The sequence below is a fragment of the Cupriavidus sp. D384 genome (assembly GCF_001652915.1).
In the GTDB taxonomy this organism is placed as follows: Bacteria; Pseudomonadota; Gammaproteobacteria; order Burkholderiales; family Burkholderiaceae; genus Cupriavidus.
The window spans coordinates 56093-168999 of record NZ_BBQI01000090.1; the positions used below are offsets into that span (position 1 = coordinate 56093).

Genomic DNA, 112907 nt, shown 5'->3' on the forward strand with positions numbered 1-112907 from the left:
GTCATGGATCGACAGGATCGGGTTGTCCTCGCCCAGTTGCCAGCAGGCGTTGATCACTTCCTGGGCACGGCGCTCCATTTCGGGGTTGCCACGCTGCACCGAGTCGAAGTCGAGGTCGGCCGTATTGGTGCCGGTAGCCATCGAACTGGCGGCACCGCCGCCCATGCCGATGCGCATGCCCGGGCCGCCCAACTGGATCAGCAGCGTGCCGGCCGGCAGCGGGTTCTTGTGCGTGTGGCCGGCGTCGATATTGCCGATGCCGCCGGCAATCATGATCGGCTTGTGGTAGCCGCGCACCGTGCCGCCCACGTTCTGCTCGTAGACGCGGAAGTAGCCACCCAGGTTGGCGCGGCCGAATTCGTTGTTGAACGCGGCGCCGCCGAGCGGGCCGTCGATCATGATCTGCAGCGGCGACGCGATGCGATCCGGCTTGCCGGTCACGCCGGGCTTGTCGTCGGGATTGCGATGCGCCACCGGCTGGGCGGCGTCGCGGGCATTTTCCCAGCCCTCGACGGCATCCGGCAGCATCAGGTTCGACACCGTGAAGCCGGTCAGGCCGGCCTTGGGCTTGGCACCACGGCCCGTGGCGCCTTCGTCGCGGATTTCACCACCGGCGCCGGTCGAGGCCCCCGCGAACGGCGAGATGGCGGTCGGGTGGTTGTGCGTTTCCACCTTCATCAGCGTATGGGTCAGCGCCTCGTGGCGGCCATACTTCTGGTCCGCGCCGCGCGGGAACCAGCGCTCGGCCACATCGCCCTCCATCACCGCCGAATTATCCGAATAGGCGACGATCGAGCCCTGCGGGTTCAGCTGGTGCGTGTTGCGGATCATCGCGAACAGCGACTTGTCCTGCGCCACGCCATCGATGGTCCAGGTGGCGTTGAAGATCTTGTGGCGGCAATGTTCGCTGTTGGCCTGGGCGAACATCATCAACTCGACATCGGTCGGATTGCGGCCGAGCTTGCCGTAGTTTTCCAGCAGATAGTCGATTTCGTCGTCCGACAGCGCCAGGCCCATGGCCGTATTGGCGTCCACCAGGGCGCCGCGGCCTGTCGAGATGTCGATGAACTGCAGCGGCTTGGCCGGCAGTTCCTGGAACAGGCCGGCCGCTTCCTCGCGCGAGGCGATCACGGTCTCGGTCATGCGGTCGAACAGGTGCGCGGCCACGGCGGCACGGGTGCCGGCGTCCAGCGTCTTGCGGCCGCGCAGCAGCCCCTTCTTGCAGACCACGGTGATCTCGATGCCGCGCTCGATGCGATGCACGTGGGTCAGGCCGCAGTGATGGGCGATATCGGTGGCCTTGCTGGCCCACGGCGAAATGGTGCCGAAACGCGGAATCACCACGAAGCGGTCGCCCTCGGGCTGGGCCGTGAACGGTGCGCCATAGGTCAGCATCGCGCCAATGCGCGTCTGGTCCTCGGCGGACAGCGGCGTGTCCGAATCGACGAAATGCACGAACTGGCCATGCACGGATTCAATATCGGCGTCGACTTGTTGCAGGGCGGCAAGCAGGCGTTGCTGACGGAAAGCGGAAAGCGCCAAAGCGCCGGGGAAGCACGAGAAATGCGCCATGATCGGTACGGTCAGGAGGCGAGGAAGGTAAGGCTAAACGGCGGCTGGCACTGCTGAATGGAATGCCGGCAGGCGGGAAACCGCTATTGTACCTTGTTGGCGGCCGCTTTTTGCATTGCGCAATGCGGCGCGGGCGGACAGCACCTGGAAAATCGGACGCCGGACGGCAAATCGCGCCGCCTGTGGCGCATCCGGCGCCTCCATTGCTGCCCCGAATCCGCGCCCGAATCCGCGGTCAACTTGCCCCGACCTCCCCAACCCGTCCGGCCTCCGGCCCGTCGGACAAGGGCCAGACGTAGCCCGGCAAGGTCCCGGTGAGGTTCCGGAATCCGCCCAAAAGTGGCGTCAGAGCGAAGTTGCCGAGCGCGCCGCCTGCTCGTAGAGCCCGGTCAGCACCCGCAGCAGCCGCGCCAGTTCGCCGATTTCCACGTTTTCGTCACTGCCTTGCGTGAAATTGCTGGTCAGGCACTGCTCGCGGATTTCGCGATACCTGGCGCAGGCCTCGGTGCCTGCCTGCGTGGTGGCGTAGGTGGCCTCCTTGCCTACCCGCTCGCCAGCCACCAGCCCCAGCCCGACAAGCTTCTTCAGCGAATAGGTGACCAGGTGGGTGTCCTCGACATTGAGCACGAAGCAGATGTCGGCCAGGCGCTTGGCACGCCCCCGGTGGTTCACATGGTGCAGCACCAGCACATCGAGGAAGGTCAGGTCCCGTACCCCGGCGGCACCCATGCAGCGCACCACCCACCGGCTATAGGCGTTGTAGGCCGTGTTCAGGCCGAATTCGAACTCGGACAGCTCCGGGCTGCGCACCGACACCAGGTGCGCCGACGACACGATATTGACGCCTGCGGCACGGGCCAGCGGCGCAGTCCGCGCGGCGGCGTCCGGATCAGCGCCCCCAGCGGCATCGGCGTGGCGTTCCGGGGCGGGCTTGCGTGCCATGGATGGGTCTCCCAGTAAGGTCGGCGGGGTGCGGCGGGACCATGGCCAAGGCGACCACGGTGGCGATAGGTGAAAGCCCGAAGCGGGTTCGGGCAATTTCGGCTTGACAGTTTATCGGCGAATTCTCAGCATGAATACCTTAATTCACAGAGGCAATGCGTGAATGCGGTCTGGTTCCGCCAAGCCTTTCATCGTCACACCGCCGCATGCTGCCTCATCCCGACCCGCTTGAATCGCTTGAATCCCTTCACGCCAGCCTGCGCGCCGGCCTGACGTCCCGCGCCGACCTGATCGCCGAAGCGGCCGCCCGCGCGGCCAGCCCCGCTGGCAAGGCCGTCTACCTCCACACCACTTTCGATGCCGCCAGGCAGGTGGCACGGGCCGCAGACGCCGCGGCGCAGGCCGGCAAGCCGCTGCATCCACTGGCAGGCCTGCCCGTATCGGTCAAGGACCTGTACGACATGGCCGGCGAGGTCACACGCGCCGCGTCGGCGGCCCGTGAAGATGCCGCGCCAGCCACTGCCGATGCCGCCGTGGTGGCCAGATTGCGCGCGGCAGGGGCCGCCGTGGTTGGCCGCACCAACATGACCGAGTTTGCGTTTTCGGGCGTCGGCATCAATCCCCATTTCGGCACGCCGGTGAATCCTTGCGATCGCACCACACCACGCATTCCGGGCGGGTCGTCGTCGGGTGCGGCGGTTTCCGTCGCGCTGGGCACGGCGGTGGCGGCGCTGGGCAGCGACACCGGCGGATCGATCCGGATTCCGGCCGCGCTGTGCGGCATCACCGGCTACAAGCCCACGGCGCGCCGCGTGCCGCTGACCGGCGCCTTTCCGCTCTCCTACACGCTCGACACGGCCTGCGCCATGGCGCGCACGCTGTCCGACTGCATTGCCGTGGACAGTGTCATCGCCGACGCACCGGTCATCCCGGTCATCGCCTCCCCTGCGGCGCTTCGGCTCGCCATCCCGCGCCAGGTTGTGGTCGATGACATGGACGAAGCGGTGGCGCGCGCCTTCGATCGCGCCATTGGCCGGCTTTCGGCGGCCGGGGTGCGCGTGGAACACGTGGATATGCCGGAACTGTCCGAACTTGCTGGCCTGAACGCCGGCGGCGGCTTCTCGGCGCCCGAGGCCTACTCCCATCATCGCGCCTTGCTGACCACCCATCGTGACCGCTACGACCCGCGCGTGCTGAGCCGCATCGAGCGTGGTGCCGCAATGACCGCGGCCGACTACATCGCACTGCACCGTGCCCGGCTGGACTGGATCGCCCGCATGGAAGCGCGCCTGGCGCCGTTCGATGCCGTGGTCTGCCCGACCGTGCCGATGGTGGCCCCGCCGATTGCCCCGCTGGTGGCCGATGATGCCCTGTTCTTCCGCACCAACGCCCTGCTGCTGCGCAATACGTCGGCCTTCAACTTTCTGGACGGCTGCTCGGTATCGCTGCCGTGCCAGGCGCCGGACGAATTGCCGGCAGGGCTGATGCTGTCGCACGGCCCGATGCGCGATGCGCAGCTGCTGGGCACGGCCCTTGCATTGGAATCGATCGTTCGACCGTCACAGCACGCCGGCTGAGCCAGGCCCGCGCCGTGACCGCAGTACCGCGCCATGTCTCAGACATCGAGACCGGCGCGGCGGCAGTTCCAGGTAGTTCCAAACCCGCGCAGTCGGGCAGGCGCCCGCGCGCAACACCAGGAGAGATCGAGATGCGAGTCAAGGCAATGGCAGTCGCGGCGGCGGCACTGCTGCTGGCCGCCACGGCGGCACGGGCGGATACCAAGTGGGACCTGCCAACCGGATACCCGGCCACCAACCTGCACACCGAAAACCTGCAGCAGATGGCCAACGATGTGGAAAAGGCCACCAGCGGCAAGCTCAAGATCGTGATCCACCCGAACGGCTCGCTGCTCAAGGCCAACGAGATCAAGCGCGGCGTGCAGACCGGGCAGGTGCAGATGGGTGAAATCCTGATGTCGCTGCTGGCGAACGAAAACCCCGTGTTCGGCGTCGACGCCGTGCCGTTCCTGGCCACCAGCTACGCCGATTCGTACCGGCTCTGGCAGGCCTCGAAGCCGGTCACCGACAAGGTGCTGGACCGCCAGGGCATGAAGCTGCTGTATGCGGTGGCCTGGCCCCCGCAGGGCATCTACGCGAACAAGCCGATCAACAACGCCGCCGACATGAAGGGCCTGAAATGGCGCGCCTACAACCCGGCCACGTCGAAGATCGCCGAACTGGTCAGTGCCCAGCCGGTGACGATCCAGGCCGCCGATCTGGCCCAGGCCCTGGCAACGGGCACGGTCAACTCGTTCATGTCGTCAGGCGCCACCGGCGTGGACACCAAGGTCTGGGAATCGGTGAAGTATTTCTACACCGTCGACGCCTGGCTGCCCAAGAACATGCTGGTGGTCAGCAAGAAGGCCTTCAACGCGCTGGACAAGCCCACCCAGGACGCCCTGCTCAAGGCCGTGGCCGATGCCGAGAAGCGCGGTTGGCAGGTATCGGAACAGAAGACCAGGGAATATCTGGGCACGTTGTCGAAGAACGGCATGACCGTGGCCCCGCCGTCGCCCCAGCTCAAGGGTGACATGCAGAAAGTGGGCGAGATCATGGTCGGCGAATGGGCCAGGAGCGCCGGCGACGACGGCAAGGCCATCCTCGACGCCTATCGCAAATAAGGCAAGCAAGGCATCAGAACCGCCTCGCGTTTTGCTCCACCGGCACGGCGTGCATGCCCCAGGGCATGGCGCCGGGCTTGGTCCATGCTGTCTGCAGTACTACCGGTAGCCTGTCATCTCCATGGAAGCCCCCCTCATCAAGAAGCGATGGCTCGACCATCTGCTTGACGCGTTCGCCGCGCTCGGCGCGCTCTGTATCCTGGCCGTCTGCATCGTCATGATCGCGATGTCGATCTCGCGCGAGACCCTGTTCGTGCTCAAGGGCGGCGACGACATCGTCGCGTGGCTGTGCGCGGCGTCTGCCTTTCTGATCCTCGGCCAGACCTTCCAGCACGGCGGCATCGTGCGTGTGGAAATGCTGCTCGATGCGGTCGGCCCCCGGCGCCGCTGGCCGCTGGAAGCGCTGTCGCTCACGATCTGCCTGGTCTTCGCCGGCTATGCCGCCTGGGCGCTCGGCACGTTCGCCTGGCAAAGCTGGGACATCAACGATGTCTCGCAAGGCCAGATCGTGATTCCGCTCTGGATTCCGCAGAGCTTTGCCGTGCTCGGCGCCATCGGATTCCTGCTGGCCGTGGCCGACGAATGGCTGCGTGTGGTGCGCCGGCAGAAGCCGCGCTACCAGCTGGCGCAGGAGGCCAAGCTGGCCGCCGGCGATTTCGGGGAGACCGTCTGATGAGCACCGTACTCGTTGCACTGGTCCTGCTGCTGGTGATGATCGTCTTCCTGGCAATTGGCGCCTGGATTCCGGTCGCCATCGCCGTCACGTCGTGGGTGGGCCTGGTGATCTTCTCCGACCACGACGCACTGGTGAACCTGGCAAACGCGTGGTGGTCGTCCAGCGCGTCGTACACGCTGGCGTCGCTGCCACTGTTCGTGTGGATGGGCGAAATCCTGTTCCGCACCAAGCTTTCCGAGCAGATGTTCAACGGCCTGTCGCCATGGCTGAACTGGCTGCCGGGACGCCTCATGCACGTCAACATCCTGGGCTGCGGCATCTTCGGATCGGTCTCGGGATCGTCGGCGGCCACCTGCGCCACGATTGCCAAGTCCGCCCTGCCCGAACTGACCCGGCGCGGCTACGACGAGCGCGTCACGCTGGGGTCGCTGTCGTGCGCGGGCACGCTGGGTATCCTCATCCCGCCATCGATCACGATGGTGGTGTACGCGGTGTCGGCCGACGTGTCGATCATCCGCGTGTTCCTGGCCGGGTTCCTGCCGGGGCTGCTGCTGATGCTGCTGTTCTCGGGCTATATCGTGGTCTGGGCGCTGATGAACCCTAGCCGGACCCCGCCGGCCGAGACCTTCGGCTGGGGCGCGCGCCTGGCATCGATCCGGCAGCTGATGCCCTGCATCATCCTGATCGCGTTCATCACCTGGATCATGATGGCCGGCTATTCCACCGCCACCGAGGCGGCCGCCTATGGCGTGGTGGCGTCGCTGGCGCTCGCCTGGGCCGGCGGATCGCTGACGCGCAAGGCGTTCTGGGAAAGCCTGATGTCGGCCACCCGGCTGACCGCGATGATCATGTTCGTGCTGGGCGCCACGTCGTTCCTGTCGGTCACCATGAGCTTCACGGGCATTCCGCGCGCGCTGGCCGAGTGGGTGGCCGCGCTGCACCTGTCGCCGTGGGCGCTGATCGCGGTACTGACCGTGATCTACATCCTGCTGGGCACGGCGCTCGACGGCATTTCGATGATCGCGCTGACCACGGCCACGGTGCTGCCCATGGTGCAGGCCGCCGGGTTCGATCTGGTATGGTTTGGCATCTTCATCGTGCTGCTGGTGGAAATCGCAGAGGTGACGCCGCCGGTGGGCTTCAACCTCTTCGTGCTCCAAAGCATGACAGGCAAGGACAGCAACTATATTGCGCGCGTGTCACTGCCGTTCTTCATGATGATGGTCGTTGCCATCGGCATCATCACGGTCTGGCCGACCGTGGTCACCTGGCTGCCCGACGTGGTGATGGCGAAGGAGCTCAAGTAGGCCCGCAAACCCGCAGTCATCCACAGGAAACCCGCCCGGATGCACGTTATCGTCATCGGCGCCGGCGCCATCGGCGTCTGTTCGGCCTGGTATCTGCGCCAGGCCGGTTTCACCGTTACCGTGCTGGACCGGCGCGGCGCGGCCGCGCAAGAGGCCAGCTTCGGCAACGCCGGCGTGATCGCGCCGGGCTACGTCACCCCGTGGGCGGCGCCCGGCATGCCGGGCAAGGTGCTGCGCGCGCTGTTCCAGCGCGAATCGCCGGTGCTGTTCCGGCCCGGCATCGACCCGGCGATGTGGCGCTGGATCGGCCGATGGCTGCGCGAATGCGACGGCGAGCGCTATCGCATCAACAAGCTGCGCATGCAGCGCGTGGCGTTTTACAGCCGTCAGTGCCTGCACCAGCTGCGCGACACACTTGAGATCGACTACGAGCAGTCGCGCGGGTACCTCCAGCTGTTCCGCACCCGGAAGGACCTTGAACTGGCCGCGCCGGCCCTGGCGCTGCTGCGCGAGAACAATGTGCCGCACCGGCTCCTGGATGCGGCGGGCTGCCGACAGATCGAACCGGGCCTGACCGACGACACCCCGCTGGCAGGCGGCCTGCACCTGCCCGAGGACGAATCGGGCAATTGCCCCATGTTCGTGCGCCGGCTGCACCAGCACGCCGAGGCCGCAGGCGTGCAGTTCCGCTTCCAGACCGACGTGGCGCGGCTGCACGCCGATCCGGCCGGGACGCTGTCCGTTGAACTGGCCCCGGCCCAACGCGGCGCCACGCCCGAGATCCTGCGTGCCGATCGCGTGCTGGTGGCTGCCGGCGTGGGCAGCGTCGGCCTGCTGCGTCCGCTTGGGCTGCGCGTGCCGATCTATCCGGTCAAGGGCTATTCGGCCACGGTCATGGTGCGCGATGAACTGCAGGCGCCGCTTGGCGCGCTGATGGACGAATCGTTCAAGGTCGCCATCACACGCATGGGCAACCGGCTGCGCGTGGCCGGCACCGCCGAACTGGGCTCGCGGCGGCTGGATCTGCGCCCCGCCGCGCTGAACACGCTGATCAAGGTGGCGCGCGACTGGTTTCCGGTAGCCGGCCACTATCAGGAAGCCACGCTATGGGCTGGTGCCCGCCCGATGCTGCCCGATGGACCGCCGCTGATCGGCGCCACGCGCGTGCCGGGGCTGTTCCTGAACCTGGGACACGGCTCCACGGGCTGGGCGATGAGCTGCGGATCGGGCAAAATTGCCGCAGACCAGATTGCCGCCAGCGCCGGCCAGGGCACGGGGCCCGCCATCGACATGGAAGGGCTGACCCCGGCGCGCTACCGGCTGGCGCCCGCGTGAGCACGACATGAATACCGACGTCCCCTCTTCTACCTCGCCTGCCAACCCGCCATCCGGCCCGGCGGAAACCAATGCCGCAGCCGCCTGGGTCGCGCTCGATGCCGCCGGCGACGATCCAACCCCGCTCTACGACGTGGCCGCGATCCGCCGCGTGGAGCAGGCAGGCCTGGATGCCACGCCGCCCTTCACGCTGATGTCGCGCGCCGGTGCCGCCGCAGCTGACTGGATCCACCAGCACGTACCCAATGGCCGCGTCCTGTTCCTCGCCGGCCGTGGCAACAATGGCGGCGATGCCCTGGTGGCCGCCACGCGCCTGCACCAGGCCGGACGCCTGGTCGAAGCGTGGCTGATCGCCGAAGCGGACCAGTTGCCGGCCGATGCCGCGCGGGCCTGGTTCGAGGCCCGCAGCGCCGGCGTGCCGCTGCTGGCGATGCATCCGGACCCCGATGCGGCCCTGCCGCCCTGGCCCACGGGCTGCGTCGCGGTCGTCGACGGCCTGCTTGGCATCGGCCTGAACCGTGCCGCCGATGGCGACGTGGCACGCTGGATCGCGCATCTCAACGGGTCGCATCTACCGGTCTACGCGCTCGATATCCCGAGCGGCCTGTTTGCCGATACGGGCGCGGGCCAGCCGGCCGTCCGCGCACGCCGCACACTGACGTTCCTGGGCGCCAAGCCTGGGCTGCTGACGCTGGACGGCCGCGACTGCGCGGGCGCCATCGATATTGCCCCGCTGGGCCTGGATTATCCGCCCGCCGAGCGGCCGGCAGCCATCGTCAACCAGCCTGGCGCATTCCTGCATGCCCTGCCGCGCCGCGAGCATTCGGCCAACAAGGGCCGCTTCGGCAGCCTGGCCGTAATCGGCGGCAACCATGGCATGACCGGCGCCCCGCTGCTCGGCGCCCGTGCCGCGCTGCATCTCGGGGCGGGTCGCGTGCATGTGGGCTTTCTGGCCCAGCCGGCGCCGGCCATCGATCCGGTCCACCCGGAACTGATGCTGCATCCGGTGGCGGAACTATCGCTCGATGCCATGTCGGCATTCGTGGCCGGGCCAGGCATGGGCAGCGGCACGGCGGCGCGCAAGCAACTGGCCCAGCTGATCGGCTTCTGCGCCAATGCCGAGCCTCCGCTGCCGCTGGTGCTCGATGCCGATGCCCTGAACCTGCTGGCCACGGACGAGACGCTCAACCAGTCGCTGATCGACAGTGGCCTGGATTGCGTGTTGACGCCGCATCCGCTGGAAGCCGCGCGCCTGCTTGGCAGCAACGTGGCCGATGTGCAGCGCGACCGCCTGGCCGCAGCCCACGCACTGGCTACGCGCTGGCAGGCCACCGTCGTGCTGAAGGGATCGGGCACGGTGATCGCCTCGGCCGAGAATGCGCCGGCCACCATCAATCCCACCGGCAATGCCGGGCTTTCCACGGCCGGCACCGGCGATGTCCTGGCCGGAATGATCGGCGCGCTGCTGGCACAAGGCGTGCCGATGCTGGCGGCGGCGCGGGCCGGGGTATGGATTCACGGGCGTGCCGCCGATCGGCTGGTGGCCGCTGGCACGGGGCCCGCGGGCCTGACCGCGAGCGAACTCTACCTGCCCGCACGGGCCATCTTCAACGCGTTGCTGCAAGGCGGCGCGGCATGACGCAGGCCGCAACACTGACTGGCGGCGAAAATGGCGATGGCGCGCGGCGCCGTCTGCTGACCGGCATCGCCCTGCTGGTCATCGGCCAGTGGATCCTGAGCCTGCTCGATGCCACGGGCAAGACGCTGACCCAACAGGGCCTGCCCGTGGTGGCCGTGGCCTGGGTCCGGTATCTGGGCCATGTGGTGGCGATCTTCCTGCTGATCGGCCCGACGCGCTGGCAACGCCAGTCGCGCCCGACCGCGCCACGCCTGCAATGGCTGCGCGGGGCGCTGATGCTGGCTTCGACACTGGTGTTCTTCAGCGTGCTGAAGCTGATGCCGCTGGCGACGGCCACCGCGCTGAATTTCTGTGCGCCGCTGATCGTCGTGGCGCTGTCTCCCTGGCTGCTGGGCGAGCGCCCCGGCCTGCATGCGCGCTGGACGCGCTGGATCGGGGTCGGTATCGGCTTTGCCGGCATGCTGGTCGTGGTCCGACCCGGCGGCGAACTCGATGCGCTGGGCGTTGGGCTGGGCCTGCTCTCGGCGCTGCTGTTTGCACTGCTGCAGATGCTGACGCGCCGCATCGCCGCACATGACGCGCCCATGACAACGCTGATCCAGAGCGGCGTGACCGGTGCCGCCCTGACCACGCTGCTGGTGCCATTCTTCTGGTTCGAGTCCGTGCCGACGCTGGCGCAGGCGGCACTGCTGCTGTCGGCCGGGCTGACCGGGTCGGTCGGACACTACTTTGTGATTCGCGCGTTCCAGTACGCCGATGCCTCGTTCCTGAGCCCGTTCCTGTACCTGCAGATCTTCTCCGCCACCGTGGTCGGATATTTCGCATTCGGCCACTTGCCGGACTGGACTACCGCGCTGGGCATTGCCGTGATCTGCGCGGGCGGCCTGTGCGTGGCAGGCGGCGAACCCCTGCTGCGCCGGGTGGCCGCACGACTGCGCCGCTAACGCGCGCTGGCGCACAGACCGGCGCATGGCCGGCAGCGCACAACCACAGGGCACCCCCGCGCACAATGCCGGCACCAAGTCGGACAACGCCCGATACGGCGCAGGCGGATCGGCTGTTAAGGTTTTGCCGATGCCGCAAGTGCCGTTACGTTTTGCTGCTACTTTCGGCTTTTGACATCACATCGGAGCGATATACTTGCGCTCAGGCCCGTCACTACGGGCCATGCCCCGAGAATTTCAGAATACCCCATGCCGACTGAACTCCACGCCTGGACCGCCCTGCGCCACCACTACGATGCCATCCGCCATACGCCGATGCAGCAGTGGTTTGCCGAGGCCGAAGCCGCCCGCCGCGTCGAGGACTTCTCGCTGGAAGCCGCCGGCCTGTACCTCGATTTTTCGAAGAACCGCATCACGTTCGAGACCTTTGCCCTGCTTATGAAGCTGGCCGAGGAAGCGGGCGTGGCCCAGCGCCGCGACGCCATGTTCGCGGGCGAGCATATCAATACGACCGAAGACCGCGCCGCCCTGCACGTGGCGTTGCGCGCCCTGCCCGACGCCCCGTTCAAGGTGGATGGGTCATCGGTCATGCCTGGCATCAACGACGTACTGCGCCGCATGCGCGATTTCGCCGCCAGCGTGCGCACCGGCAACTGGACCGGCTTCAACGGCCAGACCATCACCGACATCGTCAACATCGGCATCGGCGGATCGGACCTGGGTCCGCGCATGGTGTGCCGGTCCCTGGCTCACCTGGCGGACCCGCAAGGGCCTCGCATGCATTTCGTGTCCAATGTCGACGGGACCGAACTGGCCGAAACGCTGGTGCGGCTGGACCCGGCGCGCACGCTCGTCATCGTGTGCTCGAAGACGTTCACGACGCTGGAAACCATGGCCAACGCGTGCAGCATGCGCGACTGGTTCCTGCGCCACGGCGTGGCCGAAAACCAGTTGGCGCGCCATTTCGTTGCCGTGTCGACCAACCGTGAAGCCGTGGTCAGGTTCGGTATCGACCCGGCCAACATGTTCGAATTCTGGGACTGGATCGGCGGCCGCTTCTCGCTCTGGTCGTCGGTTGGCCTGTCGATTGCATTGGCCTTAGGCTTCGACGCCTTCGAAGACCTGTTGCTGGGCGGCCGGGCCATGGACGATCATTTCCGCACGGCGCCCCTGGCGCGCAACATGCCCGTGGTAATGGGCATGCTCGGCATCTGGTATCGCAATTTCTTTGGAATGCCGACCAGCTGCATGGCACCCTATTCGACGTCGCTCGAACTATTTCCGGCCTTCCTGCAGCAACTGGAAATGGAGAGTAATGGCAAGTCAGTGCAGCTGAACGGCGACCCGGCGCACGTGGAAACGTCGCCGGTGGTCTGGGGCACGGCGGGCACCAACGGGCAGCACGCCTATTTCCAGATGATCCATCAGGGATCGCAGATCGTACCCGTGGATTTCGTGGCGCCCCTGGTGCCGCCCCGCGACCTGCCCGGCCATCACGCCAAGCTGCTGGCGAACTGCTTTGCCCAGGCCGAGGCGCTGATGCGGGGCCGTGGCGCCGATGAACTGCGCGCCGCCGGGGTCACTGACGAGGCACGCATCCCGCATATGGTGTTCGAGGGCAACCGTCCCAGCAATACGCTGCTGATGGAGGATCTGACTCCGCACGTGCTGGGCGCGCTGATCGCGCTCTATGAGCACCGCACCTTCGTGCAGGGCGTGGTGTGGAACATCAATTCGTTCGACCAGTGGGGCGTGGAACTGGGCAAGATCCTGGCGCGGCCGATCGAGCAGGAACTCACGGGCCAGGGCACGTCCACGCATGATGCGTCGACGGCAGCGCTGATCGCACGGGCTCGCGGTGTGCTGGGGCGCGGCTGAGGCAGGCGGCGGCGGTTGCCACCTTCACGCCGCTCCCGGCCTTGATCGGCTGACTGCCCGCTAGATTTCGGTACCCATCAACTCGTCGCTCGCCACGCGTCCGGCATCGATGGTCAGGATGCGGCCACAACGCGCAGCGACCGAGCGGTCGTGGGTCACCAGCACCAGCGTGGAACCGGCGTCGCGATTGAGTTCGAACATCAGCGCGATCACCGCTTCGCCGGTGGCGGTGTCCAGGCTGCCGGTCGGCTCGTCGGCAAACAGGATGTCCGGCCGCGCCACGAATGCGCGGGCCAGTGCCACACGCTGCTGCTCACCCCCCGACAGCGTTCGGGGATAGTGCGTCAGACGCTTGCCCAGCCCCACACGCTCAAGCATTTCCGTGGCACGCTCGCGTACACGCACGGTTTCGCCACGCAGCTCCAGCGGCAGCATCACGTTTTCCAGCGCGGTCAGATGCCCCACCAGCTGGAACGACTGGAACACAAAGCCGACATGGCGCCCGCGCAGCGCGGCGCGCTGGTCTTCATCGAGCTGGAAGATATCCTGCCCGTGCAGGCTGACCGAGCCAGTGCTGGGCAAGTCCAGCCCGGCCAGCAGGCCCAGCAGCGTGGATTTGCCAGACCCCGACGCGCCGACGATCGCCAGCGTTTCGCCGGCCGTGACGGAAAACGTGACGTCGTGCAGAATCGTCAGCGAACCCGTCGTGTCGGCTACGGTCTTTCCGAGTGACGCGACAGCAAGAATGGAAGAGGACATGCGCGAGAGGATTGCAAACGTTGGTCGCCGGCGGATGCTGGCAGCTTGTGGTGCGACAGCGGTCGCCCTGTTCGGTTCACTACTGCTGCCGCCCGCCATGGCACAGAGCGCGGCCACTGCGCCGGCCGGGCCTGCCCTACTGGTGCTCGGAGACAGCCTGTCGGCCGAATACGGCATTGCACGCGGGACAGGCTGGGCGAGCCTGCTTCAGGAACGCCTGCGCCACGAGCGGTTCGATTATAGCGTCGTGAATGCCAGCATCAGCGGCGAGACCACGGTCGGCGGCAAGACCCGGCTTCCGGACCTGCTCAAGCGACACAAGCCGGCCATCGTCATCGTGGAACTGGGCGCCAACGACGCGCTGCGGGGCCTGTCGCTGCCTTCGACCGAAGCCAACCTGCGCAGCATCATCGGCGACGCGCAGAAGGCCGGCGCACAGGTGGTGCTGGTCGGCATGCGCATCCCCCCGAACTACGGTGCCGACTACACCGAACGGTTCTTCTCACTGTTCCCGAAACTTGCCGGGGAATACCGCACGCAACTGGTGCCGTTCCTGCTGGACAAGGTCGTGACACGGCCCGAATGGTTCCAGGAGGACCGGATCCATCCGACCTCGGCTGCCCAGTCGACGCTGCTCGACACGGTCTGGCCGGCACTGAAACCACTGCTCAAGGCCCCTGCCCGGCGCCGCTGACCGTGGCCGCCGCCCCGTGTCCCGATGCAGGGACACGGGCGGACAATGCGCGAAGGAAAAGAAAAAGCCCCTGCGGTATGCACCTGCAGGGGCTTTTGCCTTCCGGCGTTGCGATGCGGCGTCAGTGCGCTGCGGCTTCGCTGGCCGGGGCCTGATCCTCCGACTTCGCCGGATGCAGGATCTTGACCTTTGCCTGGGCCTTCAGCGCTTCATAGTAGGCCGCCAGTTCGGTCTGGCCTGCCAGCTGGCTCAGTTGCTGGGCATCGGCCTGGCGCTGACCGGCATTCGCTTCGGCCGGCGTGCTGACCTTGCTGATGCGATAGATCGCATAGCCGTCCGCGCCCAGGTCCACACCCACCACCGACGGCAGCTTGGTGGCATCGGCGCGCATGATCGCGTCGACGGCCTTCGGCGACAGGTTGTCGGCCTTGGCACGGGACACCATCATCGTCGGACCGAACCCGCTGGCGCTGTCGGCCTTCTTCAGCGCTTCCAGCCTGGCCTCGCCATCCTTGCGGGCCAGCTCGGCAGCCTGCTGCGCGATATAGGCCTGGCGCACCTGGGCTTCCACTTCCTCGAACTTGCGCGCGGCCGACGGGCGGTAGTCGACGATTCGCGCAGCCACCAGCGTCGTGGGGCCGACCTGGATGGCCTCGGTATTGCGCTTGTTCTTGATCGTGTCATCGCTGAACAAGGCCTTCAGCACTTTCTCGTTGTTCAGCGGACTGTCCTTGCCCAGGGCCGGGTTCGGCTGGCGCGTGACGTTGTCAGCCGTCTGGATCGTCAGCTTGAACTTGTCGGCAGCCGGCTTCAGGCTGTCGGACTGCTCGTAGACGGTGTTGCCGAAGGCATCGGCCTGCTCCGCGTACTTCTTGGCAGCCAGCTGCTTCTTCAGTTCGGCTTCCAGTTCCGGACGCACTTCATCCAGCGGCTGGGTTGCGGCGGGCTTGATGCCGGTCAGCTTGATGATGTGGTAGCCGTAGTCGGTTTCCACGAGATCGCTGATCTGGCCGTCCTTGAGCGCGTACATGGCATCTTCGAACGGCTTGACCAGCGCGCCGCGCCCCATGAACCCCAGGTCGCCGCCCTTCTCGGCGGAACCCGGATCCTGCGAGTTCTTCTTCGCCACGTCGGCGAAAGTCTCCGGATGCTTGCGCACGTCTTCGAGCAGCTTCTCGGCCTTGTCCTTGGCAGCCTTGCGATCCGCGTCCTTGGCGTCCTTCGGGACGGTAATCAGGATATGGCTGGCACGACGCTGCTCTTCCGTGCGGAAGCGCTGGGCATTGCTGTCGTAGTAGGACTTGAGTTCTTCCGGCGTCACGGCCTGGCTGGCCGCCATGGCATCGCCCGACAGCACCACATACTCCACCTTGGCCTGCTCGGGCGTGGTGTAGGCCGACTGGTGGGCCTCGTAGTAGGCCTTCAGCGCCGCCGCATCGGGCGTAACCTTCGCCGTGAAATCGGCCGGCTTGATGACCAGGGCCTGCACATCGCGTTGCTGGTCGCGGATGGAGATCAGGCGATCAAGCAGCGACTTCGGCACGAACGCGGTGGTGCCCACGGCGCCACCCAGTTGCTGTGTAGCCAGCTCGAAGCGCATGCGCGAATCAAGCTGCTCGGGCGTCATGCCCTGCTGGGCCAGCAGCTGGATATAGGCCTTCTCGTCGAACTTGCCGTCCGGACCACGCAACTGGGCGATTGCCGGGATGGCTTCGATGGCCTGGCGCAGTTGCTCGTTGGAAACGGTCAGGTTCTTCCTGGCCGTGGCGTCGGCCACCACGCGCTGCAGGATCAGCTGGTCCAGCACGGACTGGCGCGCTGCGGCGCTCTCGAACATGCGCGGGTCGTAGTTGCTGCCAAGCATCTGGCGCATGCGCTCGGTCTGGTCACGCACCACGTTGTCGACTTCCTGCACGGTGATGGTACGGCCATCGACCTTGGCGGCGTCGTGCGAGCTGTCCATGAAGCGCGAGTAGCTCTCGACACCGAAGAACACGAACGACGGGAAGACAAGCACCAGCAGCAGCAAAAGCATCAGGCGCCGGTTGTTGCGTACGAAATCAAGCATGCTTTTCGGGTGAAAGGGTTGAGGCCTTGGGCCGACAGTCAAACTTTGCGATTCTATCAGGAGCGGGACGCCAGACCTGCGGAATATGTGGCGTGGCGTGAGTTTGCGTCAGGAATCGGCGCTATCGAATGGGTGCGACCGCGCGGATCATTCGCGACGATACAAATAAATAAACCCGCTGGCGCGGGCATTTATATTTGGCGGAGTGGACGGGACTCGCCTACATACCGCAGGCCGCGGCTGCGCTTGCAAGCGCAGCCCTTCTCGTCCCGCCCGGCAGCCGCGCAGGCGGCTTCCTCCACTCCGACATCGGGCGCCCGCTTCGCGGCCGAAGTCGTATTACAAAAAAAAACCCGCTGGCGCGGGCATTTTTATATGGCGGAGTGGACGGGACTCGAACCCGCGACCCCCGGCGTGACAGGCCGGTATTCTAACCGACTGAACTACCACTCCTTGTGTCGGTGCCCCTGCAATCCTGTGCGTTGCGATCCAGTGTGGTGGGTGCTGAGGGGTTCGAACCCCCGACCTACGCCTTGTAAGGGCGCCGCTCTACCAGCTGAGCTAAGCACCCACATGGACCACGCAAGCCAGTTGCCTGCAAGGTAATTCTCGCTGCGCACGATTCGGCGGTTACTGCTTGCTTGCCGCTGTTTGCGTTGCGAGGCCGCGATTGTAATACGAGACTTTTCGGTTTGCCAAGCGTTGATTGCACGATTCTTTTGCATCACCCCGCTCAGGCAAACAAAAAGGCCGCGGGGGTAAGCCCGCGGCCTTTTGGCGTTTCAGCGATGGCGTCGATCAGTGATGAATGCGCTCGACCTTGGATTCGCCCTTGTCTGCCACTTCGGCAGGCTTGGCCTCTTCGTCAGGCAGGGCCTCGGGCTTGCGCTCGAGTGCCAGCTCCAGCACCTTGTCGATCCAGCGCACCGGCACGATCTCGATGGCGTTCTTGACGTTGTCGGGGATGTCCGCCAAGTCCTTCACGTTTTCCTCGGGGATCAGCGCCAGCTTGATACCGCCACGGTGGGCAGCCAGCAGCTTTTCCTTGAGTCCACCGATCGGCAGCACTTCGCCGCGCAGCGTGATCTCGCCGGTCATCGCCACATCGGCACGCACGGGAATGCCCGTCAGCACCGACACCAGCACCGTGGTCATCGCGATACCTGCCGACGGACCATCCTTGGGGGTGGCGCCTTCAGGCACGTGGATGTGGATGTCGCGCTTCTCGAACATCTCATCCGCAATACCCAGGCGACGCGCCCGCGAACGCACCACCGACCGCGCTGCCTCGACCGACTCCTTCATCACGTCGCCCAGCGAACCGGTACGCGAGATGTTGCCCTTGCCCGGCATGATCGCGGCTTCGATGGTCAGCAGATCGCCGCCCACTTCCGTCCACGCCAGACCGGTCACCTGGCCCACCTGGTTTTCCTTGTTGGCCAGGCCGAAGTCGTACTTGCGCACGCCGAGGAATTTGTCGAGGTTCTCGGAATCCACCTTTACCGCGTTCGACTCCTTCTTCAACAGCAGGAGCTTGACCACCTTGCGGGCGATCTTCGACACCTCGCGTTCCAGCGAACGTACGCCGGCTTCACGCGTGTAGTAACGAATGATGTCGCGGATGGCCGCTTCGGTGACCTCGATCTCGCCCTGCTTCAGACCATTGTTGCGGATCTGTTTCGGCAGCAGGTAGCGCGTGGCGATATTCACCTTCTCGTCCTCGGTGTAACCCGAGAGGCGGATCACTTCCATCCGGTCCAGCAGCGGCGGCGGAATGTTCAGCGAGTTCGACGTCGCCACGAACATCACGTCCGACAGGTCGAAGTCCACTTCGATGTAGTGGTCCTGGAACGTGTGGTTCTGTTCCGGGTCCAGCACTTCGAGCAGGGCCGACGACGGGTCGCCACGGAAATCCATGCCCATCTTGTCGATCTCGTCGAGCAGGAAGAGCGGATTGCGCACGCCAACCTTCGACAGGCTCTGCAGGATCTTGCCCGGCATCGACCCGATGTAGGTACGGCGGTGACCGCGAATCTCGGCCTCGTCACGCACGCCACCCAGTGCCATGCGCACGAACTTGCGGTTCGTTGCGCGTGCCACCGACTGGCCCAGCGACGTCTTGCCGACGCCGGGGGGGCCGACCAGGCACAGGATCGGCGCCTTCACCTTGTCCACGCGCTGTTGCACGGCAAGATACTCAAGGATGCGTTCCTTGACCTTCTCCAGACCGTAGTGGTCTTCGTCCAGCACGCGCTCGGCGTTCGCCAGGTCGTTGTTGACCTTGCTCTTCTTGCGCCACGGCAGGTTGACCAGCGTGTCGATGTAGTTGCGCACGACGGTCGCCTCGGCCGACATCGGCGACATCAGCTTGAGCTTCTTGAACTCGGCGTCGGCCTTCTTCTTGGCCTCCTTGGGCATGCGTGCGGCCTTGATGCGCTTGTCCAGCTCTTCAAGGTCGGCACCTTCCTCGCCCTCGCCCAGTTCCTTCTGGATGGCCTTGACCTGCTCGTTCAGGTAGTACTCGCGCTGGGACTTCTCCATCTGGCGCTTGACGCGGCCACGGATGCGCTTTTCCACCTGCAGGATGTCGATCTCGCCTTCGAGCTGCGAAAGCAGGCTCTCCAGGCGCTCCGTCACCTTCACCATTTCCAGGATCTTCTGCTTCTGCTCGAGCTTGATCGGCAGATGCGCGGCAATGGTGTCGGCCAGGCGGCCAGCCTCGTCGATACCCGACAGCGACGTCAGGATCTCCGGCGGGATCTTCTTGTTGAGCTTTACGTACTGGTCGAACTGCGACACGATCGCTCGGCGCAGGGCCTCGGTCTCGGCCGACTCAGTGGGTGCCGGGGGCACAGGCACGGCTTCGCACATGAAGTGCGAATCGTCCTCGCTCACCTCGGTAATGTTTGCACGTTGCGTACCCTCCACCAGCACCTTTACGGTGCCGTCGGGCAGCTTCAGCATTTGCAGGATATTGGCGATGCAGCCAACCTCGTAGAGGTCTTCGGCTGTCGGTTCGTCTTTGGCGGCCGTCTTCTGTGCCACGAGCATGATGCTCTTGCCCGACTCCATCGCAGTCTCGAGCGCCTTGATGGACTTCGGGCGTCCCACGAACAGTGGGATCACCATGTGCGGAAACACCACCACGTCGCGCAGAGGCAACAGTGGCAGGCGAATCGGCTCAGCCGGGAGGAGTTGTGTTCCGGACATCATTTTCCCCAGTCAGTCATTTAAGGCGTAAATAGGGTCGCGGGATTCGATTGCAAGATACCCGTCATCAATTCCTGGCACTTAAAAAAACGTGCGTCAAACTGCACCCGCGACCCACTCTGAAACAGCATACCCGCGTTTGCTCCCGTTAGTTTGTGGAATTGAAGAAAAAAAGCCGTTCGCTTTCCAGCGAACGGCAGCTTGAAAGTGTCGCCAGTATGGTTGGGACCACGTGGGTCCGGCACGTTCGGCGTCAGCTGGACCTCGCTCAGTTCGATCCTGCCACCTTGGGCTGCTGCTCCTCGTACATGAGCAGCGGCGGCGCATCGCCGGTGATCGTGCTTTCGTCGATCACCACCTTCTGCACGCCCTTGTAGTTGGGCAGGTCGTACATCACGTCCATCAGGGATTGTTCGAGAATCGAACGCAGGCCACGGGCACCCGTCTTGCGGCGGATGGCCTTGCGCGCAATCGCGGTCAGCGCAGCCGGACGGATCTCCAGCTCGACACCTTCCATCGCCAGCAGTTTCTGATACTGCTTGACCAGCGCGTTCTTGGGCTCGACCAGGATCTGCATCAGCGCGGCCTCGTCGAGCTTCGCCAGCGTTGCCACCACCGGCAGACGCCCGATGAGTTCCGGAATCAGACCAAACTTGATCAGGTCCTCCGGCTCGGTCTGCGGGAGTACCTCGCTGACCTCGCGCTCTTCCTTGCTCTGCACCTGCGCGTCAAAACCGATGCCGGTCTTGTCCGAACGCTGCATGATGACCTTTTCCAGGCCATCGAATGCACCACCGCAAATGAACAGGATGTTGGTCGTGTCCACCTGCAGGAAGTCCTGGTTCGGATGCTTGCGGCCGCCCTGCGGCGGCACGGAGGCCATCGTGCCTTCGATCAGCTTCAGCAGAGCCTGCTGGACACCCTCGCCCGACACGTCGCGCGTGATCGACGGGTTGTCCGACTTGCGCGAGATCTTGTCGATTTCGTCGATATAGACGATGCCGCGCTGGGCCTTCTCGACCTCGTAGTTGCAGTTCTGCAGCAGCTTCTGGATGATGTTCTCGACATCCTCGCCCACGTAGCCGGCTTCGGTCAGCGTGGTGGCGTCGGCGATCACGAACGGCACGTTCAGCAGGCGCGCCAGCGTCTGGGCAAGCAGCGTCTTGCCCGAGCCCGTGGGCCCGATCAGCAGGATGTTGCTCTTCGACAGCTCGACGTCGTCCTTCTTGCCGAGGTGCTTCAGACGCTTGTAGTGGTTGTAGACCGCCACGGCCAGAATCTTCTTGGCCTGCTCCTGACCAATCACGTACTGGTCAAGGCTTTCGCGGATTTCGTGGGGCGTGGGCAGATCCGAGCGCGTGACTGCAGCGGCGTCCTTATCGGTCGCGGCGGCCTCGTCACGGATAATCTCGTTGCACAGGTCGATGCATTCGTCGCAAATGAACACCGACGGGCCCGCGATAAGCTTCTTTACCTCGTGCTGGCTCTTGCCGCAGAACGAGCAGTAGAGAAGTTTCTCGCTGGATGAACCTTTTTTGTCCGCCATAGGAATCAGTCACATTAGCAGTGTGGATCCCGCCAGAAACGTCCCGGCGGGAAACGCATTAAACGCATCATACGCCAAAACAATTGGCACAGTCGGCGGCATCCCCTGCATGTGGGGCAAAACGCAAAAACGAGGCGCACAGCCTCGTTCCGGTGTAGCCTTCGTCATTTGGCACGACGCAGGCCAATGCGGCAGGTGCCCGGCATTGCCGGTCACCGCCCGGACGCTTCCGATGGGATGCTTCCGGACCAATGTGCCGACACACCGGCCAAATTTCAACTGCGGCGGGTGATCACCTTGTCGATCAGACCGTAGTCCACCGCCTGGTCGCCACTCATGAAGTTGTCGCGATCGGTGTCGCGGGCAATCTTCTCGACCGGCTGACCGGTGACTTCCGACAGGATGCTGTTCAGGCGCTCGCGCAGGTACAGGATCTCGCGTGCCTGGATCTCGATATCCGAGGCCTGGCCACGTGCACCACCCAGCGGCTGGTGAATCATGATGCGCGAGTTCGGCAGCGCGCTGCGCTTGCCCTTGGCACCCGCGGCCAGCAGGAACGCACCCATGCTCGCCGCCATGCCCATGCACAGGGTCTGCACGTCGGGCTTGATGAACTGCATCGTGTCGTAGATCGCCAGACCGGCCGAAACCGAACCGCCGGGCGAGTTGATGTACAGCGACACGTCCTTGTCCGGGTTTTCGCTTTCCAGGAACAGCAACTGGGCCACCACCAGGTTGGCGGTCTGGTCGTTGACCTCGCCTACCATGAAGACGACACGTTCCTTGAGCAGGCGCGAGTAGATGTCGTACGCGCGCTCGCCCCGGCCGGACTGCTCGACAACCATCGGCACCAGTCCGAGACCCTGGGTCTCCAGGGCAGAAGCCTGCGTGGTGGCGAGACGATCAAGCAAATCATTGCGGGTCATGCAGGTTCTCCAGATATTCAGGAATGGTGTCAACCGGCCAGCGCGCGAGGCCGGCTGACACGGGCCGGCGCCACGTCAAAGCGCGGCATCCGGCCTTGCCCGACCTCAGGCTTGTGCGGGCGCGGCGGTGAGTTCCTCGAACGACACCGACTTGTCCGCAACCTTGGCCTTGTCGCACACGAAATTTACCACGTTGTTTTCGAGCACGTAGGCTTCCATCTCGGCCAGGCGCTGCTGGTCGCCGTAGTACCAGCGCATGACTTCCTTCGGGTCTTCGTAGCTCTTCGCGAAGTCCTCGATTTCGGCCTTGACCTGGTCCGGCTTGGCTTCCAGACCGTTGGCCTTGACGATTTCGGCCAGGATCAGGCCCAGCTTCACGCGGCGCTCGGCCTGTTGGGCGAACATCTCGGCCGGGATCGGCATGTCCTTGGCATTCGGCATGCCACGTTGCTCGAGGTCACGGCGAGCCATTTCCACCAGGCGTTCCTGATCCTGTTCGATCAGGGACTTCGGCACGTCCAGCTCGCTCACCTTCAGCAGCGCTTCCATGACTTCGTCCTTCAGCATGGAATGCGTGCGGCGCTTGACTTCGCGCTCCAGGTTTTCGCGGATGTCGGCGCGCATCTTGTCCACGCTGCCGTCGGCGATGCCGAGCGACTTGGCGAACGCATCGTCCACTTCCGGCAGGTGGGCCCACTCGACCTTCTTCAGCGTGATCGTGAACTCGGCAGTCTTGCCGGCCACTTCCTTGCCGTGATAGTCCTCGGGGAACGTCAGCGGGAACGTCTTGCTCTCGCCTTCCTTCAGGCCCAGCGTGGCCTGCTCGAACTCGGGCAGCATGCGGCCTTCGCCCAGCACGTACACGAAGTCTTCGGCCTTGCCGCCGGCGAATTCGACGCCGTCGATCTTGCCGACGAAGTCGATCGTCACGCGGTCGCCGTTCTGGGCGGCCACTTCGGCACCGCCGTCGCCATGGGCGCCGGCTTCACCGCGGTGGTGGTAGTGCACGCGCTGCTTGCGCAGGATGTCGACGGTCTTGTCGATCTCGGCGTCGCCGATTTCGGTCTTGGTGCGAGTCACTTCGGCCGAGGCCAGTTCGCCGATCTTGACTTCCGGGTACACCTCGAAGGTGGCTTCGAAAGCCAGTTCGTCGTCGGCAACACCGTCGGTCTTGATATCGAACTTCGGCTGACCGGCCACCTTCACGTCCTGGGCCTGGGTGATGTCGAAGAACTTGCGGGCGGCCTTGTCGAAGCGCACTTCGAATTCCACCTGCTGGCCGTATTGCTTCTCGACCATCTTCATCGGCACCTTGCCCGGGCGGAAGCCGGACATTTTCACGGTCTTCGACAGACGTGCCAGACGCTCCTGCGTTTCCTTCTGCACTTCGGCCTTGGGAATAGCCAGGGTCACCTTGCGGTCCAGCTTGCCGAGGTTTTCAATGACGTTCGACATGGTCGTTAATCCAATCCAGAAATAGTTGTTGTCAGCGCATCCATCTGCGCATCCCCCGCCTGGCCGCGGCCGGTGCTCGCGAGCGGAGGTCTCCGCGCAAACGGAAAACGCGGATTATCGCACGATTTTCATTCGCTTCCGGCAGTTTTTACCCTAGTCAGTCCCGATCCGGCCCAGGACGCTGCCTTGCCGGGTCTGACATCCGCCCGTGACGCAGTGCGCGCAGCAGCAGGCGGGCCGGATCGATGGCATCGGCCAGATCGGCTTCCAGCGGCAGCGGTTCGCCCTCCAGCTGGCAGGCGATCAGTTCGGCGCCCAGTGCGGCCCATGTGAGGCCACGCGACGCATATGCAAGGGCCGCGAACAACCCCGGCATGCGTGGCAAATCGCGCAAGTGCGCACCCCGCAGCGGGCCGGCATGGGACACCGCGTGGGGTTCGTCGGCCAAAGGCCCGATCAGCGGCAAGCGGTTGTGCGTGACGGTGCGCACGCCCACGTAGCCGGTCAGCGTCCGGGAATCGATCCGGTCCAGCGCGGCAGCCCGGTCGGGCAGCATCGCCGCCAGGCGCCCCAGGTTGGCGGCATGCACCGCGGCGCTTTCGGCCAGCGGCCCCTCGTCGGGCTCGTAGCTGGAGCCGATCCGGGCCCCGCCCTGCTCGCCGCGCGGCAGCAGGTAGCCGCTGCCGGTGACCACGCAATCGGGCCAGCCGCCCAGCGCATCGACCTGTGCCGCATCCAGGTCTGTCAGCTGCCCGCGCACGCGGCGCAGTGCCAGGAACCGCCCGGACACCAGCCGTTCTGCCTCGTGCGCATTGGCAAGCACCAGCACCGGGGCACCGGCCAGCACCGCGCCGGATGCATCGCGGGCCAGCCACTGCCCATCGACATGCTCGATGCTTGCCACCGCGCACCCGAAACGGGCGTCCAGCCTGTCACCAGCGGCAGCCAGCTGGGCCTGGCAGATATCGGGCGGCGCCACCCATCCACCCTGCGGGAACCAGAGCCCGCCTCGGCCTACCGTGGCGCCGTGGGAAGCCGCAGCTTCCTCGGGCGACATCCAGCGTACGAATGAATCGGGAAAAGCCAGTGCGTCCAGTGCTGCACGTTGTGCTGCGTTGTCGGCGTCATCCTCGCCGGTCTGCAGCACGCCACAGCCATGCCAGCCGACCGGATGGCCGGCCTCGGACAGCGCCTGCCAGGCCCGCAATGCATGCAGGTTCCCCGCTCGCGACAGCCGCGACAGCAGGCTGTCATCGGCCGAAACGTGCGCATGCATGGCCGCCGCGCGATGCCCCGAGGTCTGACGCGCGGGTCCATCGTGGGCATCGAACAGCGTGACGCGCCAGCCGCGTGCCGCCAGCCTTTCGGTGACCGCGCAGCCAGCCAGGCCCGCGCCGATGACAATGGCATGGCGCTCGGCCCAGCGGGCGGCTTCGGGCGGCGCGTGGCGGCGATTTTTCCAGACCGGCGCGAAGCGTGCGACCGTCATGTCGCGCTTGCCGCCGAATCCGGGGGCCTTGCTGACCTCGAACCCGGTGGCCTGCAGCCCGCGCCGCACGAATCCGGCCGCCGTATAGGTGGCGAGCGTGGCGCCTGCCCGGGCCAACCGGGCCAGCCCGCGGAACACGGTGCCCGACCACATGTCGGCATTACGTGACGGCGAGAAACCGTCCAGGTAGAACGCATCTGCGCCGGCCACGATCTTCGGCAGCATCGCTTCCACATCGCCAAACGCCAGCGTCAGCGTGACCGCCCCGCCCTCGAAGGTCAGGCGATGCAGGCCCGGCAGGGCGTCGGGCCATTGGTGCTGGAGCTGGACGGCCAGCGGCAGCAGATCGCCCAGCCCGGCATGCAACTGCGCCAGCCCTTCCCGCGTGAACGGGTGCTTTTCGATCGAAACGAAGTGCAGGCGGCCGCAGCGCTGTGGGGCATCGCGCCATGCCTGCCATGTGGCGAGGAAGTTCAGGCCCTGCCCGAAGCCGGTCTCGACGATGACAAACTGATCGCGCCCGGCCCAGTTGCCCGGCAATCCATTGCCGCCCAGGAAGACGTGGCGGGCCTGCTCCAGGCCGCCGGCGGTGCTGTGATAGACGTCGTCGTAACGCGGCGAATACGGTATGCCGTCGTCGGACAGGATGGGCTCGGCGGACTCAAGTGCACGCGGCATGACAGGCAGCAGAAGGGAGGAAACGGAAGGAAAACAATCGGAAAACGGCCGGAAATGGCGGCGGATGGTAGCATAGCGCCCTTCGCGCAAACCGCCCGCCGGGCCTTGTCTGACCTGAGTTTGCGCGCCGTCATCCCGCCTTGCCATGCTCAGTTATCGTCACGCCTTTCACGCCGGCAACCATGCCGATGTCCTCAAGCACGCCGTTGTTGTCCAGTTGCTGGACTACCTGACGCAGAAGGACAAGCCGTTCTGGTATGTCGACACCCACGCCGGCGCCGGCCTTTATGCGCTGGACCATGCCTACGCGCAGAAGAAGTCCGAATTCGAAACCGGCATCGGGCCGCTCTGGCGCGCCGCCGCGGCGGGCGAGGCCCTGCCCGAGCTGCTGGAAGCCTATCTCGACCAGGTACGCGAACTGAACCAGGACGGCAACCTCAAGCACTATCCGGGGTCGCCCTGGCTGGCCTGGCAGATGCTGCGCGACGCCGACCGTTTGCGCCTGTTCGAGCTGCACACCACCGAGATCCAGGTCCTGCGCGACAATTTTCGCGGCGCAGGCCGCAAGGTGATGCTCTACGACGGCGACGGCTTCAACGGCATCAAGGCCATCCTGCCGCCGCCGCCGCGCCGCGCACTGGTGCTGATCGATCCGTCTTACGAAGACAAGCAGGACTACGCGCGCACGGTCGACACACTGAAGGCCGGGCTGGAACGGTTCGCCAATGGCGTTTATGCGATCTGGTATCCCGAAGTCCAGCGCCGCGAGTCCACCCAGTTGCCGGCGCAGCTGAAGCGCTTGCCGCTCAAGAGCTGGCTGCATGTGACGCTGACCGTCAGGCATCCGGTGGAAGGCGGCCTGGGCCTGCATGGCAGCGGCATGTTCGTTGTCAATCCGCCATGGACGCTCAAGGCCGCGCTGCAGGAAGCGATGCCAAAACTCGTGGAATTACTAGGTCAGGACGGGGGCGCCAGCTTCGCCATCGAATCGCTCGACAACTAGAGCCCGGGCAGGGCTGTCCATGCGCTTTTGTGCTGCAGCCCACAGACTGGGGCGATTGAGGACGCGATGGTAACGGGAATTCTGCAGACGCCGAGAACACCGTGATTCGCCTGACATCCCTCCACTACCGCGTTCTTTTCACCATATGCGCGGTGGCAGTGCTGGTACTGTCCCTGCTGCCGCCCGATGTTCCCGAACCGACCACCGGCTGGGACAAAACCAATCACCTGCTGGCATTCGGCACGCTGTCCGTACTGGGCGTCCGCGCCTGGCCGGCGCGCGTCTGGCATGTGGCCCTGGCGTTGACGGCTTACGGCGCGGCAATCGAGGCGCTTCAATCGCTGACGTCGTATCGCACTGCGTCCTGGGTCGACTTGCTGGCCGATATCCTCGGCATTGCCATCGGGCTGGCCCTCGGCTTTCGCACGATCCGCGCCTGACGGCCCGACACCAAAGCTACGCCGCCCGGTGCACCGCCGGCGCCATGGCAACCTGCCAGCAAGGCGGCGATCCGATACTGTGTGCAAGATGGGCGCTGAAGGCCTTGATCTTGGCGCTGGCGCGGGGAGCGGCCCGTAGCAGATAGATGCCGCTCTGCGGCTGAGGCAGCGTGCCTTCGAGCAGCACTTCCACCAGCCGGCCAGCGCCGATATCTTCACCGACGGACCAGTCCGGCATCAGCGCGATACCCAACCCCTGCAGCACCGACAGCCGCCGCGCATCGCAGTCGTCGCACTCCACGGCAAACGTGGCGCGGGCCGCGTGGGCGGGCGAAAGCAGTTCTCGCCAGCCGCGCATGCTGGTGCTGTGCGCGCGGTCGATCAGCCGATGGCGCGCCAGTTCGTCGGCATGGGCGGGGTGACCGTTGGCCTTGAGATAGGCCGGCGTGGCGCAGGGAATGTAGCGCTGGCTGGCGATGCTGCGTGCGATCAGGTTGCTGTCGGCCTGCTGCCCGACGCGTATGACCAGGTCAAAGCGCTCCAGCACCGGATCGACGATCCGGTCGGTCAGCTCCAGCTCCACCGTCAGCCCCGGATATTGCGCATAGAGACTGCCCAGGTGTGGCACGACATGGCGGCGCGCAAAGGCAGGAAGGCACGCCACCCGCAGCCGCCCGCTCACGCCATTTTCCACGGCCGCCACGGCGTCGCGTGTCTCGCTCAGGTCTTGCAGGATGCGTGCCGCGCGCTCGAAGAGCAGGTCGCCGGCATCGGTGCGCACCAGCGCGCGGGTCGAACGGGTGAACAGGGCCACCCCCATTTCCCGCTCCAGCGCGTCAATCTGACGCGCCACGGACGATGCCACCTGCCCCCGCCGGCGGGCCACAGCCGAGAAGCTTCCGGTACGCGCCACATCCACGAACGTGGCCAGGTTTTCGGCAAAGCGGACGAATTCCATTTGTGCATCCTCTGCAAAGGCGTTGCGCGAACGTGGCGACTTGCCGCCTGCGCGCCGCTCACATAGTATCGGCGTGACCAAGGCGGGGGCAAGTCTTTGCAGCCGGTGCAAAGAAAGCCGCCCCGCCGGCGGGCCTGCCCCGCCGCCATCCTGCGAGCGCCGCAATGCATCCTTTTGCCTATCAATCGTCTCCCCAGCGCATCGTCTTCGGATCGGGCAGCCTCGCAAGGCTCGCCAGCGAAGTGGAAGCCCTGGGTGCCAGCCGCGTGCTCGTGCTTTGTACGCCTGGGCAGCGCAAGCTTGCCGAACAAGTGGCCGAAGCGCTCGGCACGCGCTGCGCCGGCATTTTCGATGGCGCCGTCATGCACGTGCCAATCGAACAGGCACGGCGCGCGCGGGAGATGGCGGCCCAATGTGGCGCCGACTGCTCGCTGGCGATCGGTGGCGGTTCGACCATCGGCCTGGGCAAAGCCATTGCGCTGGAATCGAACCTGCCGGTGATTGCCGTGCCGACCACCTACTCGGGGTCGGAGATGACGCCGATCTACGGACTGACCGACGCCGGCCTCAAGCGCACCGGGCGCGATCCGCGCGTGCTGCCGCGCACGGTCATCTACGATCCCGATCTCTCGCTTGGCCTGCCTGCCGCGATCAGCGTGACCAGCGGCATCAACGCCATCGCCCATGCCGCCGAAGGCCTCTACGCGTCTGATCGCAACCCGATCAGCCAGTGGATGGCACGCGACGGTATCGCCGCACTGGGCCGGGCGTTGCCCGTGATCGCCGACCCCGCGCCGGGCGCCAGCGCATTGCGCGAAGCGCGCAGCGACGCCCTGTACGGCGCGTGGCTGTGCGGCGCGGTGCTGGGCAGCGTGACCGTAGGGCTGCATCACAAGCTTTGCCACACGCTGGGCGGCACCCTGAACCTGCCCCATGCCGAAGTCCACACCGTGGTGTTGCCCCACGCGCTGGCGTACAACGCCCCGGCCGCACCGGATGCGATGAACGACATCGCCACGGCGCTGGAGGCGGCACACGGCCAGGGGCCGCGCGCCGTGTTCGACCTGGCGGCCCGTCTTGGCGCCCCAACCTCGCTGCGCGAACTCGGCATGTCGGCGGCCGATATCGACACCATTACGGCACTGGCCCTGCGCGACCAGTATCCGAACCCGCGCCCCCTTGAACGCGAAGGCATCCGCCAACTGCTGGAGGATGCCTTCGAAGGCAGACCGCCCCGCGCATGATCCGGGCGGGGCGGCAGGCACGGGGCACGAAGCAAGGCGTTGGGCCTTGTCTGGTCTAACGCCCGAAGTGCGGCGGAATCACCGCGTCGACATTGACCCAGACCGACCGCGCCTCGGTGTAGTCGTGCATGGCCTCGAAGCCCATCTCGCGGCCGTAGCCTGACTGGCCGACACCGCCGAACGGACTGCCCGGGCTGACACGCTTGTAGCAGTTGATCCAGCACATGCCCGCGCGGATGGCACTGGCAAACCGGTGCGCACGCGACAGGTCTTTGGTCCACAGCCCGCTGCCCAGCCCATAGTCGGTGGCGTTGGCAATGGCGAGCGCCTCATCGTCCGTCCGGAAGCGCAGTACCGTGACGAACGGCCCGAACACTTCCTCTTGCGCCACGCGGTCGTGCGGCCGTGCTTCCACGATGGTCGGCATCACGTAATAGCCTCGCGCCAGCGCATCGTCCGCCGGCGCCGTGCCGCCGCAGACCAGTCGGGCGCCCTGCTCCTGCGCGATGCCGACGTACGACAGCACGCGGTCGCGATGCTGCGCCGACGTCAGCGGGCCCATTTCGGTCTGCGGATCGAGCGGATTGCCGATCCGGATCGATTCGGCCAGCGCACGGAACCGCGCCAGGAATTCGTCGGCAATGCGCTCATGCAGGATCAGCCGCGACCCCGCAATGCACGCCTGGCCCTGGTTGTGGAAGATGGCCCAGGCCGCGCCATTGACGGCGGCATCGAGATCGGCATCATCGAACACGATGTTGGCGCCCTTGCCGCCCAGCTCCAGCTGCACACGCTTGAGATTGCCCTGCGAGGCCTCGACGATCTTGCGCCCGGTACCCGTGGAACCCGTGAAGGCGATCTTGCCCACCTGCGGATGCTCGGCCAGGCGCTGGCCGGCGGTATGGCCGTAGCCCGGCACGACATTGACCACGCCATCGGGAAAGCCGACTTCCGCCATCAGTTCTGCAATACGCAGCGACGACAGCGGTGTCAGTTCCGACGGCTTGATGACGACCGTATTGCCCGCCGCCAGCGCGGGGCCCATCTTCCAGCTTGTGAACATCAGCGGGAAGTTCCACGGCACAATCTGGCCGACCACGCCGATCGGCGCGCGCTGCACGTAGTTGAGAAAGCCGGGCTCCACTGGCACCACCGAGCCTTCGAGCTTGTCGGCCATGCCACCGAAATAGCGGAAGCAGGCAGCCGTGCGCGGTACATCCAGTGCGCGCGAATCGCGGATCGGATGGCCCGTATCCAGCGATTCCAGCTGCGCCAGTGCCTCGGCATGGTCCTCGATGGCATCGGCCAGCCGCAGCAGCAACCGGCCGCGTGCAGCCGCGGCCATGCGCGACCACGCCGGGAAGGCACGGCCGGCGGCCGCCACCGCGGCATCGACATCTGCAGCGTCCGCCGCCGCGATGCGGGTGACGACACTGTCGTCGTGCGGGTTGCGTACGTCGATGGTGGCGCCGTCCATGGCATCGACAAAGCGCCCGTTGATAAAGAGTTGGTTCTGCATAGGTGGGGTCGGGTCCGATGTACGCCGCCACGGGTGCGCCCGGGCGGGTGAATGCATTGCTCGCCGGGCTAATCGGCGACGATATTGCGCGCCTTGATCAACCGCCCCCAGCGCGCCGATTCGTCCTGCACCAGCTTGTTGGCACGCGCGCCGTCGCCAGCCACGATTTCGAAGCCGCTATCGGCCAGTTGTTTCGCCACGGCGGGATCGCGCAGCGTCGCGGTCATCGCGCCATGGAGCCTGGCGATGACATCCGGCGGCGTTTTGGCCGGGGCGATCATCGCCACCCACGAATACGCCTCGAAGCCCTTGTAGGATTCCGCCAGCGTCGGCACGCCCGGCACGTGTTCGTCGCGCCGCGCCGACGTAATCGCCAGCGCCCGCAGCTTGCCCGCCTGGATATAGGGCAGGCACAGCGGCAGGCTTGCCATCATCGAATCGACATGGCCGCCGAGCAGGTCGTTCATGGCCGGGCCGCCACCCTTGTATGGCGTGTGAATGCCGCTGGTACCCGCCGCCTCGTGAAAGGCCTCGGCCACCAGCTGGTTCGAACTGCCGGAGCCCACCGACGCAAACGACACCTTGCCCGGCGTGCGCGCGGCGGCCACGTAGTCCTGCAGCGTCTTGTAGGGCGACGATGCGGGCACCACCAGCACCATCGGCGAGCGCACCATATAGGACACGCCGGTCAGGTCCTTCTGGCCGTCATATGGTAATTTCGGATAGAAATGGCGCTCCGTGGCGTAGCTGTCGAACACCATGCCGATGGTGTAGCCGTCCGGGTGGCTGCGCGCCACCTGCCCCGTGCCGATGGTGCCGCCGGCCCCCGGGCGGTTGTCGACCACCACCGGCTGCTCCAGCCGCTTGCGCAGGCCGTCCTGCGTCTGGCGGGCCACCTTGTCGACCACGCCGCCGGCCGGGAAAGGCACGATCAGCGTCACCGGTTTCGCGGGCCAGGTCTCGGCCCTGGCCCCTGCCACCGGCAACGCCGTCAGCATCGTCGTCAGCGCCGTAATGGCCGCGTGGCGCATGGGCCGGCGATGGCCCTGGGCAGGCCGTTCGGCACGCTGGGTGCGTGCGTGTTGGATTTCCATTCTGCTGTCTCCCGGGTCGTGGACGGAATGTGGCAGCTTGCAGCCGGCCTGAATGCGGTCTTCTGGCCGTCTTCTTGCGTTTTCCGCAAAGCCCGGATGCCGCCTCGTTGTCCCACCCATCATATGAGGCGGCACGGCCGGTGATAAGCACCAGCCTCTGCCTAACGCCTTTGCGGGAGAAGCAAATATCGAGGAATTGGTACGACGTTGCGCTATCCGCGTGCCACGGGCGCCGACGTGGACCCGCGCACCACCAGTTCGGGGCGCAGTTCGATGACGACGCTGGCCGTCAGAGGCTTGGCGATCCGGCGCAACAGCAGTTCGGCCGCCTGTTCGCCCATGTCGTGCACAGGAATGCGGATCGTGGTGAGCGGCGGCGTCAGGGCATCGACAAATGGCATGTCGTTGTGGCCGACGATGGAGACATCTTCCGGGCAGCGAATGCCATGCTCGCGCAGATAGTCATAGCAGCCCATGGCGACAAGGTCGTTGCCGGCGGCGATGGCGGTCAGGCCGGGCAGCGATTCGAACAGCTGCGCGCAGGCCTTGCGCCCCGCGTCGCGCGCATAGCTGTCGGCCTCGACCACGGCATATTCGCCGCGCCGCAGCCGGTGGCGCTTGACCGCATGCAGAAAACCCTCGCGGCGCGACTCGCCCGTGGAGGTACTGGCCGGGCCTGCAATATGCCCGATGCAGCGATGGCCGAGCGACACCAGATGATCCACCGTCAGTCCCATCGCCAGGGCGCTGTCGCTCACCACGCACGACGCCCGGCCCGTATGCTCGCCACGATTCACCATCACCACGGGGATGCCCACCTTCACGCAGTAATCCAGCAGTGGATCATCACGCTCGGCAGTCGCCAGGATCAGGCCCTCCACCTGACGGGCCAGCATCTGGTCGACCACAAAGCGCTGCCGGGTGCGCTCGGCGCCTGCATTCACGACGATCGGCACATAGCCCATCCGGGCCAGCACCGACTCGATGCCCGCCAGGATCGGCGGAAACACCGGATTGGCGATATCGGGCAGGATCACGCCAACCAGCCCCGAGCGCTGCGTACGCAGCCCCGCCGCAATGCGGTTGGGCCGGAAGCCGCGTGCCTCGGCCAGCTTGAGGATACGGGTGGCCACCTCTTCGGCCACAAGGTGGCGAGTCGCCGGGTTCATGACGCGCGACACCGTGGAGTAATGCACGTCGACCTCGGCGGCAAGGTCTTTGATGGTCACGCGTTTGCGCTCGGACATGGGACGGCGGACGCCAGGCTGGATCATTGGGATGCGCCATTCTAGCGTCTGCCGCCTGGCGCCCGTCACTCTCCGCCGCGCACGCCGGATTGCCTGACCACCGGGGCCAGCCTGGTGATCTCGGCCTGGATATAGCTGGCAAATTCCTGTGGCGTGCTGGATCGGGGCTCAGCCCCCTGCGCGGCCAGGCGCTCGCGCACGTCGGGCGCGGCCAGCGCCTTGCCGATCTCGGCGTTCAGCGCGCTGACGATCTCCCTGGGGGTCGACGCCGGCGCCAGCACCCCGAACCAGGAATCGAACGCATAGTCGGGCAGCCCCGATTCCGCCACGGTCGGGATATCGGGCAGCGCCCCAGCCCGCCGGGGCGTGGTCACCGCCAGCGCACGGAGCTTGCCCTGCCTGACAAACGGCATTGCCGACACGCTGGGCGCGAACATCATGTCGCCGCGCCCAGCCATCACATCGGTCAGCGCCTCGCCAGTGCCCTTGTAAGGAATATGCACGATATCGATCCTGGCCTGCATCTTGAACATCTCGCCGCTCAGGTGCGTGGAGCTGCCCGAACCGGCGGAGTCGAAATTCATGGCACCCGGCCTGGCCTTTGCCGCCGCGACGACATCACGGACCGACTTGTACGGGCTGGCGGCATTGACCACCAGCACGTTCGGGACCGATGCCACCAGCGATACAGGGGCAAAGTCCTTCAGCGTGTCGTAGCCCAGCTTCGGATACAGCGTGGCATTGATGGCATGCCCCACCGAAACCAGGATCAGGGTGTAGCCATCGGGCGCGGACTTGGCCACCGTGGCAGCGCCCAGCGTGCCGCCGGCGCCGGGCCGGTTGTCGACCACCACCTGCCATTGGCCGGACTCTCCCATCTTGGCACCGATGATGCGCGCCAGGATGTCGGTGGCGCTGCCTGCGGAAAAGGGCACGACCAGCCGGATCGGCCTGGCTGGATACTGGGGCTGCGCGCCCGCCTGCATCGGCACCGCGGCCGCTGCGGCCAGCGCCAGTGCCGCAGCGGAACGGCAAGTCGTGGGCCAAAACGCCCCGGGGCGGAAAAACTGTCGAATCATGATGGTCTCCTCGCAACAAATTCCGGTCTGGACGTCAGAAGAAATGCCGCATGCCCAGCGCAAAGGTCTGCGGATCGGCACCGGCACTGACGCCAAGTTCGTTGATGGCAAAGTCGTAGATCGCGTTTTTCTTGTTGTTGATGCGGCTGTAGTACGCAAAGAGCGCCGTGCGCTTTGACAGCGGGTAGTCATAGCCAACGGTGAACTGCGTGGCGCCGGTTTCCGGGCCGCTCCGGAAGAAGCCGATGGTGTCGGTGGACGATCCCGTGCCGTTGGGCGCGAAGGCAAAACCCACGCGCACGCTGCCGGGGCCCAGCTTCTGCACCAGCGACGCGTAGTAGCCGTTGCGCTGCAGGTCGCCCGTGTCGGTGCGGTAGTGCAGGTGCTCGTACACCGCCGCCAGCCGGGTGCCGGGCAGCAACTGGTACGCCAGCGCCACCTTCAGCGCGTTGTCGTTGCGCCCGGCGGCCTGGTAGTGCTGGTGGATTTCGTAGGCGAACGTTGTGCTGAGCGGCCCCCGGTCGTAGACCAGCGCCGCCGAATAAAGCGCGGGATTTCGAGGAACGGCGTTCTTTTCCTCCGGCAGCCCCCAGCCCAGCCACAGGCTGGCACCCCATAGCTGCGGCGAACGGTACTGCACGATGTTCTTCTGGCGGCGGTCGAAGGAACTGGTGTCCTGGACGTTGTCGGAGCTGGACGTCGATCCGTTCCCGATCAGCGCCATGTAGCCCGCCGTGGTCGGGTAGTACGGGTCGTAGCTCGCGGTCGATTCCGTATAGGGCGTCTGCCAGTGCCCCATGAACAGCAGCCCGTAGTCCCCCTGCAGGCCGACGCGCGAATTGCGGCCGGCGATCTGCCCCTGGCCGGTATCGAGCGACACATTGCTTTCGATCTGCCAGACGGCCTTGAGCGAGCCGCCGAGCCCCTCTTCCCCCCGGAAACCAAACACCGACCGGTTATTGGTCAGCCGCGCCGTGCCGCCCAGTTTGGTGCCGTCCGTGGCCGTGCTGGCCCGCGAATACTCGATGGCCGTGTTGAGCCGGCCATAGATCGTCACGCCATCTTCCGCCATGGCCTGGCCCGCCACGCTGGCAGACAAGCCAGCCCACGCCAGCGCCAGCGGGACCATGCGGTGCCGCCTGAATGTCTTTCGCATCTTGGGGGTCTCCTCCTCGTTGTTATGGATGCGTTGCAAACGTTTGCAAAACCGGAGCAAAAAAAAATTACGGTGCTGCGCGCGGCGGGTACGGCATCGCCAGCAGCAGCATGGCTGGCAGGTTGGATCGATTGGTGACCTGCCGGGCCTCTCCCGGCGCCAGCCTGACGGAGTCGAACCGGCCCAGCGTGACGCTCTCAGTCGGCGTGCGGATGCAGACCTCGCCTTCGAGGACGACGTAGTGCTTTTCAACGGGCGACGCATCCAGCGACGTATGGCCGCCCGGCAGGATCACGGATACGCCCATCCACAGCGCTTCGGATGGGCCGGCCTCGTGTCCCTGCAGGCGCAGGCAATGCATGTCTTCGTGGTTTGCCGGGTAGTAGGCCGGCGCTTCGGCGAATCGGGTCGTGTTCATGGCGTCAGCACCACGCGCTCGGTGGCGCCTTGCAGCACGGCGCGGTAGGCGTCCTTGGCATCGGCCAGTGCATACGTGTAGTCCGGCAGCACCGGAAACGGCTTGAGCTTGCGGGCGGCAAACATTGGCGCCAGCGCGTCGAGGACGGTGGCGCAGGCCTGGCTGTCCATCGCCAGGGTATCGACGCCCACGTAGGTGTGTTGCCCACGGTAGAACGCAAAGATATCGAACGGCACCGGCTTCTCGATGGTCGAGATGAAGATCTGCGTGGCGCCAATGGCCATGGCAAGGTTGGCCTGCTCGAAGTACGGGCTGCCGACCGTGTTGTAGACAATGTCGGCGCCGTGGCCGCCCGTTTCGTTGCGCACCACTTCGGAGATGGTTTCGCGGCTGGCATCGATCATGCGCACCGGGCCGCTGGCGTGGCCGCGATACGGCTCGGCCCCGCGCTCCACGGCAAACACCCGTGCGCCCAGCGCCGTGGCGATCTGGATCGTCGCCTGCCCTACCTTGCCGTTGCCGCCGCCCACCAGCACCACGTCGCCCGCCTTGGGCATGCCGGCACGCCGCAGGCCTTCGTACGCCGTGATAAAGGGTACGCCGACCGCGCCGGCTTCGATCAGCGACACCGCTTCGGGCTTCGCGCGAATGGCCTCCACGCCAATGCGCAGATATTTGGCATGCGTGCCGTCCCGGCGGATGCCGAGTTCGCCGCCGCTGCCCCATACCTGCTGGCCCACCCACTGGCTGGGCCCGTCGATCACCACGCCCGCATAATCGCGCCCCGGGGTGCGGGGCCAGACCGCATGCGGCATCAGGCCAAGCGTGGCCTTGACATCGCTGGGATTCACTCCCGCACTGGCGACTTCGACGATGCACTGGCCGGTACCGGCCTCCGGGCGTGGCATGCCAACCAGGGACAGTTCGAGCGCGTCAATGGTCGGAGCTTTCTGGTGAACCTGAATCGTGTTCATGATGAATGGATCAAGAAATGGATCAAGAAAAAGTGACACGGAATGGATCAGGCTTCGCGCAGGCCCAGCTGTGCACGTGCCTCGGAAGCCGATGCGATCTCGCCACCTAAAGATTTGACGATGTCCCGTGCCTTGGCCACCAGCGCGGCGTTGCTGGGCGCCAGCACACCCTTTTCCAGATAGATGTTGTCTTCGAGACCGACGCGCACGTGCCCCCCCGCCAGCCAGGCCTGCGCGACGATCGGGAACTCGGCCCGGCCAATGCCAAACGCGGACCACTGTGCGCCGGCCGGCAGCATGTTGCGGGCATAGAAGATCGTCTCCGGCGTGGCGGCAAAGCCGTACTTCACGCCCAGCACGAAGGTCCACAGGCCGGGGCCGTTCAGCACGCCGTCGCGCATGAAATCGAGCGCCATGTTCAGGTCGCCGGAATCGAAGATTTCCAGCTCGGGCATGACGCCGGAACTGCGGATGACGTCGGCCATCTTGCGCACGTTCGCGGGCGTGTTGATCACCACATCGGCACCCGAATTCATGGTGTTCAGGTCCAGCGAGCAGACGTCAGGGCGCAAGGCGGCAATATGTGCCACGCGCTTGAGCGGATGCAGCAGCGTGGTGCCCGGCGCGGCCACGCGCGGCTCGTTCTCGTCGGGCACGAAGCGCCCGCCGGGCCCCGTCGTGAGGTTGATGATCAGCCGGCGGTTGCGAGCCCGGATCCGGTCGATCACATCGGCGTAGTAGTCGAGTTCCATCGACGGCCGCCCGGTTTCCGGGTCACGCACGTGGATGTGCGCAGCCGCGGCACCGGCCTCGGCGGCTTCGAGCGCGGCCTCGGCGATCTGCGCCGGGGTCACCGGCAGCCCGGGGTGCTGCGCAGGCGTGACGATATTGCCCGTCACCGCGCAGGTAATGATGGTCTTTCTGGCGTGCATGAATGATCCGAAAGGAAAGGCGTGTGGGGAAAGGGTCAGCCGAGCTGGCGTCCGCCATCGACCACGATGGTGGTGCCCGTAGCGAACCGCAGCGACGTGGCGCAGGCGACGATGGCGTCGGCCACATCCTCGGCCTGGCCGATACGGCGCAGCGGCGTGGTTTTTGCGGCCCGTTCGTTGAACGTGCTGTCGCGGCCCGGCACGAAGGCCGTGTCGACGACGCCCGGCGATACGTTGAGGACGCGGATTTCAGGCGCCAGCGCCCGGCCCAGCGACATCGCCATCACGTCGAGACCGGCCTTGGCGGCGCAGTAGGCAACGTTGCTGCCCTGCCCCGTGCGCCCGGCGATCGAGCCGACATTGACAACCAGCCCTTGGCCGCCAGCCCGCAACGCCGGCGCGAAGGCCCGGATCGCCGCGAACTGGCCGCGCCAGTTGACGGCGAACAATTCGTCGATCAACGCGTCGTCCAGGGCATGGAGATCGGCGTGCGGAATGGCGCGCGTAAAGCCCGACGTATTGACGAGGATGTCCACGCGGCCGTAGTGGTGCAGCACATCGGCCGCCAGCGCCTGCAGCGATGCGCTATCGGCAACTTCGGCCCGCGCGGCCATATGGTTGCCGGCAGGCAGGTCTTCGACCGTCCTTGCGGTGCGCCCGGCATCGCGTCCGGTCATCACGACGCTGGCGCCCAGGTTGGCCAGCGCGCGGCCGGCGGCAAAACCGATGCCGCCGGTTCCTCCAATGATGACGGCAACCTTGCCGGAGAGATTCGTAATGGTCATGGTGTGGCGCAGTGAATGCGTAAATGGCCTTGTTGGTCAGAAGATGGGAGTTGTCAGTCGATGGGAGGCGTGGGAAACGTCTGTTCGCCCGGCTCGAGCGTGAAGTCGAACTGCAGCGTGTAGTACGGGGCCGGCAGTTCTCCCCATGGGCTCCGTCCCGTCTCTACAAGCTGGAAGGCGCCAACGAGCTGCCGATGCACGCCGAACGTGACATCGGTTTCCAGAATGTCGGAATCGTCGGCAAAGACCTGCGTCACGAGCGTGCGATACCCCGGCGCCGCCACGATGAAATGGATGTGCGCGGGCCGGTACGGGTGCCGCTGCTGGGCGGCCAGCAACACGCCGACCGGCCCATCGGTCGGCACCGGATAGCCGGCGGGACGCACCGTGCGAAAGTGATAGTGGCCGTCCGCGTCGGTATGGAACATCCCGCGCAGGTTCCGGTCGGGCTGGCTCGGGTCCTGGTTGTCGTACAGGCCCACCGGCGATGCCTGCCAGACCTCCACCATGGCGTTGGACAACACCGAACCGTCCGTCGCCCGCACCGTGCCGCTCACGAACAGCGGCAACCCGGGCGAATCGTCCTGCACTACGCAATCGCCGCACTGGTAGCGTGGTGCGTTGGCACGATAAAACGGCCCCAGCAGCGCTCCGGGCGTGCGGCCGCCTTGCGTGCTGTTGTTCATCGTCGTCACCAGCGTCGACAGCCCAAGCACATCGGCGGCCAGCACCACCTCGTTGTTGGTGGCGTGCGTCGCGTGCCCGAGCGCGGCGACAAATGCCAATGCCCGCTCGAATTCCTCGTCGGTGGGCCTGACCTCGCGCAGGAACGCATGCAGATGCGATACCAGTGCGGCCATCACAGTGCGCAGCCGGGCATCTTCGGTCCTTGCCATGGCTTGCAGGACCACCCCGGTCACCGACGCCTCATCTTCGATCAGGGATAGCGCACTGACCGGCTTTGGCCCCGGCTTGTCGTGTTGCGTCTCCATATCCACTCCTTTCTTTGCAAACGTTTGCATTATGGTCGGTTAGGCGCGAATGGCAAGGACGCAAGGCAGGACATAAAGTGGCTGAATACAGACTTTCGCGCAAAAATCGCCGCGAAATCAAGGCGCGAAAGACGGCATCGGGTCAAACCCTAGCCGCGACGGAAACACGGCAGGCATACGCAAATCGGCGCTCAAGCCCGCGCTTAATATGTCGTTAATACTCCACATCGCGTAAAGCTTCGTGGATCATATGGTCGCCATCACTTCCGTAGGCACGCAAGGTCTCGTCGGCATGACCGGCGCCAATTCCTCATCGCCAGCTGCCGCCGCGCCGTCGCAAGCGCCGGCAAGCTCCGCGTCGTCGACCGTCACGCTGGGGCGATCCGCGCCCCAGCCGGCCAACTGGCCCACCTATTCGGCAAAGAGCGTGAGCCCGACCCCGGTGTGGGAGCACGCGATTGGTGATCCGATCTCGATGAGGATGGCCGGGAACATGTCCGCCTCCAGGCTCTCCGCACGATTCGCGGGGCTTGGCGAGGCCCTGCTGAACCAGGTTGCCGGTGGCGGCGCCAGCTTCTCGCAATCCGTTATCCAGATGCCGGCCGACGAACCGATCGACGCCGTGGCGTCGTCGAGCTTCCAGGCGCACTCGACCAGCGAGATCCAGCTGACCATCACCACGCGCAGCGGCGCAACGGTGGGCATCACGCTGGGCAGCGACGGGGACAGGCTGCGCGTGCAGGCTTCGGTCACGGATGGCCAGCTCACCGACAGCGAGCGCGACGCCCTCGGGAAACTCTCGGCATCGTTCCAGAAATCGATCGACGCCCTGAACGAAGTGCCACCGCGGATCGACATTGGCGGCCTGATGCAGTACGACGCCAGCCAGCTTTCGTCCGTGCATCTGCAGGCCAGCCTGTCGCTGGGCAACAATCAGACGCAGACCCTTGATTTCCAGGCCGACGACAAGATGCGTTCGCTGACGTCGACCGGCCCGACTGGCACGGTAAAGCTAAGTGTCGACACCACCAGCCCGGTGATCTTCGGCTCCCCGGCACAGCAAGCCAAGGCGGTCAGCCAGTATCTGAAGCAGTTCGACGACGCCAAGGCCCGCGGCCAGGGCGACGCGGCGCTGGTCGCCATGTTCAAGGATGCCTTCAGCGCCCTGCACAGCCAGTACCACACCGCCACTACCCAGCAGCCGCGCTTTACCTTCAGCGCCGGTGACCACGGCATGCTGACCGGGCTGGCCGACTTCTCCGCCTCGATCTCGCAGACGCCCGCCGCCATCAATCCCCTGCGCACGGATGAAGTGGACAGCTTTGATTACCAGGTCTCGCAAACCACGCAATTGCTGGGCCGAGGCCAGGCTGACCGCGGCGCCCGCCAGCAACAGCAGTCGAGCCTGGATGCCAGCTATCACAGCGCGCTGTCCGCAGACACGCCGCTGTCCCTGGACGAGAGCCCGTATTCGCAGAACTACTACTACGAGCAGATCCACGACAAGGCCACCAGCGAATCAGAATTCGCCTATCGCAAGGGCAACCTGGTGAAGGCCTCGATCACGCAATCGGTCGACCAATCGCGCCATACGCAGAAATACGTGATGGGCCATCTCGAAGAAGACACGACGACACCGGCATCCAAATCCCGCACGATCGACGTGCTGTCCCTGGTCAAGGCCGCCGAAAAGCAAAGCACCCTCGGCCTGCGCCGCAACGACGAAGTCCGCGAGAAGGTGCTGTCGAGCATGCAGGAGAAGGTGTTGCTGGTGGGGAATGTGGCGGGGTTGATGGGGTCGTCGATCGGCGTTGGCGCGTAGTGTCCGGTAACGGTTCACCGCAGCGTCCTTATCCGACAGATGTATTTTTTTCCGCCGCCTGCCGGGAACCGCCACACCTACGCGTCGATGATGCGATCGACGGGGGATGCCCGATGTGGCTCGCCAAGCAGATGGGGCGCTGAGTGGACGATGATCGCCCGCGCGCCATTAGACAGGCCGCAGCTAAACTATTGATTTAAAAGAAAAATTGGTGCGAGGGAGGGGACGCATAACCTCTGCGAACTCAGCGCGCTAGCGTACTTTTGGGGAGATCCTGGGGATTTGGTTCTCTCCCCGCACGGCATGGGCTCCTGCCTAATTGGGCGGCCTGCGAATGTAGTGCTTCACCTCGCCCGCCCTGCCTGCTCTTCCCGGGCGGAACCCGCCCATGGAGGGCCCATGCCTCCGATGCAGACTTTCTACGTGCTCGACATCTGTTTCCCTGGTAATGGCAAGCCGTGATGTCTCAAGGCGCCCAACGCAGAACTGCAGTCGATTGAGCGATATGACCGGCGTGGTCTGTCGGCCGATGTGAGCAATGAAATCTGAAAGCCCAAACACACCTGGCGGGACTTGAGTCTTGAATTCCGCATCGCCAGTGAAAACCACAGCGGATCGAATGCACTCGGGCGGCAGAAAGTCGAGCAGTTGTTGAACTGCCCTCAGGTGTCTGAGGTTCTGGAAAACGGGGTTCTGGAACTGAGACTTCCTTTTGAACAGGACCTGCGTCCATTTCGCGTGCTTGCCGTTGGCGAAGATCCAGCCGCTGTAGTCCTTGGTCTCGATAACGAAAACACCGAATCGGGACACAAGGATGTGGTCGACCTGCGTCGTACCATCTGCGAGTTGCAGGGTGACGTGGTTCATCAGGTGATAGTCGGGCGGGAGGAAGCGCAGCAGGATTTCGCGTGCAAGGCGGGCCTCTCCTCGGTTCTGAAACGAGAACCTGAGCGATCGGCCTCGGCCGATCACGAAACCAACGGCAAGTCCCGCGAGAATGCAGATGAAGAGTTCCACGATCTATGAGGCCCTGAGGACATGGCAGCTTGCTGCGACGTCGGCCTGCGAATGCTCATCCAATTCTGTCATGTGAGCCTCTCTTCACGGAGACCGCGCCAAGTTTACAGTCTGTTGCACTCCCGCATATACTGTATAAATATACAGTACTGACAGTGCATCATGGGCAACAACAGTCTGGCCAGCACGTGCCAAATCCCCAACAACGCTGCCGCCCCTGGCGACATCGCCCCCTCGGAAAACGGCATCCTCGGCCGTGTGCCTGGCGTTTATGTTGCGCAAGCGGTGAACTCGCTTCCTCCTCCCACTGCGATCGGGCCCGGCGCTGCTGCGGTCGTCGTGGAGGCGGGCGAACTGGGTCTCGTGCATTTTTCGGTGGAGCGCCGGCGGGCGAAGCATGGCCGGCACTCGCATTACTTTTGGACGGCCGTACGGGCCGAGCCATTTGATGATCCGACCAGGTGAGCGTGGCAGTTGCGTGAACTGACCGGCGGATCGAGACAAAAGACGGCAGTCGCCGGTCTCTGCGTGAGCTGTCCAAGCTGCATAAGCATTTTGCCTCACCACTGTATATACATACAGCCTAATTCCGCCGGATGGTGAAAGTCCGTGGGGGCACCGGAAAAAGGTAACCTTAGTAACCACGTCTGGAGAATTGCCCGCAAACCGTTGTGGTGCAAGGCTTAGCGGGTGTCGAGCAAAAGGTAACATTGGGGTAACTTTAAGGTAACCAGATTACCTTTTTCATAGGTAACACCTTCCAAATCACCCGCTCAATAAAATCAATGACTTAGCGATAGGTTACCTTTTAGGTTACCCAAGATTACCTTCCCAAGGTAACCACAACTTTCCTTATAAATCATGTAGTTAGAATATCTTTCCCGACCAGGTTACCGAGGTTACCTCTTCCCGGAGCTTCAACTTAATTTGCAATCCTCTCCGACTGGTGCAAACCTGTATCCAGGTGGCCGCTGGCCGACATTTCGCGAGGGAGAGGTGACATGGATGTTCCGAGCGTGTTCGCGTTCGATTCGCGCGCTGTGCGCGTGGTGACAGGTCCGGACGGGCTGGCGTGGTTTGTGGCGACTGATATTGCGTCGGCGCTCGACTTTCGCATGGCAAGCGACATGGTTCGGATGCTTGATGACGACGAAAAGGGTACGCAGATTGTGCGTACCCCTGGCGGAGAGCAGGAAATGCTCCTCATCAGCGAAGCTGGGCTATATGCCGCTGTTCTCAGAAGCCGGAAGGAGGAAGCGAAGCGGTTCAAACGCTGGGTCACCCATGAGGTGCTGCCTGCCATCCGCAAAACGGGAGGCTATCAAGCAGGCCCGTCTGCTTCCCTGCATTTGGCTGCCCAGGCGCTACGCCTACGACTACTCGACCGGCTTCAATGCAGTCGTCTGCCGGCAATGCGGCTAACGATTTATGACCAGTTGCGACAATTGTCTGATTTCATGGGCTTGCCCACGCCGCCGCTGGACTCCGTCAGCTCCGAGCACAAAGCGGATCCCGATGCGGTTTCCCAGCTTTGGGTTGCGCTCAACGAGCTGGGAAGAAAAAGCGTGCCATACAACCATGCTCGCGACCCACAGCTGCTAGCAATCAACGGCCCGCACATTGATAAGCTCTGTTCCGAGCATCGCCTTGTAATGCCGCCGCTCCGGCAAATGCGGCGAGCCATCATCGCTGCACCACGGTTCATCGACTTCCGCACCGTGAATAGCAAGCTCACCGGCCGAAGTACAAAATGTTGGGTGTTCCAGGCTGACGTCCCGCCCTCAGGCGCCTGACGCTCGCCTTGGCTCATAAATTCGCAAAAACACCTGCACTGCGCTGACATTCGACGGGGCCAGCACCGGCGCCGAAGATAGGCCGTCGACCGACGCACAAAAACCGGTCGATGAAGCGCGCCGGCGAGGCGGGGTCGAAGTGGCGCGCCGCACCATGCTCATACGTCACATAATTCTTAGCATCACGAATTCGGCTCACGCCTTGGGAGAGGTCCCGATCCCACGGAACAAACGCCGTTGGCTCAACTCATCGCCCCGCCTTACAATGGCATCACAAAATAACCATCGGGTAGGAGGGGCAAAACATGAGTGAAAGGGATGATCTCCTGGCATCGATCGCCACCAAGGTCCAAACCTATCGCGCTGGCGAACTGGCCGCGCCGGATGCCGGGCACGTCGATCGGTGGGCGCAACAGTTTTCCGCACACGACCAAGTACCCTTTCTCAAGGAGTTCGACCACGTTATCGGGCAGACTTTTTTAACCCAACAAATGGTCGACCAATTCCTTCAAGATCTAGTAGTCAACGAGAAGCTCGCCGGGAAGGACTTTCGGTCTTACTGGCGGAAGGCGAACGTTCTTAACATTCAAAAATACGGTCAGAGCCAAAAAGAAATGCTCAAGCTGTTCGACATCGCATTACAAAAGCAATGTGGATTCGGCTTGGCGGGCTGCGGCTCGGACGAGGGTGATTATATATATCTAGACGATATTCTATTCTCAGGTAGCCGCGTAGCAACAGACCTTGAAGCGTGGATATCAGAAAAAGCACCTGCGAAAGCTAATGTCCAAGTACTGCTGATGGGCCTTCACACTGGCGGGCATTATTTTATTAACAGTCGACGCCTTCGAGAAGCAAGAGAAAATGCTAACAAGGACATCCAATTCCATTTTTGGAGAATGGTGGAACTGGAAAATCAAAAATATCACAAGGATAACTCGGGCGTCCTTTGGCCGACTGTCATTCCTGATGACCCCCTCGTCAAGCAGTACGTTGAATCGGAGAAGCGATTCCCTCTTGCATTACGAAATCCAGGTGGGAAGCTAAACTTCTTTTCTTCGGAAGTTGGTCGTCAACTGCTGGAACGCGAATTTTTGGTCGCGGGGGTAAAAATCCGTTCACGCATTCAGGAACCAAAGAGCATTATGCGTCCGCTTGGCTTCGGGAATTTCGGCGTGGGCTTCGGCTCTCCTATCGCGACTTACAGAAATTGCCCCAACAATGCCCCACTCGCCGTGTGGTGGGGAGATCCCAAAGCAACTTCTGGCGCATTGCATTGGTATCCCCTTGTGCCCCGAAAGACTTATTCGTCGCCGGAGAATGTCTTCCATGGTCTCGATGATCTTACAGGCTGATTCGCCGAATTTCCGAACCTATTCGCGAGGAGAGGTCGTTGTGGTCTTTAGGACCAAGGAAAGCTTTGGTGGGCTTTCTAATATGGCTTCCGGTTTTGCTCTACACGTGAACGGTACAAGGATTCTTACTTCTGAAGCCTTGTACCAAGCGTGCCGCTTTCCTCACTTGCCCGAGGTGCAGAGGGAAATCATTGGCCAGCACAGCCCAATGACCGCGAAGATGAAAAGTAAGCCATATCGTCACCATACTCGACCAGATTGGGATTACGTACGATTTCGAATTATGCGGTGGTGCTTACGGGTGAAACTTGCGCAACACTATGAAAAATTCGGAGAATTGCTTATGTCAACCGGCCATCGGCCGATTGTAGAGGAATCGCGAAAAGATGATTATTGGGGAGCAAAGTCGGTAGGAGAGGAAAACGAAAGCTTGATCGGTCAAAACGTTTTAGGACGTTTACTGATGGAACTTCGGGAATTATTAAGAGAGGATAGCGATAGAAAATTGACCTCTGTCCTTCCTTTAAGCATTCCCGATTTTTACCTAATGGGGAAGCCCATCGATGCTGTCATCCCCGAAGGCCCAATTGAGCGGGAGTGGGGAACACAACGCGATTTTTTTTAACGTACGGCTGATTCGTTTATCTCTTCACATTCGGACATCTGCCTGGATGCTGTTCATGATGACAGGCGTTCAAAGCTCATACCCCCCAAACCTAACCACCCCCTCCCCCACCCACTCATTCACCTCCATCAGCCGCTCCTGCAGCGGCTTCACCTCATTCCGCGCAAACACCAAAGCCGCCTTCTCAGCATCCCCGAACCCCCCAGTATTCGAAGGAATAATCCCCATCAACTGCGGCGGCACCCGATGCGCGGCCAGCTGGTCGTCACGCGTGACATTCTTGATATTCCAAAACTCATCCTTGGCAGCCACCTCGGACACGGGTATCAACTGAATCCCATCCTTCTTGCCCGAAGGCGCATACACAAACAGGTTCCGGAAATTCCCCGGACCCTTGCTGTTCTTCAACGCCTCACGCAGCGCGTCCACGTCTTCCTGCTTCTGCGCCGCGTCCGTCATATACAGGATGAACCCCGCATGGCTCCCGTTCTTGTAATACCGCCGCCGAAATAGCGTCGCCGATTCGTTCAGCCACGTCGCGTTCAGCGCCGACAGGTATTCCGGCAGGCCGTACACCTCCTGGTTAATGTCCGGCTCCATCAGATGGAACACGCTGCCAGGCTTGAACCGATGCACGTCCTGCATGTTCTGCACGAAGTAGTAGCTATCCAGATCCAGACCCCGCCGCATGTACTTCGCCAGGGCCGGCTCCAGCGCCACCGGCCGCCCCAGTACGTTGTCCCGCCGCTCCAGGTACCCGTTGCCGAATACCAGAAAATCCTGCACCCAGCGCGCGAACGCCGACCGCGACAGCAGTTTGTGCGGGATGAACGTCGACACCAGGATGTTCCGCTTCACGTAGATTGGCGAGCTGTTATGCACCGCCGCCCGGAACGTGCGCGCCAGGCCGTCCCAGGGCATGGGCGGCTCGAACCAGTCGCCCACGCGCAGGCATTCCACATAATCCAGCAGCTCGCGCCGATCCAGCACTGCCACCGGGTCGCCAAATGTGAACGCCTCCACAGCCCCGCCCTTCGCACGAATTTTCTTCCCACTCATGACATCTCCATAATGCTCGTATTCGTTGTGGTCACCCCCTCAAACGGCTCGTGCGCGATGGCATGCATGCACGCCCAGGCCAGATCCGCGTGGCTGGTTTCTTCAGACCGCCCAGCCTGGTAGGTGACACGCCCCCCGGCCGCCGTGGTGGTCTTTTTGATCGACATGAACGACGCAGCAAAGTCCGTCCACCCGGCATCGAACTCCAGCCGCCCCTTGCTGATCACGTCGTGCGCCTTCAGCACAAGGCCGGTCTTCACCTCCACGGAATAGGTAAAGCCCCGCGCATCGGGCCGGAACTTGCTGACGAGCTGGAACACCGCGTCGCCAATGCCCGTCCGGTCGATGCCGATGTACGCCACGCTGTACCGCTCGCACACTCGCTTGATCGCCGCTGCCTGCTCCTCGTAGTCGATGCCCCGGAACTGGTGCTTCTCCAGCACGCGAAACTTGCCGCCGGCCACCAGCGGCGGCGCCACCACCACCAGCGCGGCGCTGTCGCCGCCTCCCCCGTTCGGGTCATACCCTACCCACACGTCGCGGTTGCCAAACGGCCGCGGTGACCAGTGCCGGAAGTCCTCCCACACCTCCCAGCTATCCACCATGCAGCGCATCAGCATCGACAGCGGGAACACCGACGCCGCATCGTCGATAAACCCGCACATCAGCAGGTTCTCGAAGTCCGCATCGCTGTATTCCAGGCGCAGCTGCTCGATGTCGAACAGGTTGCAGCCGCCAGCAATCGCATCCTCCACGGTCACGATCTGCCGCCACTGGCCGTCCGCGCACCGCCGCCCGTCGCGCAAGTTCGCGTGGCTCACATCCACGCGGATGTGGTCTTGCTTCTTCCGTCCCCGGTTGAACAGCGCCCCCGACCAGAACGGGTACGCCTCATGCGCCAGGCTCGAAGGCGTCGAGAAATACGTCTGCCGCCATTTCGAGTGGATGGACATCCCCGACGCCACCTTCCGCAGCTCCTGAAAACGCTGGATCCAGAAGTACTCGTCCAGGTACAGGTTGCCGTGGTAGCTCTGCGCCGTGCGCGCGTTCGTGCCCAGGAAGTACAGCGTGGCACCGTTCGGCAGCACCATCGGGTCGCCCTTCAACTCCACGCCCACGGCATCCCTGGCAAACTGCATGATGTACTGCTTGAAGACGTGCGCCTGCGCCTTGCTGGCCGACAGGAAGATCTGGTTGCGCCCCGTGGTTAGCGCGTCCACCAGCGCCTCCCGCGCGAAGTACCACGTCGCCCCGATCTGCCGGCTCTTCAGGATGTTGCGGATCCGCTCGGCCAGGCCCGCCTCGTACCACACGCGCTGATACGCGAACATCGAATCCATGAACGCGTCCACCAGCTCGCCCTGCTGCTCCTCGCTGATCGCGTTGCGCTCCGCCTTGCGCCGAGGGCCCTTGTTGCGATTCGCCACCTTGGGATTCAGATCCACCTCGTTGCCGCTGGCCTCATAGCGCCGTACACGCGCCAGCCGCTCGATCTGGCGCCCCAGCAGGTCGATCTCCTTGTAGTCCTTGCCCTCCTTCTGGTCCTTGGCCACCAGCAGGGCCATCCGCGCCTCCAGGCTCGCGCCCACGCGCTCCACCGTGTCGGCCTTGTGCCATTCCTCGCGCCGCTTCCAGCTATGTACGGTCGCGGCCTTGATGCCGAGCATCTCGGCAATGCGCGCCACGCGGTATCCCTGCCAGTAGAGCCCGCGCGCAATGCGGCGCGGATCCATCTGCGGGTCGAATGGATGCGTGGAAATGGGCGGCAGCGTAGTCATGCCGCAACGCTACCGGTCGCGCGCACGCGTGCCACGCGGCCGATGTTGTCTGCCCGGCGCGAACAACACCGCGACGTTGCCCGCGCGAGTTCGCCTGCCCACCATGGCAACACCACTGATTCACCGACGAGAAAGCCATGGCCAGCAGCAAGCCCAAGTTCTTCCGCATCGCCACAGAAGGCGCCACCAGCGACGGCCGCGTAATCGACCGCCAGATGCTCTTGCAGATGGCCGCCAGCTACACGCCGCAGACGTACGGCGCCCGCATCAACCTCGAACACATTCGCGGCATCGACCCCAAGGGCATGTTCCAGGCCTACGGCGACGTCATGGCCCTGAAAGCCGAAGAGCAGCACGGCAAGATGCGCCTCTTCGCGCAGCTCGATCCCACCCCCGAGCTGGTGTCGCTAACCAAGGCCCGCCAGAAAATCTTCTGCTCGATGGAGGTGAACCCCGATTTCGCGGACACCGGCGAGGCCTACCTCACCGGCCTGGCCGTCACCGACAATCCGGCCAGCCTGGGCTGCGAGATGCTCCAGTTCAGCGCCAACGCCAAGGTCAACCCGCTGGCCGACCGCAAACAGGCCCCGAACAACCTGTTTTCCGAAGCCGTCGAAGTCGACCTGGACTTCACCACCGACGATCCCAGCGAACCGGCCCAGCCCACCCAACCCAACAGCGGCCTGGCCGCATCCATCAAGCGTCTGTTCGGCCGCGTCGACAAGTCCGAAGCGGGAAGCCAGGCGCAGCACGCCGATACGCGCGAGGCTGTCGAGCAACTGGCCCGCGAGATCCATTCGATGGGCGGCACCTTCACCAAGGTCACCCAGGCACTGGAATCCATCGCCAGCCAGGTGGACACCATCCAGTCCGAGCAGCAGAAGGACAAGGCCGATTTCTCCAGCCTGAAGACCGCACTGGAATCGACCGAGTCATACAGCCGCCGCCCACCCGCCACCGGCGGCGACGGTAGCACTGCCGCATCCACCGACTGCTGACCCGCTCATCACACCGCATCTCACCCCATTCCTCCGGAGCCCATCCATGCGCAACAACACGCGCCGCCTGTACACGGCCTACGAACAACGCGTTGCAGAACTGAACGGCGTGGACCGCGTCGACCGCAAGTTCAGCGTCATCCCCACCATCCAGCAGAAGCTGGAAACGCGCGTACAGGAATCGAGCGAATTCCTCTCGCGGATCAACATCATTGGCGTGCCCGAACTGGAGGGCGAGAAGGTAGGCCTGGGCGTTTCCGGTCCCGCGGCAAGTACCACCGACACGTCGAAGAAGGAACGCCAGACCACCGACCTGGCCGCGCTCGACAACCGCCGGTACCGGTGCGAGAAGACCGACTCCGACACGCACATCACCTACCAGCGCCTGGACACCTGGGCCAAGTTCGCCGACTTCCAGACGCGCCTGCGAGACGCCATCCTGCGCCGCCAGGCACTGGACCGCATCATGATCGGCTTCCACGGTACTGGCCGGGCCGCCACGTCCGACCGCAAGGCCAACCCGATGCTCCAGGACGTGAACACGGGCTGGCTCGAACACCTGCGCAAGGAAGCGAAGGAACGTGTCATGAGCGGCGCCAAGACGCCCGACAAGATCGTTGTGGGTGGTTTCGATGGTGACGAGAAGCGCGACTACGCCAACCTCGACGCCCTGGTCTTCGACCTCTGCAACAACCTGATCGCGCCGTGGTACGCCGAGGATCCGGATCTGGTCGTCATCTGCGGCCGCAAGCTGCTGGCCGACAAGTACTTCCCCCTGGTCAACCGCGACCGGGAGCCGACCGAAAAGCTGGCCGCCGACATCATCATGAGCCAGAAGCGCATCGGCAACCTGCCGGCCATCCGCGTGCCGTATTTCCCGCCGGACGCCCTGCTGGTGACCCGCCTGGACAACCTGTCCATCTACTGGCAGGAAGGCAGCCGCCGTCGCACCATCGTCGACAACGCCAAGCGCGACCGCATCGAGAACTACGAGTCGAGCAACGACGCCTACGTGGTCGAAGACTTCGAATGCGTGGCGATGGCCGAGAACATCGAGGTGGTCGACGTATGAGCAGCCCCGCCCGCAGCCACTTCCTGCGCATGGCCGCCGCGCGGTCTGCCGCCGACGCCGAGGCCGCCAACCCGCTCCGCCACGCCACCGGCTACGAGCTGATGCTGGCCCAGCTGGCAGAGCACAAGCGCGCCCTGAAGCTGATCCAGTCCATCGAACGCAAGGCCGACGCCAAGCGCACGATGCTGCCCGAATACCAGGCGTGGATCGAAGGCGTGATCGCCGCCGGCGCCGCCATCCAGGACGAAGTGTTCATGACCGTCATGGTCTGGCACATCGACGTCGGCGACTTCGCTGGCGCCCTGCCGCTGGCCCGCCACGCCATCCGCCACCGCCTCGCCATGCCCGATCAGTACCAGCGCACCACCGCCTGCCTGATCGCCGAGGAGTACGCCACCATGGCCATCAAGGCCGCAGAGGCCGGCGAGCCCGTGGATACCGACGCGCTCGCCGACATTGCCCAGCTCGTGGAGAGCGAAGACATGCCCGACGAAGTGCGCGCGAAGCTCCACAAGGCCATTGGCTACGCCAGCCTGACCGGCATCTCCGCCCTGCCGGCGGACCACCAGCAGCCCGCCCGGCAGGCCGCCCTTGCCCATCTGCAGCGCGCCCTGACGCTGCACGACAAGTCAGGTGTGAAGAAAGACATCGAGCGCCTCGAGCGCGAGATCCGAAACGCAGCCACCGCCGCACCGCCCGAAGGCAAGCAAGGCGACGGACCCGGCTGACCCCGAGCGTGACCCCGCGCACCAGGCGGCACGGGGTGTCCAAGGCCAGGCCACGCGCCGCCCCGACGGTCACCCCGTCCACCGCCTCCGCCGCCTCCACTGTTCCGACCAGGCCCAGCCATGTCTTCGTTCCTCGCCAACGCTCCCGCGCAACCCGGCCAGACCGTCATCGCCAACGACGGCTTCTTCCCCGCCATCGATGTCAGCGTCGCGATGGCCGCGATGCGCCAGGACGGCACCGTCAGCGCCGAGCGCCTGCGTGCCGCGCTGATCGAGGCCATCCTGTCGGTCAACGAAGACCTGGCGGCATGGCGCGGCGCCCAGCAGGCCGCCGGCCACGCCAGGCTCGAAGATGTGCCGGCCAAGATCGAGGGCACGATCGACGGCAAGCCGGCCCACGTCCACCGCTACCTGCGGGCCGTGTACTGCGAGGCCCGCGCCGGCCTGATCGAACGCTACCGGGACTACGACGCCACCGCCGCCGGCGACCGCAAGGCCGAGGCGCTGATGCAGGCCGTGGACGATCTGCGCCGCGACGCGCGCTGGTCGGTCAGCGATATCGTCGGCCGGCCGCGCAGCACCGTGGAGCTGATCTGATGCGCGCCATCGCCATGCAGGGCGACACCGTGGACGCCATCTGCCACCGCATCTACGGCCAGACCGCCGGCATCACCGAGGCGGTCCTCGAAGCAAATCCGGGCCTGGCCGGTCTCGGCCCGGTCCTTCCCCATGGCACGGTCGTGAACCTGCCAGACCTGCCACCCCGGCCGGACGTGAAGCGCGTCCAGCTGTGGGACTGACACCAATGACCAAGCAAGGACCAACATGGCTGAACCCATCTCCACCAGCTCGACGGCCGCCATCGCGGTAACCGGCGTCGGCGCCGTATCCCTGCTACCGGGCGTCGACGCCGCCACCGTGCTGGGCGCCTTCGCCGGCGCCGCCGTGTTCGCGCTGAATTCGGACGAGCTGTCCACCGGCAAGAAGGTCGCTTTCCTGCTGCTGTCCATCGTCATGGGCTGCCTGGCCGCCCCACTCGCGGCGACGCTGATCGCCCGCGTGCTGCCCGCCGATACGCACGTCAGCCATGGCGTTGGCGCGCTAATCGCCTCGGCGGTGCTGGTGAAGTTCCTGCTGGCCCTGATCCGCCTGGCCGACCGCAGCGACCGGCTGATGTCCCTGATCCGTGGTCACCATGAAAGGAGTGGCAAATGAAGCTGCTGTTCATTTTCCAGGCGCTGCTGTGCGCGCTGATCGCCGTCCGGCTGCTGCTGTTCCGCCGCGCCGGCGGCGTCCACCGGCCCTGGGCAGCCCGCCTGGCCTACGGCCTGATCGTGCTGACCGGCACCGGCGCCATCGGCGGGCTCTGCGGCCGCTACGAATGGGCACTGCTGGCCCAGAACGGCATCACGGCGGTGCTATGTCTCGCCATCTATGCCGTACGCGGCAACGTGGTCGAACTGTTCCGCATCACGGGGCTCGATGGCCCCGCCGATGGGGAATCCTTCCTGCTTCGCCTGCTCCGGAGATCTCGCCATGACGATCCTGCGACGCGGTAACGTCGGCGCCGACGTGCGCGAGTTGCAGCGCCTGCTGCGAACGCGGGGCGCCCAGATCGAACTGACCGCCGAATTCGACGACGCCACGCTCGCGGCCGTCGTCGCCGCCCAAACGCACTATGGACTGGTGGTAGACGGCAAGGCGGGCTCCAAGACGCTGCTCGCCCTGCAACTGGACGGCCGGCAGCCGGGCCAGCTCGGCGCCGACGACCTGCGGCGCGCCGCCGCCCAGCTCGAAGTCCCCCTGGCGAGCATCCGCGCCGTGAACGAGGTGGAAAGCACCGGCCCCGGCTTCCTTCCAGACGGCCGCCCGGTCATCCTGTTCGAACGCCACATCATGTACCGGCAAGTCCGCGCGCTCGGCCTCGATGCCGACGCCCTGGCCCGCCAGTACCCGAACATCGTCAACCCGAAACGCGGCGGCTACATGGGCAAGGCCGCCGAGCACATGCGCCTGGCCCGCGCCTCGGACATCGACCATGCCTGCGCGCTGGCGTCAGCGAGCTGGGGCCTGTTCCAGATCATGGGCTACCACTGGGAGCGCCTGGGCTACGCCAGCGCCGAGGCCTTCGCCGACGCCATGCGCCAGGGCGAAGCGCAGCAGCTCGACGCCTTTGTGCGCTTCGTCCTGGCAGACACCGCGCTTCATAAAGCGCTGAAAGCCCGACGCTGGGCGACCTTCGCCGCCGGCTACAACGGCCCGGCGTACAAGGACAACCTCTACGACGTCCGGCTGGCCCGCGCCTACGCGCGCTACGAGGCCCTGGAACGGGAGCCAGCATGAACCGCACCCTGGTCATCGCCCTGGCCGCCCTGCTGGCCTTCCTCGGCACCGCCGGCGCAGGCGCCTGGCTCACCCGCCAGTACCGCGCCGCCCAGCAGCGGGCCACGGCCGCCGAAACCCTGGTCGCCTCCCTGCGCGCCCAGCTCGACAGCACCGACGCCGGCGTGGTCGAGGTCATCCGCTATGTCGACCGCGTCAAGACCATCCGGCTCAAGGGCAACACCATCATCAAGGAGGTACCCCGCTATGTCACCGTCGAGGCTGATGCCGCCTGCACTGTGCCTGCTGGCTTTGTCCGCCTGCACAACGCCGCCGCAGCCGGCGCAATGCTCGATCCGCATCCCGGAGATCCTGATGCGGCCCCCTCAGGCGTTCCACTCTCTGCCGTCGCCGCAACCGTCGCCACCAACTACACCACCTGCCACGGCAACGCCGCCCAGCTGACCGCACTCCAGGACACCCTGCGCGCCCAGGGCGTGACTGTCATTGCGGAGCCCGAAAATTGACGGAGGACTATTAACGGTCTATATTCAGTCCGATATTTACTCATGCAGGAGTGCGTGATGCGCATTACAGATCACATCAAGCCGATCAGTTATCTCAAGAGCGAGGCCGCGCAGATCGTCAAAGACCTGACGGAATCGGGAGAGCCATTGATCATTACGCAGAATGGTGAAGCGAAACTCGTGGTGCAAGACGTGCGCAGCTACGAGGCCGATCGACAAACTCTGGCACTTCTGAAGATCCTGGCCCTCGGGCAAAAACAGATCGAACAGGAAAAGTTCTCCGATATCGACGATGTGTTCGCCGAACTGGATGAACTGGATCGCCAGGAGAAATCGCGCTGATGGCATCCCGATTTCTGAAAACGAAGCTTCTAGACAGCGGCAAGGCCGAACTCCTGAGGGTGCGCCGCTATGTCATCGAGGCATTTGGCATGGCCGTATGGGAAGAGTCCTATGCCCAGATCCGAGCATCCATCGAACGCATCCGGGAATTTCCGGAATGCGGCCATATCGTTGATGAACTCAGCGGCATCACCGCGAACAGGTTCCGAGAACTGCGTAGCGGCAAGAACCGCATTATTTACGAAGTGCGGGGCGACACCATTTATGTCCACCTGATTATCGATCAGCGCAGAGATCTGACAGCGCTATTGCAGAAAACCGCGCTGCAGATGTGACATCACGCGCATGTGTTGTGCCTCTTCGTGGCACAACACGATATCGATGAACGTAGCACATACAGCAGGCACGCTAAGGCGTCATGGATTTCCCGACCATAGACCCGCCAGCCCATGCGAAAGCCCGCCGAACTACGCGCTGCCATCACCGCCGCCATCCCCTACCTGCACCCCAACCCGGACAAACTGCACCTATTCGTCGAGGAAGGCCGCGTCGTTTCTACCAGCGCCAAGTCGCTCTCGTTCGAATACCAATACACCCTCAGCCTGCTGGTTACCGACTTCGCCGACAGCGCCGACGCCATCACGGTGCCAGTGCTCGCCTGGCTGCGGAAGAATCAGCCAGAGCTGTTCACCAATCCCGACAAACGGCTGGATGGGTTCAAGTTTGAGACGGATGTCTTGAATCACGATTGCGTGGATCTGCTGGTGAAGCTGCCGTTGACGGAGCGGGTCGTGGTGAAGGTGGTGGATGGGCGATATGAGTTCAGCCACGCGGCCGAGCCGGTGGATCCATACGACGATCCGTCCGGATGGAAGCTGCCCGCGCCATGAACGATCTGGAAGAACTGACCGCCTGGGCTGGGGCGCTGGTGCAGAAGCTGGACGCTCGGCAACGGCGGGCGCTGATGCGGGCGGTGGTAACGGAGCTGCGGCGGCGGCAGACGGCGCGGATTGCGGCGCAACGGAATCCAGATGGGTCAGCCTACGAGCCGCGCAAACCGCAGCTCAGGAAGAAGCAAGGCCGGCTGCGGCAGACGATGTTTGCCAGGCTGAGGATGGCGCGGACGATGAAAGCTCGATCGGATGCGGGTAGCGCGGTGGTGCTGTTTGCTGGCTACGCCGGGAGGGTCGCGGCGGTGCACCAGTACGGGCTGCGGGATCGGGTGAACCCCCGCGCTGGGCTGGAGGTGAAGTACGCGCGCCGGGAACTGCTGGGATTTGGTGAGGGTGACTTGGCGAGGTTGGCGGACGCCGTAGTGAGGCGATTGAGCGAATAGCGATCCGCGCACAACGCATTCCGACGCTGGAAGGACGCAAGCTACCCGCCCTTCGTCGAAGATTTTCCCCCGAATGACAGAATTCGATGCATCTTCATAAACCGCTGTTCGTCTATTCCCCAATGTTGATGTAATCTTCTGTCTTTACTGACAAAGTACTTCAGGATGTCTAACCAAGTTCAATACCTGAAAGCGAAAAAGTGTATCTTGGATACATTCCATCAGCATATGGACGCCATTCAGGCGGGCAGTGCTATTTCAGATGTAGAGATGGTTTCATTGCTAGATTTGGTGAACCAAACAATCCCTTGGCGGAAATCCAATCAGAAAGTCGCCATAGAAATGTTCCTGTTCGCTGGAGCACGAAGGTTTGATCGATGGACCGCCCCAACTCCATTTGTGGTCCCCCCCACACATCATCAAAACTTCATCAAATTCGTCAATGCCTTCAGAAAACAAGAAGGATCGGACACCGTGAATTGCCCGATCTTCGATCTACACGCTGTTAGGGACGATATTTTCATATTCTTTGATAAATCACCGCTTGAAAAAATCGAAGCGTCTGCGACGCATCAATTCCGCGATAGGATAAAGCGTGTAAGCCAGCCATTGACGGCAACAAAGAAAATCGAGTTCAACCAACAGCGTAATGAGCTGATGGGTATACTAGATGGACTGGATGACAAAAGTCTGCGCACTGAGCTTCGTTTCAGAGTACCGTACATTCTTCACAGGGAAAAACTACAATTGGATTTCGATTGGCACGGGGTCATGATGCAGGCCACAGTCGAACCAAATTTTTCCCCCACTAACGATACGTTTTTTCAGCCAGAAAATGGAGCGGCCGTTTCTGCCGGGGCTTCACGCTGGCAGGGGGGGACCTCACAAGTTGCTCTCACGTTGTCCTGCCTGTTAGACGGGAGCGCACGCACCGAACGCCTTCAGGCGATGCCAAATGCGGAACTTCCATCTGACGCATGGCCTCAGTCGTTCACCTGGGCATTCTCCATCTTCCATGATCTCTTCTGGACCCTGCGCGCCAAGAACATTGGACAACAAAACTGGATACCTTCCCCACGGGATATCTCCGATCTGACGCAGGTTTTTTCGACAGCGAAGATCGGGAAATTCGGATTGATTATCAAGGGATCTCCGGCTTCTCTGTATGAGATTTTCACGCCATCCTCTTCACCATTAAGCATTAATTTAGGCAAACTCCAGAGGCTTTCATGGTCCACAGAATGTCGTACTCGCGCCGACATGTATCTGGAACTCGGCGATACCAACGAAGCCCTATTCTGGATGAACGTCGCAACGGAAGCGCTCATCGCAGAAAGGTTCACACAGATTGAATCGTGGACACAGCGCCCAGGACTAGCCGAGAGTCTAGGTAGCCCCAAGGAATTCTGGGCAGACGCAGAAGCGATCGTCACAAAACAGTTTCCCGAAATGCAAGGAAGAGTGAAATGGCCGACAACCCCGATTCACGCGAGCGTGTTTGGAAAACTCAAGGCACTCTACCGTCTTGTGCCAATGTCGACATCGTGCGATGAACTTATCACGAAATACCGAATAATCTCAGGTCAGCGCAATGACCTATTCCACGGGAAAACCACTGAGAGAGTCTCAGTTTCCACCATACAGGCCGCTAGAGAAGCTTTGAATTGGATCGACCAGCGCATGCGTCCGCAGCACATGCCGACTACCGATTGAACTATCGTACTGGGATCCTCTATCACGTCAGCCGTGGCGTCTAGCGGGCAGTTGCCGCCCTACTTTTGTCGCCTGGCCTCCTCGCGCAGCATGCTATGCACAACACGGTGGCAATTTGCGCATAAGCACTGCACGTCATCGAGAGTTGTCACATGCCCGCTCTCCATCTTGCTAACGTGAGTTTCTGCGTGATGCACTTCGATACACGATTCGGCATGCTCCTCATCGTAGTGCTTCGCGGGATCGAAACCACATCGCTCGCATCGCAAAGCTCCGTGGAGTCGACGAAACTGAGCCTTCTTTGCTTTGGATAGTCCCGCTGCCCTCTCCCGCTTGAGATGCGACACTAGCCGAGGTTTTCCCTCATGCCATTCCTTATCCGGATCCGTCTCCGGCTGAGAAGGTTCGACCGAATCTTTTGGGACCACGGCATAGCCTGCTTCACGCAAAATGCGAAAACACGCGGACGACTCTCCACCAGAGAAGTGCTTCGGCTCAACAGTCTCGCCGCCTAAAGCCATCGATAGAGCGACCCCGAAAACGGCCTTCGGGGGAAACCTCCGACCATCCTCGGTAAGCAGGTCGTAATCCGTCGAAGGTGCAAACACATGTTGAGCGGTACCTTCCCTGAACTGTCGGACCGCCTCAAACAAATGTTCGGCAGTTACCTTTTCGAGCACGTCGACTGGCCAGCGATTGCTGTCTACGATCTGGTAACGGACGAATTTGTAATTTGCGCCCTTGAGCTTTCGTTCTGCCTCCTTCAACAAGAGGTCATCGAAGTAGGCGATCCATTTAGTCTCCAGGACCAGTGCTTCCACAGTCAGATCCAGCCGGTGCTTTGTGGAGAGCGCGACAAAGCCATCCGAAGGGTTCTTCGCCGCCAGCAACCTAGATGCCGTGGCGTAGCCACCATCGGCATTCAGCATCTTGATGAACTGGTTGGGTGGGTATCCCGTGTCTCTTTTTGCTTCAGCAGCCTTCTCACGCAAAAAGGCGGTAAAACTCTCGTCGGTTGCTCTATCCATTTTCGCCATGTGGTCACCTCCTTGGAGATCTGCGAGTGCTTTTATTCTGCGGACGCATTCTATCGCCCATCTTTGTTGTCTTGTTCAGTCAGACAACACGCAACCAATGCTCGCCCCGCGCGCCTGAGGCACGCTGGCGGTCATGTCTTCCGCCAACCTCCTCCGCCTCCTAGAAAACCTCCTGCGCCTCGGCACCATCACCGAGCTGCAGCACACCGCCCCACCCCGCGTCCGCGTCCAAACCGGCGGCCTTACCACTGACTGGCTCCCCTGGATCGAACACCGCGCCGGCAGCACCCGCACCTGGAGCCCGCCAACCATCGGCGAACAGGTTCTCCTGCTCTGCCCCAGCGGAGATCTCCGCAACGGCATCGTTCTCTGCGGCATCCCGTCCGACGCCAACGACACCCCAAGCCACAGCCCCAACGAAACGGTGACGCGGTACCCGGATGGAGCGACGACACGCTACAACCACACATCCGGCGCGTTAACGGTTATCGGCGTCCAGCACGTCCTGATTGAGGCCGCCACCAGCGTCCTGGTCAGATCCCCCACCACCACCTTCGACGGCGACGTCACCGTAAAGGGCCTGCTCTCCTACCAAAACGGCATCTCCGGCCAGGCCGGCGCCAACGGCAACGCCATCCAGGGCGATATCACCCATTCGGGTGGAGATCTGTCCTCCAACGGCGTCGTCGTCCACAAGCATGACCACGGCGGCGTCCGACGTGGCGGCGACCGCACGGAGGGCACCCGATGACCTACCTTGGCCTCAACAGCGCCACGGGCGGCGCCATCTCCGACCTGCTGCACATCTGGCAGTCCATCCGAGACGTCCTCACCACGCCCGTGGGCTCGCGCGTCATGCGGCGCAGCTATGGCTCGGACGTCCCTTCGCTGATCGACCAGCCGCTGAATGGCATGACGCGGCTGCGCGTCATGTCTGCCTCCGTCGCGGCGATTGTCAAATGGGAGCCGCGCGTCAGCGTGAACGCGGTGACGTTCGCGTCGGGCGCATCCAGTGCCTTGTCGGTCGATATCGACGCGGACCGCATCGACGGTTCCCGCGCATCGCCGCTCGGTGTCATGACAATCCCCCTGCGAGAAGCCCGCCAATGACCGCGCCAATCGACCTGTCGCGGCTGCCCGTTCCTGACGTCGTTGAATCCATCGACTACGAAGTCTTGCTGTCGCAGCGCAAGGCGTACTACGTGAGCCTCTTCCCACCAGACCGCCAGGCCGAGATGGCGCACACCCTGACACTCGAGTCGGAGCCAGCGGCAAAGCTGCTGCAGGAATCCACCTATCGCGAACTGCTGCTCCGGCAGCGGGTAAACGACGCCGCACGGGCCGTCATGCTGGCTTATGCGGAAGACGGCGACCTCGACCACCTGGGCGCACTGTTCGGCGTCACACGGCTCACTGTCACGCCAGCCGACGGGCTAATCGGCACGCCTGCCGTCATGGAGAGCAACACGGACTTCCGGATGCGGATTCAGCTGGCGCCGCAGGGCTTCTCGGTGGCCGGGCCGTCGGGCGCATATCGCTCCCACGCGCTCGGCACGGATGGCCGCGTCATGGACGCGCATGCCACGAGTCCGGCACCGTGCGAAGTACTGGTGACCATCCTCTCTCGCGAAGGCGACGGTCACGCAGACGACGCGCTCTGCCGCGCCGTCGCCAACGTCCTCGCGTCCGACGATGTTCGGCCGCTTACGGACTTCGTGACCGTGAGATCGGCCGAGATCCTGACGTACCGCGTACGCGCCAAGATCTTCACCTCCCCGGGACCGGATTCGAGCGTCGTCATGACGCAGGCACGGGCCAGGCTGAACGACTACGCTGCGGAAACACATCGCATCGGCCGAACCGTCACGCTGTCGGGACTCTACGCGGCACTGCATGTCGACGGCGCCCAACGCGTTGAGCTGCTGGAGCCCCTCGCCAGTGTCTCCGCGTCCGCCACGCAAGCGCCCTACTGCCAAGCCGCCAGCATCGAGCACGGAGGCATTGATGGATAGGCTGTTGCCTCCGAACGCCACGGTAGTCGAGCGCAACCTCGCCAAAGCGAGCGCCGCGCTGGGAGACATCCCAGCACCGCTCCGCGACATCATTCGGCCCGAGAGCGTACCTCTGGCGCAGCTGCCCTGGCTCGCCTGGCACCTCGGCATCGAAGCGTGGAAGAGTGACTGGCCCGAACAGACCCGGCGCGCGCTGGTGAAAACAGCGATTCCCATCGCGCGCAAGAACGGCACCGCCTCCGCTGTGCGGGAAGCGATCGCCGCCTTGGGCAGAGACATCGTCCTGCGTGAGTGGTGGGAAGCGACACCTCGTGGAACACCAGGCACGTTCGAGCTTGTCATGACCGTAGGGGAACGCGACGGGGACGGTGTTACTGCAGATTTCGTGACCGACGCACTCGCCGAGATTCATCGCACCAAGCCGGTTCGGGCGCATTACACCTTCATCCAGAGCGTCTCGAAAACATCCGCAACGGCCGTGGCGGCCGCGATCCGACCGACGCTCTATCGCCACTTTACTCTCTCGGAAGTCTAAATATGCCAGGAACGCTGATCCATCTCACAGAGGCTGGCCGCGCGGCGCTGGTATCCCCCGACAACGCCGGCACGCGGTCACGCCAGGTTCTGTCCATCGGTATCGCCAATGCCGCCTTCATCCACAGCGACGACCTTCTGACCCTGCCCAACGAGTACAAGCGCATTGAAACCATCGCCGGCATCAACGTGGCGCCCGATACCATTCATGTAACCATCCGCGACGACAGCGCCGACCAGTACCCGGCCTACGGCTTCGGCCTCTATCTCGACGACGGCACCCTGTTCGGCACCTACGTCCAGGACGCACCCATTCTTGAAAAGGCCGCCAGCGCCGTCTTCCTGCTGGCGGCCGACATCCGGTTCGTGTCCATCGATACAGCGCTGCTGACGTTCGGCGACGCCAGCTTCGCGAACCCCCCTGCCAGCACCGAAACGCAAGGCGTCATCGAGATTGCCACGCAGGCCGAGACCGACGCCGGGGCCGATGCGGTTCGCGCCGTCACCCCGAAAACACTGGCAACACGGCTCCGCTTGCTGGCTCCTCTTGCGTCCCCGGCGCTCACTGGCACACCCACGGCTTCCACACCGCCGGCCGGTGACGACACCCAACGGTTGGCTACCACCGCCTTCGTGCAATCGGCCGTTCGTGACGCGTCCATCGGACAGGTGGTGCTGGAGCCGCGAACCTCCGCCCGAGCTGGCTTCCTGAAGGCGAACGGCTCGCTTCTCAATCGGGACGACTATCCGCAGCTATGGGCCTTTGCGCGTGCGAGCGGTGCGCTTGTGACCGAAGCTGAATGGCAGGCGGGGGCTATCGGATGCTTCTCCGGCGGCGATGACGAAAGCACCTTCCGAGTTCCCGAGCTGCGCGGCGAGTTCCTGCGCTGCTGGGACGACGGTCGTGGCGCCGACGAAGCACGAGTGATCGGCACCTACCAGGATTCCCAGAATCTGCAGCACACGCATACGGCATCGACCACACCTGCAGGGCGGCACGGCCACCGGGCATGGGCCGACGCCCAAGGCTGGCACCAGCACAACGGCAGAACGCGGATTGCCGGAAGACACTCGCACGCGTCTGGTATCTCGCGCAACGTGATGATCTATGGCGGTGGTGGCCCGGCCGACGATATCGGGGAGAGCCGCAGGAGCGATATCCACACCTCCGACGCCGGCGAACACGATCATGCAATCGATCCCGACGGCACGCATGCCCACAATATTGGCGTGGCCGAGGTGGGAGCCCACAGACACGACGTCATCGTCGCATCCCACGGCGCGACCGAAGCCCGCCCTCGCAACATCGCGCTGCTCGCAATGATCCGCGCCTACTAGAGAGACTCTCATGCAACTTCACAAATACGATTCGCAGACAGGCCAATACACGGGCAGTACGCTTGCGGAACCAGACCCGTGCAATGAGGATCGCTGGCTGCTGCCGGCCTTCAGTACCGCGACTCCGCTCCCTGATCGCACACGCTACACGTGGCCATTCCATGTGGACGGCGCGTGGGAGCTGCGGCCCGACTATCGCGGCATCATGCTGTATCGCCAGGATGATGGATCCACTGCTGAAATTCTGCTGGCCGGCATCACACCGGAGCAGGCAGGACTCACGTCATCGCCCCGCCCTTCGGACGAGTATCACTTCATTGAAGGCGAATGGGTCATCAACCCACGGGTGCTGCTGGAACGCGAGCAGGAAACCGCGATGGCCGAGTTTGACCAACGTATGGCACGTGCCAGAAAGAAGACTGCGGGCAAGGCCGACGCGCTGGCGGCCGGCCTGCTTGATCCCGTCCCGGCGGCTCTCTTCAAAGCGTGGGCGGCCTACCAGATGGCGTTGGTCACGGTGCTCGATCAGGAATTCTTCCCCGCGTCACGCGTCTGGCCCGAGGAGCCAGACGAGGATGCGGTTGCAACGAAGGCAAAAGGGACCGAAGGCGAGCAACCGGCTCAATATCCGTTGTGACTGGCTGCTGACGCGGCATTCCTGGTTGTATCACCGGACCACACATCACAAGCAGCACGACATCCAAGCGCGTGCGAAGCATCCTACCGGGGCGATCTGACTTTTGCCTGCCCATCCCGGAGGACTTGCATGCCAACTGGCTACCACCACGGCGTACGCGTCGTTGAAATCAACGAAGGTACACGCCCTATCCGCACCATCGAGACCGCCGTGCCTGGCATCGTCTGCACTGCCGACGACGCGGACGCGGCGGTCTTTCCGCTGAACCGGCCCATCCTGCTGACCAACCCCATGGCTTCCCTGGGCAAGGCGGGCGACACGGGCACGCTGGCCCATACGCTCGATGCCATCACCGACCAGGCCAACCCGCTCACGGTCATCGTGCGCGTACCGCAAGGTGAAACGGCTGCCGAGACCACTACCAACCTGATCGGCAGCACCGACGCCAACGGCCGCTTTACCGGCATGAAGGCGCTGCTGTCCGCGAAGAACACCCTTGGCGTGGCGCCGCGCATCCTGGGCATTCCCGGCCTGGACAGCCTGCCCGTGGCCGCCGAGCTGGCCGCCATCGCGCAGAAGCTGCGGGCCTTTGCCTATGTGTCTGCTTTCGGCTGCGAAACGAAGGAAGAAGCCGTGGCCTACCGCTCCAACTTCGGCCAGCGCGAGCTAATGACGATCTGGCCCGAGTTTGTGGGCTGGAACACGGTCACCAGCTCCGAAGCGACGCTCTGGGCCACTGCCCGCGCCCTGGGCCTGCGGGCCAAGCTCGACAACGAGGTGGGCTGGCACAAGACGCTGTCGAACGTTGCCGTCAATGGTGTGACGGGACTGTCGAAGGATGTGTTCTGGGATCTGCAGGATCCGGCCACCGATGCCGGCTACCTGAACCGGAACGAAGTCACCACGCTGGTCAACTTCCAGGGCTTCCGGTTCTGGGGATCCCGCACCTGCAGCGCGGATCCGCTGTTCGCCTTCGAAAACTACACCCGCACGGCGCAGGTGCTGGCCGACACCATGGCCGAAGCCCACGCCTGGGCGATGGACCTGCCGATGCACCCTTCCCTGGTGCGCGACATCCTGGAAGGCATTAACGCCAAGATGCGCGGCCTCACGCGAAACGGCTACCTGCTCGGCGGCGAAGCGTGGTTCGACGCCTCGATCAATACCAAGGACACGCTGAAGTCCGGTGCCCTCGCCATCGACTACGACTACACCCCCGTACCGCCGCTGGAGAACCTGACGCTGCGCCAGCGCATCACCGACCGCTACCTCATGCAGTTCGCCCGCGCAGTCACCGCGTGAGTGTTCGAACGGTCATCACACGAAGGAACAGACCATGGCGTTGCCACGCAAACTCAAGAACTTCAACGTGTTTCACGACGGCGTCAGCTACGTGGGCGAGTGCGAGGAATTCACGCAGCCCAAGCTGGCCCGCAAGCTGGAGGAGTACCGCGCCGGCGGGATGAACGGCCCCGTCGACATCGACCTGGGCGCCGAGAAAATGGAAACGGAAGCCACCTACGGCGGCCTGATGCGCGAGCCCTTCAAGGCATGGGGCATCACGGCCGTCGACGGCGTGCTATTGCGCTTCGCGGGTGCCTATCAGCGCGACGACTCCGAAGCGGTCGATGCCGTGGAAGTCGTCATCCGTGGCCGGCACACGGAGCTGGACATGGGCGCCGCCAAGGCCGGCGACAACAGCCAGTTCAAGGTCAAGTCCTCCATCAGCTACTACAAGCTCACCGTCAACGGCGAAGTCTGGTGCGAAATCGACCACGTCAACTTCATCGAAACCGTCTTCGGCGTCGACCGCCTGGCGGAGCAACGCCGCGCGATGGGCGTATAGCCCTCCCCCCAACCACCTTGTGTCTGAACGATCATGACCCAACCCACCACCGTAGACATCGTCCTCGACCAGCCTATCCAGCGCGGCGAGCAAACCATCTCGAAGATTCAGGTGCGCAAGCCGGGCTCCGGCGAGTTGCGCGGCTGCAGCCTGATCGACCTGATGCGGATGGACGTGTCCGCCCTTCACCTGGTGCTGCCGCGCATCACCAACCCGACGCTGACGCAGCACGACGTCGGCAGGCTGGACCCGGCCGACCTGACCCAGCTAGGCACGGCGGTAACCAGTTTTTTGCTGCCGAAGTCGGCCAGGGAGGAAAACTTCCAGACCGAATCGAGCACGCCGTCGCCGACATTGCAGTGATCTTCCACTGGCCCCCTGACGTGATGTACGCCATGGGGGTCGCCGAATTGATGGAATGGCGCCAACGCGCCTACGAGCGTAGCGGATCCGACGAATGAGCACCCCGAGAAATCTCAGGCTGGAAGTCGTGCTGCAGGCCGTCGACAAGATGACGCGGCCGTTCAAGGCGATCATGGGCGGCAGTACTGAACTGGCCAGAACGGTGAAGGCGGCCAAGGATCAGATCAAGAGCCTCGAGGCATCTCAAAAGCAACTGGCGGATTTCCGGGAGCTTAAACGGGGCCTCAAGGACAGTTCGCTGGCTATGCGCAATGCCAACGATCACGCGGCCTCTCTGCGAGCCCGGCTGGACAAGCTTGATGCCCCCATGCGCACCAAGTCGCAGCTGGCGTCCCAGCTCAAGTCGGCCCGGGCGGCATACAACGCCAACATCGCTACGATCCAGGCATTGCAGCGCGCCGGCGCACACAGTTCCGAAGCCTACCGAAAACTGACCACTGAACAGTTGGCAGCTCGCAAGGAAGTCGTCCGCCTGACGGCAGCGCACAAGGCTGCCGCCTCTCAGGTGTCCGTCACGTCCACACAGTACCGCGCCCTGCAGCGGGAGGTCTCGGATGCGACAAACAAGGCCCAGAGGCTGCGCGGCGCGCACGCAGACAACATTCGCAAGCTGCGTGACATGCGTGGCGGCCTGACGGCCGCTGGCATAAAAACAAAGGATCTGGGCCAACATCAGCGCGACCTGGCCGACAGACTCGCCGGTGCAAACCAACGGCTCCGGCAACAGGAAGCGCTGCTGAGGGCGGTTGGCGACCGTCAACGGGCTCTCGCCGCTGCCCAAACCAAGTACAGAAACAGCATGGCAATGCGGAATACAGTGCTCAATGCTGGCGCTTCGACTGCCGCCGCCGGCGGGATTGTTTTGGCACCCGTCGCCAAGACCGTCAAGGACTACGTCACCTTCGAAGACGCCATGCTCGGCATCGCCCGTCAAGTGCCAGGCGCGCGCGACGAGCACGGCAAGCTGACGAAGGTCTATCACGACATGGCGCGCGAGATCCGGCAGTTGGGCAAGGACCTGTCGATCCCCACCGCCCGTATCGCCGAGATGGTCACAGCTGGCGCCCGCATGGAAGTACCAAGAGAGGAACTGATCGCCTACACCCGTACCGTTGCCATGATGGCCACCGCCTTTGATGCCGTGCCAGACGAGATCGCCGAGAGCATGGGCAAGGTCGCCAAGAACTTCCGGATCCCCACTGGCGCCATCATGGGCCTGGCCGACACGATCAACTACCTCGACGACAACGCCATCAGCAAGGGCAACGACATCATCAACGTACTGAACCGCACGTCTGGCGTGGTGTCCACGGTGGCCATGTCCGCGAATGATGCGGCGGCCCTCGCCTCCACGCTACTGACGCTCGGCGAACGCACCGAAACCGCTGGCACAGCCATCAACGCGATCACGCAAAAGTTCGCAGCGGCCGCGAAAGGCACGAAGCGATTTCAATCCGCTGTGGCCGAAATCGGTCTCTCCTCCGAAGCTATCCAGAAAGGCATGGGTACCGATGCGATGGGCACGATATTTTCCGTCATTGAGGCTATCCAAAGGCTCCCCAAGGACAAGCGCATCGGTGTAATGGTTGAGCTGGCCGGCATGGAGCACTCCGACACCCTGGCCAAGCTGGTCGACAAGCCCGACGAGCTGCGGCGCCAACTCGACCTTGCCAACGGTGCGAAGGCGAAGGGCTCCATGTCGCGCGAGTTCGCCGCGCGGCAAGACACTGTTTCCGCCCGCTGGCAGCGCCTGCAGAACCAGTTGTTCAACACCAGCAGCGCCGGCGGCGAGGCGCTGCGCTCGACGCTCGTCGGGCTGATGGATACGGTGGGACGCCTGATCGACCGCTTCGACGCCTTTACCCAGGCGCATCCGCAGCTGGTGTCCTGGCTCCTCAAAGGCGCCGCGGCCGTGGGTGCGTTGCTAACGGTGCTTGGCGCCCTGACGTTGGCGCTGGCGGCGGCGTTGGGCCCGCTAGTGATCGTGCGCTACGGGATGTCGATGCTGGGAATCCAGCTCGGCGGTGGCGTGGCCATCGTTACCCGGCTGGCCGGTGCATTCAACTTCCTCATGAAGATTTTCTGGATCGTAGGTCGCGCCCTGATGCTCAATCCCATCGGCTTGGCCGTTACCGCCATCGCTCTGGGCGCCTATCTGCTGATCAAGCACTGGGAGCCTATCAAGACGTTCTTCCTCGGACTTTGGAGGGCCGTGACTGAGGCATGCGAGGGCGGCGTCGGCAGCGTGGCGGCAATTATCCTGAACTGGTCACCAGTTGGGTTGTTTTACAAGGCCTTCGCCGCTGTCATGAGCTGGTTCGGCTTTGACATGCCTGCCAAGTTCTCCGACTTCGGCCGAATGATGATGCAAGGGCTGGTTGATGGCATCACCGGCGCGATTGGCTGGGTGAAAGGTGCCATCGGTGGTGTGGCAGATAAGACTGTTGCATGGTTCAAAGACAAACTCGGCATCCGCTCCCCCAGCCGCGTCTTCGCCGCGCTGGGCGGCTTCACCATGCAGGGGCTGGAACAGGGTCTTGCGCGAAGCCAGAGCGGTCCGCTCGGCGTCATCTCGCGCGTCGCCACGGCGATGGCCGGCGTCGGGGCCGGCCTGGCGATCGGCACCGGCCAGGCCACGGCATCTGTCCGGTTTGACACCAGGCCGCCCATCGCAGCCCCCACCCGCGCCGCTACCGCCGCGCCGCCAGCAGCTGCGGCACCGGTCGTCATCCACATCCACCCGCCAGCCGGCGCAGACGAGCAGCTGATCGCGCGCCTGGTGGCCGAGCGGATCGAGCGGCTGGAGGGGCAGCGCGCCGCCCGCGCCCGATCCCGGCTCACCGACAGGGACTGACCCATGATGATGGCCCTCGGGTTGTTCGTCTTCGCCCTGGAGACGGCGCCCTACCAGGAATTCCAGCAGCAGATCGGCTGGCGCCACCCGTCGAACAATCGGGTGGGTCGCCGGCCATCGCGGCAGTACACCGGCCTGGACGACGAGACAGTGTCGCTGTCCGGCGTGCTGCTGCCCGAGCTGAGCGGCGGTGACAACACCATCGACCTCCTGCGACAGATGGGCGACACCGGCCAGCCATACGTGCTGATCGAGGGCTCGGGCCGCTACTACGGCATGTTCGAAATTGACTCGCTGTCGATCACCCGCACCCTCTTCTTCCGCGACGGCAAGGCGCGGCGCATCGAGTTTTCCGTTCGGCTGACGCGAGTGGACGGCCAGGCCGAGGATGTCATCGGTGGCGGTCTCCTCGGTATGCTGCCACGCACAACACCAGGCCTATGACAGCCATCCCGCCGACCACCACCCTGCCCGCCAGCATCTCTGGCACCGCCGCTGTGCCCGTGTACCGACTGATGCAGGGGAAGCACGACATCACCAGCCGCTTCCAGGGCCGGCTGATCTCCCTGACGCTGACCGACAACCGTGGCTTCGAGGCCGACCAGCTGGACATCGAACTGGACGATGCAGACGGTATGCTCGACCTGCCCGACAAAGGCGCCACGCTGTCACTGGCCCTGGGCTGGCAGGACACGGGCGTGGTCGACAAGGGCACGTACAAGGTCGACGAGCTGGAACACACCGGCCCACCAGACCGCCTAACCATCCGCGCCCGCAGCGCCGACCTCGCCAGCGGCCTTACCACGCGCAAGGAACAGTCGTACCGCGGCCAAACCATCGGCGTCATCGTCCGGGCCATCGCCGCGCGGCATGGCCTGACAGCCGCAATCGCCGCCGCCCTCGACCACCTGGTCATCGACCATATAGATCAGACCGGCGAATCGGATGCCAACTTCCTCACGCGCCTGGCTAAGGACCACGACGCCATCGCCACGGTCAAGCAAGGCAAGCTGCTGTTCATCAGCACCGGCGCGGCGCAGAGCGCGTCAGGCGTGCCGCTGCCCACCGTTACGATCACACGGGCCAGCGGGGACACCCACAGCTTTACGGTCGCGGATCGGGACAACTACAACGGCGTGAAGGCGTACTACCAGGACGCACGGCGGGCAGAGAAAGGTGAAGTGGTGGTGGATGGGTCGAACGGGATGGAAGCTGCCGCCAGTTCATCTTCGGCCGGAGAGCCTACGGCGGCCAACGTCCTGGCGAACTCCGATCCGGACAACCTGAAGGTGCTGCGGCATACCTATGCCACCAAGTCCAACGCTGAGCGCGCAGCACGGGCGGAATGGCAGAGGATCCAACGTGGGGTCGCGTCGTTCCGGATCACCCTGGCTCGAGGGCGGCCGGAGGTGTTTCCGGAGTTGGCGGCGAGCGTGAGGGGGTGGAAGACGGAGATTGATGGGACGGGGTGGGTGGTCGCAAAGGTTACGCACGCATACTCGGGGAATGGATTCACATCGGCGTTAGAGATGGAAGTGGCCACTCGTGGTACGGAAGTTGCCGACGAGTCCTGAAGGTCGTGTATCGACCCGAAACGGCCGGTCGCTGCCCTCGACAGTTCACTGGAAAGCTGCCAGTCAACGAGCGAGTTCAGCGGCCTCCGAAATGAAGCGCCAGCCAGTTTCGTAGGGTCCGAAACCAGTACTTGGGCTTAGATCCGATGGAAACTCGATACGAATACAGTCGATCTCGAATAAGACAGGCTCCATCGAGCAAGACCATTTGGCCGGCTATCAAGCGCTGAACAGGATTCCAGTGATGGGTGAATTCGGCATGACAGTGCAGACACTTTGGATTTTCGCCTGGACGGAATTGCCCTCCGCAGGGGCATTTCGGCAACGTGGCCGCAATACGGTCAAGCAGCTCTTGCGTGGGCTCCGATGGATACACGAGCTCTTTGTCTTGCTCGCGGTGAATAACGTTTGAGCAGGTGTCGCAATAGAAGTGGGGAAAGCTCTCGCTCATACCACTTGATTGCCACGCAGGCGTTAATCGTGCGCACGACGGACACTTCATTGAGCCGATCCAGGGCGCGTTTTTTGCGTAGTGGACAACCTTCATAAAGCGCGTCCGATACGTAGTGCTTTGGTCATCTGCATTCCACACCGTTGGAAAAGTCGTCCAGACTACCCGAAAAACCGATATTCGCGACCGGCGGCAACTGGCCGGGCCCGGTTGTCGGCCCTCATTCACAGGTCAGGCCTGGCTCAATCGGCGGCTCGCGACCCATCTCCGTCAGCCGACGGGATTGGTCCGAGCGACCGAGACGCCCAGAACCTGCCGTTCGCTGATGACCGGGCTTTGTGTCGCCAGCCAACTCGAATCGGGCCGGTGAGCCGGTTACCCAAGATCGATCCCTCCAAAGGCCATACTCTAACCCCGCTTTCAGCACGGCATATTGGCACATCCCTCCTTTGGGATGGTGGCGCCGGCAATCCCAGCGCGTACCATCAATTCGGCTATCGGTGATAGAAGCGCATCAATTGTCTTCTAGACACCATAACAAATGGAGGGGACATGTTTCTGAAAAAAAGCACCCATCACATGCACCGCGCGATATATTTGTTTTTTGCTGCTGTGATTTCATTGCATGCATACGCTGGCGATCCAATCTTAAAATTGGAGGCCGACTATACGCTTGAGCAGCGTGGAAAACTACTCCGCACAGAAATAGATAAAACCTATCAAGAGCTCGATCGTACGCATTCATTACGTAGAGAGAACGACATTTCTAGTGTTGTTCTCAGATACATTCCGATCGGAATGTCATTCGACGACGCTGAGACAGTGCTTCACTATGCCGGATTTACGCTAGGACCGAGGCCGAACGCTAATCCAACAGGCAATCTGCCAGGAAAGAGCGCGGTACGTGCGGTGATAGGCCATTACACTCAAAAATTCCCATCCAAGACGGATGTGTCGGTTCTTATTTTTCCAGAAGAGCCGGGAAATTATAAAAAAGGAATATCAAAGATAAACGCATCTATTATAATTACCTATCCATAATTAAAGGCATTATGGATGATGTCGATGTGTCCCATCACGAGGCGCAGGGCGCTAAGGGTACTCCACGGTGACCTTTCCGCCGAGCGGCCGATGTTCGGTCATTGAAAATCCATGGCCGACTGACTGCAACTGGCCGAACTCTGCCGTCAGCCGGCTCTCCAGCATTTCTGCCTGGAAGCGCCAGACTTCCCGCGCTGTCGCGTTGTTGTAAGCGTGTGAGCAACTACAGGCTCCATGTGCGCTCCCCGCACGCGCGCGTGACAATCGATTCGTCAGCAGAAAGAAAGACGCGGCGACGTGACTGGTGTTGGAGCACCAACCACGCCCCGTTCCAGCAGCACCAGCCTGCCAGTCCGGCCAGGGCCGCGCCACCTCGCGAGGCGCAGGCATCCTAGCACACGCTGGGAGTGCAAATCATGCAGGAAATCCGCTGCGGTAGCTGCAACCGCAAGCTTGGCATGGGGGAGTACATTCGCCTTGCCATCAAGTGCCCGCGCTGCGGCACGATGAACCAGCTGAGGGCCGAGCGCCCCGGACCCGAGAGCCCGCGAGCTTCGTGTACCGGAGATGCCCGCCATGAAGCTCGACCGCCTCTACCAAAGCAACGCCCTTGACATGCTGCGCGGGCTGCCCGACCAGTCCGTTGATCTATTCTTCACCGACCCGCCCTACTCGTCCGGCGGCCTGCACGCCAGCACACGTGCTCAGACGCCGGGCCAGAAGTACATCGGCGCGGACGTTAAGACCGTCTATCCTGAGTTCAGCCACGACAACAAGGATCAGCGGTCCTGGACGTACTGGTGCATGAGCTGGCTGAGCGAGGCGTTCCGCGCTGCCAAGGATGGTGGCCACCTGGTCTGCTTCATCGACTGGCGGCAGTTGCCGAGCCTGACAGATGCCGTCCAGGGCGCGGGCTTCATCTGGCGCAGCGTGGCTGTCTGGGACAAGACCGCCGGCGGCGCCCGGCCGCGCCTGGGCGGGTTTTCGCAGCAGGCGGAATTCATGGTGTGGGCGACGAAGGGTGCGGTGCGTACCGACCATAAGGTGCATCTGCCGGGTGTGTTCGCGGAGCGCCTGTCACGACCAAAGTCTCACATGACGCAGAAGCCCGCCGGCCTGGCCCGCGAGGTCGTGCGCCTGGTGCCGGCCGGCAGCGTTGTCTGCGATCCGTTTGCCGGCTCAGGCACGTTCCTGGCTGCGGCGAAGGAGCACGGGCATCGGTGGGTGGGGTGTGAGATTGAGGCGGCGTATCATGCCAGCGCTTCTGTACGACTGCGGTGATCGGCTATGAGGCGGCAAGCGACTCCACCGTAATAAAGAACAGTCCAAGGAACGTGTTTGCCGTGTAACGGATGCGAAGCCCGTCTCGCTCCAGGATCACAGGATCGGGGTCGTCCTTGTTCTTCCTGACATTCGCGCTGAGTTGTTTTGAGGCGGTCACCATCCATTTCCCCACAGTATCGCCATTGCCCGCTTTCCCCCAATGCGGAAACGTGTTTGCCAGGACTTCCCCTACGTACATGGTGGTCTGAACTGCCGCCGGCTTGTCGTCGCTCGGTGCCCCGAACATCATGGTGTACGCAACCAAGTCGGCCGGGTCTCCAACCGTTTCGAGATGGAGATACTTGCCCAACTTGATGGACTCGCGCGAGCTGCCGTCCCGCAAGGGGACGCTTGCGGAGCGTTCGATAACGGTGAGATTTCCCAACACCTCGTCGGTGCTACGGCCGATGGTCGCAGTGGTGACGGCGGCAGATTCGTCCCGCTTGGGCACCCCTGAGTTCTCTACTGCCGGGCCAGCTTTCTTCGCATCACTCTTTCCCTCTGGACTGCCGACGCATTGAGCCAGTACGCCGATCACGACGACGACAACCACAACCCCCGCTAGTACTTCTTTCAGTTTCGGCTTGCTTCTGGCTCCGCAATGCGGGCATGCCGTTGCCTTGTCGGATATCTCCTTTGTGCATTCGGTACATTTCATCAGGGCCATCGATACATCCTCCCATTCCGGCGCAAGCCCGCATGCCAGAACATCTGGCAAACGGGTGCTCCGGGTTGTGATCCGTGGCGTCGACATGAACCACGGACAATTTGGGGGGCGCTTCGATTCGAAAAACCTAGATTGGCCGAAGGGCAAACTCCGACCATCGGTGGGCCCTGCCGCCAACTGACTCCAGGCACTCTCGGGCCAGGCCATTGGACATCTTGACGATGCTGCCGGCTGAGTATTGCCGACCATCGAAATGACACTGGCTCGCCGCTGGCTGAGTTGGCGAACATTCTGCGAAGTGGCTTCGTACGGTAGCCACGAAAGCCCCGCATGCGGCCGCAGTCGCCAGGGCCACGGCGAGCTTGAGCCGACGAAACCGTTGCGCCACAGCGGCGCACTTGCCGCAAGCAGCCGAAGGCTTGCCTTCTGGGTTCGTGCCACCGCCGGCCAGCTCCGACGACCCGCTCATACTGATGGCGTTGCTGGCCTGACCTGGCCCGCTGCCCGCGTGATATACGACACTCGAGGCCACCACTACTTGTCCCACATTTCCGTCAACCACCACATCGCTTTTCTTCATTGCGTTTCCAAAAAAGAAACTACGACTACGGTCGATTCCATGAAATTGGCGCGTCGTGGCATGCGCCTGGTGTGAGTCAGCTTTTTCGTTTCTTTCCCATGTTGATGGTCAGCGGCGCTGACGACTGAAAGTCGCCTTCGATCAACTGGCCTACATCGCCCTTGACATGCACTCCGTGAACCGAATCTGGCTGCATCCCACTGAGTAAGGCCAGGACACCGGCGCGTGCTCGAGTGCCTAGTCGACGGTAGCCAAACACCAAAGCGGTTTCTTCGACAGATAGCGGTTCGAACGCTCGCTCGCCGATGAGGATGTACATCACGTCGAAGCTCTCGCGCGCAATGGCTGCGAGATAAGCAGCGTCCGGAACCCGCTCGGACTTCTCATAGAACACTTGCGTCTTTGGCGAGACGCCGCCCATCGCTGCGAGCGCGGCCTGCGTGAGACCCGCTCGCTTCCGTTCCTCGAATAGGCGTTTTCCTAAACTTTCCTTTTCTTCCCTTGAGATCATTGAAAAACATTCCTCTTGGTAAGACACTTCGGGTTGTGCATTGCTAACTTTCACACAGAGTATATCTGCCATGTCTCGTGCGAAAACGCCGGTAAGTCGCGCCCCACGTGGGGTGCTGAAGGACAAGCCAATCAGCATGCGTCTGCTCTCCCAGGAACGTGAGCAGCTAGAGCGGCTGGCACTTGTGGAGAACCGCTCGCTGTCGAGCCTGGCGCGGTTGATCCTGCTCGAAGGGCTGTCTGCCTACGAGTGCAAACCGGCACGCACGACCCCACTGCGGAGCGACGCCAGATGATGATGCTCTGCCCTCACTGCACCTACCGCCTGCAGATCCGCACCAGCCGCGCCGTCTCTCTGCTTTCCCGCGAGCTGTATGTCCAGTGCCCGAACGTCGAGTGCGCCTACACCTGCAAGATGCTGCTCTCCGCCGTGCACACCATCGCGCCGAGCATGATGCCCAACCCCAAGGCGTACCTGCCGCAAGGCAGGGCGCGCGGCACCCCGCAGGACACGCGGCAGATGGATCTGCTGCCCACGTAGCGGCCTGACTTTCCCATTCCGGTTTCTTTCGTTCACGGCGCGTCCAGCGGGCCGTGAGGGCCACCCTTTTGCCTGGATCTCATGGACCCATCCCTGCATTCCGATGTCACCAGCCGCCTGCTGCGCGACTACGCGTTCAAGCAGAAGCAGTCCGGCGCGAAGCTGGAGGCGGGCCACTGCCCATCCTGCGGAAAGAACGCGTTATGGGCGTTTGGCGATGCGCCGTGGGTGATCCGCTGCAACCGGCTGAACAAATGCGGTGCGGAGCTGCATATCAAGGATCTGTACCCGGATCTTTTTGAGAGCTGGTCAGACCGCTTCCGCCCCACGCCTGAGAACCCGAAGGCGTCGGCCGATGCGTACATGCGCGACGGCCGCGGCTTCGATCTCGCGAAAGTGCGCGACTGGTACACGCAGGAGAGTTACTACAGCCACGAACTCAAGATCGGCAGCGCCACGGTGCGCTTTGCGCTGGCGCCCGGCGTCTATTGGGAACGGATCATCGACCAGGCGCATCGCTTTGGGGACCGCAAGGCGACCTTCCACGGCAGTTATGCGGGGATGTGGTGGCAACCACCGGGAGCGAACCTTGGCGGCGCCGAAGAACTGTGGATTGTGGAGGGCGTGTTCGATGCCATCGCCCTGCTCCACCACGGCATCGCCGCAGCGTCGGCCCTGTCCTGCACGAACTACCCCGCGCACGCCTTGCGCGGCGTGGCCGAACAGTGCGCGGCCAATGGCAAGCCACGACCCCGGCTGGTGTGGGCGCTGGATGCGGACAAGGCCGGCATGCGGTATGCCAGGCAATGGCTCAAGCGCAGTCGCGAGGACGGCTGGCAAGCCTCCATCGCGCTGCCAAGGCAGAGAGGCAAGAAGAAGCTCGATTGGAACGATCTGCATCAGTTGGACAAGCTGACCGAGCAGGACATTGCCGAGTACCGGTATCTGGGCGACCTGCTGGCCGCTCCCACGGCGGCCGAGAAGGCACGACTGATCTATGGCCGCACCAGCATGAGCCAGTTCGCGTTCGACTTCCAGAGCAGGCTTTACTGGTTCAAGCTCGACCTGGACGCGTTGACGCGCGAGATGGATGCGGTGCGCAGCACGCACAGAGATCTCGATGAAACAGAGATCCGCGACGAAGCGATGCTAAAGGCCGGGGTAGTCACGAACATCGCGACGTGCCTGCCCACCGTCCTTTACTACCAGGCGAACGCGGCCACCGACGAGGCCTGGTACTACTTCCGCGTCGCCTTTCCGCACGATGCCGCGCCGATCAAGAACACGTTCACCAGCGCCCAGGTGGCGTCGGCTACCGAGTTCAAGAAGCGCCTGCTGGCCGTGGCGCCGGGGGCGTTCTACACCGGATCGAACGGGCAGTTGGACACTTATCTGAAAGAGCAAATGCACCGCATCAAGAGCGTGCAGACGATCAACTATGTCGGCTACACCAGGGAAAGCGGCTGCTATGTGTACTCCGATGTAGCGGTGAAGGACGGCAAGCTCTACACGCTCAACGACGAGGATTTCTTCGACATCGGCCGGCTATCGATCAAGAGCATTCTCGGCTCGGCAGGCCTGTCGCTGAACACCGACCTGCGGGCGTTCCGGCACGACTGGCTGGACACGCTGTGGCGCGCGTTCGGCGCGAAGGCCATCGTGGCGCTGGCGTTCTGGCTCGGGTCGCTGTTTGTGGAGCAGATCCGTGAAGGCGACGGCATCAAGCAGAAGAGCTACCCGTTCCTGGAGGTAGTGGGCGAGCCCGGCGCCGGCAAATCCACGCTGATCGAGTTCCTGTGGAAACTGTGCGGCCGGCGCGACTACGAGGGCTTTGACCCGTCCAAGGCGTCTATCGCGGCGCGGGCGCGCAATTTCTCGCAGGTGTCGAATCTGCCAGTCGTGATGATCGAGGCCGACCGTGGCGATGACGGCGCCAAGGTCAAGGGCTTCGACTGGAACGAGCTGAAAACTGCCTACAACGGCCGCAGCTCTCGCTCGCGCGGCGTGAAGAATTCGGGGAACGAGACCGACGAATCGCCCTTCCGTGGCGCGGTGGTGATCAGTCAGAACGCCGACGTGTGCGCCAGCGACGCCATCCTTCAGCGGATCGTTCATCTGTACTTCGACCGCTCGGGCCAGGACGCCGACACTTTCGCCGCCGCCCGCGCGCTGGAACAGATGCCGGTGGAGGACGTGTCCGGCTTCCTGCTGTCGGCCATCCTGAAGGAAGACGACATTCTGGCGCGCTTTGTCGAGCGCATGCCGCACTACCAGGACACGCTGATACGCAATCCCGACGTCAAGAACCAGCGCCTGGCGAAGAACCACGCGCAGATCATGGCGATGGTCGACTGCCTGCCCATGGTGTTGCCGGTGCCGGCTGAATACCGCGATGCCGCACAGCGCCAGCTGGTGCAGATGGCCGTGGAGCGCCAGCAGGCCATCGGCGCCGATCACCCGCTGGTGCAGGACTTCTGGGAACTGTACGACCACATCGAATCTGCCGCCGACGACCAGGCGGTGCTGAACCACGCCCGAGGCGATGGCGTTATCGCCATCAGCCTGCGCCATTTCGAACAGGTGGCAAACGACCGCCGCCTGAACCTTCCCCCGCTGCCCGAACTGAAACGCGTGCTGAAGACATCCCGGCACCGCAAGTTCATTGATCTGCGGGTCGTCAACAGCGCGATCAACGCGCGATTTAACGCCGAGCACATCCATCAGCCGAAACGCCCTGCCACTGTGAAGTGCTGGGTGTTCGAGGATCGGCCGGCGAATTTGGGAGCTTGAGTATGTCTGCTTTTATCGTATGCATCGTTTCCCATACCGGCATCCGCAGCGAGTTCACCACGCTGGCGCGCACGCGCCTGGATGCGCAGCTGCGCGCGCTGGATCGCCTGACCGAGCCTCCGCGCTTCTGTCGCGCATCCGCCATCGGGAGGGCTGCGTGACGTACGCCCTGCTGAATGTCTGGATGATCGCCACGGCCGTGGCGTCGGTCTACCTGTTCAACGCCGGCGCACACCGGGTGCGCTGGGGGGCGTTGCTCGGCCTGGCCGGGCAGCCTGCCTGGCTGCACCTGACGATGGCCACCGACGAACCCGGCATGTTCGTGGTCAGCCTGTTTTTCACGCTGTGCTACGGCCGGGGCGTGTGGGATGGGTTCATTCGCCAGGGAGACCGCCGTGGATAGACCGCTCGTCACCGAAGCGCAACTGCGACGTACGCACCGGGCACTGCGCATTGCCACCCCTTTCGACGCCATGTCGGACCTGCTGCGCCGTACCGTGGCCGCCGCAGCCCGTGCCATGGCTGCGCGTGACCAGGTTCGGCCGCGCGCTAATCCCATCGACCTGAAACGCCGCGCAGCCGGCGATTTTGAGGACTGACCATGCCAGCGAGTAAACATCGGAAGAACCGGCGGGCGCACCAGCCGCGTGTGGCCCGTCTGCCGTCGTGCTATCGATTCAGCAACAAGGCCGAGGTGGATCTGCAACTCATTCCCCATGTGGAGCTAAGCAAGATTCTGGACGGCACGGCCACGGAAAATGCCTGGTTCACGCTGGGCTTTCGTGTGAATGTCGGCCAGCTCGCCGCAGCTCTCTACTTCGCCGAGAACCGTGAGCTGCGCGAGGCGATGGATGCGGCGGTGGAGGCGATTGCTGCGGTGGGAAAGCGGTATCGGGCTCGGGGCCGGCTGGGGGTTACTGGAGACGAGTTCAGGGTGATTGGGCGGGCGCTGAATCTGACCGATGAAATTCAGCGGATGTGTACGAGGAGGGAGTTGTTGGAGGTGACGTTGGCGGTGGAGGACCAGCAAAACTACGGCGACAACGCGCCCAGGTGGCGCGCGGTGCATGCTCGTATCGACGGAGCGCGCGATGAATAACGGGGATCTGATCGAACGCATCGCCGTGGCCGTTGCCGATCATGTGCGGCCGGCGCTGCCGGTGAGCGTGGCGCTGTGGGATGTGGATCGGATCGCCGAGTTCCTGGTGCGCTCGCCCAAGGTGGTGCGGGAGCGGATTGTTACGCTGCCGGATTTTCCGAAGGCGATCCGGATTCCGTCCGTGCAGTCGGGCGGCGGTGCGGCGGCCAAGGCCCTGCCTCGCTGGAAGGCCTCGGAGGTGGTGGCCTGGGCAGAGTCGTACAAGGACAAGCCGCGTGGTCGTCCGCGCAATGCGGACTGACCACATGTTTCATCGTTCGCAGCGTCAGCCCCGGGCGCTGCGCGATGCTGGACGCCGACTCGTTGTAGTAAGTCATCAGCTCCTGCAAGTTGGTATGGCCCGTCATCCGGGCCAGATCCAGCGGCTGCAGCTTCTTCGCCAGGCGCGTGATGGCTTCGTGCCGCGTGTCGTGGAACGTCAGGTCGGCGATGCAGGCCTTGTTTCTGGCCTTGCGGAACAGCGCGTCGCGGCTGGCCGGCACCAGGCTGAACAGCGGCGCCCCTTCGTTCACCGCCGGCAGCATCCGCAGCAGCTCGATGGCGCGAGTCGACAACGGCACCTCCCGCGCCAGGCCGTTCTTGGTCAGCGGCAGCCGCGCCACCCGTCGCTCAAAATCCACTGTGAAGCTGGTCAGGCCAAGGATCTCGCCTGACCGCATGGCCGTCTCCAGCGCAAACAGGAACGCCACGGCAACGCGCTGGGACGCCCGCACGACCGGCATGCCTTCTATGTACCCGAGGGCGATAAGTACCGCCTCGATCTCCGCTTGGGGGACCAGGCGCTCACGCGGCGGATTGTCGGGCGGCCGGCGCACTTCTTTCATCGGATCCGTCACCAGCCAGCCCCATTCGGTGCGCGCTACCTGCAGGGCGTGCGACAGCAGGGACATCTCGCGGGACACTGACGACCCGGCCACGCCATCGCGCAGTCTGGCATCGCGCCAGGCGGCGATGTGGGCGGGCCGCAGATTGACCAGAAGGATGTCGCGGAAGCGACTGCCGTCAACCTCCTTGCGGCCAATGAGGTCCAGGCGGAGCTTTTCCCACCGGGCGCCGCGCTTGGTCGGGCTGATCTTGCGTTGATAGTCGTCGAGGACGTCGCCGATGGTGTGGGTTTTGCTGCCCTGGCGGTTGTCGATGGAGCGAAGATCGGCCTCGCGGTGGGCCGCCCACTCGGTGGCCAGCAACTTGTTCGGAAAAATTCGGCTATCGCGCTGACCCTTGATAGCAATCTGCACTCGCCAGCCCTTCGCCACTTTCTGAAAGGATGCCATGGGGAATCCGTGGGGAAAAAATGGGGAGCGCGGGGTGATTCTATAGTGCCAGGAAGTGGCGCGCCTCGGCCGAGGTCAAGCACGCAAAACATCCGCCAGCCTTTGCTGGGCTTGGCTTTGCGGCATCTAGTGCCACCGAATGGCGCGGAGTGTAAAAGTTGCGATTACGCAACTTATAGGTGGGTTGGTGCGAGGGAGGGGACTCGAACCCCTACACCATTGCTGGCGTCAGGACCTAAACCTGGTGCGTCTACCAATTTCGCCACCCTCGCAGTCCTGGAACCGGGCATTCACAAAGCAAAAAAGGCGGCTGGACTGCCCGCCTTTTCCTGCTTGTGGCTTGCTGTTGGCGCGTTGCGCGCCGGAATCCGGTTCGTGCCGCCGGCGTAACTTCTGCCTGCGGCGCAATAAGGAAGCGGATTGTATCGCAAGGCGTCGGGGGAATCCAGCCCCCTGCCCGCCCCGCTGACAATGCCGCTGAGAATTACTGGCGGGCGCGGATGAACGCGATTACCAGTACCGTCGCGCAGGCTTCCAGTGCCGCCACGAAATACAGACCCGAGGCCAACTGGCCGGTAGTGGTCTTGAACCAGCCGATCATGTACGGCGCCACAAACCCTGCCAGGTTGCCGATCGAGTTGATCAACGCGATGCCGCCGGCGGCGGCCGTGCCGGCCAGGAAGGCCGACGGCAGCGACCAGAAGACCGGGAATGCGGCCAGGATGCCGACCGACGCGACGGTCAGTGCGATCAGGGCCAGCACGGCGCTGTGCAGCCAGAAGCCCGTCAGCGTCAGGCCCACGGCGGCCAGCAGCGTGGCCAGCGCGCAGTGCATGCGGCGCTCGCCGGTGCGGTCCGAGTGGATGCCGTTGAGCACCATGGCGATCGTGCCGGCCACGAACGGGATGGCCGAGACCAGCCCGATCTGCAGGTTGCCCTGCACCCCCAGTTCCTTGATGATCGACGGCGACCAGAATGCGATGGTGGCGTTGCCGCTGACCACGCAGAAGTAGATGGCCGCGCAGATCCAGACGCGGGCGTTGGCAAAGGCGCCCTTCAGGGACGAATGCTTGGCCGGGTCGCATGCCTCCTGTTCGATCTCACGCGTGACAATGGTCTGTTCCTGCTGCGACAGCCACTTCGCGTTGACAGGCTTTTCCGGCAGGTACAGCAGCACGGCGATACCGGCCAGCACCGACGGAATGCCTTCGATCACGAACAGCCATTGCCAGTTGGCCAGGCCGTCCACGCCGTCCATCGCGCTCATGATGAAGCCCGCCAGCGGGCCGCCCACCACGCCGGCGATGGCGAACGACGTCATGAACAGGCCGTTGATGCGTGCCCGGCGTTCGGCCGGGAACCAGTAGGTCAGGTACAGCACCACGCCCGGAAAGAACCCGGCCTCGAAGATGCCCAGCATGAAGCGCAGCGTGTAGAACTGCATCGGGGTCTTCACGAAGATCATCGCCATCGAGGCGAAGCCCCACAGGATGGTGATGCGCGCCAGCGTCTTGCGCGCGCCAATCTTTTCCAGAAGCAGGTTGCTCGGCACTTCGAACAGGAAGTAGCCGATGAAGAAAATCCCCGCGCCCAGCCCGTACACGGCTTCGCTGAACTGCAGGTCCTGCAGCATCTGCAGCTTGGCAAAGCCCACGTTGACGCGGTCGATCCAGGCCAGGATGAACAGGAATACGAGGAACGGAATCAGGCGCACGGTGATCTTGCGGTACGCCTCGCTGCGTTGCTGCGCCAGCTGTGCGGGCGGCAGACTCTCCAGGGCGCCGGGGGCGCCGCTCATCACGGAAGACATCGGTGACTACTCCTTGGGTGTGGTTGGCGGGGCGCCGCTACGTTGGCGGCGCCCTCTCGCATTGCGCTGTGCTGGCGCTGGGTGCGGCGGCCGTGGGAATCCGGCCGGTATTACAGGTACGGCGTCAGGCCAGGGCCTGCTCGATGGCGGCAGCCACCTGCAGCACACGGGCATCGCTGCCATGCAGGCCGCAGACGCCCAGACCCATGCCCTCGCCCATCGGCAGCGACGCCGCGCAGCCATCGAGGAAATTGATCACGCTCGCGTTGCGCAGCACCAGGCCATTGATCGAGAAAAAGTCCTCGTCGCGCTCCAGTGCGTCCAGGCGCGGTGGGCGCACCGCCACGCTCGGCATCAGCCAGGCATCGGCCTCGCGCAGCAGTTCGGCAGCGCGTTGCTGCATGGCGCGGCGTTCGGCCAGCAGGACGATGTAGTCGCTGGCGGTCAGCTTCTCGCCACGGCGGATGCGCTGGGCCACGCGCTGGTCGTACCGGTCGCCCTTCGTTTGCAGCAGCTCGCGGTGCCACGTCCACGCCTCGGCGGCGGTCAGGCCGCCAGCGGCGTTGATCTCGGGCAGGCGACGCAGTTCGGGGAAAGCGAACTCCACGATCTGCGCGCCCCGTGCCGACAGCTTCGCCAGCGTGGCTTCGAACGCCTGGGCTACCTCGGCATCGAGACCGTCGGCCACGAAGTCGCGCGTGACGTAGAAACGCAGGCCACGCAGGTCGGCGGCGCGGGCGTCCAGCGTTTCGCCGCTCAGCACGGCATCCATCGCCACGCAGCAGGCCACCGAGCGGGCCAGCGGGCCAGCCGAGTCGAGCGACGTGGACAACGGCACGGCGCCGTCCAGCGGCACACGGCGCGCGGTGGGCTTGAAGCCGGTCAGGCCGCAGAACGCCGACGGAATGCGGATGGAGCCGCCGGTATCGGTGCCCAGCGCGGCCACGGCCATCTGCTCCGCCACGCTCACTGCGCCACCCGACGTCGAGCCGCCGCTGATGCGATCGGGATCGAATGGCGTTCGCGGCGTGCCGTAGTGCGGATTAAGGCCCAGCCCCGAAAACGCGAACTCGCTCATATTGGTGCGGCCGATCAGCACCGCACCTGCGGCGCGCAGCCGCGCCACGGCCGGGGCGTCGGCCTGGGCCGGCGCGCTGCCGTCCAGCGCCTTCGAGCCGGCGCGTGTCACCTGGCCGCGCACATCGAACAGGTCCTTGATCGACACCGGCAGCCCGGCCAGCGGCGATGCCACATAGCCGGCCGCACGCGCCTGGTCGGCGGCATGGGCCTGTGCCAGCGCGCCTTTGGCGTCGACGCTCATGAACGCAGCGCCGCCCGCCTGCATATGGCGGTCGATGCGGGCCAGTGCGTCTTCGGTCAGCGCGACGCTGGTGGTGTGGCCGGCCGCCAGCGCGGCGGCCAGTTCGGCAATGGTGGGAGCAGCGATGGTCGGTGCAGTCATGGCAAGGCTCACTCGGCTACGGCCAGCGTTTCCACGCGATAGACGTGACGCAGGCTGCGGTTGCGCACGGGGTCGTGCAGTTCCACTTCGAACGATTCGCCGTGGCCCATCTCGCCGATCACGGCCTGCGTGCCGCAGAACATCGCGGTGCCCGGCGGCAGTTGCGATTCGCCCGTCAGGCGCTCGATCAGTTCGCGCGGGTCCAGCAGGCGCGTGACCTTGCCTTCCTGATAGAGCGCGCGCTGGCCGTCGCGTACACGCCAGCAACGCATTTCCAGCGCGTCCCAGTGATCAGCCACCTCGTCGAAGCGCCACACGTCGCGGCCCATCGGCTTGGCGCACATCTGCTTGGACACGGTGACGTCATAGGCCTCGACCTTGCGGTCGGTGTGGTCCGAGCCAATGCCAATGTAGAGCGCGTCGACGCCCTGCAGCAGCACGAATTCGGTCTCGCCCGACGAATCGTCGCGCGGCACTTCCAGCACGTCGTCGGTGGTCAGCAGCTGGGCGGCCAGCGGATAGAACGTGGGCACGGTGGCAGGCGGCTTCACGCCGATGGCCTTCAGTTCGTCGATATGGTGCTGAACGGCTTCCATGTCGCGGCCAGTCCAGCCGGCGATGATCAGTCGTTCGATGTCGAGGGCGAGCGCGCCCCCGCCGGCTACCTGGAGATGCAGTGTCGGCATTGCGTACTACCTTTGTTACGAGGGGAAAGTTCGGGTCAGAGTGTCCGGATGATGTTCTTCCGGAATTCGTCAATGTGTTCGCGGATGGCCTCGCGCACCGCCGGCACGTCGCGGCGTTCCAGCGCGTCGACGATTTCCAGGTGCTCCTGGTAGACGTTTTCCAGGTGCTGCGGATCGGACAGCGAGAGGAACCAGAAACGCGCCTGCTTCTCATGCAGGCCGCGCAGCAGTTCGGCCAGCACGCGATTGCGCGATGCGGCCGACATGGCGGTATGGAACTTCAGGTCCAGCGATGCCAGCGCCGGGATATCGCGCCGGGCGATCAACTCTGGCGAGCGGTCGACGATCTCGCGCATTGCCTTGAAATCGCTGTCGTGACCGCGCTCGCAGGCCAGCGTGGCGCACAGCACCTCGTTGGTGGCGCGCACTTCGATCATGTCGAGCACTTCGTTCAGCGACAGCGGCGACACCAGCACGCCCTTGCGCGGCAGGATCGACACCAGCCCTTCCACTTCCAGCCGATGCAGCGCCTGGTGGACCGGGGTGCGGCCCAGGCCCAGCAACGCGGCCACCTGGGCCTCGTTCAGCGGTTCGCCCGGACGGAACTCGCACGCGATGATGCGTCGCTTGATTTCGGTATAGGCCTGCTCGCGCATTGCCGCGCCGCTCTGGGCGGGGGTGGCCGCTGCGGGCGCCGGGTCGGCGGCACCGACCAGTCGAATGGGATTCACCACGGCGGAATCAGAGTCTGTTCGTTTGAAGTTGTTGTGATACTAGTGTGATATTTCACTGCGCACAACCCGGAATTTTATAGGGGTAAACACCACCAAGCGCCCGCCGGCTCGCCATGTGACGGCGATTGCGCCTATCATGAGCCGTCCGCAGAAAATCGATAATCGATACATAAATATCTTGGTGCAATATTCAGCCATCGTGGTGCAGCGGATCACGACGATGGTGCCGAATCCGGATTCACACCTGTTATGGCCATCACTGACGGCGACCGCCCCGACCCGCTCTTCAACCAGTCACTGGAAAAAGGGCTCGAAGTCCTGCGCGCGTTCAGCGCCGTGCATCGCACGCTGACCCTGGTGGAACTTGCCGCGCTGACCGGCATGACGAAGAGTTCCGCCCAGCGCACCGTCCATACGCTGGAGCGGCTTGGCTACATCGACAAGCACCCGCAGACGCGCCGTTTCCGGCTGACGCCCAAGGTGATGGAGATCGGCTACAACTACCTGGCGGCCGACGCATTGATCCCGATTGCCAGCCCCTATCTGTCGCAACTGGCCAATGCCAGCGGCGAGACGGCCAATCTCACGGAGCCCGTGGGGCTCGACATGGTCTACGTTGCGCAGCTCATGACCGCCAAGCACATGCCCGTGCTGACGCCGGTGGGCATGCGGATTCCGATGTACTGCACGAGTTCGGGCCGCGCCTACCTGAGCAAGCTGCCCGACGACCAGGTGCGCGCGATGCTCGAAGCCTCTGCGCGGCAGGCGCGCACGCCAGCCACGCTGACCGATATCGACGCCATCTTCGAGCAGGTGGTGGCGTGCCGCGGCCTGGGCTATGCGTGCAACGAGGAAGAGCTGTTCCTGGGGGACATGGGCATTGGCGCGCCCATCGTGAACAGCCGTGGCGAGGCCGTGGGCGCGGTGCATGTGTCACCGCCGGCCAGCCGCTGGACCATGGCCGAGGCGCAGAAGAAGCTCGGGCCGCTGGTCATTGAATGCGCGTGGGCGATCTCGCGGTCGATCGCCCACTGATCCCACCGTTGCGCTCGGGGCAGCCCTTAGCGCGCGTGCTCCAGCATCGCCTGCAGCAGCACGTTGGCGCCGGCCTCGATATGCTCGGGCAGCGCGTCTTCCAGCTCGTTATGGCTGATGCCGTCCTTGCAGGGCACGAAGATCATGCCCGTGGGCGCGCGCTGGGCCACGTACACGGCATCGTGCCCCGCCCCGCTCACCACATCCATATGCGGCAGGCCCAGTGACGCCGCCGCGCGCCGCACGCTGTCCACGCACGCGGGCGCAAAGATGCAGGGCTCGAACTTGACCACCTGACGCACGTCCACCTTGACGGCGGCGGCGTCGGCAATGCCCGCGAACGCGGCACGCATCGCCGCATCCATGCGGTCGAGCCCGGCCTGCGACAGGTTGCGGAAATCCACCGAAAAGTCCACGCGCCCCGGAATCACGTTGCGCGAATTGGGCTTGACCTCCACAAAGCCCACGGTGCCGCGGCCCTGCGGCGCCTCGTCGCGCGCAATGCGGTTGACGGCCTCGATCATCCGTGCCGACGCCAGCAGCGCGTCGTGGCGTAGCGCCAGCGGCGTGGGGCCGGCATGCGCGTCCTGGCCGGTCACGGTCACGTCGTACCACTGCTGGCCCAGCGCGCCGCTGACCACGCCAATCGGCAGGCCGGCCGCTTCCAGCACCGGCCCCTGCTCGATATGCGCCTCGAAGTAGGCCGCATACATGCCGCCCGGCACGTGGCCGGCGGGCTGTGCTCCAAGGTAGCCGATGGCTTCGAGCGCATCGCCCACGCTGACCCCGTCGCGGTCCTGCTGCGCACGGGCGAATGCCCCGTCGAACACCCCGGCGAAGACGCCCGATCCCATCATCACCGGCGTAAAGCGGGTGCCTTCCTCGTTGGTCCAGAACGCCACCTCCAGCGGTGCGCGCGTGGAGACGCCCAGGTCGTTGAGCGTGCGCATGACCTCCAGCCCGGCCAGCACACCGAAATTGCCGTCAAATTTGCCGCCCGATGGCTGGGTGTCGATATGGCTGCCGGTGGCTACGGCCGGGGCGTCGGGGTCGGTGCCGGCGCGGCGCGCAAAGACGTTGCCGATCTCGTCCACGCGTACGTCGAGCCCGGCCTCGCGGCACCACTGCACCACCAGGTCGCGGCCCTTGCGGTCCTCGTCGGTCAGGGCGATGCGGCACACGCCGCCCAGGGGCGTGGCGCCGATCGCGCCCAGGTCCATCAGCGATTGCCACAGGCGGGCGCCATTGATGCGGGGAGTGAATTGCGAATCCATGTCTGTGTTGTCTGCGGTGGGTGATATCGAAGCAACCACCCAGCAAGAAGCAGACCACCGGCACCGACGATCCGTCGATGGTGCATGCGCACTGGCACATCAATTGCTAGTTCGAAACCGAACACAGCGTTCAACCCATCCCCCAAACCAGGAGCCCTGCCTGTGACCCCCTCCACGAATCCCCGCGCGAAAGGTTTCTCCGCTGTCATCCGTTCGGCTTCGGCTGCCGTCGCCCTGTCGCTGCTGGCCCTGCCCGGCGCCGCCATGGCCGACAAGGTGCTGCGCATCGGCATGACCGCCGCCGATATCCCCCGCACGCTGGGCCAGCCCGACCAGGGTTTCGAAGGCAACCGCTTCACCGGCATTCCGATGTACGACGCGCTGACCGCCTGGGATCTGTCAAAGAGCAACGGCCCAAGCCTGCTGGTGCCCGGCCTGGCTACCGAGTGGAAGGTCGACGACAAGGACAAGACCAAATGGACGTTCAAGCTGCGGCCCGGCGTGAAGTTCCACGACGGCTCGCCGTTCAATGCCGATGCCGTGGTCTGGAACGTCAACAAGGTGCTCGACAAGACCGCCAAGCAGTTCGATCCGAGCCAGGTGGGCGTTACGGCATCGCGCATGCCCACGCTGCGCAGCGCGAAGAAGATCGATGACCTGACCGTGGAGCTGGTGACGTCCGAGCCTGATTCGTTCCTGCCCTACAACGTATCGAACCTGTTCATGGCGTCGCCCACGCAGTGGGACAAGAAGCTGGCCGCCGTGCCGGCGTCGGTGACCGACCCGGCCGAGCGCAGCAAACAGGCATGGGTGGCGTTCGCCGCCGACGCGTCGGGCACGGGACCCTTCAGGATGACGCGTTTCGTGCCGCGCGAGCGCCTGGAACTGGCAAAGAACGCCAGCTACTGGGACCCGAAGCGCACCCCGAAGATCGACAAGGTGGTGATGGTGCCGATGCCCGAGGCCAACGCGCGCACGGCGGCGCTGCTGTCCGGCCAGGTGGACTGGATCGAGGCCCCCGCGCCTGACGCCATCGCGCAGATCAAGAGCCGTGGCTTCGATGTCTACGCCAACGCCCAGCCGCATATGTGGCCGTGGCAACTGTCGTTCGCGCCGAATTCGCCGTGGCTGGACAAGCGCGTGCGCCAGGCCGCCAACCTCTGCGTGAACCGCGCGGGCCTGAAGACGCTGCTGGGTGGCTACATGGCCGAGGCCAAGGGCATTGTCGAAGCCGGCAACCCGTGGTGGGGCAATCCCAAATTCGACATCAAGTACGACCCGAACGCCGCACGCAAGCTGATGAGCGAAGCCGGCTACTCGGCCGCCAAGCCGGTCAAGGTCAAGGTGCAGGTGTCGGCGTCCGGCTCGGGCCAGATGCAACCGCTGCCGATGAACGAGTATGTGCAGCAGAACCTCAAGGAGTGCTTCTTCGACGTTGACTTCGACGTGGTGGAGTGGAACACGCTGTTCACCAACTGGCGGATCGGCGCCAAGGACCCGAGCGCCCACGGCACCAACGCCATCAACGTGAGCTTTGCGGCGATGGACCCGTTCTTCGCCATGGTCCGCTTCGTCAGCACCAAGACCCAGCCGCCTGTCTCGAACAACTGGGGCTACTTCGGCAATGCCGAGTTCGACAAGCTGATCGAAACCGCGCGCACGTCGTTTGGCGAGAAGGATCGTGATGCCGCACTGGCCAAGCTGCACGCGCGCATCGTCGAGGAATCGCCGTTCGTGCTGATCGCCCACGACGTGGGCCCGCGCGCGATCTCGAAGAAGGTCAAGGGCGTGGTGCAGCCGCAGAGCTGGTTCATCGACATCGCGACGATGTCGATGGACTGAGGCTCTGCTAGCTCCCCTCTCCCGTGCAACGGGAGAAGGGAGCCTGCTTCAGACGGTCAAGACGATTCAAACGGTTCAGCAATCCCCACAAGCCGGCCACAGACCATGACTTACCTGCTCCGCCGCATCGTGTATGCGCTGCCGATCCTGCTTGGGGTCGCCCTGCTCTGCTTCTCGCTGGTCCATATCGCGCCCGGCGATCCGCTCGTGTCGGTGCTGCCGCCCGACGCGTCCGAAGACCTCCGGCGCCAGCTGACCGCGCTGTACGGCTTCGACAAGCCGTTCCTGGAGCAATTTCTCCATTGGCTCGTGCGTGCGCTGCATGGCGACCTGGGGACGTCCATCGCCACTAACCGGCCCGTGATGGCCGAAGTGTCGAACGCGGTCATCAACTCGATCCGCCTGGCGGCGGTGGCAACGCTGATCGGCTTCACGTTCGGCAGCCTGTTCGGCTTCGTGGCTGGCTACCTGCGCGATTCGGTGCCCGACCGCGTCGCGTCGTTCCTGTCGGTGCTGGGCGTCAGCATCCCGCACTACTGGCTGGGCATGGTGCTGGTCATCGCGTTCTCGGTGCTGCTGGGCTGGTTGCCGGCCACCGGCGCCGGCCCCGATGGGTCGGGCTCATGGCGATGGGACTGGGAACACATCCAGTACATGCTGTTGCCGGCCGTGACGATGTCGGTGATCCCGATGGGCATCGTGGCGCGCACCATCCGTGCGCTGGTGGCCGAAATCCTGTCCAACGAGTTCATTGTCGGGTTGCGTGCGCGGGGCTTGTCCGAGTTCGCGGTGTTCCGGCATGTGGTCAAGAACGTGGCGCCTACCGCGCTGTCGGTCATGGGCCTGCAGCTCGGATACCTGCTGGGCGGCTCGATCCTGATCGAGACGGTCTTCTCGTGGCCCGGCACGGGCTTCCTGCTGAACTCGGCCATCTTCCAGCGCGACTTCCCGCTGTTGCAGGGCACGATCCTGGTGCTGGCCGTGTTCTTCGTGCTGCTCAACCTGCTGGTCGACGCGCTGCAGACGCTGTTCGACCCGCGCATCCAACGGAACTGAGGAGCCTGCCATGGAAATGACGCTGAACAAGGCCGTGGCGCCGCTGCCGGTGGAACGCTCGCCCGGTTACTGGACCACCGTGGGCCGCCGCCTGCTGCGCAACAAGCTGGCAATGCTGGCCGCGCTGATCCTGCTGGCGCTGATCGGGATGGCGATCTTTGCGCCCGCGCTGATGCCGGCCAACCCGTATGCCGCGTCGATCCTCAAGCGCCTGAAGCCGATCGGCTTCGAGGGCTATCCGCTCGGCACCGACGAACTGGGCCGCGACATGCTGTCGCGCCTGATGCTCGGCGCGCGGCTGTCGCTGTTCATGGGCATTACGCCCGTGTTGCTGGCGTTCGTGATCGGCAGCGCCATCGGCATCGTGGCCGGCTATGCCGGCGGCTGGACCAACACGGTCATCATGCGCCTGACCGACATCCTGTACGCGTTCCCGTCGGTGCTGCTGGCGATCGCGCTGTCGGGCACGCTGGGCGCGGGCGTGGGCAATGCGCTGCTGTCGCTGACCATCGTCTTCGTGCCGCAGATCGTGCGCGTGGCCGAGAGCGTGACCACCCAGGTGCGCAACCGCGAATTCGTCGATGCGGCGCGGGCATCGGGTGCCTCGTCGCTGACCATCGTGCGGGCGCACGTGCTCAACAACGTGCTGGGGCCGATCTTCGTCTACGCCACCAGCCTGATCTCGGTGTCGATGATCCTGGCATCCGGTCTGTCGTTCCTGGGCCTTGGCGTCAAGCCGCCCGAGCCCGAATGGGGCCTGATGCTCAATACGCTGCGCACGGCCATCTACACGCAGCCGTGGGTGGCCGCACTGCCCGGCGCGATGATCTTCCTGACCTCGATCTCGTTCAACCTGCTGGCCGACGGCATCCGCTCGGCCATGGAAATCAAGGAGTGAGCATGGCCGAGACGCTGGCAATCCCCAATCCCGCAGCACCCGGCGCTGCCGCCGTCGATGTGGGCGGCCCGGCCCAGCCGCTGGTCATCGCACGCGACCTGGTCAAGCATTTCCCGCTGAAGTCGGCGGTGCCGTTCCGCCCCGGCGGCGTGGTACGCGCCGTCGATGGCGTCAGCTTCGATGTGCTCAAGGGCGAGACGCTGGGCGTGGTGGGCGAATCGGGCTGCGGCAAGTCCACCACGGCGCGGCTGCTGATGCAGCTGACGCCGCACGACAGCGGCGAACTGATCTTCGACGCACAGGGCGTGGGCTCTCCGCAGTTGCCGATGAAGGCCTTCCGCAGTCAGGTGCAGATGGTGTTCCAGGACAGCTATTCGTCGCTGAACCCGCGCCTGACCATCGAGGAATCCGTGGCATTCACGCCGCGCGTGCATGGCGTGCCGGCCCGGGAAGCCACCGAACGGGCGCGCTACCTGCTGGAGCGCGTGGGACTGGAGCCGAAGCGCTTTGCCGGCCGCTATCCGCACGAACTCTCGGGCGGCCAGCGCCAGCGCGTCAATATCGCCCGCGCCCTGGCCCTGCGGCCGCGCCTGGTGATCCTGGACGAAGCGGTGTCCGCCCTGGACAAGTCCGTGGAAGCCCAGGTGCTGAACCTGCTGCTGGACCTCAAGGCCGAGTTCGACCTGACCTATGTGTTTATCAGCCATGACCTCAACGTGATCCGCTATCTGTGCGACCGCGTGATGGTCATGTACCTGGGCAAGGTGGTGGAGATCGGCGACACCGAATCGGTCTACGCCAATCCCGCGCACCCGTACACGCGCGCGCTGCTGGCGTCGATGCCGTCGATGGACCCCGACCACCGCACGCTGGCCGCCCCGCTGGCCGGCGACCCGCCCAATCCGATCAATCCGCCGCCGGGCTGCAGCTTCCATCCGCGCTGCGCCCGTGCCGAGCCGGTCTGCGAACGCCGCGCACCGGTGCTGTCCGACGCGCTGGCCGGTCATCCGGTGTCGTGCCTGATGGCGATGCCAGACGGCGGCCACTCGCTGCCGCTGCGCCGCATGACGCCCGGCCTGCACGCCGCCACGCCCTGACTTGCGGGAGATTTCGATGTCCAAAGACTCCACAACCTCCACTGCCCCGACCACCCCGGCCGTCTCGGTGCGTGACCTGCGGGTGACGTTCTCGGGCGGCGGCAAGACCATCCAGGCCGTGAACGGCGTGACGCTCGACGTCGCGCCGGGCGAGGCGGTCGCCCTGATCGGCGAATCGGGTTCTGGCAAGAGCGTGACGCTGCGCGCGCTGATGCGCCTGCATCCGCCACGCCGCACAACGATGCAAGGCGACATCCGTGTCGATGGGCAGGACGTGCTCAAGCTCGACAAGCGCGCGCTGGCCCGCCTGCGCGGCGGCACCGTGGCCATGGTGTTCCAGGAACCGCTGCTGGCGCTCGACCCCGTGTACACGGTGGGCCAGCAGATCGTCGAATGCATCCGCACCCATCGCAAGGTATCGAAGACCGAGGCCCGGGCGCTGGCGCTCAAGGCGCTGGAATCGGTGCGGATTCCCAGCCCGGAGCGCCGCCTGGCCGCCTATCCGCACGAGATGTCGGGCGGCATGCGGCAGCGCGCCATGATCGCCCTGGCGCTGTCCGCCCAGCCGAAGATCCTGCTGGCCGACGAGCCGACCACGGCGCTTGACGCCACGGTGCAGATCCAGGTGCTGATCCTGCTGCGCGAACTGCAGCGTGAACTGGGCCTGTCGATCGTTTTCGTCACGCACGACATCGGCGCGGCGGTGGAGATCGCCGACCGCGTGGCGGTGATGTACGGCGGCCGCATCGTGGAGGAAGGCCCGATCCGCACGCTGATGCGCGAGGCGCGCCATCCGTACACCATCGCGCTGCTGCAAAGCCGCCAGCACGGCATGGATCGCGGGCAGCGCCTGCAGACCATTGGCGGCGCGCCGCCCGACCTGGCGAACCTGCCGCCGGGCTGCACGTTTGCGCCGCGCTGTGCGCAGGCCAGACCCGAGTGCCTGTCCGCGGTGCCGCCGGCGGTATCGCTGGGCGGCGGCCATCGCGTGAGCTGCGTGCTGGTATCCGAACCCGCGTCCAGCGAATGCGCGGCATGACCTCTTACCGTCCCGAACAAGGAAACCCGAACACCATGAGCCTGGCCACCCATCCCGCCCGTGCGTTCCTGCCCTACCCCGATGCTGCCGTGCCAAACGCGGCCAACGGCCCCCTGCGTGGCCTGACCTTCGCGGTCAAGGACCTGTTCGACGTGGCCGGCTATCCCACCGGCGGCGGCAATCCACATGTGCTGGCGCGCTCGGGCATCAAGACCGCGACGGCGCCCACCGTGCAGAAGCTGCTCGACGCAGGCGCCACGTTCGTGGGCAAGGTGCACACCGACGAGCTGGCGTTCTCGATGAACGGGCAGAACTACCACTACGGCGGCCCGTACAACGGCGCGGCGCCTGACCGCATCACCGGCGGCTCGTCGTCGGGCTCGGCGTCGGCCGTCTCTCACCAGCTCTGCGATTTCGCGCTGGGCACGGACACGGGCGGATCGGTGCGCGCGCCGGCCAGCCATTGCGGGCTGTTCGGCATCCGGCCGTCGCATGGCCGCATTTCGCTGCAGAACTGCATGCCGCTGTGCGAATCGCTCGATACCTGCGGCTTTTTCGCCCGCGATATCGCCACGTTCGCCCGGGTGGCCGACGTGCTGTTCGGCGCCGACGGCGACCCGCTGCCCAGCCGTCCCCGGCTGCTGCTGGCGTCCGACCTGTTCGAGCTGCCCACCCCGGCCGCCCGCGCGGTTCTGGCGCCAACCGTGGCGCGGATCGAAGCCATCCTGGGCAAGGCCACGCCGGTGGACGTGGCAGACCGTCCGCTGTCCGACCTGTACTGGGCCTTTCGCTACGTACAGGGCTGGGAAGCCTGGCAGGCCGACGGCGCGCTGATCGAGAACTACGGGCTGCAGCTCGGGCCCGACGTAGCCGGCCGCTTTGCCTTCAGCAAGGGCGTGACGCGGGCCCAGTTCGAGCAGTCGAACGCCGTGCGCAGCGAGTTCACCGCGCATCTGGGCCGCCTGCTGGGCCACGACGGCATCCTGGTGCTGCCGACCATGCCCGATATCGCCCCGCTGCGCGCCACGCCCATGGAAGCGCTGGAGGATTACCGCACGGCGGCGGCACACACGCTGTGCCTGACGCCGCTGTCGGGCTTTCCGCAGCTGAGCCTGCCGCTGTCGGGCCGCGACGGTGCGCCGCTGGGCATCTCGCTGCTGGGACCGAAAGGCAGCGACCGCAGCCTGATCGCCGTGGCCGAGACGCTGATGACGGCACTGGTCTGACCGGCCCGCATAGGCTAGGCTCAACTGGACCCCGCCGCCCCGTGGCCGGCGGGGACGCACAACAACAGGACAACTCCATGACCCGACTCCGCATCACCGCCGCCGGCCACACGTTTATCGCCGAGACAAACCCCGACGCCCCCGACACCGTGGCCGCCTTCACGAAGCTGCTGCCGTACCGGCAAAAGCTGATCCACGTGCGCTGGAGCGGCGAAGGGTGCTGGATTCCGCTGGGCGAATTCAAGCTTGGCGTGGGCTTCGAGAACCACACAAGCCACCCTTCGGTGGGCGATATCCTGTTCTATCCGGGCGGCTACAGCGAGACCGAGATCATCCTGGCCTACGGCAGCTGCTGCTTTGCCAGCAAGATGGGCCAGCTGGCCGGCAACCACTTCCTGACCATCGTCGAAGGCAAGGAAAACCTGCGCGCGCTGGGCACCAAGGTGCTGTGGGAAGGCGCGCAGGACGTGGTATTCGAGCTGGCCGAGTAGCGCCCCTGCGGCACCGGCCCTTCAGGCCGGCTTCAGCCGCCGCGGGCGGTCAGCCCTTCGAGCACCGCCCGCAGGGGCAGGCTGCCCTTGCGCGCCTGCCCTTCGAACCGGATCCAGCCCGCGTTGAAACCGTCCAGCATCTGCGCACGCGGCGCAGGATTGCGCATGCCCTGCGCGCGGAACAGGTTTTCCCAGCTTTGGCGCGGTACCTCGCGCGCCCGTACCGGCTTGCCCAGCAAGGCCGACAGCGCCGCCGCGATATCGAGCGGGCTGACACGCACAGGGCCTTCCAGCTCCACCACCCGCACGCCCTGCCATTCTTCCTGCAGCAGCGCGGCGGCGGTACGCCCGACATCGGCGGTAGCCACCATCGGCACGGGCTTGTCCAGCGGCTGGAGATAGCTGTCGATCACCCCGGTGACCTGGGCCGGCTCGATATCCCAGAGCGTGTTTTCCATGAACCAGCCGGCGCGCAGAAAGGCCACCGGCATCGGCAGCGCGCCCAGTTCGGCCTCCAGCATCGATAGCTGGCGCAGCAGGTTGGGCTGCTCGGCCTGGGCGCCGATGGTCGACAGGCAGACCACCCGGGCCGGCCGGGCGGCCAGCAGCGCCCGGCGGATTGCCTCGATCATGGCGCGCGACTCGGGAAATCCTTCCGACGGATCGAAGTTCGGCGGCAGCAGGATAAAGACGCCTTCCGTGCCTGAAAACGCCTGCGTCAATGCCTGGGCGTCATGCATCTCGGCCAGCGCCACGTCGCAGCCCTCGGCAGACCAGGTCTGTGCCTTCTGTTTGCTACGCACCACGGCGCGCACATCAAGGCCGGCCGCCAGCAAGGCCAACGCCACCACACCACCCACCTGCCCAGTAATTCCGGTTACCGCATACATTGCACTCTCCTGTCCGGCGCGGCACGAGCGGTGCCGCGGTGACCGAATTCTGGTCAATGCATGGCATTTCCGCGATAACATGCCAGTCACTTGATTGATGACTACGAGGCATCAACGATGCAATTCGATGCACGGCTGCTGGACGGAATCGGGGTGGTGATGGCGATCGTGGACAACGGCAGCTTCGTGCGCGCCGCCGAAACGCTCGACATGACGCAATCCGGCGTCAGCCGCGCCGTGGCCCGGCTGGAGACCCGGCTGGGCGTGCGGCTGTTCGACCGCACCACCCGATCCGTCACGCTGACCGATGAAGGTCGGCGCTTCTGCGAGGAAGTGACACCGCTGCTGGCGCAACTGGAGGAAGTCACCAGCGCCGCATCGCGCGGCGTCAGCGCCGTGCGCGGCAGGCTGCGCGTCAATATCGACCCGTACTTCTCCCGGCTGGTACTGGGCCCGCGCCTGGGCCAGTTTGTGGAGGATCACCCGAACCTGACGCTCGATCTGGTCACCCGCGACACGCTGGGCGACATGGTGGCCGACGGCTTCGACGTTGCCTTCCGCTTCGGGCATCCGCGCCATTCCACCCTGGTCGCCCGCAAGCTGATGGATGTGCGCGTGGTCACGCTGGCCGCGCCGTCCTACCTGAAGCGCCACGGGCGGCCGCAGGTGCCGGCAGACCTGGAGTCGCCCGACCACACCTGCATCCATTTCCGCGATCCGGAAACCGGGCGGCCATTTCCATGGGAATTCTGGCGAAACGACGAGCACCTGACCGTGCAGGCCCATGGCCGGCTGGTGGTCAACGAGGGCGGCACCATGCACAGTGTCTGCATGGCCGGGCACGGGATATGTCAGACGTTCGAATATGGCGCCGAGATGCTGATTGCCGAGGGCCGGCTTGTGAAGATCCTGACGGACTGGGGCGACGAGACGTTTCCGCTTTACGCGCTCTACCCATCGCGCCAGCACCTGCCAGCCAAGGTGCGCGCCTTCGTCGATTTCGTGGTCGGCATCTGCGACGCGCGGTCAGCCTGAACGCACCGAACGCACGGAACGCAAGACCGCACTGGAGACATCACATGTACATGATCTATTGGACCGAGGCCACCACCGACGGCATGGCCCCGCACGCTCAATCGTTCCCGGGCGATGCGCTCCGGGATGCGCTGCAGTTCGCCGAAGCGCTGCGCCGCCGGCAGTTTGCCGGGGAGCCGGTCAGCTTTGTGACGCTGTGCTCGGAAAACCCGAACTCGGTGGGCAAGCCCGGCGCGGCAGACCCGCCGCCGGACTACGAATGGAAAAAGCGCCGGCCCTGACCGGGCTGGCGCCTGAACACACGCCGGATCAGCGCGCCCTCACCCCGCCATCACCCCGCGTTCGTCCTCGGGCGGCTTCACGCGGAACCAGGTGGCGTAGAGCGCCGGCAGGAACAGCAGCGTCAGCACGGTAGCCACCACCAGCCCACCCATGATCGCCACGGCCATCGGCCCCCAGAACGTGGAGCGGGACAGCGGGATCATGGCCAGCACCGCCGCCGCCGCAGTCAGGATGATGGGCCGGAAACGGCGCACCGCCGATTCCACGATGGCGGTCCACGGCGGCAGCCCGGACCGGATGTCCTGCTCGATCTGGTCCACCAGGATCACCGAGTTGCGGATGATCATGCCCAGCAGCGCCGTGATGCCAAGCTGCGCGACAAACCCCATTGGCGAGTGCAGCAGCAACAGCGTGGCGGCGGCCCCGATCAACCCGAGCGGCCCGGTCAGGAACACCATCACCGCGCGCGAGAAGCTGTGCAATTGCAGCATCAGCAGCGTGAAGATCAGGAAGATGCACAGCGGCAGTTGCGCCGCGATCGACGCGCCAGCCTTGCCGCTTTCCTCCTGGGCACCGGCGATCGTGATCCGGTAGCCCGCCGGCAGCGAGGCACGGATCGGGTCCAGCTTCGGGTTGATCTGCGCGGTGACGGTGGGCCCCTGGATGCCATCGACGATATCGGACTGCACGGTGATGCCGAAGTCGCGATTCTCCCGCCAGATCACGCCCGGCTCCGACTTCAGCGTGACGCGGGCGATCTGCGTCAGCGGCACGGCGCGGCCGGTGCTGGTAGGCACCAGCACGTTGTTCAGGTCAGACATCGTGTCGCGTTCGCTGCGCGGCGTGCGCATGATGATGTCGATCAATTTGTCGGCATCGCGATACTGCCCCACCGGCACGCCCGTCAGCACGGCCTGGGTGGCACGCGCGATGGCGTTGGTCGTCACGCCCAGCGCCCGTGCCTTGTCCTGGTCCAGCTCCAGGCGCAGCATCTTGACGTTCTCGTTCCAGTTATCGTTGACGCCCACCGTATTGGGGTTGGCCGTCATGATTGCGCGCACCTGGTCGGCCACCTTGCGCACCCCGCCGGCATCGGGCCCGATCACGCGGAACTGCACCGGATACTGCACCGGCGGCCCGTTCGGCAGCAGCTTCACGCGGCCGCGCAACTGCGGGAATTCCGTCACCAGCACGCGCTCGATGCGCTTGCGCAGCGCATCGCGCCCTTCCACCGTCACCGGCATCACGATGGCCTGGGCCACGTTCGACTGCGGGAAAATCTGGTCCAGCGGCAGGTAGAAGCGCGGCGCACCGGTGCCGACGAACGAGGTCACGCTTTGCACGCCCTTGTCGCGGCGCATGGCGGCCTCGAAGCGTTTGGTCATGGCCTCGGTCTCGGCGATGGCGGTGCCCTCGGGCATCCACAGCTCCACCATCAGCTCCGGGCGGCTCGAATCCGGGAAGAACTGCTTTTCGACGTACTTGAACGCCAGCAGGCCCAGCGCGAAGGCCACCAGCGTGATGGCGATCACGGTCTTGCGCCACGTGACGCACCAGTTCACCAGTTGCCGGAAGCGGGCGTAGAACGGCGTGTCGAACACCTCGTGATGACCGCCATCATGCTCGCGGGTCTTGAGGATCAGGTAGCCCAGGTACGGCGTGAAATAGACCGCCGCCAGCCAGGACAGCACCAGCGCCAGGGACGTGACCGCAAAGATCGCAAACGTGTATTCGCCCACCGTGGAGCGCGCCAGCCCCACCGGCAGGAAGCCCGCCGCCGTGATCAGCGTGCCGGTCAGCATCGGCATGGCCGTCGAGGTGTAGGCGAAGGTGGCCGCCTCCATCTTCGAGAAGCCTTCCTCCAGCTTGCGGACCATCATCTCCACGGCAATGATGGCGTCGTCCACCAGCAGCCCGAGCGCGATGATCAGCGCCCCCAGCGATATCTTGTGCAGGCCGATGCCGAAGATGTTCATGAACAGGAACGTCACCGCCAGCACCAGCGGGATGGTCAGCGCCACCACCAGGCCGGGCCGCACGTCCAGGCGCAGCGGCCGGGTATGCAGGCCCAGCGCCACGAAGCTCACGCCCAGCACGATCACCACGGCCTCGATCAGCACGTGCACGAATTCGCCCACGCTGCGCTTGACGGCCTGGGGCTGGTCCTGCACCTGGTCCATCTCGATGCCCACCGGCAGTTGCCCGCGCAGGCCATCGGTCACGCGGCGCAGTTCCTGGCCCAGCGCGATGATGTCGCCGCCCTTTTCCATCGAGATGCCCAGCCCGATCACGTCCTTGCCGTTGAAGCGCATCTTGCTGACGGGCGGGTCCACATAGCCGCGGTACACGTGCGCAATGTCGCCCAGGCGGATATTGGCGATGCCGTTGGGCCCGCGCAGCACCAGGTTCTGCAGGTCTTCCACATCGCCCAGCTGGCCCGTGACGCGCACCTGCAGGTTGTCGGTGGGCGTGACCAGCACGCCGCTGCCCGTGGGATTGTTCTGCTCCGAGATCTGGTTGGCGATGGCGTTGATGTCCAGCCCCAGCTGGGCAAAGCGCGCCTGGTTGAACTCGATGAAGATCTTCTCGTCCTGCAGGCCCAGCAGCGTGACCTTGGCCACAGCCGGAATGCGCAGCAGTTCCTGCCGCACCAGGTCGGCGTATTCGCGCAGTTCCTTGTAGTTGAAGCCGTCGGCCGACAGCGCGTAGATGGAGCCGTAGACGTCGCCAAACTCGTCGTTGAAGAACGGCCCGCGCACGCCCTGCGGCAGGGTCTGCTGGATATCGCCGATCTTCTTGCGCACCGTGTACCAGATCTGCGCGGTGTCCTTGGCCGGCGAGTTGTCGGCCAGCTGGAAAATCACCGTGGTCTCGCCCGGCTTGGAGAAACTACGAATCTTGTCGGCGTACGGCACCTCCTGCAGCTGCCGTTCGATCTTGTCGGTCACCTGCACGGCGATCTGCTCGGCCGTGGCGCCGGGCCAGAAGGCCTGCACCACCATCACGCGAAACGTGAACGGCGGATCTTCGTCCTGGCCAAGCTGGAAGAACGCCAGCAGGCCGCCCAGCAGCAGCACCACCAGCAGATAACGCGTGAGCGGCTGGTGTTCGAGTGCCCAGCGCGACAGGTTGAAGCGGGAATGTTCCATGCGCCGCCCTCAGCCCAGGCGGCGGTCAAGGGCGCCCAGCTGCGCGCCAGGGTTCGAAGCCGGCTGGGCCGGCGCCACGCTTTGCATCGGCTTGACCTTCTGGCCCGGCTTGAGCAGATGCACGCCGGCCGTGACAATCGTCTGACCCGGCGTCAGACCCTGGCGCACTTCGATCAGGTTGCCCTGCGCGTCGCCCAACGTCACGGGCACCGGCTTGACCGTGCCACTGCCGCCCTGGCCGGGCTGGTAGATCCACACTTGGTTGGCGCCCTTGCTCTGGAGCAGCGCGGTCAGCGGCACGCGAATGGTGGTCGCGTCGCCGGTTCGTGTGAACGACACCACGGCCGTCATGCCGATGCGCAGGTCAGCAGGCGGATTGGGGATGCTGACGCGCGTGGGATAGGTACGCGTGACCGGATCGGCCGCCGCCGAAATCTCGCGCACGCGGCCCGGCAAAATCCGGCCGGGGTCCGACCAGGTATGGATCGCCACATCGGTGGTGCCGCGCAGCATGTCGACCTGATCCTCGGGCAGCCCGATGGCAACTTCCTTTTCAGCGGTCTGCGCCACGCGGATCACCGGCTGGCCCGGCGTGACCACCTGGCCCACTTCGGTGTCGATGGCGGTCACCACGCCGTCGGCGTCGGCCGTCAGTACGGCATAGCCCGTCTGGTTCGACTGGTTGCGCAGGCTGGCCTGCGCCTGGTCAAGCCGCGATGCCGCCGAATCGAAGGTGGCCTGGCGGCGGTTCAGTTCCGCCGCACTGATGAAGTTCTTGGCGGCCAGTTCCTTGTAGCGCTTCAGGTCGGCGGCGGCCAGGTCGCGGTCAGTCCTGGCCGCATCGTACTGGGCCCGCGCGCCCGATTCGGCCAGCGCCAGGTCCGTAGGATCGAGCCGTGCCAGCGGCTGCCCCTTGCGCACACTGGCCCCGACATCGACGAGACGGGCCGCAATCTTGCCGCCGACCCGGAAACCCAGGCGCGATTCGATACGCGGGCGCACCTCGCCCGAAAACTCGTATTCGGTCTTGCCCGCTGCCGGGCTGAGCTGCATCAGGCGCACCGGCCGCACATCTTCCACGGGCTCGGCCTGCTTGCCACATCCGCCCAGCACCAGCAGTCCGGCCACGGCCAGCATCCCGATGGACACCCGGGCCGTACGGGCCATCGGTGCACGGCTGCGTCTTGCGCACACGGCCTGGCGCGACTTTCGGAGGTCATCAACTTCAGCGGCCGCAACTTCCGGCCTGGCAATGGGCACTGGCATGGACAAGCGTCTTTGAGTCGGTGAAAAAGAATGAAGCTGGGTAAAGATGAACGGGGCGAAGCTGAACCTGGCGGCGGCATCGGGTACTGCGCGGGCCGGTGGCCGGATGGTGTCTCGCTGGCGCCTCGGGTTGGGCGCCTTGCTGCCGTTCGGGTCGATTCCGGACGTGTCAGAAATCGACCACAGGAAGTTAATAACTTTGCGGTCAGTAATATAGCGACCGCCCTCGAGTGCGTCAAACGCCGGATGACGAATGGCAGTATTCCGCGACAAAACGTCACGATGCCGGCGCGGCAAGCAACTTGCGCCGCAAGCATCACATCATCGGGGGCCGCCCACCCCCGTGGCCGATGTTACAATTCGCCGCTTTGGCGCCGCCCCCGCCGCCCCACCAGAAAGAGATTGGCGTGACGCCCGATCAGTATTGCCAGGACAAGGCCGCAAAAAGCGGCTCCAGCTTCTATTACAGCAGCCTGCTCCTCTCCCCCGACCGACGCCGCGCCCTGACGGCCCTGCAGGCCTGGCGCCTGGAACTCGACGCCATCGTTCACGAGAACCATGACGCCGGCGTGGCCCTGCAACGGCTGGACTGGTGGCGCGCCGAACTGCGCCGCCTGTACGAAGGCAGCCCGAATCACCCGGTCAGCCTTGCGCTGCTGCCGTTCCTGGCGGCCCTGCCCCAGGCCGAAATGAGCCAGGTGCTCGATGGCACCGAAATGGACCTCGCCCAGTCGCGCTATTTCGACGAGGGCGCGCTCGGCCGGTACTGCCGGCTGGTAGGCGGCACGCTAGGCAAGCTGACGGCACGGCTGCTGGGTTTTACCGATGAACGTACGCTGGAATCGGCGGAAAAGCTGGGCCTGTCGCAGATGCGCATCCGCATCGTGCGCGAGGTTGGCCACGACGCCCGCCAGGGCCGGGTCTATATTCCCGTGGACACCCTGCAGCGGTTCGAGGTGCCCGTGGCCGACATCATGCAGTCGCGCCATTCGCCGCAGTTTGTCACCATGATGCGCGACCAGGCGTCGCTGGCCCGCACGCTGTACCAGGAAGCGCTGGCACTGCTGCCCCGCGCCGACCGCCGGGCCCAACGCGCGGCGCTGGCGCTGGCGGCCATCCACCATGCCCTGCTCGACGAAATCGAGGCCAGCGACTTCCAGGTGCTGACCCAGCGCATTGCGCTGACGCCGATGCGCAAGCTGTGGCTGGCCTGGAAGACCTGGCTGCGCAACGGCTGAACGCTGGCGCTCCGGCGGGTCCGCCCGCCCCTCTCCGTCAGCTGTCAGTCGTTCGTTGTTAGTCGTTCGTTGTTTCCACGTGTTGATGCCATGACTCCTGCCACGCCCTCTCTTGGTCAGCTGATCCTCGATCGCGCCGACGCCCTTGCCCGGCACTCCGATATGGAAGGCGGCCTGACCTGTGCCTTCCTGACGTCCGCCCATACCCAGGCGCAGGCGCTCCTGGCGCGCTGGATGGAAGATGCCGGCATGACCGTGCGGGTCGATGCCATCGGCAACGTGATCGGCCGCTATGCCGCCGATCCGGCCGAGCCGAATCCCAAGGTGCTGATGACCGGGTCGCATTTCGACACGGTGCGCAATGGCGGGCGCTACGACGGGCGGCTTGGCATCCTGCTGCCCATCGCCGTGGTGGGGGCGCTGCGCGATGCGGGCATCCGCCTGCCCTACCACTTCGACGTCGTGGCCTTTGCCGAGGAAGAAGGCCTGCGCTTCAAGACCAGCTTCCTTGCCAGCAGTGTGCTGGCGGGCCGCTTCGATCCGGCCTTGCTGGACCGCGTGGACACCGAAGGCGTATCGATGCGCGACGCGCTGGCGCAGTCCGGCTTCCCGGGCGCCGGCGCGCTGGAGGCGCTGCGCGCCGCGGCGGTCGATCCCGCCACGCTGGCCGGCTTTGTCGAAGTCCATATCGAACAGGGTCCGGTGCTGCTGAACCGCGGCCTGCCACTGGGCATCGTGACCCAGATCGCCGGCAGTAGCCGCTTCCAGGTGCGCGTTGAGGGTCTGGCCAGCCATGCCGGCACCACGCCCATGGATATGCGCCGCGACGCCGCCACCGGCGCCGCCGAGATGATCCTGCTGGTGGAACAGCGCTGCGCCCAGGTGCCGACACTGGTCGGCACCGTGGGCCAGCTGCAGGTACCCAATGGGTCGAGCAACGTGATCCCGGCCGCATGCCTGTTCTCGATGGACATCCGCGCGGGCGAGGACGGCATCCGCGAAGCGGCCATCGCCGATATCGTGGCGGGCATCGAGGCCATTGCGGCCAGGCGTTCGCTTCAGGTCAGCGTGGAACGGGTGACGCCGGTCAATAACGCGCCCTGCGCGCGCTGGCTGATGGACCAGTTCGCGGCGGTATTGAGAAAGCGTGGGCTGGAGGCGTTCGAACTGCCCTCCGGGGCGGGGCATGACGCGATGATGATGCAGCGGATCACCGATGTGGCGATGCTGTTCGTGCGCTGCGGCAATGGCGGCATCAGCCACAATCCGGCAGAAACGATCACGGTGGAAGACGCCCAGCAGGCAGCCGAGGTGTTCGTGGATTTCCTGCGGCACTTCAGGGACGCTGGCTGATCAGCCGCCCTGGTACATTTCCTTGCCGATATCGTAGAGATTCTTGCGCAGCGTCTTGCGCTCGTCGGGCGACAGGCGCTGGCTGCCGCCGCGCTGGCCCTGGCGGGTAGCCCGCTCGGCCATGTCGCGCTCGGTCTCGGCACGATCATTGCGGCGTGGTTGCTGACGGTTGCGTTCGGGCGCCGACGGATTGCTGCCGGGGCCCGGCGGCTGAACCTTGGGGTGAAGCAGATGCGCCATGCCCGCCGATTGGGCGAATGCCGGGGCGGGTGCCGCGGCCATCAGCAGGGTCATGCCGGCCAGCCAGACCACTCGCGCACAAATTGTGCGACGCAGGGTTTGCCCGTGCCGGTTATGCTTCACTTTCATTGGATAATGGCGGTTTCGACTGTGGCCCCGGGGATTGGTCTTCAGGATCTCCGGCGGCGGCACCGGCATCGCCCCGACGACAGCAAGGCGAATGCCAGTGTCGCGGCTGGGAACAGTACGATGCCCGTGGTGACCGTTTGAATTCCGCCGGCCATGATGGCCTTGGGAAACGGTTTGCGGAGTGTAAATGCACAAAAGGTGCATGCCGCCATACCACGGGGTAAAGTATGTAACGTTTTGTTAAGCCATTTTGAGCGAAAGCGATAGTCGCTAAGATACCGCCATGGAAAATACCAGCCACAAGATTCTCGTCGTGGATGACGACCCGCGCTTGCGCGACCTGCTGCGCCGCTACCTGGGCGAGCAGGGCTTCACGGTTCTCGTGGCGGAAAACGCCACGGCCATGAACAAGCTCTGGCTGCGCGAGCGATTCGATCTGCTGGTGCTGGACCTGATGATGCCCGGCGAAGACGGGCTTTCGATCTGCCGCCGCCTGCGCGGTGCCAACGACCAGACCCCGATCATCATGCTCACCGCCAAGGGCGAGGACGTGGATCGTATCGTCGGCCTGGAAATGGGTGCCGACGATTATCTGCCCAAGCCCTTCAATCCGCGCGAGCTGATTGCGCGTATTCATGCCGTGCTGCGCCGCAAGGGTCCCGCCGAGGTGCCGGGCGCCCCTTCGGAGACGCCCGAAACGTTTGCATTTGGCGATTTCGTGCTGAATCTGGCCACGCGTACGCTGACCAAGAACGACGAGGAAATCACGCTCACCACGGGCGAGTTCTCGGTGCTGAAGGTCTTTGCCCGCCATCCGCGCCAGCCGCTGTCGCGCGAAAAGCTGATGGAAATGGCGCGCGGCCGCGAATACGAAGTCTTCGACCGCAGCCTGGACGTGCAGATCTCGCGCCTGCGCAAGCTCATCGAGCCTGACCCGAGCAACCCGCGCTTTATCCAGACGGTCTGGGGCCTGGGTTACGTCTTCATCCCCGATGGCGTGAAGTAAGTCCGGTCGACCGCAGCCTCATCGTGGCGACTGCCCTCGGCCGTACCGCAACGCGGTTCTTTGGTTCGCTTTTCTGGCGAACCTTCATGCTGATCGCCCTTTTGCTGGCGATCTCGCTGGGTATCTGGTTCCAGAGCTACCGGCTCTTCGAACGCGCGCCGCGCGCCCAGCAGATCGCCATGCAGGTGGTCAGCGTGGTCAAGCTCACCCGTGCAGCCCTGCTCTACTCCGACCCGGCCCGGCGCCGGTTCCTGCTGCTCGACCTCGTCCAGAACGAGGGCATCAAGGTCTATCCGCGCGAAAAGGACGACGACTTTGCCGCCCCCAAGGCCAATCCGTTCCTGACCCAGCTCGTCCAGCAGGAAATCCGCAGCCGCCTGGGCGAAGACACGGTGCTTGCCACCACGGTCAACGACATCCCCGGCGTGTGGGTCAGCTTCGAGATCGAAGGCGACGACTACTGGGTTGCCATCAGCCCCGAACGCTTCGAGCGCGTGCCCGGCATCCAGTGGCTCTGGTGGAGTATTGCGGCGCTGCTGCTGTCGATCATCGGCGCGGCCTTCATCACGGCCCGCGTGAACTACCCGCTCAAGCGCCTTGCCAATGCCGCACGACTGATCGGCACCGGAGGCGAGGCGCCGCCGCTGCGCGAACAGGGCGCCAGCGAGGTGGCCCAGGCCAACCGCAGCTTCAACCAGATGGTGCGCGACCTGCGCCAGCTCGACGACGATCGCGTGGTCATGCTGGCCGGTATCTCGCATGACCTGCGCACCCCGCTTACCCGCCTGCGGCTGGAAACCGAGATGTCGCCCGTGGACACCACCACGCGCGACGCGATGATTGCCGACATCGAGCAGATGGATGCCATCATCGGCCAGTTCCTGAACTACGCCCGGCCTGGCCAGGAGGTGGTGGAGCCGGTGGACCTGTCCACGCTGGTCCAGGAATCGGTCGGCGTCTATGCCGCGCACGACGACGTGCGCGTACACGTGCGGTCCAACGGCCCGGTCATGGCCGTTGCCAACCGCATGGAAATCCAGCGCATCCTCGACAACCTCGTGGAAAACGCGCGCCGCTATGCCAAGGACGAGGAAACCGGCATGGCCGAAGTGGAAATTTCCACGCGCGTGGAAGACAAGGAAGCCGTGCTGATGGTGGCCGACAGCGGGCCCGGCGTGCCCAACGAGCAACTGTCCCTGCTGACGCGGCCGTTCTACCGGCTCGACAGCGCGCGCAGCGAGGCCAAGGGCGCCGGCCTGGGCATGTCGATCGTCAACCGTATCCTGCAGCGCAACGGCGGCCGCCTGATCCTTGCCAATCGCCCCGCCCCCAAGACGGGGCTCGTCGTCAGCGCCCGTTTCCGGCGCGCCTGACCGGGCGCCAGTCCCATCCGGCACCACCGCAGTGCCCGCATGCCCCGCATGCGGCGCATTGACAGGTTTTCTTCAGCATTTGATATGGATTTGAAAGGTCGCTGACAGGCGAATGACAGCGTCATTGCGCACACTTCACGCCATCGACAGGCGATGCATACAACGGCATCCGCAGTCATGGCGCGCCTGCCGCAATACCCTCTTCCGCCATGGCTGACAACGATCGACAACATGCCGCACGACCCCACTTGCGGCGACCGAGAGACAGCCATGTCAAGCTCCAGCTCCACACCCCAGCACGGTTTTCGTACCGTGTTCCGCGTCGTCAGCGGAAACTTCCTCGAAATGTACGACTTCATGGTGTACGGCTTCTACGCCGCCGCCATCGCGCGTACGTTCTTCCCCGCTGGCGATGAATTCGCGTCGCTGATGCTGTCGCTGGCAACGTTCGGTGCCGGCTTCCTGATGCGGCCGCTTGGCGCGATCGTGCTGGGCGCCTATATCGACCATCACGGCCGCCGCAAGGGCCTGATCGTCACGCTGGTGCTGATGGCGCTGGGCACGCTGCTGATCGCGCTGGTGCCGGGCTATGCATCGATCGGCATGGCCGCCCCGCTGCTGGTGCTGTTCGGGCGCCTGCTGCAGGGTTTCTCGGCCGGCGTGGAACTGGGCGGCGTCTCGGTGTACCTGTCCGAGATCGCCAAGCCGGGCCAGAAGGGCTTCTATGTGGCCTGGCAATCGGCCAGCCAGCAGGTGGCTGTGATCTTCGCCGGCCTGCTCGGCGTGATCCTGCACGCCACGCTGGCGCCCGCGCAGATGGATAGCTGGGGCTGGCGTGTGCCGTTCCTGATCGGCTGCCTGATCGTGCCGTTCCTGTTCCTGATCCGCCGTTCGCTGGAAGAGACCGAGGAATTCCTCACGCGCAAGCATCGCCCGTCGATCAACGAGATCTACCGCTCGATGCTCGAAAACTGGCGCATCATCATCGCCGGCTGCCTGATGGTGGTGATGACCACGGTGTCGTTCTACATGATCACCGCGTACACGCCGACCTTCGGCAAGACCGTGCTCAAGCTCGACGACGTGGACAACCTGATCGTCACGATGTGCGTGGGCCTGTCGAACTTCATCTGGCTGCCGCTGATGGGCGCCGTGTCCGACCGTATCGGCCGCAAGCCGCTGCTGGTGTTCTTCACGATCGCCACGCTGGTCACCGCCTACCCGGCAGTGTCGTGGCTGGTGGCTGCGCCGTCGTTCGAGCGCCTGCTGATGGTGGAACTGTGGCTGTCGTTCCTGTACGGCAGCTATAACGGTGCCATGGTCGTCACGCTGACCGAAGTCATGCCGCCCGCTGTGCGTACCGCAGGCTTCTCGCTGGCCTACAGCCTTGCCACGGCCCTGTTTGGCGGCTTCACGCCGGCCATCTCGACGTACCTGATCCACAGCACCGGCAACAAGGCGGCTCCTGGCCTCTGGCTGATGTTTGCCGCAGCCTGCGGCCTGGCAGCCACGCTGGTCATCTTCCGCGCCCGGCGCGACCAGGCGGCACTGCGCCCCGCCTGATCCCGGCCCGCAGGTCTGGACGCCGCATTCGTGCGGCCCCGCGCCGCCTTCATGTGCCTGACACGTTCGCGTGGCATGTATGTGATGGCGGCGCGATTGCTTTTCGGCCATCCGTCCCCATGTGGTACGCGTGGCATACTGGCGGCTCGCTTTTGCGCCGACCCAGACGCTACCTATCGGCCCGGTTAAGAAAACCAATTGGCCTTGGTGCGCGCAAATGCGCATACTCAAAGCTTTCGTGCAAATACGATTGACATCCCCGGCTGCCGCGGGAACCGAATCGTAGATTGCAAGCCTCAATCTGTTCAACCGTATCAGGAGAAGTCAATGAAGACCGTTGGTGACAAGCTCGAAGCCTTCAGCATCGTTGGTGTCAAGCCGGGTTTCAACAACCACGAAGAGAATGGCCAGTCGGCTTTCGAAGACATCACCGAAAAGTCGTTCGAAGGCAAGTGGAAGATCATTTACTTCTACCCGAAGGACTTCACGTTCGTGTGCCCGACCGAAATCGTGGCATTCGCCAAGCTGAACAACGACTTCGCCGACCGTGACGCGATCGTGCTGGGCGGCTCGACCGACAACGAATTCGTGAAGCTGGCATGGCGCCGCGAACACAAGGACCTGAACAAGCTGAACCAGTGGCAATTCGCCGATGTGACCGGCTCGCTGGTCGACCAGCTGGGCGTGCGTGACCAGGCCGCTGGCGTGGCCCTGCGCGCGACGTTCATCGTCGATCCGGACAATGTGATCCAGCACGTTTCGGTGAACAACCTGAACGTCGGCCGCAACCCGGAAGAAGTCCTGCGTATTCTGGACGGTCTGCAAACGGACGAGCTGTGCCCGTGCAACCGTGCTGTCGGCGGCGCCACGCTGTAATTGGCCCTGCCTGCCAGTCACCTTTGGTGATCCGGCACATCACATGGAAGGGCCTGGCGCCCTTTCATGTCGAAACCCGCTCCGTGCGGGTTTTTTGAGCCCTCGTCGATAGGAGAAATAAATGGAATTCCTCAGTACGATTAAGAACGCAATCCCCGACTACGCCAAGGATATCCGCCTGAATGTGGATGGCACCATCGCGCGTTCGTCGCTGGAAGGCAACGATGCGGTCGGCGTGGCGCTGGCCGCGGCCTTCGCTGCCAAGAGCAAGCTGATTGTCGACGCGATTCGCAACGCGAACGTGCTGTCGCCCGAGGAAGTCAACGCTGCGCAGACCGCTGCCGCGCTGATGGGCATGAACAACATCTGGTATCCGTTCGTCGAGATGGCCGAAGACCCGGACCTGGCCAGCCAGCCGGCGGGACTGCGCATGAACGCCTACGCTACCCATGGTGGTGTGGACAAGCGCCGCTTCGAGATGTACGCCCTGGCGGCCTCGATCATCGGCAAGTGCCACTTCTGCGTGAAGTCGCACTACCAGCTGCTGAAGAACGAACAGGGCATGAGCGCCCAGCAGCTGCGTGACGTTGGCCGCATCGCCGCCGTGATTGGCGCTGCCGCCAATGTGATCGTCGCGGAATAAGGTCCGGACCAACGGCCAAATTGCGCCAGAACGGGCGATATCGTGGGCGAAACCGCCTGCGATGCGTCGCCGGGCGCCAAACGCGGGCGGGCACCGAAAGGTGTCCGCCCGCCTGCGTTTCTGCTCTTGCGCCATCGGTCAATCGGTATTGTCCGACACGCGTTCCGCCAATCGACCCGATGCATTTGTGCATGGCGCGGCCTACAATCGACGAAAGGTCACGAACTTCGCCGTTGCCATGAGCACCTTGCCCTCACCCAATTCACCGCGCTTCCGGTTCCGGCTGGCCGCGGTACACGACTGGGGCGATATCGCCGCGGTCACGCAGCAGGCCTACGGGCAGTATGAGCTGGAGATCATGGAAGACTGCCGCGCGTCGTTCCAGCGCGGCATGCAGTCCGTGCTGGCCGCCAAGGACAATCCCGACATGGAATGGTGGGTCGCGGAAACCGATCACGGCATCAGCGGTGCCGTGCTGTTCTGCCACCCGGGTGCCACGCTGCCGGCACTGGACGATTCCACGATTACGCTGACGCAGCCCGAAGCGCGGCTGCTTTCGGTCAACCCGCAGGCGCGCGGGCTGGGGCTGGGCAAACGGCTGATGCAGATCTGCATCCAGCGCGCCCGCGACATTGGCGCCCACGCGCTGATCTGTCGCACCATGCCCGAAATGGACTCCGCCATCAAACTCTGCGAGCAGATGGGATTCCAGAAACGTACCGAAGCCGGATCGCGCCACGGCGCCATGGCGCGCCTGATCGACTACGTCTATCCGATCACGGCCGATGAGCCGGCGGCACCGTCGCCGCCATCACCCTGACCGGTTTGCGACTTCAGTCCTGCACGTCGGCGGTGCGGCGGTAGATCAGCACCGCCGCCTGCGCGACGATGCCCTCTTCCTTGCCTTCGAACCCGAGCTTCTCGTTGGTCTTGGCCTTCACGTTGCAGTGCGTGACGGGCAGGCCCAGGTCTTCGGCCAGGTTGGCCACCATGCCGCCGATGTGCGGCGCCAGCTTCGGCTTCTGCGCAATCACCGTGGCGTCGACGTTGCCGATCTCGAAGCCGGCGGCGCGGACACGCCGCGCGGCCTCGCGCAGCAGCACGCGGCTGTCGGCACCCTTGAAATCGGGGTCGGTATCGGGGAAATGACGGCCGATGTCACCCAGCGCGGCGGCGCCGAACAGCGCATCGGTCACGGCGTGCAGCAGCGCATCGGCATCCGAATGGCCCAGCAGGCCGCGGTCATGCGGGATATCGACGCCGCCCAGAATCAGCTTGCGGCCCGGCACCAGGGCATGCACGTCATAGCCCTGCCCTACGCGAAAATCGAACGGATTCAAAACGACTCCTTGCAAAAGTGGTTCACGACGCCGGCTGGCCCGTGCGCAGCAGCACGTCGGCCAGCGCGAAATCCTCGGGGTAGGTCACCTTGAAATTGCGCAGCGATCCGTTGACCAGCCGCGGATGCAGGCCCAGGCGCTCGATGGCGCTGGCCTCGTCGGTGACCACGGCACCGGCGGCCATGGCGTCTTCCAGTGCATGGCGCAGTACGCCGATGCGGAACATTTGTGGTGTTTGCGCCTGCCACAGGCCCTCGCGGGGCACGGTGCCGCCGATGCGCGCACCGGCGTCGGCACGCTTAAGGGTGTCGGGCACCGGCACGGCCAGGATGCCGCCGATCGGTTCGCTGGCCGAATCGTCGGACTCCACCGCCCGCACCAGGGTGTCGATCATCGCACTGGTCAGACCCGGCCTTGCGGCGTCGTGGACCAGCACCCAGTCGGTATCCGACGCCCCCAGCGTAGCCAGGTGATGCAGGCCCGCCAGCACCGAGGCATGGCGCGAATCGCCGCCCACGAACGCCGTATCGAAGCGCAGGCCAGCAAAGGCCGCGGCACCGAACCGTGCCTCCAGCGGCATGTCGTCGGGCGCCAGCACCAGCGCGGTGGCGCTGATGGCCTCGCTGGCGGAAAACGCCGCCAGGGCATACCAGAGCATCGGCCGGCCGGCCACGGTCTGGTACTGCTTCTGCACGGCACCGCCGGCACGGCTGCCGGTACCGGCACAGGGGATCAGGGCGAATCGACGATCGGACACAGGTTTCTGAGGGCCTTTGAATATTTGGCACGGCCAGCGGGCCGGCCGGTGCGCATTCTATAATACGGCCCTCGCCCGCCGCCATGAATCCTGCCATGGCATGGCTGGCATAACAGACGCTCCCTGCCCGTGGCATGCCTTTCGCATGTGCCGGCGGGGTGTTGACGTTTTTGCGCTCACTGCTGCCAATGCCTGACAACGCTACCGCATTTCCTTTCGCCACCCTGCCGCTGATCAAGCCTGGCATGCGCCATGCCGTGACCGGCCTGACCGGGTCAGCCGACGCCCTCGCCGTCGCCGCCTATGCACGCCAGCATCGCGGCAGCGTGCCGATGGTGGCCGTGATCTGCGCCAACGCCATGGACGCGCAGCGGCTGGCCGAGGAAATCCCGTGGTTTGC

Annotated in this window: 112 protein-coding genes and 3 tRNA genes (2 of these 115 running past the window's edge); 74 read left to right on the plus strand and 41 right to left on the minus strand. The window is 64.5% G+C overall.

From position 1 onward, the window contains the following. Window positions 1-1512, minus strand: partial view of a phosphoribosylformylglycinamidine synthase gene (gene purL / locus A9J21_RS18015; RefSeq protein WP_231906980.1) — the 5' end (the start) only. Its footprint begins 2475 nt before the window's first position; the window shows 1512 of its 3987 coding nt (coding positions 1-1512); it begins with the start codon at window positions 1510-1512; the stop codon falls past the left edge of the window. On the opposite strand from purL, the gene A9J21_RS32365 reads away from it, so the two are divergent. After that, a complete protein-coding gene (locus tag A9J21_RS32365) occupies window positions 1450-1629 on the plus strand; it encodes a hypothetical protein (RefSeq protein WP_231906992.1) in 180 nt (59 codons plus the stop codon). The genes purL and A9J21_RS32365 overlap by 63 nt on opposite strands. Window positions 1630-1917: 288 nt before the next feature. On the opposite strand, the gene A9J21_RS18020 is transcribed toward A9J21_RS32365, so the two are convergent. Continuing rightward, window positions 1918-2514 carry a winged helix DNA-binding protein gene (locus tag A9J21_RS18020; protein WP_066738092.1) on the minus strand — a complete coding sequence of 199 codons (597 nt, stop codon included), beginning with the start codon at window positions 2512-2514 and terminating at the stop codon, window positions 1918-1920. 206 nt (window positions 2515-2720) lie between these two features. Between A9J21_RS18020 and A9J21_RS18025 the strand changes: the two genes are divergently transcribed. From A9J21_RS18025 to pgi, 8 genes are all read left to right on the plus strand, one after another. Further along, window positions 2721-4091 (plus strand): amidase, encoded by a 1371-nt coding sequence (locus A9J21_RS18025; RefSeq protein ID WP_066738094.1) that lies wholly within the window; start codon window positions 2721-2723, stop codon window positions 4089-4091. A 131-nt stretch (window positions 4092-4222) separates the two neighbouring features. Then, a complete protein-coding gene (locus A9J21_RS18030; RefSeq protein ID WP_066738096.1) occupies window positions 4223-5194 on the plus strand; it encodes a TRAP transporter substrate-binding protein in 972 nt (323 codons plus the stop codon). A gap of 121 nt (window positions 5195-5315) precedes the next feature. Beyond that, a complete protein-coding gene (locus A9J21_RS18035) occupies window positions 5316-5867 on the plus strand; it encodes a TRAP transporter small permease subunit (protein ID WP_066738098.1) in 552 nt (183 codons plus the stop codon). After that, window positions 5867-7177 carry a TRAP transporter large permease gene (locus tag A9J21_RS18040; protein WP_066738100.1) on the plus strand — a complete coding sequence of 437 codons (1311 nt, stop codon included), beginning with the start codon at window positions 5867-5869 and terminating at the stop codon, window positions 7175-7177. The genes A9J21_RS18035 and A9J21_RS18040 overlap by 1 nt, the downstream gene beginning before the upstream one ends. 39 nt (window positions 7178-7216) lie before the next feature. After that, the gene (locus A9J21_RS18045) at window positions 7217-8512 is read left to right on the plus strand and encodes a D-amino acid dehydrogenase (protein ID WP_066738102.1); all 1296 of its coding nucleotides are present in this window, start codon (window positions 7217-7219) and stop codon (window positions 8510-8512) included. Between the two features lie 7 nt (window positions 8513-8519). Continuing rightward, complete coding sequence (locus tag A9J21_RS18050) at window positions 8520-10151, plus strand: bifunctional ADP-dependent NAD(P)H-hydrate dehydratase/NAD(P)H-hydrate epimerase (RefSeq protein WP_066738104.1); 1632 nt, start codon at window positions 8520-8522, stop codon at window positions 10149-10151. Further along, window positions 10148-11095, plus strand: a complete 948-nt coding sequence (locus A9J21_RS18055) for a DMT family transporter (RefSeq protein ID WP_066738105.1) — start codon at window positions 10148-10150, stop codon at window positions 11093-11095. Before A9J21_RS18050 ends, A9J21_RS18055 begins: the two co-directional genes overlap by 4 nt. Before the next feature lie 249 nt (window positions 11096-11344). Then, the gene (gene pgi, locus A9J21_RS18060; RefSeq protein ID WP_066738107.1) at window positions 11345-12973 is read left to right on the plus strand and encodes a glucose-6-phosphate isomerase; all 1629 of its coding nucleotides are present in this window, start codon (window positions 11345-11347) and stop codon (window positions 12971-12973) included. 60 nt (window positions 12974-13033) lie between these two features. Here the strand turns inward: pgi and A9J21_RS18065 are convergent, their stop codons facing one another. After that, complete coding sequence (locus A9J21_RS18065) at window positions 13034-13732, minus strand: ABC transporter ATP-binding protein (RefSeq protein WP_066738109.1); 699 nt, start codon at window positions 13730-13732, stop codon at window positions 13034-13036. Here A9J21_RS18065 and A9J21_RS18070 point away from each other — a divergent pair. Then, a complete protein-coding gene (locus A9J21_RS18070) occupies window positions 13719-14426 on the plus strand; it encodes an arylesterase (RefSeq protein ID WP_082926497.1) in 708 nt (235 codons plus the stop codon). The two genes, A9J21_RS18065 and A9J21_RS18070, sit on opposite strands and share 14 nt — an antisense overlap. Window positions 14427-14547: 121 nt before the next feature. On the opposite strand, the gene A9J21_RS18075 is transcribed toward A9J21_RS18070, so the two are convergent. The 8 genes from A9J21_RS18075 to mnmC form a co-directional block, all read right to left on the minus strand. After that, a complete protein-coding gene (locus tag A9J21_RS18075) occupies window positions 14548-16494 on the minus strand; it encodes a SurA N-terminal domain-containing protein (RefSeq protein WP_066738111.1) in 1947 nt (648 codons plus the stop codon). Between the two features lie 376 nt (window positions 16495-16870). Beyond that, window positions 16871-16947 (minus strand) — tRNA-Asp (locus A9J21_RS18080). Between the two features lie 42 nt (window positions 16948-16989). After that, window positions 16990-17065: transfer RNA gene (locus A9J21_RS18085), tRNA-Val, on the minus strand. A 227-nt stretch (window positions 17066-17292) separates the two neighbouring features. Then, entirely contained in the window at window positions 17293-19704 is a 2412-nt protein-coding gene (lon, locus tag A9J21_RS18090; protein WP_066738900.1) for an endopeptidase La, read from the minus strand. Window positions 19705-19972: 268 nt separating this feature from the next. Next, window positions 19973-21250 carry an ATP-dependent Clp protease ATP-binding subunit ClpX gene (gene clpX / locus A9J21_RS18095; RefSeq protein WP_066738113.1) on the minus strand — a complete coding sequence of 426 codons (1278 nt, stop codon included), beginning with the start codon at window positions 21248-21250 and terminating at the stop codon, window positions 19973-19975. Between the two features lie 275 nt (window positions 21251-21525). Beyond that, the gene (clpP, locus tag A9J21_RS18100) at window positions 21526-22176 is read right to left on the minus strand and encodes an ATP-dependent Clp endopeptidase proteolytic subunit ClpP (protein ID WP_008651661.1); all 651 of its coding nucleotides are present in this window, start codon (window positions 22174-22176) and stop codon (window positions 21526-21528) included. A 105-nt stretch (window positions 22177-22281) separates the two neighbouring features. Then, window positions 22282-23631, minus strand: coding sequence for a trigger factor (tig, locus tag A9J21_RS18105; protein WP_066738114.1), 1350 nt, complete (start codon window positions 23629-23631; stop codon window positions 22282-22284). A gap of 157 nt (window positions 23632-23788) precedes the next feature. Continuing rightward, window positions 23789-25798 (minus strand): bifunctional tRNA (5-methylaminomethyl-2-thiouridine)(34)-methyltransferase MnmD/FAD-dependent 5-carboxymethylaminomethyl-2-thiouridine(34) oxidoreductase MnmC, encoded by a 2010-nt coding sequence (mnmC, locus tag A9J21_RS18110; RefSeq protein ID WP_066738116.1) that lies wholly within the window; start codon window positions 25796-25798, stop codon window positions 23789-23791. A 145-nt stretch (window positions 25799-25943) separates the two neighbouring features. Between mnmC and A9J21_RS18115 the strand changes: the two genes are divergently transcribed. Next, on the plus strand, window positions 25944-26801 hold the full coding sequence (locus tag A9J21_RS18115; protein WP_066738118.1) for a 23S rRNA (adenine(2030)-N(6))-methyltransferase RlmJ: 858 nt from the start codon (window positions 25944-25946) through the stop codon (window positions 26799-26801). Window positions 26802-26902: 101 nt separating this feature from the next. After that, complete coding sequence (locus tag A9J21_RS18120) at window positions 26903-27241, plus strand: VanZ family protein (RefSeq protein ID WP_231906965.1); 339 nt, start codon at window positions 26903-26905, stop codon at window positions 27239-27241. 16 nt (window positions 27242-27257) lie between these two features. Here the strand turns inward: A9J21_RS18120 and A9J21_RS18125 are convergent, their stop codons facing one another. Further along, window positions 27258-28199, minus strand: coding sequence for a LysR family transcriptional regulator (locus A9J21_RS18125; RefSeq protein ID WP_066738122.1), 942 nt, complete (start codon window positions 28197-28199; stop codon window positions 27258-27260). A gap of 164 nt (window positions 28200-28363) precedes the next feature. On the opposite strand from A9J21_RS18125, the gene A9J21_RS18130 reads away from it, so the two are divergent. Further along, window positions 28364-29443 (plus strand): maleylacetate reductase, encoded by a 1080-nt coding sequence (locus A9J21_RS18130; protein WP_066738124.1) that lies wholly within the window; start codon window positions 28364-28366, stop codon window positions 29441-29443. Window positions 29444-29498: 55 nt separating this feature from the next. Here A9J21_RS18130 and A9J21_RS18135 read toward each other — a convergent pair whose 3' ends face one another. From A9J21_RS18135 to A9J21_RS18180, 10 genes are all read right to left on the minus strand, one after another. Then, window positions 29499-30962, minus strand: coding sequence for an aldehyde dehydrogenase family protein (locus A9J21_RS18135; protein WP_066738126.1), 1464 nt, complete (start codon window positions 30960-30962; stop codon window positions 29499-29501). A gap of 68 nt (window positions 30963-31030) precedes the next feature. After that, complete coding sequence (locus tag A9J21_RS18140) at window positions 31031-31993, minus strand: tripartite tricarboxylate transporter substrate binding protein (protein WP_066738901.1); 963 nt, start codon at window positions 31991-31993, stop codon at window positions 31031-31033. Window positions 31994-32268: 275 nt separating this feature from the next. Beyond that, window positions 32269-33303, minus strand: a complete 1035-nt coding sequence (locus A9J21_RS18145; protein ID WP_066738902.1) for a LacI family DNA-binding transcriptional regulator — start codon at window positions 33301-33303, stop codon at window positions 32269-32271. A 65-nt stretch (window positions 33304-33368) separates the two neighbouring features. Then, window positions 33369-34382 carry a tripartite tricarboxylate transporter substrate binding protein gene (locus tag A9J21_RS18150; protein WP_082926499.1) on the minus strand — a complete coding sequence of 338 codons (1014 nt, stop codon included), beginning with the start codon at window positions 34380-34382 and terminating at the stop codon, window positions 33369-33371. 34 nt (window positions 34383-34416) lie between these two features. Then, window positions 34417-35511 (minus strand): porin, encoded by a 1095-nt coding sequence (locus A9J21_RS18155; RefSeq protein ID WP_066738128.1) that lies wholly within the window; start codon window positions 35509-35511, stop codon window positions 34417-34419. A 94-nt stretch (window positions 35512-35605) separates the two neighbouring features. Beyond that, window positions 35606-35956, minus strand: a complete 351-nt coding sequence (locus tag A9J21_RS18160) for a cupin domain-containing protein (RefSeq protein WP_066738130.1) — start codon at window positions 35954-35956, stop codon at window positions 35606-35608. Beyond that, window positions 35953-36930 carry a zinc-binding alcohol dehydrogenase family protein gene (locus tag A9J21_RS18165; protein ID WP_066738132.1) on the minus strand — a complete coding sequence of 326 codons (978 nt, stop codon included), beginning with the start codon at window positions 36928-36930 and terminating at the stop codon, window positions 35953-35955. Before A9J21_RS18165 ends, A9J21_RS18160 begins: the two co-directional genes overlap by 4 nt. A gap of 47 nt (window positions 36931-36977) precedes the next feature. Next, a complete protein-coding gene (locus tag A9J21_RS18170) occupies window positions 36978-37862 on the minus strand; it encodes a 3-keto-5-aminohexanoate cleavage protein (protein WP_066738134.1) in 885 nt (294 codons plus the stop codon). A gap of 35 nt (window positions 37863-37897) precedes the next feature. Continuing rightward, window positions 37898-38647, minus strand: coding sequence for an SDR family NAD(P)-dependent oxidoreductase (locus tag A9J21_RS18175; RefSeq protein ID WP_066738136.1), 750 nt, complete (start codon window positions 38645-38647; stop codon window positions 37898-37900). Between the two features lie 53 nt (window positions 38648-38700). Beyond that, the gene (locus tag A9J21_RS18180) at window positions 38701-39639 is read right to left on the minus strand and encodes a dioxygenase (RefSeq protein ID WP_066738904.1); all 939 of its coding nucleotides are present in this window, start codon (window positions 39637-39639) and stop codon (window positions 38701-38703) included. A 250-nt stretch (window positions 39640-39889) separates the two neighbouring features. On the opposite strand from A9J21_RS18180, the gene A9J21_RS18185 reads away from it, so the two are divergent. Next, entirely contained in the window at window positions 39890-41461 is a 1572-nt protein-coding gene (locus tag A9J21_RS18185) for a hypothetical protein (RefSeq protein WP_066738138.1), read from the plus strand. Window positions 41462-41776: 315 nt separating this feature from the next. Here A9J21_RS18185 and A9J21_RS18190 read toward each other — a convergent pair whose 3' ends face one another. After that, complete coding sequence (locus tag A9J21_RS18190; protein WP_066738140.1) at window positions 41777-42478, minus strand: nuclease-related domain-containing protein; 702 nt, start codon at window positions 42476-42478, stop codon at window positions 41777-41779. A gap of 162 nt (window positions 42479-42640) precedes the next feature. Between A9J21_RS18190 and A9J21_RS31635 the strand changes: the two genes are divergently transcribed. From A9J21_RS31635 to A9J21_RS31070, 4 genes are all read left to right on the plus strand, one after another. After that, window positions 42641-42943: a hypothetical protein gene (locus A9J21_RS31635; protein ID WP_156545992.1), complete on the plus strand. Its 303-nt coding sequence runs from the start codon at window positions 42641-42643 to the stop codon at window positions 42941-42943. A gap of 536 nt (window positions 42944-43479) precedes the next feature. Beyond that, a complete protein-coding gene (locus tag A9J21_RS18195) occupies window positions 43480-44271 on the plus strand; it encodes a BRO family protein (protein WP_066738142.1) in 792 nt (263 codons plus the stop codon). Window positions 44272-44576: 305 nt separating this feature from the next. After that, window positions 44577-45626, plus strand: coding sequence for a hypothetical protein (locus A9J21_RS31065; protein WP_082926502.1), 1050 nt, complete (start codon window positions 44577-44579; stop codon window positions 45624-45626). After that, window positions 45601-46251, plus strand: a complete 651-nt coding sequence (locus A9J21_RS31070; RefSeq protein ID WP_231906966.1) for an NADAR family protein — start codon at window positions 45601-45603, stop codon at window positions 46249-46251. Before A9J21_RS31065 ends, A9J21_RS31070 begins: the two co-directional genes overlap by 26 nt. 69 nt (window positions 46252-46320) lie before the next feature. On the opposite strand, the gene A9J21_RS18205 is transcribed toward A9J21_RS31070, so the two are convergent. Both A9J21_RS18205 and A9J21_RS18210 read right to left on the minus strand, forming a co-directional pair. Next, entirely contained in the window at window positions 46321-47310 is a 990-nt protein-coding gene (locus A9J21_RS18205; RefSeq protein ID WP_066738146.1) for a phage portal protein, read from the minus strand. Then, a complete protein-coding gene (locus tag A9J21_RS18210) occupies window positions 47307-49088 on the minus strand; it encodes a terminase ATPase subunit family protein (RefSeq protein WP_066738148.1) in 1782 nt (593 codons plus the stop codon). Before A9J21_RS18210 ends, A9J21_RS18205 begins: the two co-directional genes overlap by 4 nt. Window positions 49089-49225: 137 nt before the next feature. Here A9J21_RS18210 and A9J21_RS18215 point away from each other — a divergent pair, with 137 nt between their 5' ends. The 14 genes from A9J21_RS18215 (at window position 49226) to A9J21_RS31640 (ending at window position 58126) form a co-directional block, all read left to right on the plus strand. Continuing rightward, window positions 49226-50086 (plus strand): GPO family capsid scaffolding protein, encoded by an 861-nt coding sequence (locus tag A9J21_RS18215; protein ID WP_066738150.1) that lies wholly within the window; start codon window positions 49226-49228, stop codon window positions 50084-50086. Window positions 50087-50132: 46 nt separating this feature from the next. Further along, window positions 50133-51158 carry a phage major capsid protein, P2 family gene (locus A9J21_RS18220; protein WP_066738152.1) on the plus strand — a complete coding sequence of 342 codons (1026 nt, stop codon included), beginning with the start codon at window positions 50133-50135 and terminating at the stop codon, window positions 51156-51158. Continuing rightward, complete coding sequence (locus tag A9J21_RS18225) at window positions 51155-51886, plus strand: terminase endonuclease subunit (RefSeq protein ID WP_066738154.1); 732 nt, start codon at window positions 51155-51157, stop codon at window positions 51884-51886. The genes A9J21_RS18220 and A9J21_RS18225 overlap by 4 nt, the downstream gene beginning before the upstream one ends. Before the next feature lie 120 nt (window positions 51887-52006). Further along, window positions 52007-52483, plus strand: coding sequence for a head completion/stabilization protein (locus A9J21_RS18230; RefSeq protein ID WP_066738159.1), 477 nt, complete (start codon window positions 52007-52009; stop codon window positions 52481-52483). Further along, a complete protein-coding gene (locus tag A9J21_RS18235; RefSeq protein ID WP_066738161.1) occupies window positions 52483-52686 on the plus strand; it encodes a tail protein X in 204 nt (67 codons plus the stop codon). The genes A9J21_RS18230 and A9J21_RS18235 overlap by 1 nt, the downstream gene beginning before the upstream one ends. A gap of 25 nt (window positions 52687-52711) precedes the next feature. Further along, window positions 52712-53101 carry a putative holin gene (locus A9J21_RS18240; protein ID WP_066738163.1) on the plus strand — a complete coding sequence of 130 codons (390 nt, stop codon included), beginning with the start codon at window positions 52712-52714 and terminating at the stop codon, window positions 53099-53101. Then, window positions 53098-53445 carry a phage holin family protein gene (locus A9J21_RS18245; RefSeq protein ID WP_066738168.1) on the plus strand — a complete coding sequence of 116 codons (348 nt, stop codon included), beginning with the start codon at window positions 53098-53100 and terminating at the stop codon, window positions 53443-53445. The genes A9J21_RS18240 and A9J21_RS18245 overlap by 4 nt, the downstream gene beginning before the upstream one ends. Continuing rightward, window positions 53423-54229 (plus strand): N-acetylmuramidase domain-containing protein, encoded by an 807-nt coding sequence (locus A9J21_RS18250; protein ID WP_066738170.1) that lies wholly within the window; start codon window positions 53423-53425, stop codon window positions 54227-54229. Before A9J21_RS18245 ends, A9J21_RS18250 begins: the two co-directional genes overlap by 23 nt. Further along, a complete protein-coding gene (locus tag A9J21_RS18255; RefSeq protein WP_066738172.1) occupies window positions 54226-54735 on the plus strand; it encodes a hypothetical protein in 510 nt (169 codons plus the stop codon). Before A9J21_RS18250 ends, A9J21_RS18255 begins: the two co-directional genes overlap by 4 nt. Before the next feature lie 57 nt (window positions 54736-54792). Further along, a complete protein-coding gene (locus A9J21_RS18260) occupies window positions 54793-55077 on the plus strand; it encodes a type II toxin-antitoxin system Phd/YefM family antitoxin (RefSeq protein ID WP_066738905.1) in 285 nt (94 codons plus the stop codon). Then, complete coding sequence (locus tag A9J21_RS18265; RefSeq protein WP_066738174.1) at window positions 55077-55412, plus strand: type II toxin-antitoxin system RelE/ParE family toxin; 336 nt, start codon at window positions 55077-55079, stop codon at window positions 55410-55412. Before A9J21_RS18260 ends, A9J21_RS18265 begins: the two co-directional genes overlap by 1 nt. Before the next feature lie 114 nt (window positions 55413-55526). Continuing rightward, window positions 55527-55967 carry a phage tail protein gene (locus A9J21_RS18270; RefSeq protein ID WP_066738176.1) on the plus strand — a complete coding sequence of 147 codons (441 nt, stop codon included), beginning with the start codon at window positions 55527-55529 and terminating at the stop codon, window positions 55965-55967. Further along, window positions 55964-56413, plus strand: a complete 450-nt coding sequence (locus tag A9J21_RS18275; protein WP_066738906.1) for a phage virion morphogenesis protein — start codon at window positions 55964-55966, stop codon at window positions 56411-56413. Before A9J21_RS18270 ends, A9J21_RS18275 begins: the two co-directional genes overlap by 4 nt. Before the next feature lie 165 nt (window positions 56414-56578). After that, on the plus strand, window positions 56579-58126 hold the full coding sequence (locus tag A9J21_RS31640; RefSeq protein WP_156545994.1) for a hypothetical protein: 1548 nt from the start codon (window positions 56579-56581) through the stop codon (window positions 58124-58126). Between the two features lie 59 nt (window positions 58127-58185). Here the strand turns inward: A9J21_RS31640 and A9J21_RS18285 are convergent, their stop codons facing one another. After that, a complete protein-coding gene (locus tag A9J21_RS18285) occupies window positions 58186-59163 on the minus strand; it encodes a hypothetical protein (RefSeq protein ID WP_066738181.1) in 978 nt (325 codons plus the stop codon). A 133-nt stretch (window positions 59164-59296) separates the two neighbouring features. Between A9J21_RS18285 and A9J21_RS18290 the strand changes: the two genes are divergently transcribed. The 16 genes from A9J21_RS18290 to A9J21_RS18355 all read left to right on the plus strand — a co-directional run bounded on the left by A9J21_RS18290 (window position 59297) and on the right by A9J21_RS18355 (window position 73154). Then, window positions 59297-59914 carry a phage baseplate assembly protein V gene (locus A9J21_RS18290; protein WP_066738183.1) on the plus strand — a complete coding sequence of 206 codons (618 nt, stop codon included), beginning with the start codon at window positions 59297-59299 and terminating at the stop codon, window positions 59912-59914. Next, window positions 59911-60273 (plus strand): GPW/gp25 family protein, encoded by a 363-nt coding sequence (locus A9J21_RS18295; protein ID WP_066738185.1) that lies wholly within the window; start codon window positions 59911-59913, stop codon window positions 60271-60273. Before A9J21_RS18290 ends, A9J21_RS18295 begins: the two co-directional genes overlap by 4 nt. Next, window positions 60270-61175, plus strand: a complete 906-nt coding sequence (locus tag A9J21_RS18300; RefSeq protein ID WP_066738191.1) for a baseplate J/gp47 family protein — start codon at window positions 60270-60272, stop codon at window positions 61173-61175. Before A9J21_RS18295 ends, A9J21_RS18300 begins: the two co-directional genes overlap by 4 nt. Further along, a complete protein-coding gene (locus tag A9J21_RS18305; protein ID WP_066738194.1) occupies window positions 61168-61710 on the plus strand; it encodes a phage tail protein I in 543 nt (180 codons plus the stop codon). Before A9J21_RS18300 ends, A9J21_RS18305 begins: the two co-directional genes overlap by 8 nt. A 2-nt stretch (window positions 61711-61712) precedes the next feature. Beyond that, the gene (locus tag A9J21_RS18310) at window positions 61713-63047 is read left to right on the plus strand and encodes a phage tail protein (protein WP_066738196.1); all 1335 of its coding nucleotides are present in this window, start codon (window positions 61713-61715) and stop codon (window positions 63045-63047) included. A gap of 10 nt (window positions 63048-63057) precedes the next feature. Then, window positions 63058-63684 (plus strand): tail fiber assembly protein, encoded by a 627-nt coding sequence (locus tag A9J21_RS18315; protein WP_066738199.1) that lies wholly within the window; start codon window positions 63058-63060, stop codon window positions 63682-63684. 129 nt (window positions 63685-63813) lie between these two features. Beyond that, window positions 63814-64986, plus strand: coding sequence for a phage tail sheath protein (locus A9J21_RS18320; protein WP_066738201.1), 1173 nt, complete (start codon window positions 63814-63816; stop codon window positions 64984-64986). A 34-nt stretch (window positions 64987-65020) separates the two neighbouring features. Next, window positions 65021-65530 (plus strand): phage major tail tube protein, encoded by a 510-nt coding sequence (locus tag A9J21_RS18325; RefSeq protein WP_066738204.1) that lies wholly within the window; start codon window positions 65021-65023, stop codon window positions 65528-65530. Between the two features lie 33 nt (window positions 65531-65563). Further along, complete coding sequence (locus A9J21_RS18330; RefSeq protein ID WP_066738208.1) at window positions 65564-65893, plus strand: phage tail assembly protein; 330 nt, start codon at window positions 65564-65566, stop codon at window positions 65891-65893. A 32-nt stretch (window positions 65894-65925) separates the two neighbouring features. Beyond that, a complete protein-coding gene (locus A9J21_RS32710; RefSeq protein ID WP_404851397.1) occupies window positions 65926-65991 on the plus strand; it encodes a GpE family phage tail protein in 66 nt (21 codons plus the stop codon). Then, window positions 65988-68807: a phage tail tape measure protein gene (locus A9J21_RS18340; protein WP_066738211.1), complete on the plus strand. Its 2820-nt coding sequence runs from the start codon at window positions 65988-65990 to the stop codon at window positions 68805-68807. Before A9J21_RS32710 ends, A9J21_RS18340 begins: the two co-directional genes overlap by 4 nt. Before the next feature lie 3 nt (window positions 68808-68810). Further along, complete coding sequence (locus A9J21_RS18345) at window positions 68811-69251, plus strand: phage tail protein (protein WP_066738214.1); 441 nt, start codon at window positions 68811-68813, stop codon at window positions 69249-69251. Further along, window positions 69248-70381: a phage late control D family protein gene (locus A9J21_RS18350; protein ID WP_066738224.1), complete on the plus strand. Its 1134-nt coding sequence runs from the start codon at window positions 69248-69250 to the stop codon at window positions 70379-70381. The genes A9J21_RS18345 and A9J21_RS18350 overlap by 4 nt, the downstream gene beginning before the upstream one ends. Before the next feature lie 1003 nt (window positions 70382-71384). Beyond that, window positions 71385-71873, plus strand: coding sequence for a hypothetical protein (locus A9J21_RS31645; protein WP_156545996.1), 489 nt, complete (start codon window positions 71385-71387; stop codon window positions 71871-71873). A 416-nt stretch (window positions 71874-72289) separates the two neighbouring features. Next, window positions 72290-72487, plus strand: coding sequence for a Com family DNA-binding transcriptional regulator (locus tag A9J21_RS31085; RefSeq protein WP_082926524.1), 198 nt, complete (start codon window positions 72290-72292; stop codon window positions 72485-72487). After that, window positions 72450-73154: a DNA-methyltransferase gene (locus A9J21_RS18355; RefSeq protein ID WP_404851392.1), complete on the plus strand. Its 705-nt coding sequence runs from the start codon at window positions 72450-72452 to the stop codon at window positions 73152-73154. The genes A9J21_RS31085 and A9J21_RS18355 overlap by 38 nt, the downstream gene beginning before the upstream one ends. Before the next feature lie 4 nt (window positions 73155-73158). On the opposite strand, the gene A9J21_RS18360 is transcribed toward A9J21_RS18355, so the two are convergent. Both A9J21_RS18360 and A9J21_RS18365 read right to left on the minus strand, forming a co-directional pair. Beyond that, window positions 73159-73863: a zinc ribbon domain-containing protein gene (locus A9J21_RS18360; RefSeq protein ID WP_066738231.1), complete on the minus strand. Its 705-nt coding sequence runs from the start codon at window positions 73861-73863 to the stop codon at window positions 73159-73161. A gap of 656 nt (window positions 73864-74519) precedes the next feature. Then, a complete protein-coding gene (locus A9J21_RS18365) occupies window positions 74520-75092 on the minus strand; it encodes a helix-turn-helix domain-containing protein (protein ID WP_231906967.1) in 573 nt (190 codons plus the stop codon). On the opposite strand from A9J21_RS18365, the gene A9J21_RS18370 reads away from it, so the two are divergent. From A9J21_RS18370 to A9J21_RS18395, 7 genes are all read left to right on the plus strand, one after another. Next, complete coding sequence (locus A9J21_RS18370; RefSeq protein WP_231906968.1) at window positions 75091-75249, plus strand: hypothetical protein; 159 nt, start codon at window positions 75091-75093, stop codon at window positions 75247-75249. The genes A9J21_RS18365 and A9J21_RS18370 overlap by 2 nt on opposite strands. Continuing rightward, the gene (locus A9J21_RS18375) at window positions 75246-75494 is read left to right on the plus strand and encodes an ogr/Delta-like zinc finger family protein (protein ID WP_066738241.1); all 249 of its coding nucleotides are present in this window, start codon (window positions 75246-75248) and stop codon (window positions 75492-75494) included. The genes A9J21_RS18370 and A9J21_RS18375 overlap by 4 nt, the downstream gene beginning before the upstream one ends. Before the next feature lie 81 nt (window positions 75495-75575). Next, entirely contained in the window at window positions 75576-78284 is a 2709-nt protein-coding gene (locus A9J21_RS18380; RefSeq protein ID WP_066738243.1) for a toprim domain-containing protein, read from the plus strand. Window positions 78285-78286: 2 nt separating this feature from the next. Next, window positions 78287-78445 (plus strand): hypothetical protein, encoded by a 159-nt coding sequence (locus tag A9J21_RS31650; RefSeq protein ID WP_156545997.1) that lies wholly within the window; start codon window positions 78287-78289, stop codon window positions 78443-78445. Further along, entirely contained in the window at window positions 78442-78687 is a 246-nt protein-coding gene (locus tag A9J21_RS18385) for a hypothetical protein (protein ID WP_231906969.1), read from the plus strand. Before A9J21_RS31650 ends, A9J21_RS18385 begins: the two co-directional genes overlap by 4 nt. Then, window positions 78680-78883 (plus strand): hypothetical protein, encoded by a 204-nt coding sequence (locus tag A9J21_RS18390; protein WP_066738246.1) that lies wholly within the window; start codon window positions 78680-78682, stop codon window positions 78881-78883. The genes A9J21_RS18385 and A9J21_RS18390 overlap by 8 nt, the downstream gene beginning before the upstream one ends. Before the next feature lie 2 nt (window positions 78884-78885). Then, window positions 78886-79383 carry a hypothetical protein gene (locus A9J21_RS18395; protein ID WP_197497525.1) on the plus strand — a complete coding sequence of 166 codons (498 nt, stop codon included), beginning with the start codon at window positions 78886-78888 and terminating at the stop codon, window positions 79381-79383. A gap of 140 nt (window positions 79384-79523) precedes the next feature. Here the strand turns inward: A9J21_RS18395 and A9J21_RS18400 are convergent, their stop codons facing one another. From A9J21_RS18400 to A9J21_RS18425, 6 genes are all read right to left on the minus strand, one after another. Then, window positions 79524-80717 carry a site-specific integrase gene (locus A9J21_RS18400; RefSeq protein WP_231906970.1) on the minus strand — a complete coding sequence of 398 codons (1194 nt, stop codon included), beginning with the start codon at window positions 80715-80717 and terminating at the stop codon, window positions 79524-79526. A 185-nt stretch (window positions 80718-80902) separates the two neighbouring features. Continuing rightward, window positions 80903-80989, minus strand: a tRNA-Leu gene (locus tag A9J21_RS18405). A gap of 212 nt (window positions 80990-81201) precedes the next feature. Next, window positions 81202-82527 (minus strand): MFS transporter, encoded by a 1326-nt coding sequence (locus A9J21_RS18410; RefSeq protein WP_066738249.1) that lies wholly within the window; start codon window positions 82525-82527, stop codon window positions 81202-81204. A gap of 124 nt (window positions 82528-82651) precedes the next feature. Further along, window positions 82652-83989: an amidase gene (locus A9J21_RS18415; RefSeq protein ID WP_066738253.1), complete on the minus strand. Its 1338-nt coding sequence runs from the start codon at window positions 83987-83989 to the stop codon at window positions 82652-82654. A gap of 8 nt (window positions 83990-83997) precedes the next feature. After that, window positions 83998-84675, minus strand: coding sequence for a DUF2848 domain-containing protein (locus A9J21_RS18420; protein ID WP_066738256.1), 678 nt, complete (start codon window positions 84673-84675; stop codon window positions 83998-84000). Window positions 84676-84710: 35 nt separating this feature from the next. Continuing rightward, window positions 84711-85409 carry a GntR family transcriptional regulator gene (locus A9J21_RS18425; protein ID WP_156545999.1) on the minus strand — a complete coding sequence of 233 codons (699 nt, stop codon included), beginning with the start codon at window positions 85407-85409 and terminating at the stop codon, window positions 84711-84713. A 249-nt stretch (window positions 85410-85658) separates the two neighbouring features. Between A9J21_RS18425 and A9J21_RS18430 the strand changes: the two genes are divergently transcribed. Then, on the plus strand, window positions 85659-86444 hold the full coding sequence (locus tag A9J21_RS18430) for an IclR family transcriptional regulator (RefSeq protein WP_066738260.1): 786 nt from the start codon (window positions 85659-85661) through the stop codon (window positions 86442-86444). A 26-nt stretch (window positions 86445-86470) separates the two neighbouring features. Here A9J21_RS18430 and A9J21_RS18435 read toward each other — a convergent pair whose 3' ends face one another. Beyond that, the gene (locus tag A9J21_RS18435; RefSeq protein ID WP_066738262.1) at window positions 86471-87718 is read right to left on the minus strand and encodes a Zn-dependent hydrolase; all 1248 of its coding nucleotides are present in this window, start codon (window positions 87716-87718) and stop codon (window positions 86471-86473) included. Between the two features lie 264 nt (window positions 87719-87982). On the opposite strand from A9J21_RS18435, the gene A9J21_RS18440 reads away from it, so the two are divergent. From A9J21_RS18440 to A9J21_RS18470, 7 genes are all read left to right on the plus strand, one after another. After that, the gene (locus A9J21_RS18440; RefSeq protein ID WP_231906985.1) at window positions 87983-89560 is read left to right on the plus strand and encodes an ABC transporter substrate-binding protein; all 1578 of its coding nucleotides are present in this window, start codon (window positions 87983-87985) and stop codon (window positions 89558-89560) included. Window positions 89561-89665: 105 nt separating this feature from the next. Next, the gene (locus A9J21_RS18445) at window positions 89666-90616 is read left to right on the plus strand and encodes an ABC transporter permease (RefSeq protein WP_066738265.1); all 951 of its coding nucleotides are present in this window, start codon (window positions 89666-89668) and stop codon (window positions 90614-90616) included. Between the two features lie 10 nt (window positions 90617-90626). Then, complete coding sequence (locus tag A9J21_RS18450) at window positions 90627-91514, plus strand: ABC transporter permease (protein ID WP_066738269.1); 888 nt, start codon at window positions 90627-90629, stop codon at window positions 91512-91514. 2 nt (window positions 91515-91516) lie between these two features. After that, window positions 91517-92611 (plus strand): ABC transporter ATP-binding protein, encoded by a 1095-nt coding sequence (locus tag A9J21_RS18455; protein ID WP_066738272.1) that lies wholly within the window; start codon window positions 91517-91519, stop codon window positions 92609-92611. 16 nt (window positions 92612-92627) lie between these two features. Beyond that, complete coding sequence (locus tag A9J21_RS18460) at window positions 92628-93650, plus strand: ABC transporter ATP-binding protein (RefSeq protein WP_066738277.1); 1023 nt, start codon at window positions 92628-92630, stop codon at window positions 93648-93650. A gap of 35 nt (window positions 93651-93685) precedes the next feature. Next, window positions 93686-94876: an amidase gene (locus A9J21_RS18465; RefSeq protein ID WP_066738911.1), complete on the plus strand. Its 1191-nt coding sequence runs from the start codon at window positions 93686-93688 to the stop codon at window positions 94874-94876. Window positions 94877-94953: 77 nt separating this feature from the next. Next, complete coding sequence (locus tag A9J21_RS18470; protein WP_066738280.1) at window positions 94954-95367, plus strand: DUF3830 family protein; 414 nt, start codon at window positions 94954-94956, stop codon at window positions 95365-95367. 32 nt (window positions 95368-95399) lie between these two features. Here the strand turns inward: A9J21_RS18470 and A9J21_RS18475 are convergent, their stop codons facing one another. After that, window positions 95400-96257 (minus strand): NmrA family NAD(P)-binding protein, encoded by an 858-nt coding sequence (locus tag A9J21_RS18475; protein ID WP_066738283.1) that lies wholly within the window; start codon window positions 96255-96257, stop codon window positions 95400-95402. A gap of 117 nt (window positions 96258-96374) precedes the next feature. Between A9J21_RS18475 and A9J21_RS18480 the strand changes: the two genes are divergently transcribed. Next, on the plus strand, window positions 96375-97292 hold the full coding sequence (locus tag A9J21_RS18480; protein WP_066738912.1) for a LysR family transcriptional regulator: 918 nt from the start codon (window positions 96375-96377) through the stop codon (window positions 97290-97292). A 44-nt stretch (window positions 97293-97336) separates the two neighbouring features. Beyond that, a complete protein-coding gene (locus A9J21_RS18485) occupies window positions 97337-97573 on the plus strand; it encodes a hypothetical protein (RefSeq protein WP_066738285.1) in 237 nt (78 codons plus the stop codon). Window positions 97574-97612: 39 nt separating this feature from the next. On the opposite strand, the gene A9J21_RS18490 is transcribed toward A9J21_RS18485, so the two are convergent. Then, complete coding sequence (locus tag A9J21_RS18490; protein WP_066738290.1) at window positions 97613-100723, minus strand: efflux RND transporter permease subunit; 3111 nt, start codon at window positions 100721-100723, stop codon at window positions 97613-97615. 9 nt (window positions 100724-100732) lie between these two features. Beyond that, a complete protein-coding gene (locus A9J21_RS18495) occupies window positions 100733-101890 on the minus strand; it encodes an efflux RND transporter periplasmic adaptor subunit (RefSeq protein WP_231906971.1) in 1158 nt (385 codons plus the stop codon). 506 nt (window positions 101891-102396) lie between these two features. Between A9J21_RS18495 and hpnD the strand changes: the two genes are divergently transcribed. Then, window positions 102397-103227: a presqualene diphosphate synthase HpnD gene (gene hpnD, locus A9J21_RS18500; RefSeq protein ID WP_066738913.1), complete on the plus strand. Its 831-nt coding sequence runs from the start codon at window positions 102397-102399 to the stop codon at window positions 103225-103227. Between the two features lie 90 nt (window positions 103228-103317). Then, window positions 103318-104580 (plus strand): Zn-dependent hydrolase, encoded by a 1263-nt coding sequence (locus A9J21_RS18505; protein WP_066738296.1) that lies wholly within the window; start codon window positions 103318-103320, stop codon window positions 104578-104580. On the opposite strand, the gene A9J21_RS18510 is transcribed toward A9J21_RS18505, so the two are convergent. Further along, entirely contained in the window at window positions 104581-104874 is a 294-nt protein-coding gene (locus tag A9J21_RS18510) for a hypothetical protein (RefSeq protein WP_231906972.1), read from the minus strand. Between the two features lie 358 nt (window positions 104875-105232). Between A9J21_RS18510 and ompR the strand changes: the two genes are divergently transcribed. The 6 genes from ompR (at window position 105233) to A9J21_RS18540 (ending at window position 111230) form a co-directional block, all read left to right on the plus strand. After that, the gene (gene ompR, locus A9J21_RS18515; protein ID WP_010810107.1) at window positions 105233-105955 is read left to right on the plus strand and encodes a two-component system response regulator OmpR; all 723 of its coding nucleotides are present in this window, start codon (window positions 105233-105235) and stop codon (window positions 105953-105955) included. Between the two features lie 23 nt (window positions 105956-105978). Next, a complete protein-coding gene (locus A9J21_RS18520; protein ID WP_066738299.1) occupies window positions 105979-107328 on the plus strand; it encodes an ATP-binding protein in 1350 nt (449 codons plus the stop codon). A 270-nt stretch (window positions 107329-107598) separates the two neighbouring features. Beyond that, on the plus strand, window positions 107599-108891 hold the full coding sequence (locus A9J21_RS18525) for an MFS transporter (RefSeq protein WP_066738301.1): 1293 nt from the start codon (window positions 107599-107601) through the stop codon (window positions 108889-108891). Window positions 108892-109218: 327 nt separating this feature from the next. Continuing rightward, on the plus strand, window positions 109219-109767 hold the full coding sequence (locus tag A9J21_RS18530; RefSeq protein WP_029050616.1) for a peroxiredoxin: 549 nt from the start codon (window positions 109219-109221) through the stop codon (window positions 109765-109767). A 121-nt stretch (window positions 109768-109888) separates the two neighbouring features. Continuing rightward, window positions 109889-110410, plus strand: coding sequence for a carboxymuconolactone decarboxylase family protein (locus A9J21_RS18535; RefSeq protein ID WP_066738303.1), 522 nt, complete (start codon window positions 109889-109891; stop codon window positions 110408-110410). A gap of 238 nt (window positions 110411-110648) precedes the next feature. Further along, the gene (locus A9J21_RS18540; RefSeq protein ID WP_066738915.1) at window positions 110649-111230 is read left to right on the plus strand and encodes a GNAT family N-acetyltransferase; all 582 of its coding nucleotides are present in this window, start codon (window positions 110649-110651) and stop codon (window positions 111228-111230) included. Window positions 111231-111243: 13 nt separating this feature from the next. Here the strand turns inward: A9J21_RS18540 and ispF are convergent, their stop codons facing one another. Next, entirely contained in the window at window positions 111244-111750 is a 507-nt protein-coding gene (gene ispF, locus A9J21_RS18545) for a 2-C-methyl-D-erythritol 2,4-cyclodiphosphate synthase (RefSeq protein WP_066738306.1), read from the minus strand. Between the two features lie 22 nt (window positions 111751-111772). Next, entirely contained in the window at window positions 111773-112507 is a 735-nt protein-coding gene (ispD, locus tag A9J21_RS18550) for a 2-C-methyl-D-erythritol 4-phosphate cytidylyltransferase (protein WP_066738308.1), read from the minus strand. Between the two features lie 188 nt (window positions 112508-112695). Here ispD and mfd point away from each other — a divergent pair, with 188 nt between their 5' ends. Then, on the plus strand, window positions 112696-112907 hold the 5' end (the start) of the coding sequence (gene mfd / locus A9J21_RS18555; protein ID WP_066738310.1) for a transcription-repair coupling factor. 3241 nt of this gene lie beyond the right edge of the window; 212 of the gene's 3453 nt are visible here — the first part of the coding sequence; its start codon is at window positions 112696-112698; its stop codon lies beyond the right edge, outside the window.

What these genes read in the sequence shown, in the direction of transcription:
- A9J21_RS18050 (WP_066738104.1), top strand. Translation starts at nt 8,520, where the DNA reads ATGAATACCGACGTCCCCTCTTCTACCTCGCCTGCCAACCCGCCATCC.
- tig (WP_066738114.1), bottom strand. Translation starts at nt 23,631, where the DNA reads ATGTCGAACGTCATTGAAAACCTCGGCAAGCTGGACCGCAAGGTGACC.
- A9J21_RS18040 (WP_066738100.1), top strand. Translation starts at nt 5,867, where the DNA reads ATGAGCACCGTACTCGTTGCACTGGTCCTGCTGCTGGTGATGATCGTC.
- A9J21_RS18435 (WP_066738262.1), bottom strand. Translation starts at nt 87,718, where the DNA reads ATGGATTCGCAATTCACTCCCCGCATCAATGGCGCCCGCCTGTGGCAA.
- A9J21_RS18510 (WP_231906972.1), bottom strand. Translation starts at nt 104,874, where the DNA reads ATGACCCTGCTGATGGCCGCGGCACCCGCCCCGGCATTCGCCCAATCG.
- A9J21_RS31070 (WP_231906966.1), top strand. Translation starts at nt 45,601, where the DNA reads ATGGTCTCGATGATCTTACAGGCTGATTCGCCGAATTTCCGAACCTAT.
- A9J21_RS18300 (WP_066738191.1), top strand. Translation starts at nt 60,270, where the DNA reads ATGACCGCGCCAATCGACCTGTCGCGGCTGCCCGTTCCTGACGTCGTT.
- pgi (WP_066738107.1), top strand. Translation starts at nt 11,345, where the DNA reads ATGCCGACTGAACTCCACGCCTGGACCGCCCTGCGCCACCACTACGAT.
- A9J21_RS18535 (WP_066738303.1), top strand. Translation starts at nt 109,889, where the DNA reads ATGGAATTCCTCAGTACGATTAAGAACGCAATCCCCGACTACGCCAAG.
- A9J21_RS18230 (WP_066738159.1), top strand. Translation starts at nt 52,007, where the DNA reads ATGTCTTCGTTCCTCGCCAACGCTCCCGCGCAACCCGGCCAGACCGTC.
- A9J21_RS18490 (WP_066738290.1), bottom strand. Translation starts at nt 100,723, where the DNA reads ATGGAACATTCCCGCTTCAACCTGTCGCGCTGGGCACTCGAACACCAG.
- A9J21_RS18235 (WP_066738161.1), top strand. Translation starts at nt 52,483, where the DNA reads ATGCGCGCCATCGCCATGCAGGGCGACACCGTGGACGCCATCTGCCAC.
- A9J21_RS18180 (WP_066738904.1), bottom strand. Translation starts at nt 39,639, where the DNA reads ATGGAGACGCAACACGACAAGCCGGGGCCAAAGCCGGTCAGTGCGCTA.
- A9J21_RS18460 (WP_066738277.1), top strand. Translation starts at nt 92,628, where the DNA reads ATGTCCAAAGACTCCACAACCTCCACTGCCCCGACCACCCCGGCCGTC.
- A9J21_RS18225 (WP_066738154.1), top strand. Translation starts at nt 51,155, where the DNA reads ATGAGCAGCCCCGCCCGCAGCCACTTCCTGCGCATGGCCGCCGCGCGG.
- A9J21_RS18115 (WP_066738118.1), top strand. Translation starts at nt 25,944, where the DNA reads ATGCTCAGTTATCGTCACGCCTTTCACGCCGGCAACCATGCCGATGTC.
- A9J21_RS18150 (WP_082926499.1), bottom strand. Translation starts at nt 34,382, where the DNA reads ATGATTCGACAGTTTTTCCGCCCCGGGGCGTTTTGGCCCACGACTTGC.
- A9J21_RS18240 (WP_066738163.1), top strand. Translation starts at nt 52,712, where the DNA reads ATGGCTGAACCCATCTCCACCAGCTCGACGGCCGCCATCGCGGTAACC.
- A9J21_RS18275 (WP_066738906.1), top strand. Translation starts at nt 55,964, where the DNA reads ATGAACGATCTGGAAGAACTGACCGCCTGGGCTGGGGCGCTGGTGCAG.
- A9J21_RS18170 (WP_066738134.1), bottom strand. Translation starts at nt 37,862, where the DNA reads ATGCACGCCAGAAAGACCATCATTACCTGCGCGGTGACGGGCAATATC.
- A9J21_RS18265 (WP_066738174.1), top strand. Translation starts at nt 55,077, where the DNA reads ATGGCATCCCGATTTCTGAAAACGAAGCTTCTAGACAGCGGCAAGGCC.
- A9J21_RS18125 (WP_066738122.1), bottom strand. Translation starts at nt 28,199, where the DNA reads ATGGAATTCGTCCGCTTTGCCGAAAACCTGGCCACGTTCGTGGATGTG.
- clpP (WP_008651661.1), bottom strand. Translation starts at nt 22,176, where the DNA reads ATGACCCGCAATGATTTGCTTGATCGTCTCGCCACCACGCAGGCTTCT.
- lon (WP_066738900.1), bottom strand. Translation starts at nt 19,704, where the DNA reads ATGTCCGGAACACAACTCCTCCCGGCTGAGCCGATTCGCCTGCCACTG.
- A9J21_RS18155 (WP_066738128.1), bottom strand. Translation starts at nt 35,511, where the DNA reads ATGGTCCCGCTGGCGCTGGCGTGGGCTGGCTTGTCTGCCAGCGTGGCG.
- A9J21_RS18315 (WP_066738199.1), top strand. Translation starts at nt 63,058, where the DNA reads ATGCAACTTCACAAATACGATTCGCAGACAGGCCAATACACGGGCAGT.
- A9J21_RS18325 (WP_066738204.1), top strand. Translation starts at nt 65,021, where the DNA reads ATGGCGTTGCCACGCAAACTCAAGAACTTCAACGTGTTTCACGACGGC.
- A9J21_RS31085 (WP_082926524.1), top strand. Translation starts at nt 72,290, where the DNA reads ATGCAGGAAATCCGCTGCGGTAGCTGCAACCGCAAGCTTGGCATGGGG.
- A9J21_RS18255 (WP_066738172.1), top strand. Translation starts at nt 54,226, where the DNA reads ATGAACCGCACCCTGGTCATCGCCCTGGCCGCCCTGCTGGCCTTCCTC.
- A9J21_RS18475 (WP_066738283.1), bottom strand. Translation starts at nt 96,257, where the DNA reads ATGTATGCGGTAACCGGAATTACTGGGCAGGTGGGTGGTGTGGTGGCG.
- A9J21_RS18130 (WP_066738124.1), top strand. Translation starts at nt 28,364, where the DNA reads ATGCATCCTTTTGCCTATCAATCGTCTCCCCAGCGCATCGTCTTCGGA.
- A9J21_RS18305 (WP_066738194.1), top strand. Translation starts at nt 61,168, where the DNA reads ATGGATAGGCTGTTGCCTCCGAACGCCACGGTAGTCGAGCGCAACCTC.
- ompR (WP_010810107.1), top strand. Translation starts at nt 105,233, where the DNA reads ATGGAAAATACCAGCCACAAGATTCTCGTCGTGGATGACGACCCGCGC.
- A9J21_RS18210 (WP_066738148.1), bottom strand. Translation starts at nt 49,088, where the DNA reads ATGACTACGCTGCCGCCCATTTCCACGCATCCATTCGACCCGCAGATG.
- A9J21_RS18540 (WP_066738915.1), top strand. Translation starts at nt 110,649, where the DNA reads ATGAGCACCTTGCCCTCACCCAATTCACCGCGCTTCCGGTTCCGGCTG.
- A9J21_RS18205 (WP_066738146.1), bottom strand. Translation starts at nt 47,310, where the DNA reads ATGAGTGGGAAGAAAATTCGTGCGAAGGGCGGGGCTGTGGAGGCGTTC.
- A9J21_RS18375 (WP_066738241.1), top strand. Translation starts at nt 75,246, where the DNA reads ATGATGATGCTCTGCCCTCACTGCACCTACCGCCTGCAGATCCGCACC.
- A9J21_RS18345 (WP_066738214.1), top strand. Translation starts at nt 68,811, where the DNA reads ATGATGATGGCCCTCGGGTTGTTCGTCTTCGCCCTGGAGACGGCGCCC.
- A9J21_RS18055 (WP_066738105.1), top strand. Translation starts at nt 10,148, where the DNA reads ATGACGCAGGCCGCAACACTGACTGGCGGCGAAAATGGCGATGGCGCG.
- A9J21_RS18075 (WP_066738111.1), bottom strand. Translation starts at nt 16,494, where the DNA reads ATGCTTGATTTCGTACGCAACAACCGGCGCCTGATGCTTTTGCTGCTG.
- A9J21_RS18360 (WP_066738231.1), bottom strand. Translation starts at nt 73,863, where the DNA reads ATGGCCCTGATGAAATGTACCGAATGCACAAAGGAGATATCCGACAAG.
- A9J21_RS18525 (WP_066738301.1), top strand. Translation starts at nt 107,599, where the DNA reads ATGTCAAGCTCCAGCTCCACACCCCAGCACGGTTTTCGTACCGTGTTC.
- A9J21_RS18285 (WP_066738181.1), bottom strand. Translation starts at nt 59,163, where the DNA reads ATGGCGAAAATGGATAGAGCAACCGACGAGAGTTTTACCGCCTTTTTG.
- A9J21_RS18400 (WP_231906970.1), bottom strand. Translation starts at nt 80,717, where the DNA reads ATGGCATCCTTTCAGAAAGTGGCGAAGGGCTGGCGAGTGCAGATTGCT.
- A9J21_RS18410 (WP_066738249.1), bottom strand. Translation starts at nt 82,527, where the DNA reads ATGTCTTCCGTGATGAGCGGCGCCCCCGGCGCCCTGGAGAGTCTGCCG.
- A9J21_RS31640 (WP_156545994.1), top strand. Translation starts at nt 56,579, where the DNA reads ATGTCTAACCAAGTTCAATACCTGAAAGCGAAAAAGTGTATCTTGGAT.
- A9J21_RS18350 (WP_066738224.1), top strand. Translation starts at nt 69,248, where the DNA reads ATGACAGCCATCCCGCCGACCACCACCCTGCCCGCCAGCATCTCTGGC.
- A9J21_RS18290 (WP_066738183.1), top strand. Translation starts at nt 59,297, where the DNA reads ATGTCTTCCGCCAACCTCCTCCGCCTCCTAGAAAACCTCCTGCGCCTC.
- A9J21_RS18020 (WP_066738092.1), bottom strand. Translation starts at nt 2,514, where the DNA reads ATGGCACGCAAGCCCGCCCCGGAACGCCACGCCGATGCCGCTGGGGGC.
- A9J21_RS18465 (WP_066738911.1), top strand. Translation starts at nt 93,686, where the DNA reads ATGAGCCTGGCCACCCATCCCGCCCGTGCGTTCCTGCCCTACCCCGAT.
- A9J21_RS18195 (WP_066738142.1), top strand. Translation starts at nt 43,480, where the DNA reads ATGGATGTTCCGAGCGTGTTCGCGTTCGATTCGCGCGCTGTGCGCGTG.
- A9J21_RS18160 (WP_066738130.1), bottom strand. Translation starts at nt 35,956, where the DNA reads ATGAACACGACCCGATTCGCCGAAGCGCCGGCCTACTACCCGGCAAAC.
- A9J21_RS31065 (WP_082926502.1), top strand. Translation starts at nt 44,577, where the DNA reads ATGAGTGAAAGGGATGATCTCCTGGCATCGATCGCCACCAAGGTCCAA.
- A9J21_RS18220 (WP_066738152.1), top strand. Translation starts at nt 50,133, where the DNA reads ATGCGCAACAACACGCGCCGCCTGTACACGGCCTACGAACAACGCGTT.
- A9J21_RS18455 (WP_066738272.1), top strand. Translation starts at nt 91,517, where the DNA reads ATGGCCGAGACGCTGGCAATCCCCAATCCCGCAGCACCCGGCGCTGCC.
- A9J21_RS18445 (WP_066738265.1), top strand. Translation starts at nt 89,666, where the DNA reads ATGACTTACCTGCTCCGCCGCATCGTGTATGCGCTGCCGATCCTGCTT.
- A9J21_RS18045 (WP_066738102.1), top strand. Translation starts at nt 7,217, where the DNA reads ATGCACGTTATCGTCATCGGCGCCGGCGCCATCGGCGTCTGTTCGGCC.
- A9J21_RS18025 (WP_066738094.1), top strand. Translation starts at nt 2,721, where the DNA reads ATGCTGCCTCATCCCGACCCGCTTGAATCGCTTGAATCCCTTCACGCC.
- A9J21_RS18250 (WP_066738170.1), top strand. Translation starts at nt 53,423, where the DNA reads ATGACGATCCTGCGACGCGGTAACGTCGGCGCCGACGTGCGCGAGTTG.
- A9J21_RS18330 (WP_066738208.1), top strand. Translation starts at nt 65,564, where the DNA reads ATGACCCAACCCACCACCGTAGACATCGTCCTCGACCAGCCTATCCAG.
- A9J21_RS31635 (WP_156545992.1), top strand. Translation starts at nt 42,641, where the DNA reads ATGGGCAACAACAGTCTGGCCAGCACGTGCCAAATCCCCAACAACGCT.
- A9J21_RS18070 (WP_082926497.1), top strand. Translation starts at nt 13,719, where the DNA reads ATGGAAGAGGACATGCGCGAGAGGATTGCAAACGTTGGTCGCCGGCGG.
- A9J21_RS18165 (WP_066738132.1), bottom strand. Translation starts at nt 36,930, where the DNA reads ATGAACACGATTCAGGTTCACCAGAAAGCTCCGACCATTGACGCGCTC.
- mnmC (WP_066738116.1), bottom strand. Translation starts at nt 25,798, where the DNA reads ATGCCGCGTGCACTTGAGTCCGCCGAGCCCATCCTGTCCGACGACGGC.
- A9J21_RS18310 (WP_066738196.1), top strand. Translation starts at nt 61,713, where the DNA reads ATGCCAGGAACGCTGATCCATCTCACAGAGGCTGGCCGCGCGGCGCTG.
- A9J21_RS18185 (WP_066738138.1), top strand. Translation starts at nt 39,890, where the DNA reads ATGGTCGCCATCACTTCCGTAGGCACGCAAGGTCTCGTCGGCATGACC.
- A9J21_RS31650 (WP_156545997.1), top strand. Translation starts at nt 78,287, where the DNA reads ATGTCTGCTTTTATCGTATGCATCGTTTCCCATACCGGCATCCGCAGC.
- A9J21_RS18065 (WP_066738109.1), bottom strand. Translation starts at nt 13,732, where the DNA reads ATGTCCTCTTCCATTCTTGCTGTCGCGTCACTCGGAAAGACCGTAGCC.
- A9J21_RS18135 (WP_066738126.1), bottom strand. Translation starts at nt 30,962, where the DNA reads ATGCAGAACCAACTCTTTATCAACGGGCGCTTTGTCGATGCCATGGAC.
- A9J21_RS18480 (WP_066738912.1), top strand. Translation starts at nt 96,375, where the DNA reads ATGCAATTCGATGCACGGCTGCTGGACGGAATCGGGGTGGTGATGGCG.
- A9J21_RS18340 (WP_066738211.1), top strand. Translation starts at nt 65,988, where the DNA reads ATGAGCACCCCGAGAAATCTCAGGCTGGAAGTCGTGCTGCAGGCCGTC.
- A9J21_RS18395 (WP_197497525.1), top strand. Translation starts at nt 78,886, where the DNA reads ATGCCAGCGAGTAAACATCGGAAGAACCGGCGGGCGCACCAGCCGCGT.
- A9J21_RS18270 (WP_066738176.1), top strand. Translation starts at nt 55,527, where the DNA reads ATGCGAAAGCCCGCCGAACTACGCGCTGCCATCACCGCCGCCATCCCC.
- A9J21_RS18450 (WP_066738269.1), top strand. Translation starts at nt 90,627, where the DNA reads ATGGAAATGACGCTGAACAAGGCCGTGGCGCCGCTGCCGGTGGAACGC.
- A9J21_RS18320 (WP_066738201.1), top strand. Translation starts at nt 63,814, where the DNA reads ATGCCAACTGGCTACCACCACGGCGTACGCGTCGTTGAAATCAACGAA.
- A9J21_RS31645 (WP_156545996.1), top strand. Translation starts at nt 71,385, where the DNA reads ATGTTTCTGAAAAAAAGCACCCATCACATGCACCGCGCGATATATTTG.
- A9J21_RS18495 (WP_231906971.1), bottom strand. Translation starts at nt 101,890, where the DNA reads ATGGCCCGTACGGCCCGGGTGTCCATCGGGATGCTGGCCGTGGCCGGA.
- clpX (WP_066738113.1), bottom strand. Translation starts at nt 21,250, where the DNA reads ATGGCGGACAAAAAAGGTTCATCCAGCGAGAAACTTCTCTACTGCTCG.
- A9J21_RS18295 (WP_066738185.1), top strand. Translation starts at nt 59,911, where the DNA reads ATGACCTACCTTGGCCTCAACAGCGCCACGGGCGGCGCCATCTCCGAC.
- A9J21_RS18380 (WP_066738243.1), top strand. Translation starts at nt 75,576, where the DNA reads ATGGACCCATCCCTGCATTCCGATGTCACCAGCCGCCTGCTGCGCGAC.
- A9J21_RS18370 (WP_231906968.1), top strand. Translation starts at nt 75,091, where the DNA reads ATGCGTCTGCTCTCCCAGGAACGTGAGCAGCTAGAGCGGCTGGCACTT.
- A9J21_RS18365 (WP_231906967.1), bottom strand. Translation starts at nt 75,092, where the DNA reads ATGCTGATTGGCTTGTCCTTCAGCACCCCACGTGGGGCGCGACTTACC.
- A9J21_RS18415 (WP_066738253.1), bottom strand. Translation starts at nt 83,989, where the DNA reads ATGACTGCACCGACCATCGCTGCTCCCACCATTGCCGAACTGGCCGCC.
- A9J21_RS18355 (WP_404851392.1), top strand. Translation starts at nt 72,450, where the DNA reads ATGAAGCTCGACCGCCTCTACCAAAGCAACGCCCTTGACATGCTGCGC.
- A9J21_RS18030 (WP_066738096.1), top strand. Translation starts at nt 4,223, where the DNA reads ATGCGAGTCAAGGCAATGGCAGTCGCGGCGGCGGCACTGCTGCTGGCC.
- A9J21_RS18175 (WP_066738136.1), bottom strand. Translation starts at nt 38,647, where the DNA reads ATGACCATTACGAATCTCTCCGGCAAGGTTGCCGTCATCATTGGAGGA.
- A9J21_RS18260 (WP_066738905.1), top strand. Translation starts at nt 54,793, where the DNA reads ATGCGCATTACAGATCACATCAAGCCGATCAGTTATCTCAAGAGCGAG.
- A9J21_RS18035 (WP_066738098.1), top strand. Translation starts at nt 5,316, where the DNA reads ATGGAAGCCCCCCTCATCAAGAAGCGATGGCTCGACCATCTGCTTGAC.
- A9J21_RS18505 (WP_066738296.1), top strand. Translation starts at nt 103,318, where the DNA reads ATGACTCCTGCCACGCCCTCTCTTGGTCAGCTGATCCTCGATCGCGCC.
- A9J21_RS18215 (WP_066738150.1), top strand. Translation starts at nt 49,226, where the DNA reads ATGGCCAGCAGCAAGCCCAAGTTCTTCCGCATCGCCACAGAAGGCGCC.
- A9J21_RS18470 (WP_066738280.1), top strand. Translation starts at nt 94,954, where the DNA reads ATGACCCGACTCCGCATCACCGCCGCCGGCCACACGTTTATCGCCGAG.
- A9J21_RS18420 (WP_066738256.1), bottom strand. Translation starts at nt 84,675, where the DNA reads ATGCCGACACTGCATCTCCAGGTAGCCGGCGGGGGCGCGCTCGCCCTC.
- A9J21_RS18485 (WP_066738285.1), top strand. Translation starts at nt 97,337, where the DNA reads ATGTACATGATCTATTGGACCGAGGCCACCACCGACGGCATGGCCCCG.
- A9J21_RS32365 (WP_231906992.1), top strand. Translation starts at nt 1,450, where the DNA reads ATGCACGAACTGGCCATGCACGGATTCAATATCGGCGTCGACTTGTTG.
- A9J21_RS18440 (WP_231906985.1), top strand. Translation starts at nt 87,983, where the DNA reads ATGGCCGACAAGGTGCTGCGCATCGGCATGACCGCCGCCGATATCCCC.
- A9J21_RS18530 (WP_029050616.1), top strand. Translation starts at nt 109,219, where the DNA reads ATGAAGACCGTTGGTGACAAGCTCGAAGCCTTCAGCATCGTTGGTGTC.
- A9J21_RS18140 (WP_066738901.1), bottom strand. Translation starts at nt 31,993, where the DNA reads ATGCGCCACGCGGCCATTACGGCGCTGACGACGATGCTGACGGCGTTG.
- A9J21_RS18430 (WP_066738260.1), top strand. Translation starts at nt 85,659, where the DNA reads ATGGCCATCACTGACGGCGACCGCCCCGACCCGCTCTTCAACCAGTCA.
- A9J21_RS18245 (WP_066738168.1), top strand. Translation starts at nt 53,098, where the DNA reads ATGAAGCTGCTGTTCATTTTCCAGGCGCTGCTGTGCGCGCTGATCGCC.
- A9J21_RS18145 (WP_066738902.1), bottom strand. Translation starts at nt 33,303, where the DNA reads ATGTCCGAGCGCAAACGCGTGACCATCAAAGACCTTGCCGCCGAGGTC.